The organism is Chryseobacterium ureilyticum (assembly GCF_900156735.1).
Lineage (GTDB): Bacteria > Bacteroidota > Bacteroidia > Flavobacteriales > Weeksellaceae > Chryseobacterium > Chryseobacterium ureilyticum.
The window spans coordinates 57,672-173,014 of the sequence record NZ_FTOL01000004.1; the positions used below are offsets into that span (position 1 = coordinate 57,672).

Here is a 115,343-nt window from a genome sequence, read left to right on the forward strand (position 1 = left end):
TTCCTGATGAGGATCATGTGGAATCTGAAGAGGCTCTGCTTAGCAAAAAAGCATTCCTACATGGCGAATAAAAAAATTCCGTCTCATCATCTGTGAGGCGGCTTTTTTTAACCAAAAATAAAATAAAAACCCAAAAATTTAGCTAAGGAATACAATTCCAACGCAACCAAAAAATAAAAATATGAACAAAAAGCACAACTTCAGCGCAGGACCATGTATCTTACCTCAAGAGGTATTCGAAAAATCAGCACAGGCGATTTTAGATTTTAATGGCATCGGATTATCTCTTCTTGAGATTTCTCACAGAAGCAAGGACTTTGTTGCAGTAATGGACGAAGCGCGTGCTATTGTAAAAAGATTGATGAATCTTGGAGACGATTATGAAGTTCTTTATTTAGGAAGCGGTGCAAGCATGCAGTTTGCCATGGTTCCTTACAATCTGATGAAAGTAGGTGGAAAAGCAGCTTACCTGGATACAGGAACATGGGCAGCAGGAGCTATTAAAGAAGCTAAAAAACTGGGAACAGTAGATGTGGTAGGATCTTCAAAAGACGAAAACTACTCTTTCATTCCTAAAAATTATACGGTAGGTTCGGAATATGATTATTTCCACTGTACTTCCAATAATACAATCTACGGAACTCAGATGAAATCATTCCCTGAAGTGGATACTTTAATGGTATGTGATATGAGTTCAGATATTTTCTCAAGACAACTTGATTTTTCCAAATTTGATTTAATCTATGCGGGAGCTCAGAAAAATATGGGACCGGCAGGAGTTACCTTAGTAGTCATCAAAAAAGAGATTCTTGGAAAAACAGGAAGAGAAAACATGCTGTCTATGCTTGATTATTCTCAACATATTTCTAAGGAATCTATGTACAATACTCCACCTGTATTCCCTATCTACGCTTCTCTATTGACTCTTCAATACCTTGAAAACAACGGTGGAATTGCAGCGGCAGAACAAAGAAATGAAGCAAAAGCAAAACTTTTATACGATGAAATCGACAGCAATCCGTTATTCGAAACGTTCTGCGTAAAAGAAGACCGCTCATTAATGAATGTTTCTTTCAAATTGACAGATGAAAGCAAAAAAGAAGAGTTTGACAATGCGTGGAAAGCAGCAGGTATCAGTGGATTAAACGGACACAGAAGCCTTGGCGGATATAGAGCCAGCTTATACAATGCCCTACCAATTGAAAGCGTACAGGTATTGGTAGATGTAATGAAATCTATCAAATAATTTAAGCATTAAAAAATTCAAAGATTGAAAGATTTAAAAGCAGTTAATTTAAATTTATTAATTTGCGCCCCAGTTTTAAAATTTTGAAATATTTAAACCTTTCAATCTTTAAATCCAATAACACATGAAAGTTTTAGCAAACGATGGAATCTCAAAAGCAGGAGAACAGGCACTAAAAGAAGCTGGAATTGAAATTCTGGACAATAGAGTTGCCCAAGATCACGTTATTAATTTTATAAACGATAATAATGTAGACGTTCTTCTTGTAAGAAGTGCAACAAAAGTAAGGCAGGAATTGATAGATGCATGCCCGGGACTTAAAATCATAGGTCGTGGTGGTATCGGGATGGACAATATTGATGTTGAATATGCAAAAAGCAAAGGAATAAAAGTAATCAATACCCCTACAGCATCTTCAAAATCTGTTGCAGAATTGGTTTTCGGACATTTCCTTTCATTAGCAAGATTCCTACACGAATCTAACAGACTGATGCCTTTGGAGGGAGAAACCCACTTCAATGCCATGAAAAAATCATTCAGCAATGCGTATGAACTTTCAGGAAAAACATTAGGGGTAATCGGATTTGGAAGCATTGGGCAGGAAGTCGTAAAAATAGGAATTGCTTTAGGAATGAAAATACAGGTTCTGACAAGAAGTCCAAAAACAGAAGTTCTTACGTTAAACTTCTTTGACGGACAGTCAGTCAACTTTGAAATCACGTCCACCAATGATATGGATGCATTCCTTAAAGAAGCTGACTTCATCAGTATCAATACTCCAAAAACGAATGAATATATTATAGATACTCCACAGTTTGAAAAAATGAAAGACGGTGTCTATATTGTAAATACTGCAAGAGGTGGTGTGATCAATGAAGTAACATTGATTGACTTCATCGATTCTGAGAAAGTGGCAGGAGCCGCATTAGACGTTTTTGAAAACGAACCTAGTCCGGAACTTCCATTACTCATGAATCCTGCATTATCGCTTTCTCCACATATAGGAGGAAATACGATAGATGCGCAAGAGAAAATCGGTATCGAACTTGCAGAACAAATTATTCAGCTACAAAAAGAAACTATAAGATAAACATGCCTATTTTTAAACCTTTCCGTGGAATAAGACCTCACAGAGATTTTGAGGATACTTTCCCTACCCATCCACTGGATAATTTTACCCAGGAAGAAATAGCAGAAAAAGCTCAAGTTGAAAACACTTACATCAATATGATAAAACCATATGTTGTAAGTAAATCCAAGGATGTAGACAGAAACCTGAGAAAGATCCGCGCAACATTTGAAGAACTTCTGGACGAGAAGAAATTGGTTCAGGATAACTCTGCATATTATCTTTACGAACAAATATACCCTAATAAACAAATATTCAGAGGACTTTTAGGGCTTGCAAGTATTGAAGATTTCTGGAGTGGAAAAATCAAAAGACACGAAAGTACTATTCCTCAGAAAAAAGAAAAACTGGCTCATTACCTTGAAAAAGTAAGCCTACAGGCAGAACCTGTATTACTTACCTACCCTGCCAACTCAAAAATTGAGTTGCTGATGAACCATGAGGAAAAAAATGTTCCTATCTTTAACCATGTAGATGACCTTGGAATCAGACATAAAATCTGGAGAATAGACAACCGTTTAAAACTACAGCAGTTTAAAGAAGTAATTGATCAGATTGATTCATTCTACATCGCTGACGGACACCATAGAATCGGTTCAACAGCATTAAATGCAAAAAAACTTAAGGAGAAAAATAAAAGACACAACGGTACAGAGCTTTATAACTTCGTATATAGCTTTATCGTTTCAAATCAATCTATTAAAATCCACGACTACAACAGAATCTTACACGATCTGAACGGTCTTTCCAGCGAACAATTCCTGAAGGAACTTGAACAGTATTTCCTGATCCACGAAAAAGGAGAAACACCTTACTTCCCTTCTCAGAAATTCCACATTTCAATGTATCTGGACGGTAAATTCTATTCACTACACGTAAAACACGACCTTCGTTCCAGAGAAATGTCTTTAGATAATCTGGATCACCATTTATTGGATAAATATATTTTTAAAGGTATTTTAAAAATTGAAGATCCGGATAGCTCTGATTTAATTTCTTACGTAAAAGGTACTTCCAACATCAACGGAATCAATATTATAAAAGAAAAAATTGACAGTGGAGAAGGAAAAGCAGGCTTTGGAATTTATCCAGTGAGTTTTAATGATATGATTAAAATTTCAGATTTAAAATTAAGCATGCCTCCAAAATGTACATTCATTGAGCCAAAATTGATTACAGCACTGTTAATGTACGACATGAAACCTTAATAAATTCCTAATTTTTCCCTACTTTTAACAACGGAAAAAGAAAGGTAAATAAAAAATGAAAAAAATATTCATTATACTTCCACTCTTTTTGAGTGGATTTTTATTTTCTCAAAAAAAAGTCCAGAAGAAACCTGCCGGCAGAACAGCAATTCCTGTAAAATTAAACTATCACGATGAATTCAAAAAGATCTCAGACGAGATCATGGCTAATGGCAGAGCTTATGATAATCTTGGAGAACTCACAAAGGGAATCGGACCGCGTTTCAGTGCAACACCTGGTTATGCAAGAGCAGTAGAATGGGCTGAAAAAAAGTTCAAAGAAATAGGCATTAATATGATCTGGAGACAAGAAGCCAAAGCTCCGGTCTGGATCAGAGGCAAAGAATCTTTACAGATAAAAGCAGAAAATGGAGACTGGAAAAACATAAGAATGCTTTCTTTCGGCAACTCTGAAGGAACAGGCGGAAAAGATCTGACAGGTGAAATTGTTTTAATCAACTCTACTTCAGAGCTTAATGCAATGTCAATAGGACAATTAAAAGACAAGATAGTTTTCGTGAATGTTCCTATGGATCCGAAAATCATTAATACAAGTGATTCCTATTTACAAACAGCAAAATCAAAATTAATTTCCGCTTCTGTTATCGCTAAAACTGGTGCAAAAGCCTTAATTATAAGATCACTTACAACAGCTAGTGATGATACCCCTCATGCTAAAATGATTTACTACGAACCAGATGATAAAGTCAAAATTCCGGCATTATCAATAGGCGTAAGATCAGCAGATGAGCTGGAAAAAACTTTAAAAAAACAAAAGGTAACTGCCAAAATCAACATGACCGCCGAATCAAAAGGCAGTACGACAAATCCTAACATCATCGCAGAAATTCAAGGTAAAAAAGACTCTAAGGTGATCGTTTTAGGTGCTCAGCTGGATTCCTGGGATGTTGGTGAAGGAGCAATTGATGACGGAACAGGCGTTGCCCAATGTATCGAAGTGTTGAGAACCTTGAAAGCACTTGGGTATGAAAACAACCACACTATCCGCGTAGTTTTGTATGCCAATAGCGAAAACGGTGGACAAGGTCGTGAAATGTATGCTGCTTATGTGAAAAAAAGAGAGGAAAAACACATCTTTGCTTTAGGAACAGATGCCGGAGGGTATTCTCCACGAGGTTTTTCTCTGGATATGTCACCGCAAAGAAGAAGATTAGTCTCTCCATGGAAAGAATATTTTCTTCCTTATGGTGTTTATGATTTTGATCAGACAGACGCAATTCAGGACATTTCGCCTTTGAAAAAGCTGGATATTCCTTTAGCAGAACTTGTGGTAGACACACAAAGATATTTTGACTATCATCATTCCGAACAGGATACTTTCGATAAAGTGAACAAAAGAGAACTTCTTCTCGGAGCTGTTGCAATAACGCAGATGATCTTTATGGTTGATAAAAACTGGTAATATGAAAAAGACAATCAGCTTATCATTATTAGCTTTAGGAACCACCTTTTTATTAGGACAGACTAAAGAAGACTCCATTCAGTTTAACAAAATCTCCACCGAAATTTTAAATAACGGAAAAGGATATGATTAACTGCGGGAACTTACTAAAAACATTGGCAATCGTTTAAGCGGTTCCGAAGCTTATGAGAAATCCGTACAATGGGCAGCTCAAAAACTTCGGGATGCCGGTGCTGATAAAGTATGGCTTCAGGAAGTGATGATTCCCGTCTGGGTAAGAGGAAAAGAATCCTTACACATCAAAACATCTGATGGAAACTGGAAAAACCTTAAGATGCTTTCCCTTGGAAATTCTGAAGGTACAGCCGGAAAAGATGTTTCAGGAGAAATCATTATGGTAAAATCCTTAGAAGAATATGACAAACTTCCTGCTGAAAAGGTAAAAGATAAAATTGTTTTCTTTAATTATCCTTTCAATCAGGGACATGTGCAGACTTTTATTTCCTATAGAGAAGCAGGTGCTTACCGACGAACTGCCGCTACATTAACGGCAAAAAAAGGTGGAAAATTTGCTATTATCCGATCTCTTTCTTCAGCATTCGATGATGTTCCTCATACCGGAAATATGCGATATGAAGAAAACACTGTCAAAGTACCCGCTGTAACCATAGGAAGTACTACAGCCGACGAACTGGAAACCCTATTGAAGAATAAAAAAGTCACAGCAAAACTTAATTCCAACTGCGGTATGAAAGGAGAAAAACTCTCCCACTCTGTCATTGGTGAGATCACAGGTAAAAAAGATCAAAGTGTAATCGTAGTTGGTGGACATCTAGATTCTTGGGACGTAGGTGAAGGTGCCCACGATGATGGTGCCGGAATTGTTCAAAGCATTGAAGTATTAAGGACCTTCAAAAAACTGGGAATACAAAATAATCATACCATCAGAGCAGTCTGTTTCGCGAACGAAGAAAATGGCACAAAAGGCGGGAAACAATACGGAAAAACAGTAAAAGACAATAATGAAAAACACCTTTTTGCCATAGAATCCGATGCAGGGGGCTTTTCTCCCAGAGGAATCTCATTGGAAATGGATGATACAAAAAGAAACCAGATCAAAAGCTGGGTAAATCTCTTTTTACCTTATGGGGTCTATAACTTTGAAGGAAAATATTCAGGTTCAGATATTGCTCCACTTCATGAAATGGGCGTCCCTACTGCGGAACTTGTTCCTGAGCCACAACGTTATTTTGATATTCATCATACATCAGAAGACACTTTTGAAAAAGTCAACCGCAGAGAATTACTTCTCGGATCAACGGTGATGACACAACTTATTTATATGATAGATAAAAATTGGTAAAACCATGAAAAAGATATTAGGAACTACATTACTACTTCTGGGAATGACTGTTTTCGGTCAGTCTAAAGAAGATTCTATACAGTTCAGTAAAATTTCCCTTGAAGTTTTAAACAACGGAAAAGGATACAATGAACTACGTGAACTCACAAAGAATATCGGTCATCGTTTAAGTGGCTCAGAAGCTTATGAAAAATCCGTAAAATGGGCAGAACAAAAACTTCGTGATGCCGGCGCTAATAAAGTATGGCTTCAGGAAGTAATGATTCCTGTTTGGGTAAGAGGAAAAGAATCCTTACACATCAAAACCTCAAACGGAAGCTGGAAAAGTTTAAAAATGTTATCCCTTGGTAATTCTGAAGGAACAAATGGCAAAGATGTTTCCGGCGAAATCATCATGGTAAAATCTATGGATGAATATAATAAGCTTACTGCTGAACAAGTAAAGGATAAAATTCTATTCTTTAATTATGCTTTTAAACAATCATTTATAGAAACATTTAAAGGATATGGTGATGCCGCAAAATACAGAACAACAGCCGCTTCTTTAACCGCTAAAAAAGGAGGGAAATTTGCCATTATCCGATCACTTTCATCTGCTTTTGACGATGTTCCACACACCGGAGCAATGCGTTATGAAGAAAACACATCCAAAATACCAGCTGTAGCTATCGGAAGCACTACTGCTGATGAACTGGAAGCTTTATTAAAGAATCAAAAAATCACGGCAAAACTTAATTCCAACTGTGGAATGAAAGGCGAGAAACTCTCCCACTCTGTCATTGGTGAAATTACAGGTAAAAAAGACCAAAGCGTAATCGTAGTTGGCGGACACCTTGATTCTTGGGATGTTGGCGAAGGAGCTCATGATGATGGCGCTGGAATCGTTCAGAGTATTGAAGTTTTAAGGACCTTCAAAAAATTGGGAATACAAAACAACCATACCATCAGAGTCGTTTGTTTTGCCAATGAAGAAAATGGAGTAAAAGGCGGAATCCAATATGGAAAGTTCGTTAAAGAAAATAATGAAAAACATCTTTTTGCCATAGAGTCAGATGCTGGAGGTTTTGCCCCAAGAGGAATCGCTTTAGATATGGACCAAACCAAAAGAAAGCAGATCCAAAGTTGGTCAAAATTATTCCTGCCTTACGGAGTTTATAACTTTGAAGAACAGTTTTCCGGAACAGACCTTTACCCACTTCACGATATGGGAATCCCTGCCGCTGAGCTGATGCCGGATTCTCAGCGTTATTTCGATATTCATCACACTGAAGAAGATACCTTTGAAAAAGTGAACCGCAGAGAGCTGCTACTGGGAGCAATTACAATGACACAGATTATTTATATGATTGATAAAAACTGGTAGTAAAATACTTTATACAATGAAAGAGTCCGTTGAAGCATTTATGGTTTTAACGGGCTTTTTTTAAACACAAATAGCACGAATGATTTCACAAATGACACAAAACGATGGCATAGAATAAATCTTACAAAATTATGTCATCAATTTCCCAGATAATTTTTTAAGAATATCAAATTAAGTATTTTTCAAGAATTATACATTTAATACAAAAGTATTTAATCTGTATTTAATTTGACCAAGAAAATAATTCCAAGAATGTATTATTCCATCTAATTCCCAATTTATGTCAAACTTACTACCTTTCAAAAAATAAGGAGGAAACGAAATTTTAGAATGAAACATTGGTGGATTATCTTTTACCATAACAAAATAATCAGGTTCAAAATTTGATTTCCTATAATATTGAATTTCAATTATAGTTTCTTTTTTATCTGCTTTGAAGATATATACTGTGATATCATAAAGATCATAATAATCCTTTACTAAAAGCTCAATTGCTGAATCTAATCCTAGTATAACTTTAGATTTATTTACTTTATTCCGGATCTTCCTTTGTTCTAAAAAATTTGATCTTTCAAACTCATTAAAGTCAGACACAATAAAAACAAAATTAGAAGATATCTTATTCCAACAGCTTATCATTGCTAATCGTTGAAGGTTAACAATACCACTCTCAATATTTATTTTTAAATTTTCTTTACTCACTTTTATAAAAATATGACTTTTTACAATAAAAATCTTATAATATCTACAGCTATTCAATATAGTCATTAAGATTCTTCCATAATGACCGTTTTTCATATCCCCGCATTCAAAAATTCAATAGAAATGGGTTTTAGCCCATTTATCTAAACAAAAAATCTATCTCATATAAAATAAAAAACACTCTGCTTTTCAGATTTTTCCGAATTTCACATCGAAAAAATATTTTTCTTTGTTTAAGGAAATAAACAATCAAAAACATTGTAATACAACAAATTAAATCAACTTAACTCAAATTGTTAATAGTAGAGTTATAACTTTGGCATGATATTCGCATGTTATTTCTCGAGAAAAAATTATAAAAAAGCACTAAGGATGAGAAAAAAGGTTTTCTGTGGATTTTCAGTTTTCCACTGATTCAAAGTTCATATTGATGTATATGAATCCTTTTTTTTCTACGATGCCGTAAAAGATACGGGTTCGTGATGAATTACCCTCGGTTAATTTTTCACAGCAGTTTTGCGCCCCGTATCTCACTGGTATCATTATAAATTTCCATGAATCTGCATTGATTCTAAACCACTATTATAATCCCGGACTTTATGCCCGGTATAACGATATAAATAAACGGCAAAGTTATCACGAACCTTAGCCCAGTAAAGAAATATGCCTTTCTTTTTACCGTGATAATGACGTTGCTTTATTTCTAATTAAATTAATTGTATAACCCTTAAAATGTTAGTAATGATGAGAGCCTTTTTTGAAATGATTTTTAAGAGAAATGAAGATGCTGCGAAAATGCATATCTGGAGCTTGCTTTTGGTATTGAGTTTTGCTGCCTTTTCTGTATTGGTATACAGCTTTAAACCAAGTTTAAATAGCTTAATAATATATCTGACAGCCTTTGCCGCTTATATCGGCTTTGGTCTTTTATTCATCGGTTCCCTTTCAGGAAATAGTATGAAGAAAAGAATCAGCAGAAACATATAACTTTTAATTCTTTATTTTACTGAAAAACCACCCTTTTTGAGGGTGGTTTTTTTATAATTGCTTTTTTACAATTTATTCTTTAAAAATATCTTTCATCATTTTTTCAAGGAATTTTGTAGTTTCTTCTTCAATCATTTTTTCAGATTTCGCCACTAATTCTGCATGAAAAGGCTGACAGCAAGCTTTTATTCCAAATCCTTCATCAGTTTTTACAAATTCCGGATGTACATTATGTTCTTTACAAACTTCAGCTTCTATTTCCTGTTTTATTAAGTCATAATTAAGATCAAACATATTTTCTAATTTTTATTTCATTGGTGAAGGCTAAAGATAGGAATAATTTTCATTTGCTTAAGTCGGGGTTTCTACGGTATTCATATAAAAATAAAAAGATACTTTTAATATTAGTTTACTAGAATTTATCCAAAATTCTTTGTGGTAAAATATTTATAAGTTCTGACTTATATTTTTTATCAAGAATTAAAAACTTCCATTCTTTCCCGTCATTAGAAATAGCACAGGTTTTCATATGAGCATTAATCATATAAGAATCATTATTATCAAAAGTTGCAACATTTTCTTTACCGTATTTAGAAATCATCGCGTCTTTCACTTTTTGTTTTATAGATTCTGCATTAGGAATCGAATTCAAGTCCACTTTAAATTTCATTTCAAAAGAATAAGTAGCTATTGAAAAATATTCATTATGTATTAGCTCTGGTTTATCAATATTATCTATTTTAAAATGTTGAATTTCAATTTTAAAAGCTGGATTATTATAAGAAAAATTTAAAATATTAATCATATGCTCTCGTGTAATCAAATCTAAATATTTAGGATAAATAAAGTCAACCGCATTTTCAATTTTTTTATCCTTTATATTATCAAAAAAAACCGTGAATTGTTTCTTTATTTCGGAGTCATAGTTAAATTCTTTTATCTGGCTAAAAGACAATATTGAAAAAAGGAAAACTACAAAAGTTATTAATTTTATTTTCATGGGTATTAATTAAACATTAAAATTATTTATAAAAAGTCTACATATGAAAAAACCGCCCTTTACAGAGCGGTTTCATATCTTAAAGATTCAATTATTTTACTTTTACAAGCTCAACATCGAAAATTAACCAAGAGTTTGGTGGAATAACCCCTCCTGCTCCTCTTTCTCCATAGCCCATTGCTGGCGGGATCAACAATGTAGCAGTTTCACCTTCTTTTAACAATAGGATACCTTCATCCCATCCTTTAATTACTCTTCCCATTCCGATTGGAATCTCGATAGGCTCATTTCTTTTGAATGAAGAATCGAATTCAGTTCCGTCTACTAGTTTACCAGCATAGTGTACAGAAACATTATCACCTGCTTTTGGAGCTTTACCTTCAGCAGTCTTAGTGATTTTGTAGTAAAGACCAGATTCAGTTTTTTGCATTCCTGCTTTTAAGCTTTCAACCAATTTTTCCTGATTTGCTTTGAATTCTTCTTCTCTTTTCTTCTTCTCAGCTTCTTCTTTAGCGATGAAAGCTTTATTGTTTTCTGCGATTTTAGCTTTTCCTTCGTTGAAAGTCTTAGCCGCATCGTAGTTTTTGTACTCGTCACCTTTACCGAAAATAGAAACTTTTTCTAAAACGATATCTGTTTTAGGCTTATCCTGAGCTCCTTTTTCAACATTAGCAATTGTATCAATAACGTCAATACCTTTTACTACTTTCCCGAAGATCGTGTGTCTTCCGTCTAACCAAGGAGTTGCTACTTCAGTGATGAAAAACTGAGAACCGTTTGTATTTGGTCCAGAGTTCGCCATAGAAAGAATACCTTTTCCTGTGTGTTTAAGGTCGTTTCTTTCATCTTCAAATTTATATCCAGGATCTCCCATTCCTGTTCCCTGAGGATCACCTCCCTGGATCATGAAATCCTTGATTACTCTGTGGAAAATAGTTCCGTCATAGTAAGGAACTCCTTTAGCCTTAGCTTTGTTGTCGATTTTCCCTTCAGCAAGACCGATAAAGTTGGCTACAGTTACTGGTGCTTTCTTGTCCTCAAACTTAACAATCATGTTACCTTTTGTGGTTTGAAGATTTGCATAAAGTCCGTCATTAAGACCTTCGTAAGTTTCTTTGTCTACGTTCATTTTTTTATAAATTGGGGTACAACTCATCAGCGAAATACTTGCCGCTGCCAGAATTATATTCTTGTTAAACAATTTCATGTATTATAAAGCTTTTAATTTTATGATTAATGGAATATCATTGTCTATTTTCTTTTCGTCTCCAAAAGTTCCGTAAGCCAAAGAAGACGGTACCAAAAGCGTAACTTCCTCTCCATCATGTATAAAACGCAAAGCATTCTCCACCGCTTTCAGTTCATCAAAATGCCCAAATTTGGCATCTCTTCTTTCAAAAGGCTGGTCATAGATCTTTGTCTGATCAAAGTCGTACAACTCATAAGAATAAGAAATCAGCGTATTATCTGCTCTCCTTTCTCTACGATCAAAACCATCCACTGTCACCCAGTAATTAAGCTGCGTAGGATAAAACTTTTCGTTTTGTCCATTGATCCAATCCTGAATCTGACCTCTCTCGATAGTGTTCAGGTTTTTCATTCTGTTTTTAGAAACGTCCAGATCTTTCTGGCTTAAAACACCGCCTACAGGAGGATGTGCCGTCTGTGCATTTCTATTGCAGCTCAACAGACTTATAGCTGATATGAAGAGTAATTTTTTCATAAACTTTTGCGAAAATACACATTTCGTGAATCAATTACAAAACTTGATACAGAAATATAGTAATGTATTAATGCAGCAATATAATAATAATACCTAAAATAACTTTTAAACCTTTAAAATGAATTTAAATTTTAAAGAAAATCAAGTATATATTTCAACTATATTCTATAAAACCTTTCTTATTTTTAAGTAAATTTTTAATGGATACTTTAAAACAAAAAAACCGGGAATATCCCGGCTTTATACTATATAGTCTATTGAAGTACTATTAAACTGTTTCAAGTGCATGATCTACAACCACTCTCCATCCGAATGGATCTTCGGAAAGGTTGTTTTGAAGATCTACTAAATCTTTCTTAAGGATCGCAGCAAAGCTTTCTTCGTCAGATAATCTTGGAAGTGATAATTTCTCACCTTCATATCCTAAAGCCTGGAACTGAGTGGTTACAACAGCTGTACCTACTCCCCATACTTCTTTAAGCTCTCCGTTTTTCAAAGCTTCAATAACTGTTTTTACAGCAATTGGTTCAACTTTTACTTCAATTCCTCTTTTCTTAGCTAACTGAAGGAAGCTGTCTCTTGTAACTCCATCAAGAATTTTTTCAGACGTTGGTGGTGTATAAATTGTATCGTTAATTCTTACAAATACGTTCATAGTACCACTCTCTTCGAAATACTCGTGAGTTGCATCATCAGTCCAGATAATTTGCTCGTATCCTTCTTCAATTGCCAATTGAGTTGGGTAGAAAGAAGCTGCATAGTTACCAGCTGCTTTAGCAGAACCTACTCCACCGTTTGCTGCTCTTGAATAGTGGTCTGAAATTTTTACAGATACAGGCTCTGAATAATAGCTCTTTGCTGGTGTTGCTACAATAGCAAACATATATTTTTCAGAAACTCTTGCTTTCAAAGCTTCCTCTGTTGCGAAAATCAATGGTCTGATATATAAAGACATACCTTCCCCCTGAGGGATCCAGTCTCTGTCGATATCTACTAATGCTTTTAATCCGTCTAAAAACATTTCCTCAGTCACCTCAGGCATTGCAAGACGCTTTGCTGACTTGTTGATACGTTCAAAATTCTTTTCTGGCCTGAAAAGGAAAACCTGCCCGTCTTTGTCTTTATAGGCTTTCATACCTTCAAAACAAGCTTGTCCGTAGTTTACTCCCATCATAGCAGGTGTAAATGGAATTGGACCGTAAGGAACTAATTTTACATCACCCCATTTTCCGTTTTCGTACTCACATATAATCATATGATCTATGAAAGTACCACCAAATGAAAAATTGTTAGGGTCAAATGTAGAAATTCTGGAGTTTTCAGTTTTTTGAATTATCATTTTTTAAAATTTTTACGATGTTCTACAAATTTAACATAATTTTCTAAATATAAAAATTTTAGAGTAAATTTGACAAAAAATTAGCTTGAAAAGAGAGATTAAGACCACAAACGACGGAAGTAAAACATTGTTTATCAATGATTTAAATGAAAACTACCATTCTCATCACGGAGCTCTTCAGGAAGCAGAACACGTGTTTATTAAAAATGGACTAAACTTAGTTAATGATTGCGAAATTAATATTTTAGAACTAGGTTTTGGAACAGGTTTGAATGTTTTAGTGACAATTAATGAATATTTAAAAACTGACAAAAATCATGTCATCAATTATTTTTCGCTCGAAAAATACCCCATAAATGAATCCGAAGTTAAGGATTTAGCTTACTTTGAACTTTTTGATAACCCAGAGTTTAAAAATATTTATCAGAAAATTCATCTAGCAGATTGGGAAAAGTCAGTTGAAATCATTAGTGGATTCAACTTAAAAAAGATAGAATGTGACTTTTTCGACCTAAAGAACATCGATCTACCGAAAATCAACCTTGTTTACTTTGACTGTTTCGGAGCAAGAGTACAGCCTGATCTTTGGGAAAAACCGTTATTCGAACTGGTTTCTGACAAAATGGCGCTTAACGGATTATTAACGACCTACTCTTCCAAAGGAAGTGTAAGAAGAATTCTTCAGGAATTAAATTTCCAGGTGGAAAAAAAACAAGGTCCTCCGGGAAAGAGAGAGATGATTAATGCCATTAAACTATAAATAGTAAAGCAGAATTTTTTAAAAAAGCAAAATCATTTCAGGGCTAATTTACAAATTCACTTTTTCACCATTTTAGCCTTATATGCCTCAGAAAAATTCATTACCTTTAACTATATAAAATATTATACATTATATATATGATAGATAAGATCAACATTAGAGTGTATGGCTGTGCAGTAAAAGATAAAAAAGTTCTTACCTTATTTGAGGAATATGCAGGTGAACCTTTAGTGAAATTTCCGGGTGGCGGATTGGAATATGGCGAGGGAACACTTGAGTGTTTACATCGTGAATTTGATGAAGAGTTGAATGTAAAAATAGACATTGTAGAACATTTCTATACTCAGGAAAACTTTCTGGTTTCCCGTTTCAGAGAAAATGAGCAACTTCTTACCATATATTATATAGTAAACATTGTAGATGAAAACGAATTTCTGATTCTTGATCCCTGCATAGAAAAAACAGAATGGATGGATATTGACAGACCAGACAATCCCTTCCCGCTTCCCATTGACAAAATTGTATTCGATAAATTAAAAGAAAAATTCCTGTAAGAAGTACTTACAGGAATTTTTTATCTTAACTATTATTTTTTCACTTTAAAATCGCTGGCTCCCGGATAAGGTTTTAAATATCCTGAATTCCAGTTAGACTGAAGTAATGATTCTACAAATTCATCAGTCCTGTTTTTGTGTGGATCATAACGATCTTTTAGATCAATATCAGCCATTTTTCCTTTTAAGTTCCACCAAAACGCGCTAAATCCACCTCTAAGTTCTTTAATGATTTCATATACATTTTTACCTGTAGCTCTATTCATTAGTTTGGCAAAAACCTGTCCTTCTGTTGTAGTAAGATCTCTCAGCTGTTTTTCATACTGATCCGCAAGCATATTCTGTCTTTCCCTTACAAACTTTCGTTTAGCTTTGCTATCCATATCATTCATGTCTACCTGAATGTCTCTGTATTGCTGTAAAGCAGTTACAAATAAAGGATATACTCTATAAAGCTTTTTGTTTAGGAAATAATAGTAATTTTTATCAAGTTGATTGTTAAATCTCGGTTTATTAACTAAAACCAATTCATCCAATACTACTACAGGCTCTCCGTTTACTTCATAAATTTTCACTTTCTGCTGCTCGTCGTAATAATATTTATTGCCAAATTCATCCACTTTGAGGGACTCAGGTGGGTATTGATTGAGAGGTTTTGCAACCACAGTATCCTTTTGACCAAAAACACTGACTCCAAAAAAGAAAACAAAAAGGCAAATAATCTTATTAAATTTCATTATTTTTACACTTATAAGAACAAAAATTAAACGCAAAAATCATTCCTTTTTATGAAATTTGAAAAGAAATCTTTGAAATTTTTAGAGAAATATTTAAACACTTCATCTCCAACAGGTTATGAACACGAGGGTCAAAAAGTATGGATGGATTACATCAAACCTTATGTTGACAAAATTGAAGTAGACCATTATGGTACGTGCTATGGTATCATTAATCCTGAAGCAGAGTTTAAAGTAGTGATTGAAGCGCATGCTGATGAAATTTCATGGTACGTAAATTATATTACTGATGACGGGCTCATTTATGTCATCAGAAACGGAGGTTCCGACCAGACCATTGCGCCTTCAAAAGTAGTACATATCCACGGAGAAAATGGTATTGTAAAAGGCGTATTCGGATGGCCTGCAATTCACACAAGAAGCAACCAAGACGAACCTACTCCAAAAATCGAAAACATTTTCATCGACTGTGGTGCAACCACTAAGGAAGAAGTTGAAAAAATGGGAATCTTTGTAGGCTGCATGATCACTTATCCTGATGAATTCTTTGAAATGAATGACAGATATTTTGTCTGCAGAGCTTTGGATAACAGAATTGGAGGATTTATGATTGCTGAAGTAGCAAGACTTTTAAAAGAGAATAAAAAATCTATTCCATTCGGGCTTTATATTACCAATTCTGTACAGGAAGAAGTTGGCTTGTATGGTGCAGATATGATTGCTGATACTATCAAGCCCAATATAGCGATTGTAACAGACGTTACTCATGATACAACCACACCAATGATCGAAAAGAAAAAAGAAGGTGATCAGAAATGTGGCGCAGGACCGGTTGTATTCTTTGCACCGAGCGTTCACCATACTATCAGAGAACTTATCATTGATACTGCAAAAACTAAGAAGATCCCTTATCAGAGAGCTGCCGCGAGCAGAGCTACAGGAACAGACACGGATGCTTTTGCTCATTCGAATGGCGGAGTACCAAGTGCATTAATTTCCTTACCTTTGCGCTACATGCATACAACAGTGGAAATGGTATCCAAAGAAGACGTAGCGAATGTTATTACACTGATCTACGAAACCGTTCTGAGAATCAAACCGGAAATGAAACTGAAGTATCATTAAGAGACATTAGACACCAGATATCAGACACTAGACTATAACACCAGCACTCAAGTCTGACATCTGGTGTCTAAGATCTAAAATCTAATATTAAGTAAAAAGTAAAAATGAAAACGAAGCTTATTGCTCCATCCCTTTTATCAGCAGACTTTGGGAATCTGCAAAGAGACATTGAAATGTTAAACAGATCTCAGGCAGACTGGTTCCACATCGACGTTATGGATGGGAGATTTGTACCTAATATTTCATTTGGTTTCCCTGTAATGAAAACCGTTCAGCAGCATGCTAAAAAATTCGTAGATGTTCACTTGATGATCGTTGAGCCGGAAAAATATGTTGATGAATTCATTAATCATGGAGCAGACCTTATTTCGGTGCATTATGAAGCATGTACACATCTTCACAGAACGATTCACCACATTCAGAGTAAAGGAGCAAAAGCTGGGGTTGTACTAAACCCTTCTACTCCTGTTTTAATGCTTGAGGATATTATTGCAGATGTAGATTTAGTATTATTAATGAGTGTAAACCCTGGATTTGGAGGTCAGAAGTTCATTGAGAACACCTATAAAAAGATTGCAGAAACTAAAGATTTAATCTTAAGTAATAATTCTACAGCGCTTATTCAGGTAGATGGAGGTGTAAATCTTGACAATGCATCCAAACTTTTCGAAGCAGGAGCAGATGTTTTAGTTGCTGGTAATGCTGTATTTTCGGCAGAAAGCCCTGAAAGAACAATCGAGCTTTTAAAAATTTAGAAAATATTTCTTTATATAACAAAAGGCAGCCCCTTGGGACTGCCTTTTCTCATTGGGATTTGAGTTGCCGTGGTTATTAATTTTTCTTACAAAATTCTTTAAATGTGTAAATCCTTCTTACTAACTACACAAATTTCTGAATAAAGTACCACAAAAACATCCGTAGAAATACGGAATTTATGATTAAGTATTTCTACCTACTACCCTTCCTTATTCCATATACAGGAGCAGACAACCAGCGTAATGCTGATTACTGAAAAAACAGTTCTGATATTATTTAAAAAATTCCATCTGTTCTCAAAGCTTTCACGCATCTTTTTAATAGCTTCCATTTTTGAATTAGAAATATCAAATTTATCAAGCGTATCATTCATTGGCACGTTTCCGACTATAGTAACTCCAAAAACGCCAATCAGATAGGCTAATGTTGCCAGTAAAAGAAAAATAAAAGCAGGCTGTTGACCTCTCATAAGAAATGTGGATACAGGAAGCAACACAGCCGTCCCCATAAAGCTCATGAAAAATACAGGATTAAGAATTTCTCTGTTAATATTCTGCATAGCTTTCAAATATTCTGAGTCATTCAACTTTCCTAAACCAAGAACGACAGAACATGAATAAGCATAAAAAAGCCCGGCAATAAGTGCCGTAAGCACCGCGGTAATAATGAGTACGACTGTTGTCATTTTCATATAATTTGATTTGTGGTGATAAAATTCTCGTTAATAAGGATTCCATTTCTTGAGAATGTTTTGAGCAGTCATTATCATTTCTTCGTTCCAGATTTTTGTATTAAAATATTGGAAATTTTCTTTTTTAATCAATGAAGGCTCAACATTATCAAAAAGAAGTTTTGTCAATCTGGTTTGCTCTTCGTACAAAACGATATCCTCAAGAGGCTTTTTTGAAATATTTACTTCTTTTTTACTCCAAAAACGATTCTCTCTTCCAGACCAATCCAAATCATTAATTATCGTCTGAGCTTTTATAAAGTCACTTAAAAAATTCTGCTTATCTCTTTCTGTTTTAATGCTATGTCCCAATCTTTCAATGATGACATACTGTACATTTTTACACTGTAATAAAACAGAAGGCAGTACTGCCCATATTTCATCAGGAATGTCATCATCATGAGTATCTCTTCTAATGGATTTCTTCCCGTAAATACTCTCCTGCCAACTTCCCCCAGAAAGATGAATTTCTTTCACTTTATCTAATGGATATGATTGAATAATTTCCTGCATATCCACCTCAAAATTGCAGGCTTGACAATAGATATTATGAAGATCCAGAATAAGGAATCCATCAATATCTTCAATCAATTGGTCAAGAAATAAGCCTTGCTCCTTTACATCATCCACAGAAAAAGAAAATGCCAGATTTTCAATTCCTACAGAGATATCCACAGCATCCTGCAGTCTGTGAAGTCTGTCTTTTCCAATTTGTAATGTTTGAGAATGTAAAGATACCGGCAATGGAACTCCCTGGTGAAAATTTTCAGTATTCATAAAACCAAAATGCTCCGTAAGATGATTGTATTGTCTTTTATGAACTTCCTTCTTTAATTTTTCAAGCCAAATTTTCTGCCTGTCATTCCATTTAGCGTCAAATAATGAATAATAAACGCCATGCCCTATCAAACGGCTGTTTTCGGAATAAAAATTCAGTAGATCACTCAGCCAAACAGGTTCTTTAGCATTATAAAAAGTATCGAATGACCACTCCAGTACTTCTATTGAACTACTTTGTAATAAAGGTAAAATAGCAGAAACAAATTCTGATTCTGCCATCATTGATATTCCTAAGAGTGGTTTTTTCATATTTTATCCTAATCCACAAGCCGGACAATAGCCAGGATCATGTTTAATTGTATCTTTTCTAATAGGTATTTTGGGAATCCTTGGTTTTTCCACAGTATCGGACTTAGCTATCTTTTTCACCTTCTTTACCGGCTTTTTGGTTTTCGTGACAGGTTTTGTTGTCTGTGCAGCAACGCCTACCGTCAATAAACTCGCCATTAATAATGCTGGAATTTTCATAATTGCTTTTTTAAATAATTTACAATAAGCGTTCCATTTACTTCCCTTCTAAAATACAACAATTTATGTTTGAATACTTTATATTTTAAAATCTATAGAGTAAACTTGTTTAATAAATAAAAACAGAGCCATTTTAATATCATACGACAGATGAAGATTTATCGATTCCAAAAAATACATATTCTTTATTTATATTTAACCTTAAAAATTAATAAATGAGAAATAAGCTATTCAAAGCTCTTTTCCTTGGAGTCATATTATCTGTATCCGGTAACTATACAAAAGCACAATCTGTTGATCATAAGAAAATGGAATGGTTCAAGAATGCCAAACTGGGTATTTTTATTCATTGGGGAATCTACTCTGTAAATGGAATATCGGAATCTTGGTCTTTTTTCAATAATTATGTCAATCATGAAAATTACATGAAGCAGCTTGACCATTTTTCAGCTTCAAACTACCAGCCGGAACAATGGGTAAATCTCATCAAAGAATCCGGTGCAAAATATGCCGTAATTACAACAAAACACCATGACGGAGTTTCACTTTGGAATTCACAATCTGAAAATGCTATTACAGTTCCGAAAAAAGCTTTAGCAAAAAAAGATGTTCTAACTCCTTTTCTATATCAACTGAAAAATTCAGGATTAAAAACAGGACTTTACTTTTCTCTTCCTGACTGGAGCCACACCTTTTATGATGTCAATACAAGAACTAAAAAGCGTTATGATATTAAAAAAGACCCCCAGCGCTGGCAAAGCTTTGTAAATTACTACCAATCACAGTTGAATGAACTTTCCATTCAATACAAACCTGATCTTTTATGGTTTGATGGTGACTGGGAACATACTTCGGAAGAATGGAAAGCTTCACAAACGTTAGACCTTTTAAAGAGTTACAATTCCAATATTATCATCAATTCAAGATTAAATAATCATGGGGATTACGATACTCCTGAACAAGGCATTCCTGTTATGGCACCACAAAGTCCATATTGGGAACTTTGTTACACGATGAATGATTCCTGGGGATATCAGCCATATGATGATAACTATAAAACATCTAACATGATTATTCGTACCCTTGCCGATGTAATCAGTATGGGAGGCAATTTATTATTGGATATCGGACCGAAATCAGACGGAACTATTCCGGAAAAGCAGGCACAAATATTAAAGGATCTTGGACAATGGACATCAAAGCACACCACTGCTATTTATGATACAAACCGAGGAATTCCTTTTGAAAACTACAAAGGAAAATCAGCTTTATCTACATCTGGAAAATCTTTATTTCTTTATTTGGAAGAGGCGAAAAGTTTTACTAAAATCTACGGATTGGCAACAAAACCTGTTTCTGCAAAAATTATCGGTGACTCCAAAGCTGCTATAAAAATGGATTATAGCCAAGAAAAGACGCTAACATTGAATTTTCAGAATATAAAATTTGATAAAGATGTAACTGTTGTTGAAATTAGTTTTGAAACCCCACCTCAGTTTTTGGCAGACTTTAAACAAGAAAAAATATCTCTACCTGATTTACTGAAGAATCAAAACACACAATCCGCAGTGTATGACATGACAAATGCGCTTCATAGTGGAAATAATGTCACAAATAATTCAGGGCTGACACATGACGGACTTGATATGTCATTAAAAAAGACATCGCAAACAAATCCTGAAACAATCAATTGGATGGGTAAACACGCTGAGGCACTTTTTGAAACGGAAAAAGGATTGCCTGACGGACATTACCCTGGGATGAGTGCACTTTCAAAGGATAAACAAACCTTATATCTTTTTGTTGAAGGAACTCCCACAGGTCCTATCGCCCTGAAAGGAATAAAAAATGCCATTGCCAGAATAAGAATTGTAGGTGATGGAACCTTGCTCTCCCATAAAATCTACAACAAACTTTACTGGAGTGACAGACCGGGAATCATTTATATTGACATTCCCAAGGAAAGGCTTGATAAAAACATGACGGTCATTGCGGTCTTACTTAATAAGCCTCTTGAACTTTACAGAGAAAAAGTAGGCGCAATTGAGAATAATCTTTAAGACTATTAATTATCATAAAAAACAAAATCCGGAGAATGTCTCCGGATTTTTATCTTGTAAGAAAATTTTCTTAGAAAATCTCTCTTCCTGAAAAATGGAATTGAGCTTCGATTAAAGCGTTCTCGTCAGAATCTGAACCGTGAACTGCATTTTCTCCGATGCTTCTAGCGAACATTTTTCTGATAGTACCTTCTGCTGCTTCTGCAGGGTTAGTAGCTCCAATTAATGTTCTGAAGTCTTCAACTGCGTTGTCTTTTTCTAAAACTGCAGCTACGATAGGACCAGAGCTCATGAATTCTACTAGCTCACCATAAAATGGTCTTTCAGCGTGTACTTCATAGAATTTTTTTGCGTCAGCAACTGTAAGCTGAGTTAATTTTAAAGCTTTGATTTTGAAACCTCCTTCAGCAATCTTACCTAATATAGCACCGATATGTCCGTCAGCAACAGCATCAGGCTTAATCATAGTGAATGTAATGTTAGACATAAATGTATATTTTTTTAATGGTGCAAAATTACAAAAAATATCTTTGATTTTTATTTTAATTTTTTTTTAACATAAAAATAACTTTTATTAAGAAATTATGAACCAAACTTTGGCACAGTAATTGTTTATTCTATTGCGATTCTCATGTTTAATTTGAGTTTTCATGGTTATTAGTTTTTACCCAGCTTCGGCTGGGTTTTTTATTTTCAAAAAATGAAGCTTTTTTTTAATAATTTGATAAAATTAAACCTCATATAAAAATATATCAATATGTTATTATTTACATTTCAATGGATAAAATAATGGCATATTTTTCAAAATATTTTTTCCTGGTAAATTCTAAATATGACAAAAGTGGAGTTATACGTCAAAAATTCTATGACAAAAAGTAGAATTATTAAAAAAACAGATTTTTTTTTAAGTCAAAAAATGAAAATTGAGACTTTTTAAATGCTAAAATTACTTTTCAAAAAGATTTCTTTCTATATAAAAAAACAAACCGATCAGTTTATACTGATCGGTTATTATATAAATACGGTATATTTTATTATTTTTGAGAAGCCTCTTCCGCCTCTTCCATCAATTTGATATAGGTAGCATAACGGGAGTGTTGAATTTCTTCGGTTTCCAGAGCATCAATAACAGCGCATTTTGGTTCATTGATGTGAAGACAATTGTGGAATTTACACTCTTCTCTCTTCTTAAAAATCTCAGGAAAATAGTGTTGTACTTCTTCTTTTTCAATGTCAATCATTGCAAATTCACGTACTCCCGGTGTATCGATTACGTTTCCTCCAAAGTCCCAGAAATGCATCTGTGCAAAGGTCGTTGTATGTTTTCCTTTTAAATGGGTATCTGAAATTTCAGAAGTTTTTAAATTAAGCCCTGGCTGTAAAGCATTCACTAAGGTTGATTTTCCGCAACCAGAATGTCCGAAAAATACAGATGTTCTATCTTTAAGTAATTCCTGAAGCTGATCAAGATTTAATCTGGAATAAGAAGAAATTTCCAACGTATCATATCCTATTTCCTGATAAAGAAACTCGACATCTTTTACAATCTCAATTTCTTCTTCATACAAAACATCAATCTTATTGAATAAAATTAATGGTTTAATATTATACGCTTCACAACAAGCAAGAAATCGATCCAGGAATCCCAATGAAGTTTCCGGATGTTTCAGCGTAAAAATAAAACATGCAAGGTCTATATTGGAAGCAATGATGTGTGCTTCTTTTGAAAGGTTTACCGATTTTCTGATCAGGTAATTGGTACGTGGTTCTATCTTGGTGATCCATGCAATATCATCCTGTTCGAGCTGAAATTCAACGAAATCTCCTACAGCAAGCGGATTGGTAAGTCGTGTTTTAATAAGCTTAAATTTTCCTCTGATTCTGGCTTCGAAAATTTTATTGGTTTCCAATTCCAAAACCTGATACCAACTGCCTGTAGATTTAATGATTTTTCCTTTCATAGATAATGTTAGTGCAAATATAAGGAATTAGGGCTTAGGATTTGGGAAATAGGTTTAAAAACAAATGTTTCAACTCTCCTAAGTCTCAAAATCTAAGCCCTAATTTTGATTGCATTCAGGTTTTAGCATTAGTATTTAGAAAATATTTTCCTCATTCTAAATTTTCCTCCTGATAATAGTTTGACAAATTAGTCTCTGTCAATCATAATATTGTTCTGTACTTCAATAGATTCTTCGTGAATTGCCTTGAATACTTTTTCAATAAACTCCTGAGACATTCCTGTTTCTTTAGCTTTTTGGTTTGCGTATTCTGTAATTACTTTCCAACGTTCCGGCTGGAAGATTGCAATATCATTCTCTTTTTTAAGTTTACCAATTTTCTCAGAAATCTTCATCCTTTGAGAAAGAAGTTCAATTAATTGGAAATCAAGATCAGAAATTAAAGTTCTGTGTCTTCCCATTTCCCCTTCAAAACCAGCTAAATTAGAGCTTCTTACCTTTAAGTTTCCGATTAAATCTGCCAATACTTCAGGAGTAATCTGTTGTGATGCATCACTCCAAGCTTCGTCAGGATTACAGTGAGATTCAATGATAGCACCTTGGTATCCAACGTTAAGAGCTTCCTGTGTAATATCTGCAAGACCTGTTCTGTTTCCACAAATGTGAGAAGGGTCAATCAGCATTGGAATATCTGGGAATTGGCTTTTGAAATCAAGAGCGATTTGCCAATTTGGATTGTTTCTGTATTTTGTTTTTTGGTATGTAGAGAATCCTCTGTGAATAACTCCTAAGTTTTTAATATCCTGTCCTAAAAGTCTCTCAAGAGCTCCGATCCATAATGCAAGATCCGGATTTACAGGGTTTTTAACGAATACAGGCTTATTAGTTCCTCTTAAAGCCATTGCAATTTCCTGTACTGTAAAAGGGTTTACTGTAGAACGTGCTCCAATCCAAAGAACATCTACATCAGCTTCCAAAGCAGCGAAAACGTGGTGTGCATTAGCAACTTCCGTAGCTGTTTTAAATCCGTACTCTTCTTTTACTTTTTTTAGCCAGTTCAAACCGATCACTCCTACTCCTTCGAAACCATTTGGTTTGGTACGAGGCTTCCATATTCCGGCACGGAAAACAGACACATTGGCGTTGGATTCTTTAATTCTTCTCGCAGTTTCAAGCATTTGAGCTTCACTTTCTGCGCTACATGGTCCTGCAATCATTAATGGCTGTGTAAGCTCATTGATCCACTCGTTTTTTAAATCTTTTAAATTCATTATTCTAAATTTTATTGTTTTATATTTTAAATTAGTTCACAGCAATAGCCCTTTGATTATAAAATTTAATTTATAATTCTTTTCAAAAAATGCCGTTCAAAATTGTTTAAAGGAATCAGGATAATAAAAGGGCTCTATTTCTCCTGTATTTTTTGGAAAGAAATTCAGTTAGCAATACCAATAAAATCGGTAATAGGTTCTGAAATTTCTAAAATAAGAAGCAGAAAAGCTAAAATAACCGCTAAAAAAGTAATTAGCGGGTGCAAAAAAAGACAGATATGTATTAGTTAGTTTTTCCATTTTTCTTCTGGAAATGTCTTTGTTTTAGCGTTTCTGGTTGCAATTTGTTTTTGTTGAAAACTTATTTTTCACAAAAATCTTTGACAAATATATAAAAATTATGTCAAATCAAACTTCATTAAATCATCTAAATCTTTCAAAAGTGGATTTTTCTCGATGAATTTTTCAAATATTTTTCTTTTGGTAACTACCTCAATCTTCAGATTTTCAACGTCTCTCACGTATTCTATCTCAATGTTATAGTTCTGAACTTTTCTTCTGAAATGATTAAAAAATTCTCCGCTTACTTTATCAAATTCTACCTTGGCAGAGTCAGATGGGAACAAAACTTTAATTTTATTCTCTTCTTTTTTCTCCAATTTAAATGTTTTTACAGCATTAAAGACGAAAGTATTTTTCATCTGTAGTTGCTTCAGCATGATTTTCCATTCCATCTGCAGATCTGTATCTGTAAAATGGTTTTGGGGAAGATTTTCAGTTTTTACAGCAGTACTTTCCGTTGTTTCTACTTTTTCTTCTTTATTCAAAAAAGAATTGATGCTGAACCCTGAAGAGATTCCTGTTGGTTTTGATAAAGGTTTGGTTGTTTTTTTTATTTCAGCTTCCGTAGTATTGATGGGTTGCACTGATGGCTGTTCCACCTTTGTTTCTTTTTTCTCAGGAGTTGGTTCAGGAATTTTCACATCCTGCTTCTCACTGAGAAACGGAGCCAGTATCAGGAATTTTTTTTTTTAGTTACGTCTGAATTAGCAGTCAGCGAAGCCAATTGCATTAAAGCAATTTCAACCGTAAGTCTAGGGTTTTTGGAGTTTTTATAATTAATATCCGCATGGTTACAGATTTCGATTCCGTCAATTAATTGTTGAGCGGTCCATTTCTGTCCCTGTTCTACAAATTTGGATTTGGTCTTCTCTCCTACTTCAATGAGGTCTATTGTTGAAGTGTTCTGTGCCATCATTAAATCTCTAAAATGATTTCCTAATCCGGCGACAAAAATATGTGGGTCAAAGCCTTTTTTAACAATATCATTAAATACAGTAAGAACTTCCGGGATTTTATTCTCCTTGGCAAGGTCTACAATTTTTAAGTATTGATCATAATCCAGAATGTTTAAAACTTCGGCAGCTTTTGCCAGCGTAATATTCTTTTGGGAAAATGTAGAAAGTCTGTCGAAGATAGAAAGTGCATCTCTTAACGCACCGTCTGCTTTTTGGGCAATCAGGTACAAGGCATCATCTTCATATTGGATATTTTCTTTTTGAGCAATGTTTCTTAAATGCCCCTGAATGTCTTCAATCGTAATTCTTTTGAAGTCATAGATCTGGCAACGGGATAAAATTGTAGGAATAATTTTATGTTTTTCCGTAGTTGCCAAGATAAATATGGCATGAGCCGGCGGCTCCTCCAAAGTTTTAAGGAATGCGTTGAAAGCGGCAGAAGACAGCATATGGACCTCATCAATGATATATACTTTGTATTTACCAACCTGAGGTGCAAAGCGTACCTGATCTATAAGTTCTCTGATATCATCTACAGAGTTATTGGATGCGGCATCCAATTCATAGATATTGTAAGCAAAGCCATCTTCTGAAACCGAGCCATCTTTCTCATTGATCTTTCTTGCTAAAATCCTTGCACAAGTAGTTTTACCCACACCACGAGGACCGCAAAAAAGTAATGCCTGAGCAAGTTGACTTTCTTCAATTGCATGTTCTAAAGTATCCGTAATATGGGATTGCCCTACAACTGTATCAAACTCTTGAGGACGATATTTTCTTGCAGATACTATAAAATTTTCCATTGGTCAAAAATAAGAAATATAGTTTTAATTTGAAAATTAAAAGTTTTCAAATTATCAACAAAAACTTATTTCTGCTCAAATTGGAAAACTTTTAATCATTATTTCTTTTTACTGTATGCAAAATCGATCAATTCAACAATAGCTTGTTCAATCTCTTTTCTTCCTTCTTCTGTTTTCAGGTCGATACCACAGAATACACTTGCATTGTATCCTGTATAAAGATTAAGGTAATAAGCTCCCGAAACAATAAGAGCCATAATTGCTCTGTGTCTCATTGCTACGCCTTCACCAAAATACGGATCTGAGATATTCCCGAATAAAACTTCTCCTACTTCTTCACGTTGTTCTACCAATTTTTTAAGGATAGGCTTATTTTCTGAAAGTTCCCAAAGAATGATCTTTTGAAGCTCTTTGTTTTTCTTCAGGTTTTCAAACTGGTTAAGTACTACCATTTTGGTAAGCTCATGTCCACCGTCCGAATAATCTACTTCTACATCTTTATTCACCTGACTCCAGTAATCCTGAGATTTGATATACTCATCAATCAGTTTATCTGTACTTCCAAAGTACTCATAGATCAATTTTTTATCAAACCCGGCTACTGCGGCAATTTTACTTACTTTTAAACCTGAGTATCCTTTTACTCTTAAAATTTTACCAACTGCAGCAAGCAGTTTCTGCTTTGTTTTTTCTTTATCCCTAATGGGACCCTGCACTACTTTTCTGGGCATAATTTATTATTTTTTCGCAATATGCAATTTTTTATTAATATCATCAAACGCGTTAAGTGTTTTATCAAGATGTTCTTTTTCATGTCTTGCTGTTACACTCATTCTGATACGCGCATCTTTTCTTGGTACCGCCGGATAGAGAATCGGGTTTGTGTAAATTCCTTTTTCTATTAATATCCTGCCTACATCTCCTGTCAGGTATGGGTCTCCAATTTTCACTGGAACAATAGCTGAGCATGTAATTCCTGTATCTAATCCCAAAGAATCCAGTCCGTTTTTGAAATAATTGATATTATCCCAAAGCTTTTGTCTCCAAATAGGTTCTTCGTCAATCAGGTCTATTGCTTTTACAATTCCTGCTGAAGATGGTGGAGCTGTTGCTGAGAAAATTTGTTGACGGGATTGAAATCTGACAAATGCGGCTATTTTTTTATCCGTTATAACATATCCCCCAAGGTTTCCGAATGTTTTACTGAAAGTACCTGTAATAATGTCTACTTTATCAAGCAGGTCTGCCTGTTCCAGAGTTCCTCTTCCTGTTTCACCAAGAATACCTACTCCGTGTACATCATCCACCATAAGAAAGGCGTTATATTTTTTCACCAGATTGTAGATCTCATTGATATGGGAAGTGTCTCCATCCTGAGAGTATACTCCATCTACAATAACAAGTTTTGTACGGTACAGATTCTCAGATGTCTTCAAAATGTGTTCCAAAGCATCCAAATTATTATGAGGAAATGTTTTTTTATTCGTAAAAGCACATCCTTCATATACACTGGCATGTACAGCCATATCTAAAATAGCAAGATCTTCCTTCTGCATTAAGCATTGTAAAGTAGCACTATTTGCCGTATAACCTGTGGTAAATACTACTGCTTCATCCTCTGTTCTGTGAAAGAAACTTGAGATTCTTTTTTCTAAAGCATTATGGTAATCAAAGTAACCTCCAATAAGCGGGGTTGCTCCTGTACCTGTTCCATATTTTTCAATTCCTTCAATAGCTGCTTGCTTTACTTTCGGGTGTTGTGTAAATCCCAGGTAATCGCTTGAAACAAAACTAACGAATTCTCTGTTTTCGTTTGCAATATTTACATTCAATATTGCGTTGGTTCCTGAAGTATTCTTCAGTCTGTAGTTCATATGTCCGTTAGACTCTACATAATCTAAATATTCATAAAATATTTCAGCTCTTTGAGCCATATTACACTCCGGGATATTCTCGAAATCTTTAATAGTAGCTGTTGTAAAATTGATGCTCATCCTTAAATTTGGTTTTGTGTGGTTTTAAAAACAAATATATAACTATTTAAAGGGGTTTCAGCGTATAAATAAAATTAAATATTATTAAAGACACAATAATTTTATCCTTACACTCTGAAAACCAAAAGTTTTTACATACCTGGACTTTTCACCCTACTTTTATTAAGTTAAATTAGTTTTTTGTAATGGAAAATTAATAAAAAAAGTGAACAATAAAGAAATATCAATGAAGAAATAATAAAAAAATGTTAATATTTTTCACAACCACCTCATTTATAAAAGATTATTTTTCAGTATTTTCTCGTGAACCTCCAATAAAAACGCACTAAAAGGTGAATTTATCACAAATTTAAATCCCATAAAAGAGAACAGGAAATTAATTAAACACGAATAATAAAGGGATCTGAAACTTTTTTACAACAACTATTTTCCCATTTTCCCTGAAATTCTAAATTCTCCCGGAGTGACACCAGTCATCTTTTTGAAAAATTTTGAAAAGTTAGAAGGGTCATATGTAAAAATGCGCGCTATTTCAGCTATAGACTTATTTGAAGTTTGAAGCATCTTTTGAGCTTGACAGATAATTTTTTCATCATAAAAATAGCATGGATGCTGTCCTGTTTCTTTTTTTATGGTATCAGTAAGATGTGTATGAGAAATAGCCAATTTTCCCGCAATTTCATTAACTTCCATAAACTCAGAAGTCTCTCCGGAAATCACAGCCTGAATATGTGTATCTAAAAAGTTAAAATACTGATCGGCAATCTCTTTACTTCTTTTCATCGTGTTTATTTTAAAGTCAAATCAAATGATAAAATTAAAATTAAGAATTAAAATCGATATGGTGAACTTTTCGGAAAGATCGTTAAATACTAAAAAGAAAAAGATCTCCATAAAAGAGACCTTTTTCTTTGTGTTTAAATCTTTTGTGTTTTCAGAATCTTTATTTTAATGATAAAGGCTTTCCTCGTTGTAATAATCGTTTGCAAAAGTATGGAAGCCATTTACAGCAATCAAAAAAAAAATGTAGAAATAACACAATGCTTTTGTAAAATTTTTACTACAAGACTTAAATTAGTTAAAAATATAAACACACCTTCATAAACCTTCATTTTACATGATAAAGTCGTTTACAGGATCCTGGAATAAGATCATGATTTTTATAAAAGTCAAATATGAGCGCATTAAATATCACACACTGTAGAAATAATTCTACAAAAAACACGACTAATATCTGCTTCATTATCAATAAACATGGACAAAACTCATATGAAAACAAATCAAAACATACTAGTTTATCTGTATAATTTCATTATTTTTACACCATCAAACAAAACTATTTAACGCATAAAACACAAAACGGCAAAAAGAATTAATGATAAAAATTTATTTTCAATCGTTCCTACCCTTTAAAAAAACTTCGACTTGTACAAAAACTATTATTAACCGTTTTTTGCATTAATGCGAAAAACATAGATCAGTTTTGCACATATGAGAATCTGGGCATTGTTTTTTGCTTGCTTATATTTCAACACGTACGGACAACGCTATACTTCTACATGGTATAATATTGACAATGGACTTCCGCAAAGCAGCGCGAAAGCTATTGTTAAGGATAAATATGGGTTTATCTGGATCTCTACTGAAAACGGGCTGGTACGGTATGACGGAAGTTCCTTTATTACCTTTAATAATTTCAAAGTAAATAACCTCCATTTTGGTGAGTTTATTGGTGATCCTGCTTTGGACAGTATTACTGTTCTTAATAATTTTCAGGAAAACAAAGTTATTATCAAGAACAGACTTCCTAAAGTAACGCAGCTTCACAGTACTGATAAAATAGCATTTACCAGAGGAAATGAGTTTGTACACAGAGTTGCCAATAATATTTTGGCTTGTAATTTTTATAATGACATTCATTATTTTATAAAGCTTAAAAATTCTACATACAGTTTTGGCAAAAAGAATCTTATCATTTACAAAGATGCAAAAGGATCTGAAACGAGAATAACAATTCCTTTTTCGTATAAGGATCTGAATACGGTCTTTGTTTTTAATGATGTGCTTTATATTAATGATTTAAAGAACAGAAAAACGTATTCTATTGATAGAGGAAAGGTTTCCGTGAATGCTAAGCCTAGTCTTTTCAATGATCCGAACACCAAGGTGTACTGGCAGCAGATCACCAATCAGACTTTTATTATCAATAACAGCAATATTTATCTTGTAGAGGGAAAAGGAAATGAGCTTATGTTGAAATTCCTTGTGAAATACGATGAAATTGGAAGTCACTCTTATTGCTCTATGTATTATGGTAAAGAATTTAACAGGCTTTATCTTGGAACTCTGAATAACGGGCTCAATGTACTGAGGTTGTCTGATTTTTATGTTGCCAAAAAGGAAGCTGATTTTTCAAACAATGTTTATTATGCTTCTCTCCCATTCAGTAAAAGTACGATTATAGCAGAAGACGGAACTGAGTTTGGGAAAAACGGTATTGTGAAAAGATTTCCGTTCGGGGATAATGATAATTATCTGATGATGTATGATAAGGAGGAAAATATTCTGATCCGAAAGAGAAACAGTGTGATCCGGTTTTATAAGAATTCAGGGTATAAAAAGAAAGATTCTACGTTTATAAGACAGGGATTTGAATCATTTTTAAAAAGTGGGAATCTTTTTGGAGCTTCTTTTTCGAATTTTTCGGAGAGTGAATTACATATTTACAGGAATACTATTTCTTCAAAGCCGGACTTTGTTTTTGATTTTAAAAGTTTTGTCAATACTTTTTTACAATACAACGAAAATGAAATTCTGGTCGGAAATAGCGATGGGCTGTATTCGGCTGTTCTGGGAAGTAATACAATCAAACCAATATTTAAAAACATTCATGTTAAAAGTATTATCAGAACGAAAGATAATCTGATCTGGATAATGACCAATAAAAGTGGGTTTTATCTCTTCAAAAACGGCAAGCTGATCAAAATGCCGAACGACAGGAATAATTATCTTCAATCTGCTCATTATATTCTTGAGGACAGAAAAGGTTTTTATTGGATCTCTTCTAATAACGGACTGTTTAAAGTTCCCAAAAAGCAGCTTTTGGATCATGCCGAAAACAAAAAAACACCGGTTTTTTACTATCGCTTTACTAAAAAAGATGGTTTTCTGACGAATGAATTTAATGGCAGCTCACAACCGAATGCTTATGCGCTGGAGAACGGGGATTTTGTTTTTCCGTCCATGGATGGTTTTGTATTTTTCAATCCGGATGAGGTAAAAACCTATTATCCTGATAAATGTAAAATCTATATTGAGAGAGTGAAGATTGGTAATGGTGAATTTCAATATTTCCATGATACTCTGGATTTACAAAATACATATAAAACGGCAGATATTTTCATTGATATTCCTTACTACTCCAACCTGGACAATCTTTATCTGGAAGCTAAAATATCAGGAAAAGAAAACTCCGGCTGGGAACCTGTCACAACAGGAAAGGAGCTTAAATATACGATCAACAATCTTGATCCGGGAGAATATACACTGAATGTAAGAATGGTAGTTTCGCCTGACGGGAAATATGAAGAAAAGTCTATAAAATTTACAATTGAGCCTTTCTTTTACCAGACAATTTTGTTCAGGGTAGCGGTTTCCGTCATTATTTTGATCATTATTATGGTAATTGTTCAGTTGACAACCAATTTTTTAAGAATAAGAAACAAAGCACTTAAGCAGATTGTGCATAATAAAAACTCTGAACTTAAAGAAACATCTCTAAATCTTGAGGTAGTAAAGAGCGACTTGCGAAAGGAAACGGAGTATCAGAAAAAATTGGTGGAAACGATAAGCCATGACATCACAACTCCTATCAGGTTTATTGCTATGCTTTCACAGAAACTTTATGAGTCTGATGATCTGGAGTTGCAGAAAAAGTATTTTGACAGTATTTACAAATCTTCTGAGCAGCTTTATCAGTTTACCCTGAACTTAAAAGAGTATACAGAGCTTTACAAAGCGGAAAATATTTTTGAAGAAGTGGAATATCCTGTGAACAGAATTCTGGAGATTAAGAAGAAATTGTTCTGTGAAATTGCCAAGGAAAGAGGTACAACAATCATCAACGCAAATGAAAAAAAGATTTATTCTTATGTGAATGAAAGTATTTTAACCGCAATTATTCACAACATCCTTGATAATGCTGTAAAAAATACCTTTGATGGAAATATAGTGCTTGATATTAAAGAAAATGAACGAAAATCTACAATTACAATAGCTGATACCGGAGCAGGAATATCTGCGGAACAAATTGCCATTTATATGAATTTATTTAAAAACCCTAAATTAGAGACTCCAAGCTTTAAAGGAAAAGGGTTAGGATTGCATATGGTGGTTCACTTGGTGAAAAAAATACATGCTGAAATCAGCTTTAGACAAAATGATCCTAAGGGAACTCTTGTAGAGATAACGCTCAACAAAAACTAATTTTATTATGAATGAAAGAATTTTAATCGCAGATGATCATTATGTAGTTCGGGCAGGAACTGCATTAGTTTTGGAAACTGCCTATCCAAATCTGAACATTGATTTTGCTGAAAACTACGAGCAAGTAAAAAAAACAGTTGCAAATCAACATTATACACTTCTTATTTTAGATATAGATATGCCTGGAACTCAATATAAAAAAATGATTCCTGAGCTAAAAGGCATACAAAATGATCTAAAAATTCTTGTTTTCTCAGGATATGATAAAGATGTGGCAATACAATACATCCGTGAAGGTGCCGAAGGCTACCTGAGCAAACAAAGCAGTGAAGAGGAAATCAAAAACGCAGTAAAAACAGTGATTGAAAAAGGATATTTTTATCCTTCGGAGCTTATTGGGCTAATTATCCAGAATAAAAGAAATAATCCTGCAGAAAAGCTTTCATCCCGTGAGTATGAAATTTTTAAATTGTTGGCTGATGGAAACGGAAATCTGGAAATTGCGAACAGACTCAATATCCAAATGTCAACCGTAAGTACATATAAGAAAAGAATTTTTCAGAAGCTTGATGTCAGTAATATTGCCGAGCTGATCAAAGTTTACGAGCTGATGCATTAATTTCTGATTTTTTAGGATTAATTCTAAAGACTCTCTCCTACTCAATCATTATCACCTATTATAATGATTGAGATAATAATTTTTAGAATTAAAAAATAATCAGGAAATTTACAGGACCTTATTTTCTGGGAAATCACTGCATATTAACTGCAATAAATCATGAATCCACTTGAAAAAGCAGACCGGGGAAGCCGACGTTTCCGATATATAAAACTTTGTATTTTCTTTTCGGGACTTTCCGTATTTGCACAGCTGTATCTTTTCCAGCCTATGCTTCCAATGGCTGCGGAACACTTCAATGTATCCGTAGGTGATACTTCCCTTTTGGTATCATCATCTACCATTGGTATGGCATTGGGTCTTTTATTTTTTGCATTTAAAGCAGACAGTTATTCCAGAAAAGGTTTGATGACTTTTTCCCTGATATCATCTGCTTTGCTCACAATTATTTCAACATGGGTACCCAGTCTCACGCTTCTGATTGCTATTGGAATTCTAAAGGGATTTGTGGTCTCGGGAGTTTCTGCTGTTGCTCTTGCCTACCTTACAGAAGAAGTAAATGCAGCGGTGATAGGAGCTGCAATCAGTATGTATTTAAGCGGAAATACAATTGGCGGAATGAGCGGAAGAATATTGGCAACGCTTTTGGCTGGAGAATTCGGATGGCGGAATGCTGTTCTGGTAATAGGAATAGAAAGTTTAGTCCTTGGAGTTATACTCTGGAAATTATTCCCGGATTCAAAGTTTTTCAATCCTCAGAAAACGGATTATCATCTTAAGGTAAAGCAGATGAAGTTTTTCCTGACGAATCCTTATATGCTTCGTTTATATATCATTGCTGCCTTGGTAATGGGTGCTTTTGTAAGTGTTTACAATTATCTGACGTTCAGACTGGAAGCAAAACCTTTTTCTTTGAGTCATCTGATCATTGCTTTTATATTTCTGATGTATATTTTTGGGGTATTTGGAACTATGATTGTAGGCAGACTTTCCAAAAGATTTCCTGCCAATAATATCTTAAAAGTGTCTATCCTTTCTATGCTGGCAGGAGCATTATTACTCTTATCAGAAAATCTTTACCTCCTTATTTTCGGGTTGGCGCTGTTTACTCTTTCTTTTTTTGCAGCCCATACGATGGCGAGCCAAATGACAGCTCTTTACGCTAAACGTGGGAAATCTTCCGCGACTTCGATCTATTGGTTATTTTATTATTTCGGTTCGAGTATTTTGGGAAGCGGAACGGGATATCTTCTTCACTCTTACTCATGGAATGTTTTTATTGCTTTCCTTACTGTTACAATAGTTATTGCCCTTCTTTTAGCGACAGCCAATGTATCTTCAAAAGAAAAGAAAATTCATTGATACCACACACATACCACATCACATAAACGGAGAAAACGCCTCCATCCTTCTATTTTAACACATTATTAATTATTTATACTGAAAGTTTAACCTAAACTTCATTAAAACACTGTACAACAATACAATGCAAGGCATAATATTTGATGGTTATATACTTCCATATCATCATTAAAAATCAAAATATTATGAACGTAGCAGATCTTAAAATCAAAAACTTAGTCGAGTACGAAAATCAGATTTATACGATCACTGAAATTTTTCACAGTATAGAGCAGGCATATTTTGTTCAAATTGAAAATGATATTCAAAGTATTTCAGTTCCGGCAGATTCTATAAAACCTATTAAAATAACGGAAGAATGGCTTGAAAAATTAGGGTTTTCTAAAACGTATACCTCCGATCAGAGAATACGATATGAAAGACCGGAAAACTTTATAAAGTATGATATTGATTTAAGCTCCCGAAAGATTCTGGAAGGACTTAAACTTTATGGTAATGCCATAAAATGTAAATATATCCATGAATTCCAGAACATTTTTTCATGTTTATTCGGCAAAGAACCTGTATTACATTATGGTTATCTTAAAACAGAATCGTAGTTAAATAGTTCTTAGTTGTAAAAAGCCACAGTTTATCATGTAAACTGTGGCTTTCTTTAAATTATTATTGTGTGGTATTCTTAACTTTTGAACACGATTTTATTTGCTAATTTTAGCACGTAGCTTTTCTTCACTTTTGTTAAAGTATATTGTCCTTTCTTATAAATAACAGCTTTTTTAGTAGCTTCTTTCTCCAATATAAGGCTTCCGTGAGCAGCTGGTAAAAACAATTCAGCCTGATTATCATCCTGACTAAAAATCACTACAGCATTTGACTTGTATGATTTTTTAGTATCTGTATCTTTTAACTGTACTTTTTCCTCAAACAATCTTACACAATCATTTTTTAGCACAGAGAAACTATATCCTGCAGAACCTTTACAACCGTGTTCGTCTTTATCAGAACCGGCACCTTTGGGAGTAAGCTGTGCAAAAGCACTAGTAGAAAACATTACGACAGTCATCGCTGTAAGGAGGAACTTTGCGTTTTTCATAGTATTTATTATTTAAAGTTGATCTTTAATATAAGAAGGATAAATAGTTGTGTTTTTTAAATTTCTGTACAATCCGATACCATTAACAACTAATAAATTTTTCTTCATTTTAGCAAAAGTAACATTTATATGTTAAAGTAAGCCAATAACTTGAATATTTATTCATAATATCGAGAAATATCTATAATGTTTTGTACATCGAAAAGCAATATAATTGTAAATTTCAGCTATTTGATTTATCAATGTTCCCAACCTATTTGCCATAATATTTGCGTAAATTTGATCTCTTTATGCCATCAATATACAATACAGGCAGTACTACAGCTTCATTATGGACACAGATATCATTATTTCACAACTGACAGAACATTTTCAGGAAATCGTTCCTTTAAAAGAAGAAGAAATTGCCCTTGTCATCCAAAAACTGGAATTTATTCAGCTTAAAAAGAAAGAATATCTGCTTTATGAAGGACAGATTTCAAGACATATGCGTTTCATTGCCAAAGGAAGTTTGTATGCTTATTATATTGATGAAAAAGGTAAAGAAAACATCACTCAGCTTGGTATTGAAAACTGGTGGGTAAATGATTTGTACAGCTATTTGAGTGAGCTGCCTTCAAGGATGTTCATTCAAGCCAATGAAAATACTGTTATCGTACAGATCAGTAAAACGAATCTTGAGCTTCTGTACAAAGAAGTTCCTGCCATTTCTGAATTCTGGCGCCTGAAAATGCAGTCGGCATACGTTACTTTACAGGAAAGAACATTTGAGCATTCAAGAGTAGATGCATATACAAAATACAGAAGTTTTGTAACTGCTTACCGTAATATCGAACAACGTTTTCCTCAATACATGATTGCTTCTTATCTGGGAATCACTGTAGAATACCTGAGTTATTTAAGAAAAAAACACCTGTCTGACGTTTCTTAAGATATCTTAAGTTTATTCCTTTCCAGCCTGAATAATTTTGCTCACACAATTTTAATGAGTGAAATATGAAGGCAAAAATCATCGCAATAACAGCTCTCGCATCGGCATCTCTAAGTCTGAATGCGCAGAAGCTTACCTATACTCCGGATCTTGTTTTAGGACACCGTTCCTATACCTATATGCATAATGTCAATTATTATTTCAATGATCGGATAAAACTCAACAACCTCACATTATTCGATACAGAATATACCAAAGATAAAGAAAACATATTCTTCATAAGAAATACCCTTGCTTACAATCTTACTAAAAAATTTAGTGTAAATGCTGCGTTTGGGATGAAAAATCCAGGAGCATTCTTCAGTGCTTATGTACAATACCGAATTGCAAAACCCACCTACTCTATTTCTTATTCTATCGGAACTACTTATCAGAAAGGATTTTCCCTTGAGCAGTCCGTCTCATTAGAATACATGCCTTATCTGAAAGAAGACTTACAAGGATATTTCAGTGTACTGGCTATAGGAAATATTGATAACAGCGGATATCCGAGAGGATTACAGTTTGCAAGATTAGGTGTAAAACAAGATAAAATGATGTACGGAATTGCTTCCAATTTTGATCAATTCAATAACGGAAAAAAGACCCTTGAAAATATCGGGGCATTTGTAAAATATAACTTTTAAATATTATAAGAAATGAAAAAGAACATTGATTTAGGAATGTTAATCAGCAGAATCGCCATTGGATTTCCAATGTCAGTTTATGGAGTAAACAAGTTGATCCACGGAATCGGATTTATTGAAGATATGATGACAATGCATGGGTTACCTTCATTCTTCGCGTATGGTGTATTTGCTGGTGAAATCATTGCACCCATTATGCTGATGACAGGTTTCAGGACACGTCTTGCAGGGTTGATTTTTGCAGCAAATTGTTTCACAGCAACTATTCTGGCTCAGACTTCCAATATTTTTAAGCTTAATGAATTTGGCGGCTGGGCGTTAGAATTACTTGTTATCTACATGTTAGTGGCGATCAGTTTTTTCTTTACCGGAGCTGGGAAATATGCAGTTTCTACTACCAATAAATGGGATTAAATCTTTGTATTTGAAAACGCAAAGACACTATTTTTTTCAACTGTTTTTAAGGTGTTAAGAGTTTTATCTGTGATAAAATTTGAATACCGTTATTTTTCTCTCGTAGGTCAAGGTTATGAAGATGCTTATGAATGAGTATCTGCGAGAGAATTATAATTGCTACAATTACTATGAAGAAATTTCATTTGAATGTTCAAGTTTCTTTCTGTAGTTTTTAGGCGTCTCCCCAGTTTTGGTTCTGAAAAGATAGGAAAAGTGAGAAAAGTTCTGAAATCCAAGCTCAAAAGCAATCTCTTTAATGGATTTATCCGAACTGTGAAGTAGATTTTTCGCTTCAAGAATGATTCTTTCTTTGATGAACTCCAATGGGGAAATTTTATATTGTTTTCTACAGATCACCCCCAGATAGTTTGGTGTAATGCATAATTCATTAGCATAAAAAGAAACATTTTTCTGATTCTTATAATTCTTATCTACAAGCATATGAAAACGGAAAGCTAGGTTATCCGGCGTACTCAGTGCTTTATCTCCGTAAGCATGCTCTACCCATAAATTGATGATCAGGGCAAGAAGACGCACCCTCGCATTAATCAGTTCCGGGAATACCACATCAGCAGCTATTTCCTTTCGAATAGCATTAAATTCAAGGCTGAATCTGTGATACGTTTCATCATCAGGCTGTATCATTTCATATTTGCTGTAAGAAGAAAAAGTAAACTTCAGCGTGGGTGAAAAAGTCTTTAAAATAGCATCATTGATAATAAGCCTTCTTCCGACTGTATTGGGTGCAAGGTCCCATTTATACTCTCTTTTGGGAAGATGGATGAATAATTGATGAGCTTTAAGATTATACTGATCAAGTCCGGTGATGCATTTTCCGCCATCACATTCGTCCAATAAAATAATGGTAAAACAGTTATCCGGGAAGAAATTTAATGATGCCGCGCTTACCTCATCCTGAAAAACGACATCTATTCCTCTGTTGAATACCTCTTCAACCGAGTTTTTATTAATCAATTCTTTATCTATAATCATACAAATCTTTTTTCAATACAAGTCTATACTAATTTATAAAAATACCTGAAGTATCAGGGCATTTTAAAAGCATGCAAAGATACGTTCTTCTTCCCCATTCGTAAATATCAAAAACCGTGACAGGAATATCATCTTTTCACTCAGTTCATCATAAAGAACACTATAAAAAAACTGCACAAAAAACCTTTCAACCCTCTTTATTACTGAATTTTAAGGCATATTATATGATTTTAAAAAGCTTGATTTTCATTATTGAGTTTTTTGGCATATCGGTAAAACAATAAGTATATTTGTGTAAGGATCTTTTTCCTTTTTGAAGCATGTTAACAGATAAATTCGGAAGACATATCAATTATTTAAGGCTTGCTGTTGTAGACCGATGCAACCTCCGATGTACCTATTGTATGCCGGAGAACGGACTTCCGTGGATTAAGCAGAATGATTTGATGACGGATGAAGAAATGCTGAAAATATGTTCCGTTTTTACAGATCTTGGAGTTGATAAGATCAGAATAACAGGCGGTGAACCTTTTGTAAGAAAAAACTGCATCAGCCTTATTGAAAATATATCAAAACTTAATGGGTTTACTGACCTCAGCTTAACCACAAATGGGCTTCTGACCGAGCAATACATCCCACAGCTCAAAGCATTCGGAGTAAAATCTGTAAACCTCAGCCTTGATACGTTGGATGAAGAACGTTTTTTCAAAATAACCCGCAGAAAAAGCTTTGATAAGGTAATGAAGACACTGGAAAGCTTATTGAAACATCAGATCAAAGTGAAGATTAACACAGTTGTCATGGAAGATCAGAATACAGAAGATATAATTCCTTTGGTTCAGCTTACCAAAGAACTTCCGGTAGATGTACGGTTTATTGAAGAAATGCCTTTCAATGGAAACAATAATGCTGAAATAGTTCCAAAATGGAATTTCCCACAGATTTATAATCATATCAAAGATCATTTCCCTGATATAGAGAAACTGAAAGATCCTAAGAGCTCCACATCATACAATTATAAAATACCAGGTTTTACCGGAAATATCGGAATCATTGCAGCTTATACCCGTTCATTCTGCGGGGATTGCAACAGAATACGAATTACTCCTTCAGGTATATTAAGAACCTGTCTGTATGAAGGTGGCGGCATTAATTTAAAAGAGAAAATCCGGTCTGGAGCAACAGACGAAGAACTTAAAAATATAATCATCAACAGTATACATCACAAACCCAAAGACGGATGGGAAGCTGAAAAACAAACTATGAACGCTTCAGAAATTCATCAGTCTATGGCAACAATTGGAGGATAATTATGGAAATGATCACGGTACAACAAGCAGAAGACATTATACTTTCCCAAACCCAAAATTTTGGAAAAGAAGAAATCTCATATAATCATGCATTAGGGCGAGTTCTGGCAGAGAATCTTAATGCAGACCGCGACCTTCCTCCTTTTGACCGACCTACAGTAGACGGAATAGCAATCCATTATGATACTTATGAAAAAGGAGTCCGTTCTTTTACAGTGAAAGCAATACAGTCTGCCGGAGAACCTTCTATCTCAATTGATTCTGAAGAAGAATGTATTGAAATCATGACCGGAGCAGCTTTAGATCATTCAGTAGATACTGTTATTCGTTATGAAGATATTTCAATAAACGAAGGTATTGCCACAATAAATATTGATATTAAAAAAGGACAGAATATTCATCTGAGAGGAAGGGATAAAAAAGAAGGTGAAGTTCTGGTAAATGCCAATCAAATCATTACTCCTGCTATTATTGGAATAGCTTCATCTATCGGAAAAACTTTAATTTTAGTAAACAAACTGCCTAAAATTGTAATTATTTCCACCGGAGACGAAATGGTAAGCCCTGAATCTGTTCCAAGTCCGTATCAGTTAAGGCGCTCCAACGGAATTACCATACAATCGGTTGTAAAGAAATATAATATCGAAGCCGATACTCTTCATCTTAATGATGATTATGAAGAGATAAAAAAAGAACTTTCCCGCTGTATCAATCAATATGATGTTCTACTTATGAGTGGCGGAGTGTCTATGGGAAAATTTGATTATCTGCCTAAAGTCTGTGAAGAACTCGGAATAGAAAAACTTTTTCATAAAATAAAACAAAGACCTGGAAAACCTTTCTGGTTTGGTAAAAATAAAGATCAGAAGCTTGTTTTTGCATTTCCAGGAAATCCTGTTTCTGTATTCATGTGCCTGCACAGATATTTTATTCCCTGGCTGGAAAAATCGTTGGAGATTTCCGGAGTTTCGCCTATGTTCGCTGTTTTACAGAATGATATTGATTTTCCTTTTGCTCTTCAGTATTTTGCACAAGTAAAACTTGGAGTCAATGAATTGGGGCAGATTACTGCAGAATCAGTGAATACAAATGGTTCAGGGGATTTTTCTCACCTTGCTGATACAAATGCTTTTATAGAGCTTCCTTTGGAACAGAATAGTTTTAAAAAAGGTGAGGTTTATAAAGTATGGAAATATAATGATTGAAGTAAATGCCACGAATGCACGAATTTATTTAAATACTTTTAATATTCTATGTTCCTATGTGGTAAAAAAAATTAAAACGCATAGAAACATAGGCTTTTCTGGCTCTAATTAAAAATATTCGTGCAGTCGTGGCAAAAACAAATCATATTTGTGTTTAAAAAAATAAAATATGTCAGAATTTACCCATCTAAATAAAAACGGTGAACCCGCCATTGTAGACGTTGGCGGGAAAAAAGTTGCTCACAGAAAAGCAGTTGCTCAAGCTGTCATTTCTCTACCTGAAACTGTATTGAAAGCATTACAACAAGATGATTTTAATACTAAAAAAGGTTCAGTATTTCAGATTGCCATCATTGCTGGAATTATGGGTGCCAAGAAAACAAGTGAATTGATTCCGCTTTGTCATCCTATAGGACTTGATAATTGTAATGTACAGATCAAATTGAATGACCATAACGACATTGTGATTGAATGCACGGCTAGCATTGAAGCCAAAACCGGAGTGGAAATGGAAGCCCTTACCGGAGCCTCAGTAGCCGCATTGACTATTTATGATATGTGTAAAGCTTTGAGCCATGATATTGTAATCAAAGAAATTAAATTAATAGAAAAATCAGGTGGAAAAAATGATTTCAGAAGAGCTTAATACAATTCCTGCGATCAACGGACTGGTACTGGCGGGCGGGAAAAGCGTAAGAATGGGACAGGCAAAAGATCTTCTTCACTGGCATGGTAAGGAGCAACGTTATTTTGCAGCTGATCTTCTCGCTCCTTTTTGTGATGAGGTTTTTATTTCATGCAGACAGGATCAGCTGGATAATTTTGACCCTAATTATAATGCACTTACCGATACATTCCTGAATATGGGACCTTTTGGAGGAATTCTTTCTGCTTTGCGTGCCCAAAGAGATAAAGCATGGCTGGTAGTAGCATGTGATCTGCCGCTTTTGGATCAGAAATCTCTGGAATTTTTATTGCAGTCACGAGATCCGGAAAGAGCAGCTACCACTTACGAAAGTCCTTTTGATGGCTTGCCTGAGCCTTTGATTACCATTTGGGAACCGAAAAGTTATCCTTTACTTCTGAATTTTTTAGGAAGCGGAAATACATGTCCGCGAAAAGTACTGATCAATAGTGATACCCTTATTTTAAAACCCGATAATCCGGAAGCTTTAATGAATGTGAATACTCCGGAGGAAGCGGAAAAAGCACAACAGATTCTGAAACGCTGATGCAAAGAACTACAAGAGTTTTATACTTAGTTGTTGGAAATCGTAAAGACTCATTTTTTTATCTTCTAAATGTTTTTTAATACAAAATATTTTATCTGCAATAAAATTATAATAGCCACGGATTTACGAATAATATAGTTGAAATATTTAAAAATAAGACCGCTTCAACTTGAGTAATCGGGTGAGAATCTTATCTATTAATAGAGAAAAATAAAAGAAACAGTTATGAATACATCATTTGAACGTTATCAGTGTCAGATTGCTTTACCTGGTTTTGGTATCTCTTCTCAGGAAATGCTTAAAAACGCTAAGGTTCTTATTGTAGGAATGGGAGGACTTGGCTGTCCTTCAGCACAATATCTGGCATCATCGGGTGTAGGAACCATTGGTCTTGTAGATGATGATATTGTTTCTTTAAGTAATCTTCACCGTCAGATTCTATACAATCCGGAAGATGTGGGAGCTTTTAAAGTAGAAGTTGCAGCCAAAAGATTACAGCAGCAGAATCCGTCTGTTTCTATTATTCCTTATCAGCAAAGGGTTTCTTCTTCCAATGTCATGGAATTGATCTCAGAATTTGATCTGATCATAGAAGGAACTGATAATTTTGAAACTAAATGTTTACTGAATGACGCTTGTGTCCTTGCAGGAAAACCTCTTGTTTATGGAGCTATTTATCAACATGAAGGGCAGGTAAGCATCTGGAATGCTTTACAAAAAGATGGTTCTTACGCTCCTCATTATCGTGACGTTTTTCCTAATGCAGAAGAGTCACAGGTTCCAAACTGCCGGGAAGGTGGTGTAATTCCTACTCTTGCAGGAATTGTAGGATGTATGCAGGCTAATGAAGCGATAAAATACCTGACCAGATCAGAAGAAACGTTAGCCGGAAAATTATGGATGATAAACGTAATGAATGGCAAAACCCAAATCATTAAACTCAGAAAAACAGCTGTAAAAATTACTTCACTACCGCAAACTGTACAGCTTATTACTTTTGAAGAACTTACAAAGGATCAAACACTGTTTGAAATCATCGATGTACGTACGGGAGAAGAACATAGAAATTTCAATATTGGTGGAAAAAATATTCCATTGGAGGAGTTACAGGATCATTTTTCTTCCATTTCGTTGGCGTCAAACCCTATTGTCATTTACTGTCAATCCGGAAAACGAAGCATGGAAGCTGTAAAAAAGATAAGAAGTATTTTTCCGGAAAAGGAAGTTTTTTCTTTGAAAAATGGTATTAACGGAATTAAATCATAAGAAGAAAGCTGCTATTGCTTTTATATCTTGGTGAGTGCTGATTCTTTATGGGCTGCGATATGATCAGATTTATCACTTTTAATTTCATACTGTGGGCTGTCTTCACTGGCATGATGAGTATATCCTTTATAATCAAAATCTTTTGTATGAATCTTGATGATTGTTCCTGAAACTCTGCCCGCTTCTGAATTCCAGCTTACTTTATCTCCTGTTTTAAATTTTGGTTTCATATTAGCTTTTCTATGATTTTGAATGTTTTTATTGGACCACAAAAGTTTTTCAATCAAATAAGCTTTCATCGGAATAAAAAACATGCCCATCTCTGATTCTTGCTGGTGAAGTGTATGGATGTTCTTCCACTTTTCTAATATTCATAATGTGTTCTACCTTCCAGCCTTTTGCTTTAAGATAATCTGAAATCATAGACCTGTGACAACGCCACCATACTGCTTCTGAACACATAAACGCTGTGGTTTTCTGTCTGGCAATCGTCTCAAGTTGCTCAACCGCTCTGGTAAATCCTGCTGTTTGCATATAATCGGCATATCCACGGAAAGATTCGTTTTTCCAACGACTGTTTACAGAATTTGGCTGAACTTTTCTCCTCCCACCCAATTCTTCCATATGAATATAATCAATGTGGTGTTCCGGCAATACTTTTTCCAGATTATCTTTACTAAACCACGGATATTTCTTTGAACCCGGAAATCTTCTGACATCTGCAAGCATTTTAATATCAAATGAATTCAGCATTTCAATAAATTCATCCAACGAGTGAACAGAATGTCCAATGGTATAAATAACCGGCTTTTCCATCACATTCCTAATCTATTATATTATGTGTTACTTTTTGAGAAACTTTGATCTTTTCTCCTGCCATCTCATGAATAGTTTCGTCAATCATCACACACATACTGTTCAACGCGAGATCATTGGCTTCTGTTCCAAAAGGTTCTTCAATTTCATCCGCAATCGCTTCAAATGCTACAAATGTATAGGCTACAAAGACTACAATAAGGGGGGTAAACCATCTCAATGAATCTACCAAACCAAAAGGCAGCAGAAAACAGTAAATATAAACGGTACGATGTAATAAAACCCTGTAGCTGTAAGGAATCGGGGTGGAAATAATTCTTTCGCAACCTCCTACAATATCAGAAAGCTTATCAAAATTTTCATCGAAACGAGCCTGTTGGATAGTGTCTATACTTCCTTCATCTTTTGCCTGTTGTACCCAGTCTGCCAATAGTTTCATAATGACAGCAGGTTTGTATTTTGATGCTGAAACAATTTTCAGTTGATTTTCATTAAGTCTTTCTTTTAAGTCATCATAAGCATCTGTTCCTCTCAACTGATGTTTTAAAGCAAAAATAAAAGCCGCCAGCAACTGGATAAATTCATGAACGGAGAGACTGCTGTTCTGTACATTTTTTAAGGTTAAAGCCTGACGGGTTAATGATCGTGCTGTATTCAGTAAAGCGCCCCATAATTTACGCCCTTCCCAAAATCTTTCATAGCTGGCATTATTCCTGAATCCTAAAAATAAAGCAAGAACAAACCCGAATAATGTTAATGGTGCCGGATTAAGTGGAACTTTAAAAGAAAAGATCATTCCCCGCAGGTACACGACCCCCAATGCTAAAATAAAAAGTAAAAAAAGGCGTGGCAACAGCCTCGGCAAAACTGAGCCGTGCCAGACAAAAAGCATTTTGAACCAATGTTCCTTCTTCCTTATAATCATAGTGTTTTTGTAAAGCTTTTACTGCAATTTATTTTTTAATCTGTCCTATTACTAAAGATTCCAGTTGATAAGAGCTGCGTGCCGGTTTTTTCTCGCCTTCTGCAATGATTCGGAGTGGTCCTTTTGATTCCGGCAATGGTTTTCCGTCAATAGTATCTGCCACAATTACATTTTTGTCAGCAATAGAAGCATCCAGCTCCGCCAATGAGAATAAAACCTGATATCCGTCTTTGCATTTTACCAACAGATATTTTGTCATATTTTCTCCATGAAGCTCTTTACCTGAAGGGGCTCCTGCTTTTGCGAGAATATCCTGAACTGAAACGCCTGTATAAACATGAATGCTTCCGTCCTTATCTTTTAATGATGCTTCTTTCCTTAGCATTTTTGATAGATCAGTCAAACTTAGTTCTAGTGGTTTTGGAACATCACCACTTACTTTAAGTTTAAAATCTGACTGGCAAAAAGCCCAGCCGGACACAAGCAATAGCGTTATAGGCAGTATTTTTTTCATATACAAAATTAAGAATAATTATGGTCTTTGAATAGCTCCCTGATAAAGCATTTCGTCTACTTTTTTATACACTTCAGGGTCATGCTTTTTGATTTTGATTTTAACATACTTGGAAGCAGGCATATTGCTTTCTTTTACTACATTATTTACAGATACCAAAACATTGGTTTCCGGGAAATAGGTAACTGTATTTTTTTCCGGGATCTGATAGGAAACAATGATAAATAACGGTGCTACTCTTTCGATTCCATCATCATAATTGTAAAGGTCTACTCTATCTCCTGCTTTAAATCCTGCTTTATCAATATCTATCTGGTTCATGAATATCACACGACGCTCATTTTTAATTCCACGATAACGATCATCCAACCCGTAAATAGTTGTATTAAACTGATCATGGGTACGTGTGGTTGCCATCATATATTCATCGGAAGCAAGGGTATTATCAGGTATTTCTGTTAATGTAAATGGTGCACGTCCGCCTAATTCTTTGGAAAAGCTTTGTTCGTCTCTCGCTGGGTTGGGAAGATAGAATCCTCCTTTTTGTCTGACGCGAACATTATAATCTGTGAATCCTGGAATACACTGCTCGATGTCATCTCTTACGGCATCATAACTATCGTGATAACGTTGCCAATTTATAACAGAACGTTCTCCCAGCGTTGCCATAGCCATACGACAAACAATTTGAGTCTCATTGATCAGATTATCCGATACAGCATCCAGCATTCCTTTTGAACTCTGAACAACTCCCATTGAATTTTCAGTGGTGACGATCTGTATTTCTCCGTTTACAATATCTTTATCACTTCTGCCATACGTTGGAAGAATTAATGCTTCTTTACCATGTACAAGGTGTCCCCTGTTTAACTTTGTGGAAACGCATACCAAAAGTTTGAGCTTTCTGAGTGCATTTGCTGTATAGGTAGTGTCCGGTGTTGCAGAAAGGAAATTTCCTCCCATGCAGAACATCATTTTTATTTTTTCTTCATGAATAGCTTTTATAGCACGTACTACATCATATCCATGTTTGCGGGGTACTTTGAAACCATAGAAATTTTCAAGACGGTTAAGTTGTTCATCTGTAGGTTTTTCGTCAATCAGCATTGTTCTGTTTCCCTGCACGTTACTGTGACCACGTACAGGGCAGACTCCAGCTCCTGGTTTTCCGATACTTCCTTTCAATAAAAGAATATTAAGGATTTCACGAATCATATCTACTCCGTTCGGTTGTTGGGTAAGCCCCATTCCCCAACTGACGATAATACGTTTTTTAAAGGCAATCATTTCCACTGCTTGTTGCAATGCTTCTTTAGAAACTCCTGAAAGTTCAGCCAGTTCCTCCAGTTTGTAGTCATCAAACTGCTTCATGAAGTCTTCGTATCCTACTGTTTTGTTTTGAATAAATTCTTCATCAAAAACTTTACCCGGATTTTTCTTTTCAAATTCAATCAACAGAAGTTCCAAAGCTTTAAGTAAAGCCATATCTCCATTGATTTTTACAGGTAAATAAAGGTCTGCCAATTGTACACCGCCTGTAATGACTTCTCTTACACTCTGAGGATTAATAAAGCCCATCAATCCTGCTTCAGGCAAGGGATTAATGGCAATAATTTTAGCCCCGTTCTTCTTTCCTTTTGCCAAAGCGCTCATCATTCTTGGGGCATTGGTTCCAGGGTTTTGTCCGATAATTATAATCACTTCAGCGTCATAAAAATCTTCCAACGTTACTGTTCCTTTACCAATTCCAATGGTTGGGCGTAAGGCAGATCCTGAGGTTTCATGACACATATTGGAACAGTCAGGCATATTATTGGTTCCAAATTCTTTAGCAAATAATTGATACACAAAGGATGCTTCATTACTTGTTCGTCCCGAAGTATAAAAAGCTGCCTCATCAGGAGATTCTAAAGCATTGAAATGTTCGGCTATTTTTTTGAAAACATTATCCCAGCTAATTGGTTCATAGTGGGTAGCACCGGGAGCCAGGTACATGGGATCTGTAAGTCTTCCCATTTTCCCGATCTGATAATCATCTAACTTAGCAAGATCGTATACCGAATTCTGTTTGAAAAATTCAGGGGTTACACGTTTTGTTGTTGCTTCTTCGGCTAGCGCTTTTGCTCCGTTTTCACAATATTCTCCAAGAACAGAACGCTCGTCATCAGGATCAGGCCAGGCACAACTCGGACAGTCGAAGCCTCCCATCTGGTTCATTTTGAACAGGGCTCTCATACCTCTGATAGGCGCTTTTTCTTCAAATAAATCACTAAAAGCAGCCATTACAGCAGGAACTCCCGCAGCAGCTTTTTCAACATGTGTCAGCTTAAGATCAAGTAACGTAAAAGGATTTTCCGCATTAGGTTCTTTGTGGATTTTTTCTTCTACTCTCTTTTTGTTATTTTCTTCCATAGCCTTTGATTTTGTAAAGTGATCAACATTTAAGATTGGGATTCGGATAGTTATCGCTTTGGTCTTCCATTGTATTGTCTATACATACAAAGTCTTTTTCTACCAAAAGCTTTACAAGCCCAGCCTGCCCGTCAAATCCGACAATATCTGTAGATACAAGCTCCTCAACCATTGCAGCGGGCATTTTCATTACAATTTTATTTTCAATAAAAGCAGCCGATAATGCACGATCATCTGTTTTTTCTATAGCATAGATGAATGGTCTGTCTACAAATTCTGTGAAACTGGAAACAATTCCATTTTCACCCAATTCTGAAACTTCTGATTGAGTTAACCGAAACCTTATTGAGTTATCTTTTATTCTAATTTTCATATCCTTATTTCTGTTTGCACCACAGATATACTTTTTTATTAGTGTATCCGTAGCTATTATATTTTGATTACTAATATTTTACTTTTTGCCACGAATTCACGAATGATTATGCAGCGGTGATTATTTCTATTTATATATCCGCTTATATTCCTACTTAATGGATATAATTTATAGTATCAAATTATTTTTATTAGTGCATTTGTGGCGATAACTTTTTATTTTGCCACGAATTCACGAATGATTTTGCAGCGGTGATTATTTCTATTTATATATCCGCTTATATTCCTACTTAATGGATATAATTTATAGTATCAAATTATTTTTATTTATGCATTCGTGGCAATAACTTTTTATTTTGCCACGAATTCACGAATGATTATGCAGCGGTGATTATTTCTATTTATATATCCGCTTGTATTCCTACTTAATGGATATAATTTATAGTATCATATTATTTTTATTTATGCATTCGTGGCAATAACTTTTTATTTTGCCACGAATGCACGAATATTTTTTGTTTCGTGGTTATAAAACTATTCGTTTATAATTCAATTTCGTTTCCCCGAAATTTGCAATCAAAGCCAGTTTATTTTCAGATACTTTTAAATAATTAATAGACTGTGCAATATGTTCATCAGCAATATCTGCGGTTCCTTTTACTTCTAATATTATTTTGTCAAATACGACAAAATCTGCATAAAATTTATGTGGAAGCAAAGTCCCTTTATAATGTATAGCATATTCTTTTTCTCTTTCATATAAGATACCAGCCTGATTCATTTCGTACTCCAAGGCATCTTTATAAACGATTTCTGAAAATCCAGATCCTAAATTATTATGTACTTCCATGCAAATTCCAATTATTGCATAGGACTCCTGTTTGTAAACTAAATCTTTCATTCATTATGTGTTTTTTATTTCCACGGACCCATATTTTTATTTATGTATCCATGGTTGTTATTATTTTTTTGCCACGAATGCACGAATCATTTTCGTCCTGCGTGATTATTTCAACTTATATATCCACTTACATTCCTACTTAAAGGATATAATTTATACTATTCTATTCTTCTTATTCGTGTATCCGTGGCTATCATATTTTGATTACTAATCTTTTATTTTTTGCCACAGATGCACGAATCATTTTCGTCCTGCGTGATTATTTTAATTTACATATCCACTTACGTTCCTGCTTAATCTATGCTATTATATTATCTTTATTCGTGCATTCGTGGCGATAACTTTTTATTTTGCCACAGATGCACAAATGATTTTTGTGGCGTGGTGGTTATTTTTCGATTATTTTGTGGAAGCTGCTTTGATTATAAATATTAAACCTATTATCTCTGAGAAACCCCAGCAAAGTCATATTAAACTCTTTAGCGAGATCAACTGCCAGACTGGACGGTGCTCCTATTGCCGCAACAATAGAAATTCCTGCCATAGCTGCTTTCTGAATCAGTTCAAAGCTGGCTCTTCCACTGAGTACCAAAATATGATCTTTCAATGGAAGTTGTCCGGTAAACAAAGCATGTCCTATCAGTTTATCCAATGCATTATGCCTTCCGACATCTTCTCGTAAAGCAAGTAGGTTCCCATTAAAATCAAAAATACCAGATGCATGAATACCGCCTGTTGCACTGAAATTATTCTGGAAAGACTGTAAGTCTTCGGATAACTGATATATCGTTTGTAATGTTATAGCCTGTTGTTCCCGTTCAATATTCTGGAAAGTACTTACTGTTTTTATGGATTCGATAGAGCCTTTTCCGCAGACTCCACAACTGGATGTGGTATAAAAATTCCTATCTGCATTTTTAAGCTGAGGAACAAAATCATCTGCCAGCTCTACTTCAATGATGTTTTCTCTATTTCTGGAACATTCGGCAGTGGGATGATCTATATTTCTGATCTGGTGATATTCTGAAATAATTCCTTCTGTGAACAGAAAACCGGCAGCAAGTTCGGTATCATTACCGGGAGTCCGCATGGTGACGGATATATTTTTAGTTTCCCTTTGATCTTTTCCATAAGAAATACGGATTTCCAAGGGTTCTTCTACAGAAATATCATCTGTATAAGGAAAACTGTTGTCTTCTTTTACTTTGACAATATCGATCTGCCGTACAGATTTATTTTCTAATATATTGGTTTTCATATCTTAATAATCTGGTATAGTAAATATACGAAATTTCGTCCTTCAAACTATGGATGTGCAGAAACCCATTCTTCACCATCTTCAAAAATTTCTTTTTTCCATATAGGAACGGTTTGCTTTATGGTATCAATTACATAACGACAAGCTTCAAAAACCGCATCTCGATGTCCGTCACTTACCACAATTATTACCGCAGCATCACCAGGAAACAAAATTCCGGTACGATGATGTACAACGATATTACGCACAGAAAAACGGGATGTAGCTTGGTCCACAATCTTTCTGATTTCTTTTACAGCCATAGCCTGATAGCATTCATATTCCAGCCGAACTACCGCTTTATTTTTTGTAATGTTACGAACTGTTCCTATAAATGTTGCAATGCCACCACTACTCAGATCTTCAGCCAAGGTGAGACATTCGGTTATGCTTAAAATATTATCTGTGATTTTGATATCGACCATTTATTTCTTTTTTATGCCTTTGATTCTACATCGGAATTTATTGTTTGCTAATGACGGTAAATCGCCACGAATGCACAAATTTTTGGTTCAAATGCTTATAAATCATCCTCCGCTTACAGGTGGGATAAGAGCAACTTCATCTGTGTATACAATGATTTGATCATCTTCTGCATATTCTTCATTTACAGCAATGAAATAGGATTTCAGTTTTACTAACGGAGGGAAGTTTTCTTCCAGTATTCTTTTTAGCTGACCAACCTTCAGATCATCCTGTGTTTCCAATTCTTTTTCTGCAGCTCCCAAAATATCTTTCGTTATTCCAAAAGCTAGTATTTTAAGTTTCATTATATTCTTTAAAATAAATTTTACAAATATTTTATCAAAACATTTATACCTGCAACCAATACAAGTATAGCCGTCATTCTTTTTATAATCAAAGGGTTCCATTTCAGAGACATTCTGGAACCGATCTGTCCGCCAACTAAAACAGCCAGAGATAAGCTCAGAATCCTGAAATAATCCATATCTACTGATAATTTTGACAACTGTCCTACAATTCCAGACAAAGAATTAGCCAGTATAAAAACACTGGAAGTAGCTGCAATTTTTCTCGGAGTATCCCATTTCATGAGATTAAGCAATGGAGAAAGGAAAATTCCGCCTCCAATACCAACTAAACCGGACAAAAAGCCAATTCCGCCTCCTAGAAAACTGTTTCCCAATAAGGATGTTCTGGAATCCTGCAGGGTCTCTTCATTTACTTTAGCATCTGTTTTTACCCATAATAAGATTGCCGCAATGATGAGCGTAATCCCCAGAATCAGGAAGAATGTTTCCTGACTGATTTTCAGAATAGCTCCCAGATAAGCCATGGGAACACTGACGAGTGTAATGGGGAGTACTTTTTTCCAATCTACCTGTTTATTTTTAATATAAATATATACACCTCCTACTACTACAATGACATTACATATCAATGCTGTTAACCTTATTTCCTGGTAAGGAAGGGCATACATCGCCAAAACAGCAAGGTAGCTGGAACCACCTCCAAATCCTACCGATGAATACACAAAGGCTATTATCAAAAATAACAGAAAAATCTCCCAATGTCCCATACTATTTTATTGAAGATTAATTTTATTACAATAATACTCATTTTAAGCCTTGTTTTATGAGAGAAAATATAAAAGTCTCTGCTGTAATTTGTGAAAAAAATGTCATAAATTGTGTATCTAAGGAATACTGTAATGTAATCTCTTTATCATTTATTAAATTTGATTGATCAGAAATAATTTAAAATGTCAATAAACGAAACACCAAACAAGATGAATTCTCAAAACGTTACCGATTATCCTAACAACAATACCTATTTTCTGGTTTGGAACTTTAAACAGGATGTCGATTCTTCCAAAATTAAAGCTGTATTTCAGAGAATGTGCGCTTTGATTATCAACCTTAATAATTCTGCTCTCGACCGTTTCCCGGATTCAAAGGCAAGCGTTGTGATGGGTATTGGATATGAAGCATGGCTGCAACTGGAACTTCCTACTCCGCTTCCTAAAGAGTTTAAAAAATTTGAGGAAATAAAAGGTAGCAAACACACTGCTGTAAGTACGAGAGGTGATCTTCATTTTCATATTCGTGCAGACGAGAAAAGCTTTGCCTATGATATGGCTTCTACGATCTCAGATTTTATGAAAGACATTGCAGATTGTGTGGTAGAAGTTCAGGGATTCCGCTATTGGGATAGCAGATCAATCTTAGGTTTTGTGGATGGTACAGAGAATCCGCATGGTAAAGACCGTGATTATTTTGCCGTTATCGGAGAAGCAGATCCTGGGTATCAAGGAGGAAGCTACCTTTTCACACAAAAATACATCCATAATATGAATGCATGGAAGTCTCTTTCTGTGGAAGATCAGGAAAAAGTAATCGGAAGATCAAAGGAACAAGATATTGAGATGGATAATGAGGTAAAGCCTAAAAACTCTCATATCGCATTAGCAAATGTTGGTGATGATTTTAAAGTGGTAAGAGATAATATGCCTTTCGGAAATGTTTCCACGAATGAAATGGGGACTTATTTTATATGTTATGCCAGTACTTTCAGCACGGTAGAAAAAATGCTGACCAATATGTTTATTGGTGATCCCCCAGGAAATTATGACCGTATTCTGGATTTCAGTACAGCTCAGACGGGAACTTTATTTTTTGTCCCATCAGCTGATATGCTGGATGATTTTTCCTCTTAAATTTCTTAAAGATTTACCATATAAGATAAATGGACCGCTTCTTCTGAAACGGTCCATTTTTTATTTTGAGATTATTAATTCCGGATGTATGTTTTCGATTTGTAAGACGAATTTTAATTTTTCTTTTGTCACCTGAATAATATCTCCGTTTTTTATTTTATGTTTCTTTTGTAATGGTTTTCCATGAACAAAGATGCCCTTCATATCCATTAATTGCTTCAGTTTGCCTGATGAAAGGTGTAAACATGTTCTGACAACTGTTGATATCCGGGGGTTAAAATCAAAAGGGTTATGAATTTTAAAGATGAATATCTCATCTTCTGAACTTTCCATTTGCTCTTCTAAAATTTCTTCATACAGAATCTCATATTCTACACTTTCAAGATCAGCTTCAACATTATTTTTTCGTCTTATCTCCTGTGAAAATGCATATTCCCAAGCCAAATCGGTATCATTTTCTGAAAATCTATTAAAGATATCTTTACTGATAGATTCTGTTCTGATTCTCGAGAATATAGTCATATTGTAGCGGTTATTACATTTTACACATCTGTAAATTAACCATATATCAATGTTTTTTTTCTGGGCATTTAATCTGAATTTATCACTGCAATGAAATCTGTCGCTGTCACAATGATTGCATTTCTTTTTTAAGGTAGGAGTATTTTTCGCGTTGATCTCCCATATATACTGTATACTCATTATTATCGTGCTTAATATTCTTTGTAAGATTTTTACATATTATTCACGCATTACCAATCGTAAGCATCTGGTACAGTAGAAAAATAAATGCACAAAAGCTTAGCATCTATTCTCTATTCAAATTTGATCAGTATAAATATCAAAAAGGAATACAAAATACAGCTGCTCTATCAGCAATACGATAAATAATATGATACATAAGAACCTGTTCGGGTAGATTTGCCCAAACGAAAGAATCATTAGCCTGTGGTTTTGAAGGCTAATAGTAAGCGATAATAGGTTTACGAGCTGTTCTCAAAACGAATTGTTTACTTGGTTGATATAAAAGTAGTAATTTTTTTATTGGAAAGTGCAAAGACGCAAATTATTTATCTTAGTTATGCTTTAAGGCGCGAGGATTTTTTCTTCGATAAAATTGAATCTGGCTAAACTTGCTTTTTAATTGCCACTAATGCACAAATTATTTTATTGACCCATAAGTCTATGCCCTATGCATTTAAAAAAATATATACACCTCTTTAATTCATTATCGAAAAATCTGTACGATCTGCAAGAAAAGTTTAATCGCCACGAATACCTTTAGATTTGCAAAAGGATTTAGTTATAAATTAGATAATAATTTAATTCTGAAGAACCAGAGAAAATAAAGTGAACTAAACGGATGCATAGAAACGAACTACTTCGTGTATAGTTGTTTTGAAGAGTAAAAATAAATGCGGAATATTTCTATTCCGCATTGTACCTTCATCATTACGTGCTCTTGTTTGTTTGTGTTTTTTGGGCTTTAATAAACTCATATCAAATTCCAAAACAAATATCGGACAATCCTCAGCTAAGCTCATAATTATTTCAATAACAACTCCTATACATATAAAGTTTATGCTTGTTACAATATATGTACAAAAAAAGCAACAATATAAAAATCAACAACTTAAAAAAACGCCTCAACACAGAACGTTCTGCTCCGGAAAAACGTAGTTATTCTATAGGAATAGTGATGAATATAGGAGCAACGAGCATTTTTACATTGATCTTGTTTTCGGAAGAGTTTTACAGCTTTTAAAATCAGGAACAGATAAGACCTTGTATTTCATCATGATATCTTTTGTTTTTCTTCTTTATTTTTAAAGTAATATAAAGCAAGGTAATAATTATCACTAGTCCAACCGCCACTACAACTCCAATAAGAATATTATAATTATATGCAATTTCCTTCGTTTTTTTACGCATTTCTTTATTATGGACATCAATAGCATGATTGATAGAACTTAATTCATTCTGCTCTCTCTTAAAACTTACTTCAAAAAATTTCCCGTTGTAAACCTGGTAAAGATGCTGATTTCCCATGGCAAGATAATTCTCCGCCATTTCTCTATAGATTCCTTCATTCAGAGTAAGGTCACCAATTTTTTGGGAAAGTTCCTGCGCTTTGACCAATAGATCAACTGCAGTCTGGTTTTCCTTTTTATTCTTATACACTTCCGAAAGTCCCTTCAAGGCAAATGCTTCTAAACTATTTGCATTGATAAAACGGGCAAATTCCAAAGATTTCACGAAGGCTCCTTCGGCTTTATTCAATTGATTCAAAAGCAGATAGCAATATCCAATATTGTAATACACAATACTTTGGTTAAAATGAGTTTCCTTTTCTTTTACTTTTTCAAAATTCCGGGCTGCAATGAGGAATTCCTGGAGCGCAATTTCCGGATTAAACTGGCTTTTATGAATCATCCCCCGCAAAGCATAGCTTCTTGCTGTTTCAAAATATTTGTAAGGATCGTTGTCCGGAAGCTGTATAAGATACTCTTCTGCTTCATCTAATGTTTCAAGACTTTTGCTGTAAAAATCCATCTGCTGATACTGCATGGCAATGGAAGTCAATACACTGGTTTTTATATTCAGGCTATTGGTTTTCTGGACAAGTTCTCTTGCTACAAGAAGGTTTTTCAGGGATTCATCAAAGTCTCTTTTGGCAATATTTGCTATGGAAAGGACTAAATAAATCTTAACCAATTTGTTAACATCTTTCTCTTTCTGAAGCAATTTTTTAGCTATTTTTACAGCATTGTCAGGATTGTTGTATATTTCTTGGTTTGCCTTTTTAATGAGGGAATCATTAGAAATATTTTGCCCAAAAAACCCGGTCTGATAACCTAAAAGTACAATAAAGAGAATCTTGATAAACAGTTTCATGATTTTTTATTCTTTATAATTTCCTGAATATAATGATTGGGAGACATTCCTGTAATGGATTTAAAAACATTGGTAAATGCGCCATGTGAAGAGAATCCTGTATATTCCGCAAGATAGCTTACTTTATAATTGAGATAGGCAGGATCTGTTCTCAGAAGGGAAGCAATATGATTGATTCTTAATTCATTGATATATCCGTTAAAGTTTTTTCCTTTATTGTTATTAATTACTTCTGATAAATATTTCGTATTGATTCCCGTTTCAGCAGAAAGAATAGAAATCGACATGTTTTTGTTTAAATAATTATCGGTAAGTTCCCATTCTTTAAGTTTCTCAAGAATTTCAGTTTCTTTTTCCTTCGATACCTTTGCCTGGTCTTTTTCTGATGTTTTATTTACTTTTATCAATGGTTCTTCATGAGCAATTGAAATCGATGCAGAGATTTCTCTTTTTCTTTGTCCTTCAAAAAAAACTAACTGTTTTCTCAGATCTTTTCCTCTTCTCTGTTCGTAATAAAAGCCGACTATAGTTCCTAAAATAAGGAATAAGGTAATGCTGATAATAATCTTTACCTGAATTGATTTGTTTTGTTTCTGGTATTCGATATTCTTTTTATGATAGATTTCCAGTAGCTTAACGATATATTGTATTCCTTCTTTCCTGTTGGAATCCAGTTTGTTCTTTAAATCAGAATACAGGTTATTGTAATACGAATATTTTTCACCGTTATTCAGGGCAAGATAGTTTTCGGTAAATAATTCGTAAAATATAAGCTTTAAATCGTTGTAAGGTAGATCTTCAATTCTGGAAAATCCTTTTTCTAAATAATGTATTGCAGTATGATAGTCTTCTTTTGAAAAGTAATATTGTGACAATGCTTCGTAAGCAAATGCAGCAAGAAAAGCATAGTCTCCCTGATTTTCAATCTCATGAATCACCTCATCAAGCAGTTTTTTAGATTCTTCTCGCCTATTGGCTCTCATCAGATACAATGCCCGAAAAATAGTATTTTCCTGTCTTGTAATCTTATTTTCCTCATTATCGTAGTCCAAATACTGATCACTAATATCGAAATTTTTCAGCGCTTCACCATACTTTTTGGAAACACCGTCATTGATTGCCTGAAGCTGATACAGCTTTGACAAGGTCATTCTTTCCTTTAAATTTTTACTGGTCAGAAGATCCTGATCTGCCAAAATTCCGGCAATAATATTTCTCGACTGTTCATATAATCCTAAATTCTGGTATTGGTCTGCAAGATTAAAGTTACCAAATACTCTTACAAAACGGGACTGTTTTACTTCCTGACTGTCGTCTTCTTTTTGATTTGAAGTATTGACTGCCTGTACATAATTTCCCTGCATTGCATATGCCCAGGAGATGGTTTTTCGCAGAATGGTTTTATGTTCAATATTTTTTTCACTAATTAACAGGCTTTGAGAATATCTTATGCAGTCTTCCGGATTCTGATATAATTTCTGAAAAGCCCTATCCGTTAAAATGTTAAAATCAGGACCAGATTGCCCCCTTATAATGGCAGGACACAATACTATTAAAAATAACACCATCGTATTATTTTTCCCTATTATTTTCCAAAAAGATCCTATTTTTCTTCTACTTTCCCCCAATATCTTACCTATCATCACTACTGTAAACAAAAATTCACAAGCAGTTAATTTTCAAATAATTACATTTTTAATTCTTGTAAATTCAATGAAATATGCAAGCGTATTTCTTTACAAAGCGCAAATATAATGTTAATATTGTCCCAAGCATCAAATAGATTAAAAATATTAGACTTATTTACAATTTTCTTAAAAAGAATCATACAAATAATAGACTATAATTAAATAATCACGAATCTGGTTTTTACATTTTAACCTGTACACAGATATTCAGATTTCACTTATTCATCTTCTGGCAGATCATAAAATATCCTTAGGATTTTCACTGAAAAATAAATATTGACAATGATAAATTCTTTTAACATATAAATAATAAAAATGAGAAAGCAATACCTATTATGGATGGCGTTACTTATTCCATCCTGGCAATTGAGTGCCCAGACCTATTGTACTCCTACAGCCGGAGCTTCAAGCCAGAATAATTATCTGAAGAATGCTATTTTTTTTGATCAGGGGGCTATATATTATGATGCGACATCTTATCAGGCTTATGTAGATAATTCTAGCCAGATGGTAACATCTTATCCGGGGAGTACTGTAAGTGTGCATCTGGAACACAGCTCCGGAGGCAGTAAATCTTATGTTTGGGTAGACTGGAATGCAGATGGAGATTTTGATGATTTCTATGAAGACCCAATAGGACCTTCTCCTTTTAATACGGTTGATGATCAATTCTTTATTCCTCCCAGTCAAGAACCGGGCATTTATAGAATAAGAGTACAGTCAGCAAGTACATTTTCCAATCCTGTAAACCCATGTGGTCCCAATAACTATGGTGGATTTGTGGATTTCAGCCTGAAAATTGATTCTGCACCGACCTGCTTTGCTCCTTCAACTCTTACGGCATCCAATATCACCAATTCAACTGCTACAATATCATGGGAAGCACCCACGACTATCCCTGGAAGCGGATATGAATATTATTATACAAGCTCAACGACTCCACCAACAGCAACTACTTCTCCTTCAGGGACAAGTAGTGTAACATCTGCAAGCATCAGCGGACTATCATCCTTTACCACATATTATGTGTATGCGAGATCTGTTTGCAGCGCTTCGGATAAAAGCGTATGGTCTTTAAGAGGAACATTCACTACAAAATGCGATCCTATGACCTCTATGTTTGAAAACTTTGAAGCAGTTACCGGAGCTACTGCGAACTGTTGGGATAAACTGGGACCAGGTTATATGTCAATAAGCAGTAGCTCAGGGGTAAATAATTCAAAGGGTGTGACACAAAGTTCATTAAGTGCGGCTAATTTTTCAATAGCTGTTCTTCCAATGTTTAGTAATGTAAATGCAGGAACTCACTGGCTGAGATTTAAAGCTAGAGTAAACAGTGATCCTGGTGTATTGGATATCGGATATGTTACCAACGATTCGGATGCTTCAACATTTACTACTATTCAGTCTGTGAATATCAAGAATAAAAACTATGATGGATATGAATATAATGTTATTATCCCTAATACGGTACCTTCTACAGCAAGACTTGCTATCAGACACAGCGGCATACCTGCAGTGAATATATATTGGGATGAAGTATATTGGGAACCTAAGCCAAGCTGCCTTCCTATAAGTACTATTACAACGTCTAATATTACCAGTACTTCTGTGGACCTAGAATGGGCAGCATCTGCTTCTTCTCCTTCAGGATATGATATTTATTATAGTCTGAATAATACACTTCCAACGGCATCTACTCCACCGAGTGTAAGTAATGTTCAGGGCACTACGTATACAATTTCTAATCTTAATATTGCCAAAACCTATCATATTTGGGTAAGACCAAGATGCAGCAACACGGATCAGGGAGTATGGAATAATATTACTTCCATTCTTACAGCATGTGCTCCGGTTTCAAGTTTATCTGAAAACTTTGATTCTTATAATGTGGGACTTGTTACCAATGCACCTTGTTGGGGAAAAATAACCGTTGGAGTCATTGCTTCTTGTACTATTAACGGCAGTACACCAGCTGCTTCAGGGACCAAGCATATCAATTTAAGATCTGTTTCCAGTGGTGATATTGCTATTGCTGTTTTACCGGAATTCAGTAATGTCAATGCAGGAACTCATCAGTTAAAATTCAAGGCATACAGTAGCGTAAACACAGGAAAACTAAAAGTAGGCTATGTAACAGATCCAACCAATGCAGAATCTTTTGTTTTGATCAAACAATTAGATATAACAAATACATCATATAACGCCAATTATTATACCGTAAACGTACCTGCTACAGTACCAGCGAACGCTAGGCTTGCCATCCGCAGTGATCATGCAACCAGTACAAACGTATCATACTACATTGATGATGTCAATTGGGAAAACGGATCTCTGGGTACAAGCGAAGTGTTGACAAAACCTGAGCTGACAGTATACCCTAACCCATTCACAGATATGATCAATATATCTTCTGAACAAAAGGTATCTTCAATGGCTGTTTATGATTTCTCCGGAAAGATTGTAAAGGAAATTATCAATCCTTCAGCATCAGTTTCATTAAAGGAGTTGCCAGCAGGTGCTTATTTGATCAAAGTAATCCTTAAGAACGGAACAGCTAAAACAATAAAGGCTGTAAAAAAATAATATGTTGTCACTGTCATATGAAAGCGGCAGGTGTACCGTCTGCTGCTTTTGTGACAGTTTTCATTCATTTTCTTTCATTAATATCCATTAAATTTCTTTTGAATGAAAAACTTCTATTCATTATTGGTATGAACATCACGAAACATAAAATATTGTTCTTCCACTCATCTATCACTTGTTTGAATGCTTCATCATTCACTTTTTCATTGAATCCGAAAAAATGACAAAAACAGCTATGCTGTGCTATTAAAATATAAACCACCCAATGACTATCAACAACATTCACGATCAGGAAAAACATGGGTCTGCAGTATTAAAGAGACTTTTGTTTGGTTTTATACTTATTATTCTCATGAGCAGCACCCTTTCTGCACAAAGAGATACGGAACATTGGTTTGCTCCTATGATGTCCAGACTTAATGATTCCAACAAACAGGCTTTATTTTTATCTACAGATTCTACAATACCGTTTGCCGTAAGCATTTACAATAATAATGTGCTGATAGGGACGATAACCATCAGCAAGGGAAATCCTCAGTCTTTTGATATTCCTACGGATCAGATGATTACCGGATCTCAGGCTGAGCTTTTCAGGGCAACGGGACGAGGGCTTTATATAAAAGGAGAAAAACCATTTTTCTGTACTTTCAGATTTTCTACCAAAAATCATGGAGAAATTCTGACTTCTAAGGGCAAAGCGGGAATCGGTAACAAGTTCTATGTGTCGTATGCACCGTTGGCTACTTTAGCCGCTAATAATAATTTCACATGTGGTATTTTGGCTACGGAAGATAATACTACGGTAAAGATTTCTAATTATAATACTTCCGTAAAGTTCTCCAATGGTACAACCGGAGCTACAAATCCTACCATGACTTTCACCTTGAACAAAGGACAGTCTTATATTGTAGAAGGTAAAGGGAATGAAGCATCTAACCAAACTGGTTTTATGGGGGCTAAAATTGAATCTGATAAGCCCGTTTCTGTTACCAATGGAAGTTTTAACGGACAAATTATTAATTCCAATAATGGTGCAGATATTCTTATGGACCAGTCAATCCCTGTGGAACGTCTGGGAGAGGAGTTTGTACTGGTAAAAGGTATGGCTCCTATTGCAAGCAATGTGGAAGGTGCTTTAGTGACTGCAACAGAGAATAATACTCAGGTTTATGTAAATGATCAAACAACACCTATTGCCACATTAAATGAGGGACAGTTTTATCACATTCGGTCTGATTCTTATGTGAATCAAAACAGTACAGGGCATTATAATATGCGTATCCGTACTACTAAAAAAGCTTATGTATATCAACTGATGGCAGGAACATCAACTTCTTTTGTTGAAATTACAATTGGAGCCAATTATATTCCTCCTCTCAGCTGCTTTCTTCCGAAAAAAATTGATGAAATCGGGAAAATTGATGTCTTGCCTTATTATACCGCTATCACCCCTATTGTCAAATTGAATATTATAACTGAAGCTGGAGCAACAGTATTTGTTAATAGCAATCCTCTGTTACCTTCTCAAGGACCTTTTCCCGTATCCGGAAATACAAACTGGGTTTCCTATTCTGTTCCGAATGTGACGGGGAATATTACTGTGGAATCTACCAAAGCTGTCACAGCCGGAATTGCTGCTGGTGAAGGGAATGTAGGCTATGGAGGTTACTTTGCCGGGTTTTCTTCGGTTCCGGTGATTGCTAAAAAAAGCGGCTCATGTATTCCTGATATGGTATTGGAAGTGGATGACAGCTATGTTTCTTATCAATGGAATTTTAATGGAAATCCTATTTCCGGGGCAACAAGCAATACTTACACTCCAACGCAATCCGGAAATTATACCGTAACTGTTTCTGTGGGCGGAACATGTCCACCTGCAACAACACCGATTTATAAGGTGTTCAGCTGTACAGCACATACTACGAAAGCTTTGACGGTGTGCTCTGCCAACACACCTGTTACTATTACACCAACATTTACAAGTTCTACCCAAATTCCTTTGCCAGGCAGTGTACAAATTATCACTCCGCCTACCAACGGAACATTGACAATCAATCCGGCAACAGGTATTTTAACGTACACAGCCAATGCAGGAGCAACTACAGATACTTTTACCTATAAATTCTGCGGCAACATCCCGGAATTCTCTGATTGTGAAGAGGTAAAAACAAATGTGACAATACAGTCTGTTACAGCAAATAATGCAACCATTCAGGCATGTAATAATAATGGCACAGGGCTTTTTGATCTTACTTCTGCCAATGTAGGAGGACCCGCGGGAAGCATTAAGAAATATTATCCTACTCAGGCAGATCTTCTTGCCGGAACAAACGAAATAATACCTTCCAATGCTTATAGCTCTCCGGCTCCAAAAGATGTATATGTAAAAGTAGCTACTGCTGAAGGGTGTTTTGCACAGGCAAAAATCAGTTTAACATATACACCGGCACCTGTCATACAGAACGCATCTCTTAGCTCATGCCCTATTGATACGGAACCCAATAAAGGTAGCTTTGATCTTACCAAAGCAGCAGTTACTGATGAAGGAGGAATCACCAAAGAATATTACAAAACCATGCAGGACGCAATTTCAGGAATCAATACTATTGTCAATCCGGCAACATATATTTCTTCTAATGCCACCGTATATATAAAAGTGATCAATGCTTCGGGATGCTCATCCATAGCCGCAGTTACTCTTATTGTAACGCCATCACGCCCGTCTTCTTTGCTTAAAAATCAGTTTATCTGTATTGATGCAACTACAGTTCTTGATGCAGGTCCTGGTTACCAGTCTTACCAATGGAGTACGGGAGCAACTACACCCTCTATCACAGTAAAACCAGGAATTTATTCCGTGATTCTGGAACATGATAATTGCTTTACCAAGCAGGACGTAGCTGTAAATGTAGCTCCAAATCCAGTAATTACGAACATTGATATTGATAACAATAAGGCTACTCTTACGGTAATCGGTGGTAATCCTCCTTATTTATATTCTATTGATAATGTGCACTGGCAGGCTTCAAATACATTCACAGGGCTACCTAACGGGCAGAATATATTCTATGTAAAAGACAGTTACAATTGTGATCCTGTAAAAGTAGAATTAACGGTTATTAATATCATCAATGCAATTACTCCAAATGGAGATAACATCAATGATACAGTGTCCTACATAGACCTTGCTTATAAAAAAGATCTTTCCTTCACAGTATATGACAGATACGGAAACAATGTTTTCACGGGAAGTCGCTTTAATAACTATACCTGGGACGGAAAATCCGGTAATAAGAGTGTATTTACAGGAACGTATTGGTATGTCATCACCTGGAAAGAACCAAAATTACAAGATGCCATTATCAAATATACCGGCTGGATTCTATTAAAAAATTAAAAATCTTCTGAACTCTACAACTCAATATTATCATCCGCAAGGGCATGAAACTCTTGCGGAGATAAGTTTAACTCATTTTTTCCATACTTTATGAAAAAGATCATACTCATTTTACTGTTGTCTCTTTTTTCCTCCAAAATTCTGGCACAAAGGGATACAGATCACTGGTTTGCCCCGATGATTGCAAGTTCCAGCAATGGATCTCAGAAACAGGCTTTGTATTTGTCTACAGACAGCATGGTTCCTTTTTCTGTTTCCATTTATAATAATAATGCCGTCATAGGAACGGTTACAATCAGTAAAGGGAATCCTCAGACTTTTGATGTCCCCTTTAGTCTGATGGTGGGACAAGGTACTACCGATGCTATGAGCGTAAAAACCCGTGGACTTTATCTTCATGGAAATCTTCCTTTCTTTGCTACCTATAGATTTTCAGAAGTTAATCATGGTGAAATATTGACGTCTAAAGGAAAGGCAGGACTTGGAAAACTTTTCTACGCCGTTTATGCCCCATTAATGAACAACCAAAACACCCAGAACTTCTCTTGTTCCATTCTTGCCACAGAAGACAATACCCAGATAAAAGTTTCAGGGTATGCTATGACAACGTGGTTTTACAATAACTTTAATGGTCTTACTCATCCTTCTATTACAATTAATCTTAATAAAGGGCAATCCTACACTTTTGCAGGTTTTGCGAATAGACCAGGAAATAAAGACGGATTTATAGGGGCTAAAATTGAAGCTACCAAACCGGTATCTGTTACCAATGGAAATTATCACGGGCAATTCGGGATGTCACCTCCTTATAACGGGGAAGATATTATTATGGATCAGTCTGTACCTGTTGAACGTCTTGGAAATGAATTCGTTCTGATCAAAGGAAAAGGTAATCTTATCCCTGAAATTGAAGGTGCTATCATCGTCGCTACTGAAGATAACACAGAGATAAGACTCAACAACAACCCTACTCCTGTTGCTACCATTAATGCGGGTAAATATTATCGTGTCAGTGCAATGAATTATATACTCAATGGTCCTGCACATCATAATATGTACATTAAAGCTTCAAAAAATGTCTATGTTTATCAGCTTTTATCAGGGATTGAAGATAATGATGCAACGGAAGGCTTTAATTATATTCCTCCTCTTAACTGCTTCCTTCCCAATGTTATCGATGAGATCGGGAAAATAGGCGAATTACCTTATTATACGACTTTTAATCCTCCATTGTTTGTGAAACTTAATATCCTTACACAAACAGGAGCCACCGTTATGGTCAACGGAACACCTACAAATGCAACCGAAGGTCCATTTCCTGTAACAGGAACCCCGGATTGGGTATCTTATTCTATTCCGAATATTACCGGAAATGTCACCGTGACTTCTACCAAAGCCGTCACAGCAGGAATTGCAGGAGGAAGCGGAAACCTGGGATATGGTGGTTATTTTGCAGGATTTAATTCTATTCCTGTGATCAGTAAATCTGTCGGAGAATGTGTTCCCGGAATTATCTTAGAAGTGGAAGCCGGTTTTGATCATTATCAATGGAACCTGAATGGCAATCCTATTCCGGGTGCCAACTCAAACACCTACACTCCTACAGGATCAGGAAATTACACAGTTTCCATCACCAAAGGCACCTGCGTACCTCTTACAACCTATCCGTACAAAGTACAAAACTGCCTCGTGAATACTGTAAAACCAATGAATATCTGTAGTACAAGAACGCCTACAGCCATTACACCTGCTTTTACCAATTCTACGCAGACTCCGGTTCCGGGAACAGTACAGATTGTTACTCCGCCTGCCAACGGTACTTTAACTTTAGACCCAACAACAGGTATTCTGACCTATACTGCGAATGTAGGAACAACCGTGGACACCTTTACGTATAAATTCTGTGGAAATGATCCTGAATTTACAGATTGTGAGCAGGTAAAAGTGAATATAACCGTACAACCTTTGGTATTGACAAATGCTACTGTAAAAGCCTGTGAGATCAATGGTTCAGGTATTTTTGATTTAACAGCAGCGAATGTTGGAGGTCCGGCTACTGCCGTAAAAAGATATTATAGAACCTTAGCGGATCTTAGTGCAGGCATCAATGAAATTATTCCTGCGAATGCTTTTCAATCCGTTGCTCCGGCTGAAGTTTATGTAAAAGCAACAACCATAGAAGGCTGTACTGCCAATGCAAAGATCAGTCTTGAGTTTCATCCAAAGCCCGTGATCATGGACGCTGATCTTAGCGGATGCTTTGTTCAGAATAATACAAGCACCGGAACTTTCGATCTGACGACAGCTCTTGTGACAACTACAAATCCGGTAACGAAAAGATATTACCCAACTCTGACTGATGCCGTAAACGGAACTAATGAAATTACAACTCCCACAAACTTTGTCTCTCCCAATACAACGGTATATGTAAAAGTAATCACCGCAAACGGATGTTTTGACTTCGCTAAAATAACATTGAAAGTAACACCTCCTAAGCCCTCTCCTCTTTTGGTAGATCAATACATCTGCCCGGACGCGAGAACCACATTGGATGCAGGTCCCGGCTATACATCATACCAATGGAGCACGGGAGCCAACACACAGTCTATCATAGCTTCTGTAGGAACTTATTGGGTAATATTAACATCCAATGGCTGCCAGACCAAGCAAACTGTAAATGTAATGCCTGTTCCAAGCCCTAAAATTAAAAAAGTAGACGTGAACAATAATACGGTAACCCTTACTGTAGAAGGCGGAACACCTCCTTATCAATATTCAAAAGACGAAATGATATGGCAGGATTCCAACGTATTTACAAATCTTGTGCGTGGAAAAAATATATTCTATGTAAAAGATTCTTACAACTGTAAACCGGTTCAGGTGGAAGTATTGGTTCCCAATCTTGTTAACGCCATTACCCCTAACAGTGATGGGATCAATGATACATTAGATTATTCTGAGCTATCTTATTTAAAGGATTTAAAGTTTTCAATATTCAACAGATATGGGCAGCTTATGTATTCTTCGGATAAAAATAACAGCTACAAATGGGACGGAACCATTAGCGGAATGCCTGTAAGCAGCGGAACCTACTGGTATGAAATAAGCTGGACAGAACCAGCCTCTACCAAGCTCACTTCTTATACCGGATGGATCATGGTAAAAAATAGAAATTAAAGATTGGTACCCATCTGCTTATATACTTTTTGTTTAAAGAGACTGCCTCAATATTTTTTGAGGCAGTTTTATTTTACAAGCTATTTACTTCAGGTTTCTGGATTCCAGCTCTCTGTTTATTGACTGATCGTTTTTCTTCCATTGAGTGGTTAAAATCAGTACAAATATTAAAGGAAATATCGTAAAAAATCCAATACCGTGTTTCACAGAACTGTATACTGCAATCCCAATTAAAAACCCAATCAGCACAGCATTGATGATTTTACCTGATTTTAATTTTTGTTTTTTATCCAGTAATTCCTGATCCGTCAATTCGCTTAGGTCTTTTTCTTTCATCCGTTTAATTTTTATGGTTATTATAGTTTGTTTTTAGTTAGCCGCCGGATCAATCAACTCTTTTGTGATTCCTACAGATTTAAGGAGATTTTTACTATCAAATAATAAGGTAGCATAATGTTTCCCTTTTTTGAATATTAATTTTGAACCTCCTTCAAACTCACTGTCCATACCAAGTTTTTGATCTTTTGCTCCATACTTTGCAAATTTGGTTTTACTTTCCTGTAGTGTCGTTTTATTCAAAGTAAGCCCATAAGGCAATCCAGCCACTACCACAGGTTTATCATCCGGAATATCAAAGAAGATTTCATCCACAGAATCGTTTTTCCCCAAAGCAGTATAAAGTTCCAATCCTGATTTGGTAAGCCATCTCGCATATCTTTCTCCATTGGCATTTTCATAATAAGAAGCATCTGTATTCAGTATTGTTGTAATTTTTTCAACTGTTTGAGGTAAAACAAACTCAGATTCTTTGTTCACTAAGGTCTTCAGCTCTACCCTCTTCTGCGAAAATGCGGTTACACTTATCAATTGAAAAACAACGACTAATATTAATGTTAATGGTTTTATCTGCATGAGATTATTGAATTTAATGATTTGATGGTTAAAGATATTAAAATTTAACAAAGCAAATAAAAGGAGAATGTAAAATACCTCATCTCGATAGAAAACAATGAAAATCATTCAAAAACAATTGATCAAGACCGATCAATGCAAATCAAGAAAGTTTAAAGATCACTGACACCCATTTTTGAAAGATGCTTATGGACTGTCGAAAGGCTAAGATTTCTTTTCTCAGCAATATCAAAAGCTGTATTTCCCTCTTCAAATAATTGAAATGTGATAAGATGTGTAGGCTTTTTGCTCACCTTTACCGAAGTATCAAGCTCATTTTCCTTATTAAATAAAGCAATATCCAATAAAGTACAATCTTTTAGCTTTTCAAGATACTCGTGAAGGTCAGAAAGCAGGTTTTTTGTTTCTTCATTATACTCTTTTAAACCTTTGATCCCAATAGTTTCAGCATAGAAATCCTTTAGCGGCAGTAAAATCTGTTCTGCTATGTTTTTATAGAAAAAATTCACGGCTCCTTTACATTTATCTTCAATTTCGGTCCATGACAGATTTTCTTCTATAAAATGCTTAATACTTTGCTGGCTTATTCTTTTAAACTTTTCAGAGATTTTAAAAAGCCTCTCACTTTCTTTTTCAATAGAATGAGACAATCGTGCTGCTTTTTCCAGGCTGGATAATTCTGTGGTAAATAATGTTGTCATCCATAGTTTCACAGCTTCCTTTAACCAAGTTGAATCTACTGTCATTTGAACTTTATGAAGAGCATAATCATATTTTTCCTGCACCAATATCTCTTCCAAGCGGTCATCTACATTGGTAATACGTTGAAAATTTTCAATTCTGTCATCTTTAAATATTGCACTTTCCGGAATTCTGGATTTCAAAACAATTCCTTCCAACGTCCGGCAACGGCTCAATGCAACATATACCTGTCCACTGGCAAAAGATCTGCCCGCATCTACAATCACCCGGTCAAATGTTAACCCCTGACTTTTATGAATGGTAACTGCCCATGCAAGACGGATAGGATATTGTTCAAAACTTCCCAATACTTCTGTCGCAATATTTTTTTCAGCATCAAGAAAGTACCTTTTATTTTCCCAGACTTCTTTTGTCAGCGTAATCTCTCTTCCACTTGAATCCAGAATAGCTTTCACCGTGTTGTCATCCAGATAAGAAACCTCTGCAAGCTTGCCGTTATAAAACTTTTTCTCCGGTGAAGAATCATTTCTTATAAACATAATTCTGGTTCCTAATTTCAGTTCCATTACTTCATCAACCGGATATTGAGTCTCGTAAAACTGTCCTATGACCGAAGCTTGATAAAATCTTGAATCTTCTTCAATTTCAGACAATTTCTTCTGATTGATATGATCTGCGATACGATTGTGAGAACAGAGATGAATATAATGTTCATTGTCGGGTTCAAAATCCGGGTCATAACGGGAATTCAGAGCATCAAAATCCAATTCGGAAAGATCAGCATGTCTCACTGAGTTCAGGATTTCCAGAAATTTTTCATCCTGCTGCCTATAGACCTTCATCAGTTCTACAGTAATCAAAGAAGTATTCTGTAAAGCCTTTGCCGAAAAGAAAAAAGGTGTTTCGTAAAATTTTGACAATATCTTCTCTGAATCTTCTCTCACTACGGGCGGTAACTGATACAAATCTCCTATCAAGAGCAATTGCGCTCCGCCAAAAGGGAGTTGATTTCTTCTTACTCTCCTCAATGAATGATCCATCATATCCAACAGATCTGATCTCAGCATCGAAACTTCATCAATAATGATTAGTTCTATTTCCCGGAAAAGGTTTAATTTATCTTTCCGGTACTTAAAATGCGGAAACAGCTCATTGATATTCATCGCAAGATTAGGATCTACATATTCTGTAGTGGGAACAAACGTTCTTGAAGGAATTGAAAACAGAGAATGAATCGTTACGCCACCGGCATTCATTGCGGCAATTCCTGTGGGTGCTACAATAATATGTTTTTTACGGGTATTTTTTACAAATTCATTGAGAAAAGTAGTCTTTCCAGTTCCTGCTTTCCCGGTTAAAAATACATTTCTGTTGGTAAATTCTATTAGCTCTGTCAGTGATTCCAATCTTTCGATAAGCGATTTAATTATTGTCCATTCAAATCTACGGTTTTATCAATATAAATAACTCCGTTGAATGAAGAAGTATAATCCATTTTTGCTTCAAAACCCAGATCAAAGAGCCTTGAAGAAAACCAAGGATAACCGCTCGGCTTGCCTTGTGCATTCGGTAAAGGAATAAATAAAAGGTCTGTTTTCTTGGTTTTCAGATACCATTCCAAAGAACCTTCTTTTGATTCAGGAACCTTGGCTTTTTTGGTAAAATCAGCATGAAAAAAATCTTTTCCAAAGAAAGCCGGTGAAAAATTCCCGCTTCCCGAAGTAATCGCCAATGAATACACCTGATCTTTAAACGCTCTGTAAATTTCAGTTCCAAAATAAGTAAATCCTTTATAAGTATTGGTTTCGTACCATTGTTTGGCAAATTCAGGGTTGAAAGACATATAGGTATTAACATCCAATACATTGTGATTATTATGCGACCAAACCATAATTTTTTTCCCTGGGAAAATATATTTTGAAAGGAAAATAAAGTTCTCCGCCATCATAATATCACGACTTTTTTCCTGAATGACCAAATCAAACAGGTTTCTGATATTATTGACTTCAATCAGCCATAAGTTTCTCTGTCTGGGATCTACTGAACTGAATTTTACAGCTTCTTCAATCTTATTGATCTCAGTATTAAAATTATCATTATCTACAACATTCTTTTTGGAAGAAAATTCGTTTTGTAATATATATTCAAGGTCTTTCACAAACTTCCTGTACGCTTCTGAATCAACATTATACTGAGATGATTTCGCTATATCAGTAAGGTTTCCGATCAGTTTTGTTTTTGAAAAATTCCCTGCATGACGAGAATCTATCCCACCCAAAAGAATTGGATTGTTTCCTTTCAATTCATTTTTATAATAAGTCCATAAATCCTGACTTACATTACTTTCAGTCCAGCATGTATAAATATTTTCTTTAGCCGAAACATCTATCGTATTTAAATCTTTAATATCAGAAATTCCAAACATAATGGCGTAGAGATCCGCTTCAAACATCAGAACATCAAAACCTTTTTTCTCATGCAGATATTTTACTAATCTTGTCTTCATCTGAATGGCGCCACCATCTCCATGACTTGGCTCTCCCAGCAACACAAACTTTGCTTCACCAATGGATTTTCCTATGGCTTCAAGGTCATTAAAATTTGTATCATTCGGGGAAAGAGATCGTATTTTGCTGCCGCTTTTGTAAAGCTCGTCAATATATTGTTTTGAAAAGTCTGTTTTTGACTGTGCATTTGAAAAATGACCTGCCGACAGCAAAAGAGCCATCACCATAAGCTTTCTCATAAATAATTCCTGGTATTTAATTTTTTGCAAAATACACCAAAGATCCATAAAAGACAAACGAAATATATTGAAAAAAAGTAACTTTAGTAATATGAAAATAGAGAATTGAAGCCTGAGTTCTAACGATTAAAAGAGATCTTATTTTAGGAAATAATATCCCGGATTATGATTGATAGCAACAGATTTTATTTCTTACGGATCACTATATCTCCTTCTGCAAGCCTGATTTTTTCTTCATTAATGCTTACTTCCAACCAGTGATCAGGATCGTCGGATTCACAGTCGTTAATGATTCTGTAATCAGAATATCCGGTGTTTGAAGATGGTAATTCAATAATGGTATCAATCGTTTTTTTATTGATCTGATATTCGTCAAAGATGTTTATAAGATAAAGGGTTTCTGAAAGTTCTTTTTTAAGGTTAAGATTGGATTCTTTATCGATATTCTTGCTTATCAGATCGTTTAATTTATTGATTTCACTGGCAATAAAATCTCTCGCTGTCATAATCATTTACTTTAAGAATCTGAATTTAAAATTATTTTATGGGGTTTCAATATTTTAAGGCTCCCAATTCTATTGAACATTGAATCTTTGGGTTTGAAAATTCTCGGTGGAAATTCCATGCTTTTCAAAATCGGCTGTAATGATCTCTTTCAGTTTTTCAAATCGCTCTACAGATATTCCATCCAGATCTTTGGCTGCCAAATAAAAAAATGTTTCTTTATAAAGAGAGAGAATAGAACGGATTGATGCGTAGTCCATATTTTTCAGGACATCCTGCGTCAAATTCCCTTTAAGTGGTAATTCTATAGATGTACTTACATGAATAGGTCTGAATACGGTATCTTTCACTGCACGAAATTTAGATACAGGAAGCGATTCGTTCGGATTGTACACCGTTAAATAAACAGGAATATAATCACTATCATCTGATGTAAAAATACTTTTACTCATTACTGAAAAGAAATCAATGGATGAATTCACTACAGTCATATGATAAGCTACATGATCAGGGTTATTTATATATTTTTCCAGATTTTTATTGTCTTCTTCTCTTCTTAATCCAAAAATATTGATTTTCGGAGTGTAAGGGTCGCTTTCTATTTCAGGTATAAATTCTATTTTAGCTTTGGGATCATTGGTAAAAAGAGAAACGGGTCCAAATTTTCTGGAATAGTCTGTGGCAATTTTTTGTGCCTTTGCTCTGTTGCTTTCATAATCAATTTCCATCTTAAGTGCCATATTGGTAAGTTCCTTAGCCTCTCTTTTTCGTTTATTCTGAATAAAATCTTCTCCGCAGGTACGGGCAATCATAAGCAAAGCAACAGCTACTGATAATGAAAGTGTAATATATTTATAATTCTGTTTTTTTGAACTTTTCAATTGTTGAACAAGTCTGGCAAATAGGTTTTCAGTTTGCTTTTCTTCATTTTTTGAATATTGTTCAGCCTTGTCTTCCAAATTTCTAAGCAGCTCATTTCTGAAAGCAATAAATGTTTCTATGTCACTTTTTGATTTTTGATTTTGAGGATTGAAATTCCAGACTATCTTTTTTCCGTTCTTAAGCTTTATTTTTGTTGAAGGAAAAGGTTGCCCCAGCCCTCCATAAGACGGTATACTTTCAATATCATCATATTGAACCCGACCATAGTTTTTAGAACTAAAACCTTCACTATCTATCGTAATGGTATCTATATCTTTTGATATCTTGATATATCTGAACATACAATACACAATGGCTCCTACTCCTAAAGGAATAAACACCCAAAGTGCCCACGAACTGTATTCTACCAGCGCAAAACTTCCCAGAATAACCACAAGCGGAATAATAAAGAATGACGACAGCACATATAATGCTCCTTTATTATTATGATATTTAAAAGTAAATTGTTTCATGGTTGTTTTTATCTCACAGTGTCCTGTCCTATCAGTTCTTGATCAGCTTATAATTGCCTGTTACATCGTCTTTCCCGACTGTATAACCGTCCGTAAGCTCAAGAATCCAGCCTTCACCGGAAATCTTCTTACCTTCTGTTTTTACAGGATTTGAAATCGAAATTTTGTCCCAATTAGGGCTCATCAGCGCTGCTCCTTTATCTACAGTTAAAATTCCCCAGCGATCTGTCACTCTTATGTTGGGATATACAGTTCCTTTATCTTCTACGGGAACAATATTTCTCGGATCAAAAGAGATATTCATTTTTTCAAACTTGATTTCAAAGTGAGGTTGGGTAATTAATTTCAGCTTATATTCTGCAATCAGTTTTTTAGTTCTTTCTTCTCTTTCGGCTTCCTCTTTCTGTATTTTTTTTCCATTATAAACAGCAGAAACAACCTGAACTGCTTTTTTTAAATCCCTGGGAATGCTAATGTTGAAAGCTTTGATGAAGTAATCCGTCAAATCAGTACTTACTGAGATCGCTTTATTCCAGTTTTTGTCTTTATCATATAGTAAATATCCGTAAACAGGAATAGTATAATAGGCAAATGACCGTACAAACGTAGGGTTTTTAAAAAACTCATTTATTTCATTCTGAAAGAACGCTGAAACTTCTGCCTTATTTCTGTTGCTGATAATCACTCCTGTAAATTCTGCCAATCCTTCATTTAATTCCAGTTGATTTTCAGAGCTATCAGAATTTTCATACAACTGATGTCTGTACTTTCTGAAGGTAAGTGCGTTCGTAAGATGTTCATGTTTTTCCTTTTCTGAACGTGACTGAATTGCTTTCTTTAGAGCTTCCAGTTCCAAACGCAGATATATTCTTCCCTCCTTCTGATCAAGGTGATTATTGTCTGAATTCTTAGATGTAAATCCTAACGATGGCTGAATTCTGTGAAATGATTCGTGAGCCAATAAATTGATCCTGTTGTGTTTATTCTGAGAAAGCGGAAGCATGATCATTGCCCATTTTTTTCCATTCCAGTCTATTGCCGTGTTTGCAATATTAATCTTGCCCGGTAAAACACCTGAATAAATATTCCCATTAGGTTGTAAAGAACCTACATCATCTTGCTCATTGGCAAAAAACGTTCTGCTTTCCGGGTTGATTAAAATGGTTGGTCCATATAAATCTTTACTCCAAAGTTCCGTATTGGCATGTGCAGCTGTTTTAAGCTCATCAAAAAAAACGGAAATACTGTCTTGAGAAACAGATTGCTGCCCTTTTATACTTTGATTTAATACGAAAACGGCTGTTATTAAAATGGTAAATCTCATTACATTCAGGGTTCATCTAATAGGTTGGAAATGGCTTTTGTGATTAAAATTACATGAAAACACTCATTTTAAACACATTTATACTGCTAATATAACAAATTACACAATAAACAACTGATTTATAATAGGTAAGCAAGGACAACGTTTAAGTTTTGGAAAGAAACCATTAGACAGTTTTATCTTTGTTTTAAACAAAAAAGCCCCAACTTATTAAAAGTCAGAGCCATATACTTGAAAATATTTATATTACAAACTGATATTGTCTAAAAAGTCTTTTAAATCTGTAATCGAGATCATATTACCAGATGCAATAACAGAAAATCTGTTTCCTTCCAGATAATGAATGCTTGTCATATCGTCGCTTTCGTACATACTTGAATCAAAGAAAACCTGCCAGCCTTTATAAGGTTTGATATTCGTTTTATCTCCAGGCTCTTCTGTCGTTTTTATGTCCAGATAACTAAGCAAGTTTGTTTTCACTGTCTCAGCTCCTGCACCAGCCCCATCTGTTACCATCAGATAAACATTCTTATCTCCTTTTTTATAATTTGCTGTAGCATAAGAACCAGAACCAGTCTCTTTATCTTCAAAGGCAGTCACTTCCGTTAATGTAAAACCAGCCACTTCCTTTTTAAATTTAGCTTTAAAATCAGCCTTAGCAATAGGTTTCATTTTTTTTAATTCCTTTGCCAGATTTTCGATCTTTAATGAATCTGAATCATTTTGTGTGTTCTCGATCAAAACAGTGGGACGTTCATTTGCAAAAACTGAATTTGTACTCACTGCCAATACCATTGCACCAGCTAAAAGTCCTTTTCCCCAATACGTAAATTTCATAATTTCTAATAATAGTTTTTTACTACAACAGTCTTTACAAAAAATAAACCAAGACTTCTTTCATCATGCCCTTTTGGAAGAAAATCCCTGATTTCAGCTAGTGATTTTTTATAATTCCAATCATCATCTGCAATATTGTCTATGATTCTATTCACATCAATATCCCTTTCTTTTATTTCAAATCACGATTTTCTTATGGGTTTGTCTGTACATTAAATACTGTTCCCGCTGGATCTGTGATCCAATGCATACCTTCCGGAAGCTCTTCAATTTCGTCACAGGTTTCTACCCCATTTGATCGTAAATATTGTGTTGCTTCATCTACATTAGGAACTGTCAACTGAAGCCATGTTTCAGAATGAGTATAATTGTCTACACAATCAAGCCAGATTATATTATTTCCGAATTTCACTTCATGTGTTCTGGAAACGGTGGGATGATCAATAGGTTTTTCTTCAACTTCCAATTTTAGAATATCTCTGTAAAAGGAAACTGTTTTTTCATATTTATTTTTAGGAATTTTGATTGCGATATTAATTCCTGCTTCAAATTTTGGAGTCATAGTTTTATGATTTTGTTGGTAGTACAAAGTAATTGAATTGAAGAGGTATAAGACTTATCTTATGACAAGAATATTAAATTTTCAGTATCAAAACTTAATAATTCTTACCAATTCACAACAAAAGTTAAATATACAATCATATTAAAATATTTTTAATGCAATTTCACTTTTGTTTGAAAAATTTAATTAATTTCGAATTCACTAAATCTAAACGTTATGAAAAATTTAAAGAAAATCGAAAGACAAGAAATGAAAACAATTAACGGTGGTATTAATTGCCCTGGTGGGCAAATATGCTTAATCGGGGGCAAATGGCAATGTATGCCTTTTGACGGATGTGGCGGTGGAAATCAGCCTTAAATTATAAGTTTAATTTAATATTTCGATTATGAAAAATTCTAAGAAAATTTCAAGAGATCAATTGAAAAGTATTAACGGAGGAGCTCTAACTTGCTCTGAGGCATGCTGTCCACCTCCGGGAATAAAAAGATGCCCTTGGGTGATTTGTGTAGCACCTTGTGATATATTAAGTTAAATATCACTCATCTGAACAATAACAAAAGCCTTGGAATTCCTGATTCTGAGGCTTTTATTTGACAACTATTCTCATTTGCATACCTTTTAACTATTTTATTATTAAAAAAATTTCACGGAATTATATTTTTTTTTCTGGAGTTTCATGAAAATATGTATATTTGCCGTGCAAAAAATAAGAAATGATTTTATCTAACTTAAAAAAGGGAAAGAAACAGTACTTACGTCGAACGTCGTGAGTCATTTTCCTTTGGTTAGAAACCAGATACATCAGGAGCTTGTCATCACGACAAGCTCTTTTTTTTTGCTTAAAGTTTTTTTAATAATTTAATATTATATATTCATGAAAGTATTGAAATTTGGAGGGACTTCAGTGGGAAGCCCGGAAAGGATTGAACATTTATTGCCTATTATCCAATCTCAGGCAGCTAATCAGCATCTGGTAGTATTATCGGCGGTTTCAGGAACTACAAATGATCTGGTTACATTATCAGAGCTGTATGCAGGAAAGGAATTGGAAAATGCAAAAAAACATCTTGATTCGCTTTATGAGAAGTATAAAAAATTTGTAGCAGAATTATTCAAAACTGAACAGGGAGCTGCTGAAGCTTTGACATTTATCAATACTATATTCGAGCTTCTTTACAGCTTTGAAAACTCTAATTTCACTTCTACTGAAGAGCGTATTATATTGGCTCAGGGAGAAATTATTTCTACCACTTTGTTCCATTTACATTTAAAGGAAACAGGGGTTCCTTCCGTATTGTTATCAGCCCTTGATTTCATGCTTATTGATGAAGAAAACGAACCGGATATTGAGTACATCAGAGAAAAAGCAGGTATAGAAATTGCAAAATATCCTGCTGAAAGCTTATTCATTACACAAGGTTATATCTGCCGAAATGCTCAGGGTGAAATAGATAATCTGCGAAGAGGAGGTTCAGATTATACGGCTTCTTTGCTTGGAGCAGCTTTAGGTGTCGAAGAAGTTCAGATCTGGACGGATATTGATGGTTTTCACAATAATGACCCAAGATTTGTTCAGAATACAAGACCTATCGCTAAACTTAGCTTTGATGAAGCGGCAGAGCTTTCTTATTTTGGGGCTAAAATCCTTCACCCTCAAAGTGTTTTCCCTGCAAGAAAATATAATGTTCCTGTAAGATTACTGGACACAATGAATCCTCATAAACCAGGGACTTTGATTTCAGGAGAAAGCATCAATCAGAATCAAATTGTGGCTATTGCAGCAAAGGACGGTATTACGGCAATCCGTATTCAGTCTTCCCGTATGCTGATGGCGTATGGTTTCCTGAGAAAGGTTTTTGAAGTTTTTGAGCGTTTCAAAACTCCTATTGACATGATTACCACCTCGGAAGTTGCTGTTTCACTGACGATTGACCAGACGGAATACCTACCTGAAATTCTAAAAGAACTTGAAGTTTTCTCAGCCGTAGATATTGATCATGAGCAGACTATCATTTGTATCGTTGGTGATTTCAGAAAGAATAATCACGGACATGCTACAATTGTTTCGGAAGCGGTAAAACATATTCCGATCAGAATGATTTCCTATGGCGGTAGTGAGAATAATATTTCATTATTGGTTCCGTCTACCTATAAAATTGAAGCTTTACGATCGTTGCACAACAGATTGTTTTAAGATATCATTTCAAAAGAGATTATTCCTTGTGAATAGTCTCTTTTTTAATCAGCCATCATATTCTGTTTAGATAAAGGGCAATCTATTTTCGATCGCAAACTCCTCAAATTCAGCATTAAGATGGGCTTTTTCAAATACAAGATATACCTGCTTTAGCTTCTTCAATTGTTTTAATATTAAAAAACTTTCTATATTCATATTTCTGATATGAGTAATCTCCAGAACTTCTAAGTTTTCCATTTCCTGAATATGATCGATAGACTTCAGGTTTTTTAATCCTAAAAGTGATAGTTTTTTGATCTTTTCCGGATTCTTAAACTTTGGGATCTCATTAATCCCATTCATATATCTTAAAGAAACATTGACCAGATTAGGCTGAACTGCTATATTTTTTTGAAAATCCAATCCGTTACACTTTTCTAAAGTCAGATTCTCAAGATTGGGAAACTTTTCTAAGAATAGTTCCGGATCAATTAATTTTCGATGTACTCTCAGTTCACGTATCAATTGATAATTATTTATCAATTTTAAATTCAAATCATAGACAGCCAGGCATTCCATTTGTGAAAAGGATTTAATAGTAGAATATTGTTCTTTACTCAACCCTTCACACAGGTAGCTGAAATATTTTAGTTCAGAAAATCTCTTCAATTCATCAAGTTGGAGGTTCTTTTTGGCATGGGTTGAAATATCCAGATAACTTAAATAATGAATACTCTTTAAAAAATTTAAGGTTTCTAATGGCTCATCATAATCACTTACATATATTTTCAACTTAGAAACGTTCGACAAATATTGAAAAACATGGATTCCTGAAACAACATGATCTGAATGAAAACTCTCCGACTCTATAATAACAGAGATCAAAAGTTTTTTTTCAAGCAGTATTTTATTTAAAGTAATTAATTTTTCAATTTCGACCTTTTCCTCAATTCTAACAGTAAGTATTTTGTTTTTTTCATCCGATATATTTTCAATATCACTGAAAGTCATTGTATGCAGATCAACCAGCATTATTCAAGTTTTTAAATGTTTTTATAAAGATAGGAAATGTGATAAATATAAGCTACCAGAAAGGAAAAAACACTATTTAACAATTAATAAAATGTTCATAATCTATTCACGCCACTGCAATTTTTATGTTCTAGTTTTGACATCGAAAAGCAAACGTAACGATTGATGAGAGCGAAGAAATGTATAATAATTTTAAAAGCTGGTGAAGTAAGCAGAACGGAAATAAAAAAAGCGAGGTATCTTTTCCTTAATCATCTCTATGAGCAGCTCCCGCTTTCCTATTTACAAATCTATCTTAGATCATTGAGAATAATAGCCCGAAGTAATTTTATTTATTTCTCAGTAAAAATACAGTTGACCACAGCACCAATAACAACCACCTTCTTTAAATTCACAACAATCTTACGTTATACGATTCTTTCTATTCAAAATTCACATCAGGAAAACCTGCAAAACAGGATAGTCCACAAAAAACTAATATCAATTTTTTAAATTTTAAATACATGAGAAACTCGAAAGTAGTTGAACTCAACAGTACATTAGAGCTGTTGAATGAAAATGAATTATACTCCTTCAAAGGAGGACTTGCCGGAGGACAGAGCGAAACGGAAATCCCTGAAATAATTATTCCTGCTCCGGACAGAGATGATGATGGCGGAACTAATCCTCCTGACACGGATCTACCTACCTGGGATGACGATGATCTGCCTATCTGGGGTGATGATGGTCCACCTGATGGAGGTACAGGCGCCGGAAATGGAAGTAATGATGTTCCGGCTGATGCTTTTGGAGGTATATTTTCATTAACGCTTGCGGAAAGATCGTTTCTAGCACATCACGTTCCTGCTTTAGGGGTTTTAAAAATGATTGGCAATTACAACCTTGCTGTGGAAAAAGGCAATGGTATTAATAATGAAGCAGATGCTTTAAGACACGCTCTGTGGTCTGCGTTAGATGCTGCAGATATTGGTGTTAATTTAGCAAGACAGTTTCATACATTACATGAAACAGAACATCCGGGAACTCCTGCTGAAAATGCCATGGATTTGTATAATAACGAATGGGGATATAATTGGTTCTTACAAAATGGCAACCCAGAAGATAATATGCCTAAATTCGAGCTTGATTTTAATACCGCAGTTATTAACGGTTCGATAAAAACCAAACCATAGAAATGCAAAAGTTAATCAAGTATATCCTGTTACTGCCTTTTTTCATTATTTTTTCCTGTCAAGGACAAACAAACCCTGACTGTTTGATACAATTGGAAGAAAAGTTATCTCCAAAAGTAAATGAGGAAAATAAAATAGGAGAAATTATCAATATAAAGGATGATGTCAATTGTTTTGAATGGGACACTTTAATTGTTCAATCAGCAATAAACAGTAAAAAAAGCATGGAAAAGGATTTAGGGATAACCATCCCGTTCGAGTATAACTTTAGCATGGGTGATGAAAATACAGCAATACTACTTTTTGTGAAAAATAATAATGTAGTACACTATATCTCACAAAGGCGAACAGTAGATCGAAAAACGCTTGACCAGGCTAAATCTGTTAAAGCATCCAGCTTCATCTATTTATTAAATAATTACGGCAATAATGTCTATGCTAAAATACCTAAAGAAAAAGCTATTTTCGAGACTTATCCAGTGATCTATCACGACAAAAGTAAAGAAACGGAATGGGCTTTAAAATATGGCATGGGCGTAAAAGTTAAAGAATAGAATAAACTAAAAAATTAACAAAAATCCTCCAATTCTCTAGAATTGGAGGATTTTGAACTTTTGTCAAATCATAGTAGTTATACAACCTTTAGCACAATCTTCAAATGGATACCAGTATTTCTATTTGAAGGCATGCCAATTCATTAAGTGATTGATATCTAAAGGTGAATTAAATACTGGAAGAGAAAAGTGAGTCGAGTTATAAAGAACAGCTCTTTCAATTTTAAATGAACTTTTTACACAACAAAAAGTAGTTTTCTACCTCTTTCTTCCAGCTTACAAACCTTTAATTAATTCTGATAAATCTCTCCTTCATAAGAAGCATTGTATAGGTCTTTCAGTTCCTGAAGGCTTGGCTTACGCGGATTAAAACCTGTACATGGATCTTCCAAAGCATTTTTAGTGATATAGTCAAGATTTTTTTCCCAGTCTTCACGAGAAATACCAAATGCTTTCAATGAACCGATATTATTCACAGAATTTCTCAATTTCTCAATTTCCTGTGCCAGTTCTTCTGCTGATTCTTTTCCAACTAGCTTAGCCAGATCCGGATATCTTGTTGTAGCTGTCTGATTATAACGGATTACATTCGGAAGGAAAATCGCATTAGCAGCACCGTGAGGAATACCATATAAAGCTCCTACCTGATGTGATAGTGAATGTACAATTCCCAGCCATGCGTTATTGAATGCCAAACCTCCCATAAATGAAGCATCATGCATATTCTGACGTGCCTTGATATTAGTCGGATTATTTACCGCTTCTTCCAGATTTTGGAAAACGATCTCTAAACCTCCTTTTGCCAATACATCTGCATAATTATCTTCAATATTTGATACATAGGCTTCAACGCAGTGGGTCAGTGCATCCAAACCGGTATTTGATGTGATATGCGCTGGCATTGTAGCACAGATTTCTCCATCTACAATGGCAATATCCGGAGTCAATTCATAAGAAACAATCGGATATTTTATTCCTTTTTCTCTATCAGTAATAACAGCTAATCCTGTAGTTTCTGTTCCTGTACCGCTGGTAGAAGGAATGGCTACAAATTTTGCCTTCTGGCGTAATACCGGTACACTGAAAGGTTTCGTCATTGCTTCAAAATCAGCATTCGGATATTCGTAAAACACCCACATCATTTTAGCAGCATCAATAGCAGAACAACCTCCAAGACCTACGATCCAATCCGGTTGAAAATCACGCATTACAGCAGCTCCCTGAAGACTTGTAGCAGAAGACGGATCTTCTTCAACACCATCAAAAACAATAGTTTCCAATCCAGCTTCTGTCAGATAACCTATTGCACGGTCTAATGTACCGCTTCTTTTCATTGATTGTCCACCAGTTACAATAACTACTTTTTTTCCAGACAGTTTTTTTAATTCTGATAAACTTCCAGGACCATGAAATACTTCGCCGGCAACAAATAACTTGCTCATAATTTTTATTTAAAATTTCTGATACAAAGGTACTCTGCCCTACACCGCTGATGTTATACATTAAGTACTATATGATATACATTTGATCCACTCAAAATGAATACCCGTAATATATATTTAAATTTAAAATATCATAGAAGCATATGTTATAATTATAAAAAATTCGTGCATTTGTGGCAGATTTTATTAAGTTTGCCATAAATGCACGAATACAATTGTCAATATTTTTATCAAGCTTACGTCTTATACATTTGCGCAAGTTGCTGTTGCAGATTGGTAGGAGTATCATCAAGTTTTGCCTTTACAAACTTATTCAATGCTGCAGGTGAATTAAATCCCAGTTCAAAAGCAATTTCCTTATGGGAATAATTAGATAATAAAAGCAATTGTTTGATCTCGTTCATAATTCTTGCATGGATGGTTTCTATGGAAGTTAAGCCAGCTGTTTTTTTGGTAATTTCATTCAGTTTTTTAGGTGTGATGAATAATTTTTCAGCATACCAGCTTACAGTTCTTTCCGTTTTATAGTATTTTTCCAACAGCTCCAGAAATTTACCATAAATTCTGGTATTTTCATTGGTCAGCTTATCTTTGTCCCATCTTGTATGTACAAATTCCACCAGCTTCAGCAAGGTTATCTTGATATAAAATCGTGCCTGTTCTTTTTTGACAGAGGTGAGGTCATTGTATAGTTTTTCGATTTGTTCTAATAATAATTCCACTTCATCTGTCTCTTCTACAGGCAATTCGATATGATTGAGTTTTACTGAGATATTATGATTGTAAATGCTTAATTCATTTTTAAGAATATCCGAGCAAAACAAAACCTCATCAAACAAAATCATTTTTCCTTCAAAGTTATCACTGATCTGTTCTTTTGACGATAGCTGTCCGGGAAATATAACACATATATTATTTTCTGTAACATCATACTGACGGTCTTCCACCTGCATATCCATCTTCCCTTTTTTGACAAATAAAAGACAAAAATGATCTTTTGTATGAGGTTCTCTATATTGTTCCAGTGCATGTCGGTCCAAATCAAAAATATGAAAGGGCGTGATTGCCCTTTCAGAATTGTGTTGTATATCCTTTAAATGATGTGTTACCATAGTTTCAACTGCTTATAAAACTAATTATTACTGTTTAAAAGTTTTGCAGCTTTTTCATCAACTAAAAATAATAATTCGCCATCGGAAGGCTTCAATAATTGCGAAGGATACAGTGAAGGATTATACTCACCTTCCAGTACTTCTTTCAAAGCATCTGCCTTGGCTTCACCAAAAGTTATCACGACTGTTTTTCTGGCTTTATTTAAAAAAGGAGCTGTAAGGGTAATCCTGTACATTTGCTGTGCATCAAGATAGTAAGCAGAAACCCACTTCTCCTGTTCTTTCAACACTTCGGTTCCCGGGAACAGAGAAGCGGTATGTCCATCCCCTCCCATTCCAAGAAGAATAAGATCCATCACCCCATCATTCCCTAATTTCTCTTTCAAAAGTGCATTGTACTCTGAAGCGAAATCCTCTGGCTTTATGCCATCTTTATACATTGGAAAAATATTGTCGGACAGAACGGGTACATTGTTCAAAAGAGTATCATATGACATTTTAGCGTTACTCAATTCATTATCCAAGGGCACCCATCTTTCATCACCCCAAAAAACCAGAACTTTACTCCAGTCAATTTGCTTTTTATATTGATCTTCTGACAGCAACCTGTACAATCCTTCCGGTGAAGAACCTCCCGTTAATGCAACGGTAAAATTCCCTTTCTTATTTATTGCTTCATTAGCTACGTTAACAAATAGTTCTGCAGCTTTTTTTATAATTTCTTCTTTTGTTGGTAATATATTAAGCATTTATTTCAGTTTTCAAAGTTATAGGAGAATTAGAAAGCCAATGATGTCCCTGTCTTTTCAGTAATTCATCTGCTTCTTCCGGTCCTGAACTTCCGGCTGGATACGTATACATTTTAGAAACGTTTCCTTTTTCCCAAGCAGTCTGAATATTAGTGATCACATCCCAAGCCTCTTCTACCTGATCTGAACGCATAAACAGAGTGGAATCTCCATCAAGAGCATCCAATAATAAGGTCTCGTAGGCTTCCGGTGTATCTGGTGAACATTCAAAATAATCGAATACCATTTCCGCCGGTTTTAATTTCATATCAAGTCCTGGTTTTTTGGTCATAAATGATAATTTGATGTCCATTTCAGGCTGAATATCAATCGTTAACTTATTAGGTTGCAACTGATTTATTCCATTATTAAAAATAGTGCTTGGAACTTCTTTAAAGCTAATGACTACAGAAGATGTCTTTTCTGACATACGTTTACCGGTTCGCATATAAAACGGCACCCCCTTCCATCGTTCGTTATCGACATAAAATTTCATTGCCACATAAGTTTCCGTATTTGAATGTGGGTTTACTCCAGGTTCCTGCAAATATCCCTGTTTTGGCTGCCCATCAATCTCACCAGCCATATATTGTGCTCTTACCGTATAATGATTAATATCTTTCGGATCAATTCTTCTGACACTTTTTAACACATCTACTTTCCTGTTTCTGATCTCTGTAGATTCAAAAATCATAGGAGCTTCCATAGCAACCATACAAAGAATCTGCATTAAGTGGTTCTGAATCATATCACGAAGTGCTCCTGAATTATCATAGTATCCGCCACGATCTTCAACCCCTACTGTTTCTGCTACGGTAATCTGCACAGAATCAATGTATTTATTATTCCACAAAGGTTCAAAAATAGTGTTCCCAAAACGGAAAGCAAGGATATTCTGTACATTTTCCTTTCCTAAATAATGGTCAATACGGTAAATCTGTTCTTCCTGAAAGTTTTGCGCCAGAAGTTTATTCAAAGCTAAAGCGGATTCTTTATCATACCCAAAAGGTTTTTCAATAATCATGCGGTCTTTATCTACATTTTCAGCTACCCCGATTTTTTTGAGATTATTTGATACCTTTTCAATAAAACTAGGTGCTACAGAAAGATAAAAAAGACGATTTGCTCTTGTTCCTATATTAACATCAATAGCATCAAGCTGATTTTTCAGTTGAATAAAAGATTCTTCCTGTGTAATATCAAACCTTACAAATCTAATTTTCTGACTGAAAGTATTCCATTTCTCTTCAGAAAAATTTTTGATCCTTGAGAAATTTTTGATATTTTCTAAGATATAAGTTCTGAATTCTTCTTGTGTATGTTCGGTTCTTCCCAGTGAAAGAAGCTCAAATTCATCAGGCATCCACCCTTCCAGAAACAGATTAAAAAATGCAGGAAATAATTTTCTTTTTGCCAAATCCCCCGTTGCCCCAAAGACCACGATAGAGGTTGGCTTTTTATCATTATTTTTCATTCGATTTATTTTTTATGATTCCCAACGGGTGTGAAAAATTCCTTCTTTATCGATTCTTTCGTAGGTGTGAGCACCAAAGAAATCTCGTTGAGCCTGAATAAGATTGGTTGGTAAATTTTCTGTACGGTAAGCATCAAAATAAGACAATGCATTCATCCAGGCGGAAACAGGTGTTCCATTTTGAATTGCTTCTTTCAGAACTGAACGAATACTGCTTTGTGCTGACATTAGCTTTTCAGCAATATGTTTATCAAGTAATATATTTGGTAAATCTGGTTGTAAGGCAAATGCTTTTCTAAAGTCTTCCAGTAAAGTTGCCCGGATAATACAGCCACCTCTCCAGATTTTGCATACTGTTTCCAAATGCAGTTCATAGCCATAAGTTTCTGAAGCTACTTTAAGCTGAGCAAGCCCTTGAGCATATGTTGTTATAATAGCAAAGTAAAGACCTTGTTTCAGTTCCTCCAGATTGACATTATTGATATTTTGATCATTATTCCAAGTCAATAATTTTGAAGCCTGAATTCTTTCCGGTTTGTATTTGGACATGTCTCTCATATTTACCGCAGCATCAATAACTGGCACAGGAACCTGTAGGTCCATTGCATTTTGTGAGGTCCACTTTCCTGTTCCTTTGGACTTTGCCCAATCTGAAATCAGATCTACCAAATATTTATCACCTTCTTTTTGTTTCAGAATATTGGCTGTAATTTCAATAAGGAAAGAGTTTAATTCTTCTTTATTCCACTGCTCAAAGGATTGTTGTATGGTTTCATGATCCAAATGATAAACATTCTTCATGATGTCATACGTTTCTGCGATAAGCTGCATAATTCCATATTCTATACCATTATGCACCATTTTCACATAATTTCCCGCAGATCCGTTGCCTAAAAATTCTACGCAAGGTTCTCCATCTACTTTAGCTGCAATGGCTTCGAAGATCGGGCGCAAACGTTCATACGCTACTTTATCACCTCCGGGCATCATGCTAGGTCCTCTTCTCGCACCACTTTCTCCTCCTGATATTCCCATCCCAAAAAAATGAATCCCTTTAGAAGAAAGTTCTTTATACCTTCTGTCTGTATCTGTAAAATAGGTATTTCCGCCATCAATGATAATATCTCCCTCATCCAGAAAAGGAAGTAAGGTTTGTATTGCTCCGTCAACAGGAGCTCCTGCAGGAACTAAAAGCATAATGGCTCTCGGCTGTTCGAGGGATTTTACAAATGCTTCCGGCTGAACAGTAGCAAAGATCTGATGATCATTTTGCGCTTCTGCCTGTAATGAATCTGCCTTTTCCTGATCCAGGTCTAATCCTGCAACAGCATATCCGTTATCAGCCATATTAAGCAATAAGTTCCGTCCCATAACGCCTAAACCCACTATACCAAAGTTGTATGTAATCATTTTCAAAATATTTTTATGAATGTCAATTTATATCATGTGTGCTGGTCAATTCGTTTCAACAAACAGCATCCAGCAATCCTGTATTTAAAATACTTTATTAAAATTAACTCTTATTTTCGAAATGTTTGAAATAAAAAAAGAGATATTTATATAATCAATAGAAGGGTTCTTTCTGGAAGAAGGAAGTTGGAAGCTGGAAGTTCTTTTTAGTCAGACAATTAACAACAATGTACTATAGGCATATTTTAAAATTTAACAAAAAGAAGTGCAAATGCTTATGCTGTGTCTACTAAAATCAAGAATAATAAAAAGCAAAGTGTCATGCAAAACATTTTTTTGTATAATCTCAAGTTTTGCGCTTTATTCCATTCATTTAAATGTAAGAAAATACAGGCAAAAAAATTCAAATAAAAAAGCCTTAGAATAAAAATTCTAAGGCTTTTTATGCGGAGAGTGAGGTTCTAATACGATGACTTTTATAAGTTAGTTATTATCTTTTATGCCCTGTTAATCACTGTTATGATAGATTTCATTAGATTATGAGTAGTCATATATATGTATATCTAATCATAAATGTGGGGAAACGGTGGGTAAAAGCATCTTTTCTTTCCAACATAAAAGTAAGTATTAAATATTTGATTTTTTATTAGATTATCTAATTTGACTATAATATAATAGATTAATTAATCTGACAAAATATTTTAAGTTAAAGTTTGTTAAAAATTTGCATAATTCAATAGTTTTTCATATATTTGCATCCGTATTTAAGATACAGAATATGTTCTTTCATTGAATCTATAGAGTTAACATAAGTAATCATTTATGTTATGCCAACCTACCAGACCTTACTGGCAAGGTGGAACAACGATTCGGCTAACAAGCAAGGTTCTAACGAATCATCAAAGGTGTAGATTTTTACTCTATAAACTTTCATATAGAAGTTTAAAGAATTCCCCACCTCTATGTTATAAGAATATACAGGTAAACAATTTTTTAAATTATAGTTATATGTTAAAAGTAAAATTTTTAGTTAAAAACCCTAAAGAAGGGTTAAACACAATCTACGTTCGTGTAAGAGCTGGGAGAAAGCTTGATTTAATCTCAACTACTAAAGAAGTAACAAATCTTTCGGATTGGAATTCGGAAGACGGCTTCCTATTAGAGAGCTTTAAAGAGCTTAGAAATGGTAAAATGGTTGATAGAAGGGGTGCTGAGGTCAAAAACAGGATTCTAGAGAACACAAAAGTCAATTACAGGTTAGCAGAGCTAAAGAAAGAAATTGAGGACACTTACAAAGCCTCAGGGCAATTTGATACCCCAACTTTGAAAGGGTTGATATTTCCAGTTGTTATAGAAACAGAAGATTTAAGCAAACAGGGCTTTGTAGACTACTGTGATATTTTTGTTAAATCGAAAGGTTCCAGTATAAGTGAGGACTACGTGACTAAAGTAGAAAGCATTAAGGATATAGTAAAACACTATGTTAAAGGTAAAAAACTGAAAAGCTTATCATTACTTGACATAAATGTTGACTTCAAAAATGACTTTGAAAAGCATTGTTCAAGTGAGGTATATGGGGTGAACTACTTTGAAAGAAATTTCAAGTTCATGAAAACAATTCTTTATCATGCCCAATCAAACGGTTATCCTATTTATCACGGTCTAAGCAAAATCAAATGCCTGACTGAAAAGACAATGTTTGTCATACTAACTCCACAAGAGCTTGAACTCATTGAGGAAAGAGAATTTTCGGATGAACATCTGGAAACAGCAAAGGACTGGCTTTTAATTTCCTGCTATTCAGGGCAACGAATTTCTGATTTTATGAGATTCAACACCAATATGATTACCAAAAAGCCAACCAAAGAAGGAGAAAGGTATTTCATAGAGTTTATACAAGAGAAGACTAAAAAACAGATTCTACTTCCCTTGCATAAGAAGATTATTAAAATCTTAAAGAAAAGGGATTGGAGTTTTCCAAGAAAGATGTCTGAACCAAGATACAACGAGCACATTAAAAGAGTTTGTGAGTTTGTAGGCATTGATGAAGAGGTTGAAGGTACTTTGTCTATTGATTTATCAAAAGAGGGTAAAACTTCTATCTCTACAAAAAACAAAAGAAGAAAAGTAAAAGGGATGTATCCAAAGTACAAGCTAATTAGTAGCCACACAGGAAGGAGAAGCTTTGCTTCCAACAACTTTGGAACAATCCCCACTCCTTTGCTTATGAGAGCTACAGGGCATTCATCGGAAGCTATGCTATTAAAGTATATCGGGAAAATTGAGGAGCAACAATCATTAGCACTAGCAGAATATTTATAAACATTAAAAACACAAAATTTACTATTATGAATGACATTATCGTAACGAACAAAAACAGTATTCAAGAAATCATTAGAGAAGAGGTGAAAAAAGCACTTATTGAGTGGGCACAATGGTTTGAAGCCAGAATAATTAATGAAGATAAGATTTATACAAGAGAGGAAGCAATTCAGTTTCTAACGATTAGCCCCAGTACATTAACCCGATGGACAAAAGAAGGAAAAATTAAAGCCTTTGGTATAGGGGACAGGGTGTATTATAAACACATTGATATTCTAGGAGCTTTGGTTGCTATCAATTAGAAAACTGCTTAATCCCACTTCATTGTCTGTGGGATTCCCTTTTTTTGTTTCCAGTATGAGAAAACCCATTTTTAATGATGATTCTCACTTAATCCCTAACCTTGGAAACAGCACTTTAACTCAAATTTAAACCAACAAAAAGACATAGTAAAGTACTTTGTACAGCCAATGCTATGTCTTTTTTCTCTTAAAATTTTCTTAAACAATTATAAAAAAGAGTCAAAAACCTTGAATTTCATTCAAGGAGGTTAGGCTTTTGTTTTAAACAAAGAAGTCAAAATGAACAAGATAAAAACAAAACGAGGGTTTGAGAAAAGACCTGCCAGAATTACAAAATTTATTTCTCTACCAAAATTCATTGTCAGTAAATTGGAGAACTCAATTCTGAATAACCCACCAACATTCAATTTTAACAATTCTTTAGCATTCTATTTCCTGAATCTTATTGCTACCAGAAGGTTTATAGACCCAAATTTTGATGAGTGTTTCGAGGGATTCGTTTCTCTGGATTCCAAATTGCTGGAACACTATTCCTACAATTACAAAAAGTACTTTATATATTTCACTGATAATGGAATACTAGAAAAAAGAATATACTCCAAAGATAAGAACAGAGCCAACTCCTTTAGATTCATCTACAATTCAGAAATTGATTGCAAGGAGTTTGTAAAAGTGGATATAAGCAACCTGCAAAAGTTAAAAAACTTTGAACTCATTGAGAAGTACACTGGCAAAGATGAAAAGTGTTCACATCTTGTTAAATGGTTTTATGAAGGTCTGGAAATTGATTCCCAACAAGCCATTTTGGAAGCCCAAAAAGAGCCTAACTTTCTAAAAAGACAATCTTATCTATTGGGGATAGAAAAGCTGAAAAACAAGGAATATTGGTTCACCAGAAACAGCCACACAGACAACAGATTGCATACCCCTTTGACAAATTTGTCAAAAAAATTGAGACCATTCCTCAGTTTTAAGGGAGAAAAACTAGTTAATCTGGATATAAGGAGTAGTCAACCTTACTTTCGGGTAGTATTGATAGAGAGGATATATTCTAGAATAGCTACCCTAATGTTCGAGAATGTTAAAAATCATCTCTATTCATCAGGGTTTCGGAAGGAGTATAGTAAGATTAAAAACTGGATTCTGAACGAGGACTTTTACACTGAAATATCGAAAGTCTTATTTGAAGGCAGGAAAATATCTTTAACACGGACTGAGTGGGCTGGAAGAGGTAAAAACAAGGAAAAGAAAACAGTTACTTATGAAAACGAAAGGGAGCTAACAAAGAAACTCATCCTAAGATTATTCTATATTGATACCAACAGTTACCTGTACAGGCATGATTCAGACCTTAAAATATTTGATGAAAAATTTCCTTATTTCTCAGCCTTCCTGAAAGAGTTGAAAAAGAGTAACTACAAATATCTAAGCAAGTTAATGCAGAATGAGGAAGCTCATTGTATTTTAGATGAAGTAACCAAAAGACTGAACCAGTTATACCCTAAAATGCCTTTATTTACAATACATGACAGCATTATGACAACTGAATATTGGGCTGAAAGAACCAATTTGAAGAAACTGATTCAATCTATGATGCTTGAAGTAAACAGAGTTAAACCTCAAATTAACAATTAGGACATGAGTTATGAGGGTTTCTGTTGCTGGCTTCCAGTATTAAGGAACTCCCATGAAAAGAGTTTTATCATTCTGAAACAACACAAAAGCTATTTTACAAGAAATAGATTTTAAACATTCAGTTTGATTTAATACCTTTGCAATTCAAATTTTATCGAAAAAAGAAAAGCATTAGCTATTATTCTGTTGACTGGAATCTGGTAAATTCAATTAAAACACGGAATAAGTAAGTTGATTGCTCATGCTCTATATGGGCATGGGTATCTGCTTATTTGTGTTTTAGGCTTACCAGAGCCCCAGTCATCAAATAAGAACTACAGACCCATGCCTTTCTTATTTAAAGACTAAACAACACTACTTTGGGTTTGGGTGGATTAATAAAATTCATCTTATGAAAAAGACTTTATTACTGCCACTTTTGGCTATGTCATTGTTAACTTTAAATTGTTCTGGAAACGATGATGATTCAGCACCACAGCAAAACAATCCTGTAACAACTCAATATTTTCACCCTCCTGCATGGATTCAAGGAAGCTGGAAAATTTCTAATACATCAACAAGTTATTTCAAATTCACCCACGAAGATTTTATACTTGTAACACCTTACACGAGTTACAAGGCAGTTTTAACACAGACAGCAGCTACGGGGCAACCTGCTAAAGTAGTAGAACAGACCTCAGACTATTACTATGAGTTTACAATAACAGCAGGAGCTTCCTCAGGGCAATATAAGTTTAAGAAAATCAGTGATACAAAGATTCAATGGGTTGGTAGTACTCCTTTCTTTTTAGATAAAGAATAACCTTTAAACAAAACGAACATGAAACGAAAAATTTTATTTATAGCTTGCTTATTGGGTGCTCTCTATACTGGAAATGCCCAAAGTAACACCAGTCAAAACGGAGAAGTTGACCCTTTTGCTTCCTATGAAGACAAAAGTCCCTCATGGAAAGGAGAAAAAGTTGATGTAGACAAATATTATAACATTCAGCCTGATGGGTCTTATATCATGAAAGATATCAACCAAAAGAAATTGAAGACAAATACTGATAATACAATGGTACTTATTGTTGTTATTCTATTCGTTGGTATAGGAATAATTGGAGCAATTGTAACTAATAACCAGAAAAACACAAATAACAGCCATGACAGGGAATAGATTTTATGACAAAATCCATAACTGGCTACTTCCAGTGCCAGAACAGCAGTGTGATGTTTTTCCTCCTTTACATCATTATCAGACACCATTTCAAAAACTCATACTAGATTATTTGGCTTGGAATGGGATTAATAAAAAAGGAAATGTAACCAGTAATAAGGTTTATCCAACTCGTATGGAAATTCTGGAAGCTAAGAGCACATTAAGAAAATGTGGTTTTTCAACTGGTGTATATCTTGAGAAACTTGTAGTTTCAGAGTTTCTGGAAATGAAAAGAAATATCCCTGATTTAGATTCAGAAACATTCATCCCTGTTTTTGAAGATAGCTTCCATAATCTAAAACTCACCCAATTTGCCACTTTAGAGGCTCAAAAATCGAATAAAATCCTAAAAGAATACTACGACACCATAAAGATGTTTTTAATCGAAATACAAGCTTGTTTAAAGATTAAGTATTTAAGAACTAGAATTGAGTGTAATTTTTCTGAAATTGGAAGCTGGAATAATCCTACTAGAGTAGAGGAATTTGTAACTCCTTTTGCAAAGGTAGGTTTAAATTGTCATAAATCAGCCAAATTCAGTATTAATTATTTTATAAATCCTCACCTTAAAGAACTAATAGGGGAATCTCTGGGTGATACTCTGGAAAAACAATTCAATGAGTTTATCACTGGTGAAATGAAAGACCTTATAAAGTTGATTCCATTAAACAGGAGATATGACAGGTATTTTGAGGAGTTATTGAGATTTTCCAGAACACACCCAAACTATAAAGCTTTTATTACAGATAAAAATTCTTTATAAATTGAAAGACAAGCATAGACCTTTTATGAGGTTTTAGAAAAGAGAAATTCCCTCTAATTTCAGGGGGAATTTTCATTTCTCTATATAAGTAACAACATAAGTGCTCTATTTCACATGCTTAAACATTGATTTACAAGCGCTTATCAAAAACAAAAGGCAGATTGAGAAAAATGGGTTTATTTTATACTTTCTAACTCTGAAAATTTTATGTCATCTCTTATCTTCTAAATAGAATCCATTATTTTCTAATAGGATTACAGTCTTCAATAATACTAGGCAACTTCAACATACTTTTTGTCTCTTGTAACTCTTCTAGTATTGAATTGCAAAAAAACACAATTTTCAAATCTTTGTTATATTCAAAACTCCAATGTCTTGAGTAATGATACATTGCATTTTCTTGATAAGGTTGTACTGGAAACTTTGTTGATGTAGAAGCACTTTTAAAGTTCTTTAATAGAAGTTCTTTATTTTCTTTTGTATCAGTTCTTATAACTATTTTATATTTCTTATATAAAACTACTGTATCCGTAGGCTCCATAATACCAGGACAAGTATAACAATTATCTAAAACATCAATACTTTTTAGAGTTTCGTCTTTATTACTCAAGCCTAATAACAAGTACTTTTCTTCCGAATTAAACTTAGTATTTTTTGCTTCATAGTATGAAATGTAATTATCTACTATCCAATTCACATCTATTGCATGTGCTTGCTTTTTTTGGGAATAACATTTATAACATAGCAATGTTATAAACATTAAGGTAAGGAACTTAGTTACAGTTTGCACTTTTGTTACTATTTAATTTTGTAAATCAGCTGATACTTTATGTGCACAATATTAATTTTTTCTTCTGGTTATCAACTAAAGTATTAAGGCTTAATATTACAGTCATATGGATAGCATTTTTCTAATTTGCCATTTGAGTCAAAATTCAATATCCATGTTTTAGGGTCATAATAGTTATTAGAATCAGTAGAGTGTGATTCTGAAACCTTATTTATTTTTATGGATTTTAAGAAATCAGATTTACTATCCTTGTTAAATATACAGAATATGTTACTTCTTGTCTTGTAAACATTGAAGTTTTTTACAAATTCATTTATTTGATATTCATTCTGAAATTTATAAATAGTTACTGTAAAACCTTCATATTTGTTTTGATTAGAAGTGTTATTTTTAACTTCTGTTACTAGAGGCATTTCTTGGAAATATATTGCAAAAGTAGATTTATAGGAATCTGTATTTATATGTTTAGAAAATTGATTTGTTAGATTTTGAATTAAATTTTTATCATAGATTGTATTAATCTTTTTTTGAGCTTTACATGAATTCAATAAAGTAAAGCATATAAGTAATATTAGGTTTTTCATCTATTTAATTTTCCTTCATTAGTTATTGAAATAATTTTTTCACTGTCAAAACGTATTCTAAGTGCCCCATCTTTATAATATGGTGAATAGAGGATAAATTTGGTTGCAGGATTGTTACCAGCAGCTTTAATATCACCTGTAGGTAATCCCTTACTGTAAGTGAAATTTCCTGTATCCTTAAAATAGTTAACATTAAAACCACTTGGCCAAAAGGTAAAAGGGTCGGGATGACTATGTTCACTTTCAACTAAGTTGGCTCCTAATTTTACAAGAGGAACCATATCCTCAAGATGTGCTGTTCCTACAAAACTAAAATTATCATTTTTAGAATTGGTAAATAAATTTCTATTAAATTCAACATTTGAATTAGAAGATAAATAATCAAAAACATTTTGAGCCTTTTCAGTATTACCTCCAAATTTAATATAATCATAAGTAACAGTTTTAAGGCTTCCAAAGATTTCTGCTGTTACTTGCTCTGAAACAGAGTTTTTAGCTATGTAGCCTTTCTCACCAACTTCAACACCTCCATCGTTATTAGCATTCAGATTTCCATTCTTATCAAAATTTTTCTCAGCATAAATAACATCAGTTTTAGACTCTGCCATCCAGGTTAGATTACCAGATTTATCTAATTTATAAATATCCGTTGCCTGCCTTCCATCAGGGTCAATAAACCTTAAAGGATTATTCATAGCATAATTATAAGGAGACCATCTTCTAAACTCTTCACTTAAAGGGTCTGGTGAAAACCATCTCCCTGCTGTATCCAAATATGGTTGTGCATCTGGGTCACTCAAATCTATTTCCCTGAACTCTGTTATCTCTTTGGTTTTTCTATTGTACTTTACAGAACCAATATTAACAACAGCATCCATATCATGGAATTCTAAGTACTTTCCTTTGCTCAGTGTGGCAATTTTAGGATAATAGCCACGGTCTTTAAAAGGATTTCCAATAGCAATATTTTTCCTTCTTCTTTCAGCTTCTTCAGGAGTAATGGAATCTCTGGTTTTCAAAACCTCATCCATATAAGGTCTGTTTCTCTCTTCTTTAGTTAGTTTAACAGGGTTCACCCATTTCTTTTCAGCTTTTGTCTTAACTTGGGGTTTCTTGACCTGAGCCTGTGTTATTCCAGTGAGAAGAACAAAACCAGTAAGTACAATTCTTTTCATAGTCATTTGTTATTTTGTAAAGTTATTTAATAATTTTTTATTCTCGTATTTTTCTCTTTCTGTTTTTAGTGATACCAACCAGTCTAAATACATTTCCTCTGGCATCTGCCTGTAACCAATCTCATAAATGTGCCCATATTCCTGTGTCATAAGCTCCATGAGTTCTTTGGCTTTTGGGTCTTGTTGAGCCTTTTTTATGTTTTCAGGATTAGTAGAACTTAAATTCTGTTTATCCATCAGCTTTTCAAACTGTGCTTTGTGTGTTTCGGCTTTCAGAATTAAGGCTTTGGCAAAGTTTGGATAAATCTCTATTGCTCTGTTTATCGTTTTTAATACAAATTCTCCATCATTATCAGGGAAATTTCTATTATATGCCTGTGCTAAATCAAATAGACATAGAGCAAGGCTTTCTTTGTTGTTCAAGGCTTTCATAAACACTCCATTTTTAATGGCATCCAAATGGATATAACCTGATGCCATCAACCACGAATCCTGAGGAAATATGCCACTTGTAAGCTCTGTATTATACCAACCATCCGATTTAATTTGATGTTTGATATAAACGTGGTTTGGTGCTAATGCCAGATTAGCCTCAACACCCAATTCCTCTGCCAGTATCTTATATAGGTATGGCATAGAATTACAGTTTCCTTTTTTAGTAGCCAGAAGTTTAGATACAAATAAGTTAGTAATATCTTTATGACCAAATACATCCTCAAAATCATAATTGAAAGGTTTGTACTGGATTACGGTATCTTTAATAGCAATTGGCAAAGTCTGACACATAATAGAATAGACTGCTGCATATTTACTTACTTTATCCTTATCTGACTGTTTATAGGTCAAATCTCTGCTCTGAACAATATTATTTGCAAAACTCTTTAGAAAGGCTATTTCTCGATTTAATTTGTCTGTATCTAACTTACCTTGATAGTAAGCATTTTCTACACTAAAAACAGCCTCTTTGAAACTGTATTGCTGTTTGTCATTAAGCATATTATCAATAGTTTGATAAGCATCATTATAAAATTGGTTGCTTTGTGCCTTAACCATTCCTGTACCAATCCATAGAAGCAACACAGATAAAAGGTATATAGTTTTATGAGAGAAATATTTTTTCATTACTGTTATAAATGTTTTGGGTCAATTGGGAAATACTGGGCTTTCTCGTTAGACTGCTGAGATTCTTTTTTCTTTTGTTCCTGAGCTTTTCTTAAAGATTCCTGTTGTTTCTGTTTTTGCTTTTCAGCATTAATCTGTTTCATTCTTTCAGCAAGAGCTTCACTTTTTTGTCTGTTGGCTTCACCTTTCATATTCCCCAACCACTCTTCATAAGCCCCATCAGGCATTGGAACAAAACCTAAATTGTCAATATTATTAAACTGGGCTTTAGTTTCCTGTAATAGGGCTAATGCTCTTGGATAAAACCTAATGTTTTGCAGTTCCTCAGGATTTTCAAGATTCTTAATTCCTAATTGCCTTGCTACAAATTCCAGTTTAGCCTGTTGAAAAGTTGATTTTAGCAGGTTAGCATAAATATTTTTTGGTGAGTATTCCAATGCCTTGTCTAAAATCTTGCCTACAAACTCATCCATTCCGTACTTATGGGCATAGCCATTGGCTAAATCTGCATAGAACTGGGCTAATAGCTTTTTTTTGTTTTGCTCCTTCATATAAATATCATTCTGCAAAGCTTCTGATTTTATATACCCTGATTCCAATATAATAGAGCTTGTGGTAAATATTCCATTAGTAAGCTCTGCATTTTGCCATTCCTCCTCTTCATCTTTAAACTTGACATAAGTATGGTTGGGAGCAAAGGCTAAATGAGCTTCTGTATTCATTTCTTCTGCCAGCATCAAATAATACAAAGGCATGGAGTGGCATTGTCCAGAGCCAGTTTTAAGAAGTTTGGAAACAAACATCTTGCTCCAATCCTTTGCACCCATGTAATCCTCAAAATCATACTTGATAGCTTTGTGCTGGACTCCTCCCAGCTTCATTCCTTTAGATAAGTACTCAAAAATCATCAGGTTTTTATCTGTATTGCTTTCTGTATCCTGCTTTCTCTCTTTCATTTTCTGTAAGAGCTGTTTTGCTGTTTTCTGAATTCCAGATTTAAACTGATTGTAATTTTGTTTATTTCCATAAAAAGCATTCTCCACAATGAAATTGGCTTCACTTATAGAGTAATTGTCAGTATTGAGTGAGGCTAATTGATTGTAAGCATCATAATAAGATTGTGTTCCTGCTTTTCCTGAAAATGAAGGCAGGTTATAATAAGAATCTTCTAAAGCTCGTTGTCTGTAATAGTTCTCTTGTTTATTTCTGAGTTCCTCTTCCTGAGCCACCTTTCTAAAGTCTTCTTCCATCATTTTTGCATTCTGTTGCTGAACCTGTGAGCTTCTAGAATTATATAAACCATCGTGAGGAACAGAGGGAGCAACAGACTTTGCTGTACTTCCGTAATTTGGATTTGAAAAGTTACCCAGATTGCTTGGTGTAGGAGCTTGGGAAGTAGGAAAATTTGGAATCTGTCCCAATCCATAAATACTTATACACAGCAAGGGCAAAAACTGTAATTTTTTCATCATAAATACTCTTGTATTGTGTTTGTTAGAGGTTCGTAAATCTACAAAAATTCAATGAATTGTGAAAATTACAACCAGTCCTAAACTTATATTTAGACAAAGGTATATGGGGGTAACGACAAAACGTGTCACATTATAAATAATTTGATTTAAAGTTATTATGAAAATTATATGTTGAGAGCTTTTTTTTATCCAGAATGTGAAACCTCATTTTAACAGTATCAATCAAAAAAACCTCATTATATCACCAAATGGTAGAGTAATTAAAACAAGAGACATTGTCAGTCATAAGTAAAACAAAAAGACATTATGTCACACTGACAAGAAAAATAACTCAACCATTGAGCCAAAATTGTAAATGGTATTACTATTGACAGAGCAAGAATGGTTGAGTTGCAGACAACCTTGAAGGTATCTTTAATTAGCAAAGCAAATATACAACTTCTAAAGGTTCTAGCAAACGGGATTTCAATCTCACCCGTTTTGTTGAGAGGTACAAAAATGAATGTATATGAGTTGTTATATTATTAACTACGATTTGAATAACTCTAAAGATTATGATAGTGTATTTAAAGCTATAAAATCTTATGACAAATGGGCAAAGGTTTTAAAATCTTGCTGGGCAGTCGTAACAACAAAAACTGCTGTTGAAGTAAGAGACCACTTAGCTTCGGTAATGGATAATGATGATGGGCTTTTCGTTGTTAAATCTTCTGGAATTGGAGCTTGGCAACATGTAGAGTGTTCAAACCAATGGTTGAAAGACAATCTGTAAAATTAGAGCCACGTTAATTGTGGCTCTTTTTATTGCCCTATAAATATGTTAAACATAGGAGTATATAGATAACATACCCCTCCCTTTGTTCTAGTTTTGGTAGTGCCCCCTCTTTTTGAAATCGGGCTTATCTCTATTTATCTGGAAAAAGATAAAATATTTTTAGTTTGGAGATTTTTCGAGAGGTACAACAGTCTGTTTTGCTCCTGAAAATTCACTAAATGAGGTACTAAGATAAGAAATCACTATCTTCGTTATATAAGAAATGTAGGGAAAATGTGGGGAAGAAAACTTTAATAAAAAACAAAACCCACTGATTATCAGTAGGTTTATATTTAATGCTTGCGGAGAGTGAGGGATTCGAACCCCCGGACCTGTTACAGTCAACAGTTTTCAAGACTGCCGCAATCGACCACTCTGCCAACTCTCCATCAACTCCGATTGTATCGTCGTTTTCAGTGGTGCAAATATATAAACTTTTTTAACACCAACAAAATATTTTTTCAAAAAACTTAATATTCTCAGTATATCACGGGAATTTCAGATGTAATACAGTAGTTTTATAAAATCTTCAGCCCCCACAAATCAATTGATAGTCACCATTTTTATTGCTTCTAAAGAAGAATTATTCATTATTATAAAATTTTAAGGTCTTTCGATAGCACATGTATGCTATGCATAATTATTAATTATAATAATACGTTGTGGTAACATCACCGCTAAAATTCGGTCTGGTTTCCTCTTTATGTGTATGAAGCTCAAACACACGCTCCCCGTTTTTAATACCCGCCAGAATTTTTAATGAAGACCATCCGTTTTCTAATGTAAGTTTAACACTGTTTTCATCAGTAATGGTAGAGATATCTTTTAAGTAACCAATCCCAACAATTTTTAATTCGTTGTTGGTTGTCTGATAAATCCATCCCTCCGACTGAACAGCTACTTCCCCATTTCCTAAAACATGATCTCCATTTGTAGAGATACAGAAAGAATAATAATCTTCCTCTACTCCAATAAGCGGAATAGCAATTCCAGATTTTGTTATCTCATCACCATGTTCGTTTTCAACAAAGTATTTCAAAATATTATTGCCGGGTAAGTTATGCTCCTGAAGGTATTTTGCGAGAAGCTCAGGGCTATATATTACAAAGCCTTTAAGCTCAGAAAATATTTTTTTCATAGTAATTTGATAAGTTGGGTTAAAATTTTAAATGTTCTGAAAACCTTTAGTATGATATTGTATTTTACGATCAATCAAGTTCCGCTCTTGAAAACAGATCATTAATTAATACTTCATCTTCACATGCTTTTTTAAAATCCAAAATAAAGTCTTTCAGCTGCTCTCCATCAGAAGAATAAGCACAAAACATACTTCCTTCCGGGTCAAAACGAATACTATTATTTAAATCTGTTCTTTTTTCTTCCAGAAAAACATGAGCAAGAGAAACCCAATCATAGCCATTTCCCTCAAAACCTTCATCTGCTCTGGCTTCAAAGATTTCCTGCTTGTAACTTCCCACATTTAAACATACTGAAAAGCTATTATTGTGTTCTACCCAGAAAAAAGGGTTTATTGTTTCTTTTAATTGATTAGTATCCATTTTGTTCAAGTCTTTTAAAGTGCATTTCCGTTGTATCTGATCTCTTGATGACAATACATAAGGTATACTCCCGAAGTAAAAACTTCAGAAATCAGATGAAAAAATAATAGTTAAGTTTTTAAAAGTGCAATTCTCCTGTTAAATGATTGCAGATACTAGTTTGCTGCGTTTGGCCACAATCCATAATAACCTGAGTTTCCGTAATCTATTCTTTCGGCACTGATGATAAAGCTGATCAACATACTGTTGCTGTCTATGGCATCAAATTCAACTTCATGTTGAATCACATAGCCATTTTCCCAGTTCAGTGTGATCAAAGTTCCTTCTTCGTGAGATTTGTTGAAGGTAACTTCTCCTTTTGTAGGTTTGTACTTTCCGTTCAGCAAGCTTTCAAGAATGTCAGATTTTTCAGTAGCTTCTACTGTAATTTTGATTAATGCATTGGAAGGATCTGATGCTACACGTCCGGAAACGTCTGTAGATCTTGCAACACTGTAGTTAAGCTTTAATAATTTTTGTCCTTCTCCTCCGTTGAATTTTAAGATTCCTCTTGAGTTTCTTTCTGCCATGACCGTAAATTTTAATCGTTAATAATAATTGTAATTGTGTGATTGTATAACAAATATAAAACGGTTATTTATATTCAAAAAATTTTTAACCCTCAATCTGAAAATTTGTAGTAATTCTACGACTTTTTAAAAATAATTCAACTCTATCAAATCTTTAAAATCAAATAATAACAAGCTGTAAAACAGTAAAATAACATCAAAATAAACCAACAATAAAAAGAAATACTTTTTGCACCAACAAGAGAAATATTAAACAAATGGAGTCAAAAAAAGCCACAAATGATTAATTTATGGCTTCTATATTTTACTATTGTTGTATTTTGTTATATTGTTTCTGTATTTCAAAGACTTTTTTCAGATAAACATCTGTTCCGTCTAAGAATTCCTGATCCGTTTGCTGGATCTTAATATGAGGCATAATCCCCTGCCCTCTTTTCTGATCCGGAAGGTTTTGTGCATCCTGAATGACATGAACAATGGAAAACCCTGTCTGAATCCCTGTATTGGGAAGTTCATATACTAAAGGTAAATGTCCGTTATGTTCATAGTATCCTCCTACGGTTTCTTTCCCAATGACAATAGCGTTAGTATAGGATTTAATTAATGATGCCAAATGAGAAGCAGCAGATGCAACACGTTGATCAACGAGTAAATAAAGCTGTCCTTTAAATGTTCTTTCGTTAGGCAAAATTGAGGGATTTTTATCGTCACCCCAATAATATTTCCCTTGAACCTGTTTTGGATATAATTGTTTGAGGTAAGCATTTAATCCTATTTTATCAGTCACTCCGTTGGAAAGGAAGAGATTGGTAATAATCAGTTTGTCATCCATAGGAACCTCATTAAATTTAGTGTAGGCATAATGGCTGTCACGGAAAGGTCTTTGGGTAAGATAAGAGAAAACTTTTTCATAAAGAGCTCCAGTTCCTCCTGTATTTCCTCTAAGATCAATAATCAGATTATCAATCTTCTCTTTTTCAAGAGTATCCATCATCTGATCAAGAAAAACACTGAACTTATTATAGGCAGGATCTTCTTTACCTGTGGCAAAATCAAAGCCTCTCACGGATAAGCGGTAAAGATTTTCACCTTCTTTAGTGAAGCTGTATTTTTCTGCCAGAAGTTTTTTATCTGCCACAAGAGAATGTCGGGAATCCTGAAGTTTTTTAAAACCCTCCAGTTGTATTCCCGGTAAAGTTACCTGATGAACCTGATTATTCCATTTATAACTGATCTCATAGTTTTTATGCGTCCCGAATTCTATATAAAATTTGTCTAGCATTCCTCTTTCAAAACCAGTCGTCTCTTTATAGGGCATGGAATAGCCATCCGAGAAATAATATTTTGCAAAACGTTCGATCATTTCTTTTGCAGGAATTCCATTAATAGACAGAATTTCTGCTGCAAGCGGGATCTTAACATCTTTTGAATCCTGCAATAAACGTCCATCGATATTTTTTAAAGTGATAGGCAGATATTCAGGTTTCTGGGTTAAATAATAGGATGCATGATTGGGGAAATCTGTATAATTGTGACAACTTCCCTCAAATCCTGTAACCTTAGCAATCACTTTATAAAAATCAAAAAGGTTTTTACTGCTTTTCACTTCTTCTTCGGCTTTGTGATAAATACTGTCTATCTGCTTCTTACTTCTGTAAACATACAATCCTGAATTCGCAGCTTCTCTGATAGAGCGGAAAGTACGCAGGTCTTCTACAAATTTTTCTGGAGTGAGGTGACCATCCAAAATTGGAATATCTTTCGTTTCTGTAATTGAAACGCCCGCAGTTTTACTGTTCTGAAGATAGGATTTTGCCCAGATTCTGAATTCATATTTTTTCCCTTTTTCCGGAGCATAATAAATACGTTCAACACTATTAATCCCCCTTGAATCATCCTGTTCTTTTATTTTTTTCCCATCCTGAAATATAGATACTGCAAGATTGGCATTTCTTGACTGTACGGAAATCCATGTAGGTTTTTTAGATTGGGGTGAATATTTAAGAGTATCTCTGGGTTTTAATTCCAGATTCGACTGAGCATATACAGTGTTTATCAGCAATAATAAAGGGATGATAAAGGGTTTGGTCATTGTTATTTTTTTGAAAGGCTAAATATACAAATTAACCGTATTTAATTTATTCTAAGAAACCCATTATACAATTGAAAAATTTACAATTTAATACTCAAATTCTGTACTTCTTCTGCTGAAAACCCGAAAATTTGTGGTGTTTTTATATCAAGAAGATTGAGGTAAATATATATTTCCGCTCTGTGATGGATTTCGTGTTCAACCATTGCTCTAAGCCATTTCCATATTGAAATTTCATTATTTGCGGGTGTCAGGCATTTACGGGTAAGATCTTCATCGGATAAATTACGGATTATATCTATCGATTGTCTGTGCATTTCATTGAAAAAGGATACCGTATTTTCATAGCCGTCTGCCAGTTCTTTTCCACATCCCGGATAGGCACTTGGTCTTCCTGAAATGGTTTCTCCATACATATAGCGTTCAATAGTTGCAATATGCCGGATCTGATCCCCTATTGTAAATTTTCCGGATTTATAGGTAAAGTCAATATGCTCCGGCGGTACAATTGCAATAAGCCGATTGGTTCTTGCCCGGATTTTTTCATAATAATCAATGAATGATTCTACAGAGGTGATTTCCATATGATCTGCTTTTAATCTAATAAATATATAAAATTTCCATAGTTTGAATATAGAAAACAAGAAACAGAAAAATTTGTTTACAACAACTGACGGAAAAACTGTTAAAATTCCCAATAAGTAACGGGAAAATTTGCAGGCTAATCAAATATCCGATATTTTAGTTAAAAAAAACAATAACGATGAAAAAATGGCTTTCCATACTATTTATTGGATTAAATTTGATATGTCTGAATGCTCAAACCACTAAAATTGATACTGAAAAACTTTTAGGTTATTATGAAACTCAGCGTTATTCAGATGCTGCAAAATATCTACAAAGCGTTTATCCAGAAGACACACAGGACATAAAAGCTCTTATGCAGATTGCTTATTGTAATATGATGGCAGGAAAGCTTCCGGAAGCTGAAAAAAGTTATCTGAAAGCCAATACCGTTCAGCCCAATAATCTTCCCACTTTATTCAGCCTTGCAAGTATTAATTCCAGACGGGGAAATGTAGCGAATACCAAGTCTTATTTACAACAGATCATTCAACTGGATAGTGTGAATTTCAGTGCTTATAAGCAACTGGCTACTTATGCTGAAACTCCTGAAACCAAATTAAATTACCTTAAAAAAGCCAATACCCTAAATTCAACCGATCCTGATGTCGCCTATGATTTATCAATGGTTTACAATGGTCTTAAACAATATCAGCCGGCATATGACGTATTGAAAACAGCTATTGCTGCCGATACTGAGAATTTCACTTTGCAACAGGCTCAGTTACCTATTGCAAATCTTTTGGGTAAATATGTGGAAGTTGTAGAAACCGGGGAAAAGCTCCTAAAAATTAATGCTGATGCCAATGTTATAAATGATCTGGGACAAGCCTATTTTTATCTTAAAGATTATAAAAGATGTATTGATCTTTATAAAATGCTTGAGGAATTAGGGATAGAAAATGAGGGTATTCTCTATTACATGACCCTAAGCTATACGGAACTGAAAGACTATAATAACGCGGAAATCTACGCTCAAAAAACAATCGATCACGCAATTTCTAAGCACACAACGCTTTATTACGCTGCATTAGCGGGTGTTTATGAGGCAAAAAATCAATACAACGATGCGATGACAGCTTATAAGAAAGGGTTAACCTTTGGGAACAGCAATATTATTTATTATCGTTTAGGACTTCTTTATGACCTGAATCTGAAACAGCCTAAAAATGCGGTGACCTATTATCAATTATACCTGAAAAACAGCCCGAATCAGGAAAAGGAAAAGACACAGATTACATATGCTAAAGATAGAATTGCAGTTTTGGGAAAATAAATTATTTGATAAAAAAACATTTACTTCTGTTTTGTGACTATAATCACAAATAAAATATTTAATGATCCCTTAATTTTGCTTTTATAAAACAAGATTATGAGCAATACAAATCCAACCATCGCGGAACAGTTTATCCATTACTTAAATGAGGAAGATTTTGATAAGGCGGAAAGCTGCCTTGATCCTGATTTCAAATTTGTAGGAGTAATGGGAACCAGAGAAGGTGCTTCAGTGTACATAAAAGACATGAAGCAGATGAAATTTAAATATCAGATCATTAAAACCTTTACTTCTGGTGATGATATATGTTTCTGGTATAATATTGACATGGGAAAGAAAACCATTTTATCATCTGGATGGTATCATATTATGGATGGGAAAATACATTCCCTGAAGGTGCTATTTGATCCGAGACCTTTACTGAATGATCAGTAAAAATTATTTCTAACGAATTTTAAAGTATATGCAACGGGCTTTGTCCCGTTTTTTTGTTTCATATTATAAGCTTTAAAGCCAGCCTACTTTCTTTCTCCAAATCAGATATTCTTTATCTTTTCCGTCTATCATTGGAATTTCTTCTATTTCCGGAATTTTATTAATATCGGTTGTTGATAATTTGGGAAGTCCTACTTTTTCCCGGTCGTTATTTAAATGCTTTTTATTTTCTACAGGATAAGGAATTCCTTCTGCAATAAGCTGTGTTCCATATTTTTGAGGCTTTCCTTGAAACACTTGTATACGGTCATATAAATAGGCTTTATTGATCAGATTAATATCATGACTATTTTCTTCCATCATTTGATAACAGTCTTTTATAAATTCTGGCTCTCCAATGGAGTGTTGAATAATAAGCCACGCTGCATCACTAGCTTTTTCACCTACCTTTGAGATGGTAGGAAATCCTATTTCTCTGATAATTTCCCGAAGCCGCTTTGCATTGGCTTTATGTACACTTTCCATTTCAGGATGATAACCTTCTGACAGTTTCCCTTCGGATGCCAGCTTTTTTCTTATTTGTAAGTCGTGATTGGCAAGCCGGATCAATTCTTGTTCAAATTCATTATTCATAATTTTAATTCGTTTTCAATAATATCAAGGATAAATTCTACTCTTTGTTCTATGGTCAGTTTTGGAACTTCAATAAGATTATAGCCATATTCCAGATAGGTTTCCTTCATACAGTCAAAGGTAGCTTTGGCTACTTCAAGTGTTTGTTTTCTTTCTGGGTCATTTTCATAGATTTCTTTCCAGGGTGGAAGGATAAAAACATTGTTGTGGTATTTCATTTCATGGGCTTTTAGACTCATTTCTTCAGGCACAGGAATTTTTTCCAGTTTAAGATAGCCAATGGTGTCCAATATTCCCCGATCAAAGAAAACAGCCTGAGATGCAAGTTTACTCATTTTTTGAAAAGTATCCACAGACGCTCCAAACATAAGATCTGCAAATCTTTTTTTATCCTTCCAAGGCAAAGCCGTACCATTACTACTGATTTGTTCTTTGATAATTCTTCTGCCTTCTTCGGGAACTGTGATAAATCCGTTCCTATTCAATTCATTCAGTACGGACGTTTTCCCTGCCCCAGGTCCTCCTGTAAGGATATACAATTTTGAACTTGTCTGTTTCATTGGAATTCAATCATTTTAAGTCTGTTTAATTCCACATGAAAAAGTTATTTCTTAAGTTTTCAGGTGAAATTATTTATTATTTTCGATGATATTTTTGTAGGTATTCATTCGGTCTTCTTCTCTGTACATATTGCACAACAAAAGGATGTCATCCGTTTGATATTTTTCAGAAGTCATTTGTAGTTTCTCATAAACCGATTGGGAAGTTCCGGTAATAATTCTGTCTAAAATAGTAAAGAATTCTTCCTCATCTTCGGTTCCCAATATTCTCTGTTCAATCATTTCAGTGGGTAAAACAGGTTCCGGGCTTACCAATTGTCGTGACTGTAAAAACTGATAAGCCATCCCATACGCATTTCTTTTCGCCTGTTCTGAGTTTTCAGCAACAGATACGGCAACAGCAACCTGTAAAGAAGGTTTTGAAGCATATTGAGTTTCATCAAATTCTTTGAGGTAGGTTTCTGTAACACTCTTCCCATTCTCACTATTCATGAAAGCAGCAAAAGAGTATCCTATACCATGATGAGCAGCTTCGTTGGCAGAGGTCATCCCAGAGCCCAGCCAAAGAATTTCTGGTAAATCTTTTAGGTCAACCGGCTGTGCAATAAGTCCGTTGTATATTCCTTTCTCTTCTCTGATGTATTGAATGATTTCCTCAAGTTTTGTTTCCAGATTAGACAGAATAACGGGTTTATGATTATTCAACGCCATTACAGCGTCTTTCAACCCTCCGGGAGCTTTTCCCAATCCCAGAATAAAACGTGTGGGGTATAATGTTCCCAGTAACTTTGTCCACTCAGCTATTTTATAAGCGGAATAATTCCTCATCATAATTCCGGCTGTTCCTACTTTTATTCTTTTTGTTTTGCTTAAAACAATGGTAGCCAAAAGTTCCGGACTAGAGCTTCCATATGCCATTACTCCATGATGTTCAGAATACATGAGGCTGTGAAAACCTGTTTCTTCTGCAAATAAAGCGAGATTGACACTATTTATTAATGCTGATGCTGCGGAAGAATCACTATGGCTAACCGGAGATTGGTCTAATATTCCTAATTTCAGTTTCATATTGTTGAAATAAAATGGGATCAACTTATTGTGAAGGTATAAAAAAGCTTTTAGATAACATGATATTATTCTCTAGGTGGAAAAACGATTCCTTCTTCTTTCATCAAATCGTAGCCGAAACTCATAATCGTTTCTATCACAGGAATGCATTTCTTTCCTTTTTCAGTGAGACTGTATTCTACTTTCGGTGGAACTACAGGAAATACTTCACGATGGATCATTTCTTTGCTTTCGAGTTCTCTAAGCTGGCTGGTCAGCATTTTATCCGTGATATGAGGAATATCCTTTTTCAATTCGCTGAAACGAAGCGGCTTTTCCTGTAACCTCCACAGGATTGGCATTTTCCAGGTTCCTCCAATATGGCTTAAGGCGAACTCAATAGGTGTATAATACAATCTTTTATCTTGAAAAAATTGGGGCATAATAAACGTTTTCCGGGTTATACTTTCAAAAAGACAGATATAGAACTAAAGGTAAGTATATAGCTTTTTGAAAGCTTATTTTACAAATTTGCACAAAAAAACAACGAGATTGAAAAGAAAACATTAAATACTTTTTATTTAAAACTTGAGTGTATTCAACTGGCTAAAATCTTCTTTATTATAAACCTTTTCGATCTTTCCATTTTGCAGCACAGCAATTTTATCACAGGTATGAAAAAGGGTTTCAATGATATGAGAACTTATGATCACTACTTTATTTTCAGATTTCAGCTGTCTGATGATATCATAAAGAATATGAACTCCTTCAAAGTCTACTCCATTGAATGGCTCATCCAAAATATTGATTGGTTTATCCAACATCAACATTCCAATAAGAGCAAGTTTCTTCTTCATTCCGCTGGAGTAATATTGTACATATTTTTTCAGTGGTAGATTGAATTTTTTAACAATATCCGTGATTTCACTTTCTTTTTTGGATAAAAAATAAGCCAGATATTCTTCTCCGGTGATATAGGGATAAAAGTAATTTTCTGTTTCCAGATAAGAGATCTGCTTTCGTTGTAGTCGCTCATCCTTCCAGTTAATATTCCCGGAAAATTTTATGCTTTGATACACAGATTCAAATAAAGTCGTTTTTCCGGCTCCGTTTTTCCCAAGGACTCCTAAGATGCATCCTTCTTCTATAGACAGGTTCAGATCGTTTAATACTTTTTGATTTTTAAACTCAACGTTTACATTTTTAATCTCCAACATAGGTTCTGATATTATGATCGGCTGCTTTTATACTTGATTTCAATATTAAAACAGCAGGAATAATGGTCATACAACACACAAAGTACTCCAGATATACTCCGATACCGTAATTGCCATTCTTATTTTTATGGTTATAATTTTTATATTTTCTGGTAAGGATCAACAGGAAATAAAGGTTCATAAAAGCGAAATAATACAATATATAAAAGCTTTCATAAGGATTTAAAATCAAAAAAGAGCAATAAGCCGGCAAAAGCAGGATATTGAAAAACAGTGAATTTTTTCTTATTTTTTCCTTTAAAGTATATTTTTTGAAATACATTTCCAGCATTTCTTTATTCTCATGAGGTTCATAGATATGTGAAATATAATCCAGAACAAAAACACCTGCCAGAATCAATGTTGCCGGATGATAAGAGGAAAGCAATACAATGATAAACCCAAGTATAGCCATCCAGCTGTTTTTCCGCAGAAAGCCTTTCCATTCAAATAAATCATTAGGAATAAAGTTCCATTGTAAAGTTGCTTTCGGTTGTGTTCTTGGAGAAATAAAAGCAAATAAAACCATCAAAGCATAGAGTCCCAACCCTATTTTTTCGATTTTATAATTGATATTTCCCAGCAGTAAAACGCTGTATATAATTGTTGTTTCCAATACAACAACCCATCTCCAGCTTTGTACAAAAACTTTCTTTAGAAAAGGGATGTCTTTTCTTTCGTAATGAAATAAAATGATGAGTCCAAAAAATAGCGCGGGATAGTAATAGTTTTCAGGTAATTTAACCGCAATTAAAGCTACAAGAACTATTAAAACAGGAACACTGCGCCTAGGATTCAGGTTCAATAGTCTAAAACTCTGCCTGAATCTGAATTGAAAGTGATTAATTAGTTTTTTCAAAAGTTACTGATTCTCTTTTATTTAATCGGTTTTATAATATACAACTTGTTCTGTCGCGTTGTAAAGAGTTGAAAGTTAAGATTTTTATCTTCAAAATAAAAATAAGGTGAATATTGTTTTTCAATCTCTGCCTTGAGTTTACTGATATTCTCGCCTTTAGTATTATAAAATTTTTCGGTAGGAAAATCTTCATCAAATGACATTTCTTTTTTAAATTTTAAGGTATCCCCTTTGATCATAAGTTGGAAATATAAATCTCCTTTCCAGCTTTTTGATGTCGATGATATGGCTCCTCCTGATGCACTGGAGGTAAATTTATCCAATTCTTTTCTCTGGAAATACACCGGCATGATGTTCGGATAGCGATTGGGTTGCAGCTCTCTTTCGTTAAAAGATTGTTCTCCGAAAAGACTGTTGTTATATCCTGGATTTCTATCTGAGAAATATCCGTTTTTCAAAGCTTTAGTATTGGTGAAAAACTGATACCATTTTCCGTTCATATAATAGGTAATAATTCCTTCCGAACCGCTTTTACTATCTCTTAAATACTCATCGGCTTCTTCAATAATTTTATGATACAGGTTGACTTGCTCATCTTCTTCCCATTTCAGATCTTCATTCTGAATAATCATAGGTTTGTGTAATGTATCACCGTCTTTTATCCAGGTTTTATAGTATTTCTTTTCATAATTCACGATAAAATCACCAAACAGCAATTCTTTCCAGTTCTCACGGGTAGCTTTATAAGTATATTGGTCTATGACATTTCCATCTTTATCCAGCTTATAAAAATGATAATCTATATAAAAACGGGTACTTCCCATTTCCCCATCCGTCTCTATTTCCTTCTGATTTCTGTCTTTGGGAATCTCGCTGGTTATTATAACTACATTACCATCAGAACTTATGAAATGTTGTATTGTTTCATAACTATTCCACATCAGTTTTATCTCATGATGCCCAAAGGTAATGCGATCAGTAGTATCAATATCTTTATAGCTTTTGTATTTCTCAGGTAACTTGGAAGTGTTTATTTTATTAAGCAAATAAACATCTAACCCTCCAAAATTGTAAAGAAAAACAACAGCCAACATGAGAACAGCTCCGATGATAAGCGATATTTTTTTCATTAGATGTTTCTGATTATTTAAAGATAATTAAAATTTATTCAAAACCATGAAACCGTTCTTTATGATACATTGAATACAGTCAGAAAAATAATGGTAAAAAATTGAAGATAGAGATCCTTGGTTATCATGGTCGTGGAGAGTTTTGAAAATATACTAAAAGTGAACTTATGTAGCTCTTTATAATACAAAACCCTCGCACTAGCAAGGGTTTGTTTTTTATGTTGATCAGATTAAAATTTATGCATTATTCCTGCATGATTTTCTTCACTTCATCAAATTCACTTTCAATCACAGCATCCGGTTTATAAGTAAGTGATGAAACGATTATATTAGTCAATAAAGAAAACGTAAACCCTGGAATAATCTCATACCAATGTTTTAATGGATGATCAAGATATACCCAAGCCAATACAGTAACTCCACCTACCAGCATTCCTGCAAAACCTCCCTGCCACGTTGTTTTTTTCCATAAAAGAGATAAAAGAATCAACGGTCCGAATGCTGAACCGAAACCAGCCCATGCATTTCCAACCAGATTAAGAATACTGTCTTTTGGATCTAATGATAAAAGAACGGCAATCACTGCTACCAATAAAACAGAAACTCTGCTGGCAGTCAATAATTGTTTTGAGGTTGCTTTTTTATTCAGAAAAGCTTTATAAATATCTTCTGTTAAAGAACTTGAAGTCACCAATAACTGTGAAGAAATAGTGCTCATTACAGCTGCAAGAATAGCGGTAAGCAAGAATCCTGCGATAAACGGATGAAATAATATACGCGAGAAATAAATGAAAATAGTTTCTGCCTCTGTCTTTGATCCGTCAAATTTCATCATGGTTTCCACATCAAATTTTTGCAGATAAGCAATTCCCACCAAACCAATAGCCAAGGCGCCGGCAACAGTAAAAATCATCCATGTTATCCCAATTCTCCTTGCTTTTACAAGATCTTTCGGTTTATCAATAGCCATGAATCGCACCAAAATATGTGGTTGCCCACAATATCCCAACCCCCAGGCAAGCAGAGATACAATACTTACAGTAGTGGTTCCTCTGAACAGATCAAGGTATTTAGGATCTTTCGCTTCAATCAATGAAATAGTTTCTCCCACTCCTCCAATCTGGGTAATTGCCACAATAGGAACAATCACCAATGCCAATACCATAATGGTTCCCTGTACAAAATCGGTAAGACTCACAGCAAGAAATCCTCCCAAAAAGGTGTACAACACGACCACAAGACTTGTCAGTAATAATCCTACAGTGTAATCCATTCCAAAAGCAGATTCAAACAGTTTCCCGCCGGATACCATCCCCGCTGAAGTGTAAAGTGTAAAAAATACCAGAATAAAAATGGAAGAGGTAATCTTCAGAATATGGTTTTTGTTCTTAAACCTATTCTCAAAAAATACAGGTAAAGTAATTGCGTTTTGAGCTACTTCGGTGTAAATCCTGAGCCTTGGTGCCACAATGATATAATTGAGAAATGCCCCGATCGTTAACCCTATCGCGATCCATGAACTGGAAATCCCGGACAGATACATTGCCCCCGGAACACCCATCAATAACCAGCCACTCATATCCGCAGCTCCTGCAGAAAGGGCGGTAACCGCAGCTCCCATCTTCCTTCCTCCAATTAAAAATTCTTCTGAATTGCTTGTTGATTTTCTATAAGAATATACGCCTATACCTATCATTAACAACAGATACAACCCCACAGAAATCCCTTCGTATACTTGCATATAATTTTTTTATGAAGCCCGAATATAGCTATTTTTTGAAAAATGGACTGGATATTAATTTGCAATAATTTTATCTTAAAATCGAAAAACAAAGGCAATTTTAAATTAAAAAAGTATTTATAATTAAATTAACACTATCCCGATACCAATACTACGCCCTCTATTATCGTTTCTTTTGTATTACAATCCAAAACTATTACAAGATGCCTATGATTAATACAGTATCAAAATATTATTTTTCACATTCAATTACACCTATTTTTTGAATAGAAAATAGAATTAACTTATTTATTATTACTTTATTAAAAAATATTGATAGAATATTTTTGAAAAACTATTTATAACAGTTCCAAATAAACGCCACTTTTTTCATTTATTGTCATAAATATTTAATATTTTAGCCTAATAATTGAAGCAAATGGGAATACTCCTTAAACCTATTGATATTGTAGATGATATTTCACAAGAAGAATTCCGTGAAAAATATCTAAAGCCATGTAAGCCAGTGGTAATCAAAAATATGGCAAGAAATTGGCCTGCCTATCAAAAATGGACAATGGAGTACATGAAAGAGGTTGTGGGCGATGTGGAAGTACCTTTATATGACAGCTCCAAAGCTGATCCAGCCGCACCGATCAACACTCCGACTACCAAAATGCCCTTCAAAGATTATGTAGACCTTATTCAACGTGAGCCTACTGATCTTAGAATATTTTTCTTTGATCCCATCAAATTTGCACCAAAACTTTTAGATGATTATATACCACCTAAAAACCTTATGGGTGGATTCCTTGATAAATACCCAAGTATGTTCTTTGGAGGCAAAGGTTCTGTGACCTTCCTTCATTATGATATTGACATGCCTCATATTTTCCATACCCATTTCAATGGAAGAAAGCATGTTCTTCTTTTTGAATATAAATGGAAAACACGTCTGTATAAGCTACCTTACGCTACTTATGCGCTGGAAGACTATGATATTTCCAATCCTGACTTTCAAAAATTCCCGGCATTGGATGGCATTGAAGGTATTGAATGCTTCCTGGAACACGGAGACACCTTAT

General features: G+C 34.5%; 113 protein-coding genes and 1 tRNA gene (2 of these 114 cut by a window edge). 45 read left to right on the plus strand and 69 right to left on the minus strand.

From position 1 onward, the window contains the following. The 8 genes from BW983_RS12840 to BW983_RS12870 form a co-directional block, all read left to right on the plus strand. Positions 1–71, plus strand: partial view of a 4Fe-4S binding protein gene (locus BW983_RS12840; RefSeq protein ID WP_065394703.1) — the end only. The gene continues 280 nt to the left of window position 1, outside the view; the window shows 71 of its 351 coding nt (coding positions 281–351); its start codon lies off the left edge, out of view; the stop codon is at positions 69–71. Positions 72–181: 110 nt separating this feature from the next. Next, a complete protein-coding gene (gene serC / locus BW983_RS12845) occupies positions 182–1,246 on the plus strand; it encodes a 3-phosphoserine/phosphohydroxythreonine transaminase (protein WP_076552328.1) in 1,065 nt (354 codons plus the stop codon). A gap of 124 nt (positions 1,247–1,370) precedes the next feature. Next, positions 1,371–2,336, plus strand: a complete 966-nt coding sequence (locus tag BW983_RS12850) for a D-2-hydroxyacid dehydrogenase (RefSeq protein WP_076552329.1) — start codon at positions 1,371–1,373, stop codon at positions 2,334–2,336. Positions 2,337–2,338: 2 nt separating this feature from the next. Next, a complete protein-coding gene (locus tag BW983_RS12855) occupies positions 2,339–3,583 on the plus strand; it encodes a DUF1015 domain-containing protein (RefSeq protein ID WP_076552330.1) in 1,245 nt (414 codons plus the stop codon). Positions 3,584–3,638: 55 nt separating this feature from the next. Then, on the plus strand, positions 3,639–5,045 hold the full coding sequence (locus BW983_RS12860; protein WP_084184474.1) for a M28 family peptidase: 1,407 nt from the start codon (positions 3,639–3,641) through the stop codon (positions 5,043–5,045). Between the two features lies 1 nt (position 5,046). Then, positions 5,047–5,178, plus strand: a complete 132-nt coding sequence (locus BW983_RS24510) for a hypothetical protein (RefSeq protein ID WP_262484593.1) — start codon at positions 5,047–5,049, stop codon at positions 5,176–5,178. Positions 5,179–5,304: 126 nt separating this feature from the next. Further along, positions 5,305–6,408, plus strand: coding sequence for a M20/M25/M40 family metallo-hydrolase (locus BW983_RS12865; protein ID WP_228409003.1), 1,104 nt, complete (start codon positions 5,305–5,307; stop codon positions 6,406–6,408). Between the two features lie 4 nt (positions 6,409–6,412). Then, positions 6,413–7,771: a M20/M25/M40 family metallo-hydrolase gene (locus BW983_RS12870; protein WP_076552331.1), complete on the plus strand. Its 1,359-nt coding sequence runs from the start codon at positions 6,413–6,415 to the stop codon at positions 7,769–7,771. A 189-nt stretch (positions 7,772–7,960) separates the two neighbouring features. Here BW983_RS12870 and BW983_RS12875 read toward each other — a convergent pair whose 3' ends face one another. Then, on the minus strand, positions 7,961–8,569 hold the full coding sequence (locus tag BW983_RS12875; protein WP_076552332.1) for a hypothetical protein: 609 nt from the start codon (positions 8,567–8,569) through the stop codon (positions 7,961–7,963). Between the two features lie 645 nt (positions 8,570–9,214). Between BW983_RS12875 and BW983_RS12880 the strand changes: the two genes are divergently transcribed. Continuing rightward, positions 9,215–9,460: a hypothetical protein gene (locus BW983_RS12880; protein ID WP_139329270.1), complete on the plus strand. Its 246-nt coding sequence runs from the start codon at positions 9,215–9,217 to the stop codon at positions 9,458–9,460. A 72-nt stretch (positions 9,461–9,532) separates the two neighbouring features. On the opposite strand, the gene BW983_RS12885 is transcribed toward BW983_RS12880, so the two are convergent. The 5 genes from BW983_RS12885 to BW983_RS12905 form a co-directional block, all read right to left on the minus strand. Then, positions 9,533–9,754, minus strand: a complete 222-nt coding sequence (locus BW983_RS12885) for a hypothetical protein (RefSeq protein ID WP_076552334.1) — start codon at positions 9,752–9,754, stop codon at positions 9,533–9,535. Between the two features lie 118 nt (positions 9,755–9,872). Further along, the gene (locus BW983_RS12890; protein ID WP_076552335.1) at positions 9,873–10,460 is read right to left on the minus strand and encodes a hypothetical protein; all 588 of its coding nucleotides are present in this window, start codon (positions 10,458–10,460) and stop codon (positions 9,873–9,875) included. Positions 10,461–10,551: 91 nt separating this feature from the next. Next, positions 10,552–11,589 (minus strand): peptidylprolyl isomerase, encoded by a 1,038-nt coding sequence (locus tag BW983_RS12895; protein WP_228409013.1) that lies wholly within the window; start codon positions 11,587–11,589, stop codon positions 10,552–10,554. An 81-nt stretch (positions 11,590–11,670) separates the two neighbouring features. Further along, complete coding sequence (locus tag BW983_RS12900) at positions 11,671–12,183, minus strand: FKBP-type peptidyl-prolyl cis-trans isomerase (RefSeq protein ID WP_076552337.1); 513 nt, start codon at positions 12,181–12,183, stop codon at positions 11,671–11,673. A 268-nt stretch (positions 12,184–12,451) separates the two neighbouring features. After that, the gene (locus tag BW983_RS12905; RefSeq protein ID WP_076552338.1) at positions 12,452–13,522 is read right to left on the minus strand and encodes a branched-chain amino acid aminotransferase; all 1,071 of its coding nucleotides are present in this window, start codon (positions 13,520–13,522) and stop codon (positions 12,452–12,454) included. 85 nt (positions 13,523–13,607) lie between these two features. Between BW983_RS12905 and mnmD the strand changes: the two genes are divergently transcribed. Beyond that, on the plus strand, positions 13,608–14,282 hold the full coding sequence (mnmD, locus tag BW983_RS12910) for a tRNA (5-methylaminomethyl-2-thiouridine)(34)-methyltransferase MnmC2 (RefSeq protein ID WP_076552339.1): 675 nt from the start codon (positions 13,608–13,610) through the stop codon (positions 14,280–14,282). A 137-nt stretch (positions 14,283–14,419) separates the two neighbouring features. Beyond that, on the plus strand, positions 14,420–14,836 hold the full coding sequence (locus tag BW983_RS12915) for an NUDIX domain-containing protein (RefSeq protein WP_076552340.1): 417 nt from the start codon (positions 14,420–14,422) through the stop codon (positions 14,834–14,836). Positions 14,837–14,868: 32 nt separating this feature from the next. On the opposite strand, the gene BW983_RS12920 is transcribed toward BW983_RS12915, so the two are convergent. Beyond that, positions 14,869–15,573, minus strand: a complete 705-nt coding sequence (locus BW983_RS12920) for a DUF4294 domain-containing protein (RefSeq protein WP_065394717.1) — start codon at positions 15,571–15,573, stop codon at positions 14,869–14,871. Positions 15,574–15,624: 51 nt separating this feature from the next. Here BW983_RS12920 and chrP point away from each other — a divergent pair, with 51 nt between their 5' ends. Continuing rightward, the gene (gene chrP / locus BW983_RS12925; RefSeq protein ID WP_076552341.1) at positions 15,625–16,698 is read left to right on the plus strand and encodes a chryseobasin maturation metalloprotease ChrP; all 1,074 of its coding nucleotides are present in this window, start codon (positions 15,625–15,627) and stop codon (positions 16,696–16,698) included. Between the two features lie 104 nt (positions 16,699–16,802). After that, complete coding sequence (gene rpe, locus BW983_RS12930) at positions 16,803–17,453, plus strand: ribulose-phosphate 3-epimerase (protein WP_065394719.1); 651 nt, start codon at positions 16,803–16,805, stop codon at positions 17,451–17,453. Positions 17,454–17,653: 200 nt separating this feature from the next. Here rpe and chrI read toward each other — a convergent pair whose 3' ends face one another. From chrI to chrA, 3 genes are read right to left on the minus strand one after another with little or no spacing between them, the layout of a single operon-like run. After that, entirely contained in the window at positions 17,654–18,145 is a 492-nt protein-coding gene (chrI, locus tag BW983_RS12935) for a chryseobasin maturation helper ChrI (protein ID WP_076552342.1), read from the minus strand. A gap of 30 nt (positions 18,146–18,175) precedes the next feature. After that, positions 18,176–19,273 (minus strand): MNIO family chryseobactin maturase, encoded by a 1,098-nt coding sequence (chrH, locus tag BW983_RS12940; protein ID WP_076552343.1) that lies wholly within the window; start codon positions 19,271–19,273, stop codon positions 18,176–18,178. A 3-nt stretch (positions 19,274–19,276) separates the two neighbouring features. Beyond that, a complete protein-coding gene (gene chrA / locus BW983_RS12945; RefSeq protein WP_076552344.1) occupies positions 19,277–19,492 on the minus strand; it encodes an MNIO class RiPP chryseobasin precursor ChrA in 216 nt (71 codons plus the stop codon). Positions 19,493–19,707: 215 nt separating this feature from the next. On the opposite strand from chrA, the gene BW983_RS12950 reads away from it, so the two are divergent. Further along, complete coding sequence (locus tag BW983_RS12950; RefSeq protein WP_076552345.1) at positions 19,708–21,552, plus strand: alpha-L-fucosidase; 1,845 nt, start codon at positions 19,708–19,710, stop codon at positions 21,550–21,552. Between the two features lie 70 nt (positions 21,553–21,622). Here the strand turns inward: BW983_RS12950 and BW983_RS12955 are convergent, their stop codons facing one another. The 8 genes from BW983_RS12955 to BW983_RS12990 form a co-directional block, all read right to left on the minus strand. Continuing rightward, positions 21,623–22,039 (minus strand): nucleoside-diphosphate kinase, encoded by a 417-nt coding sequence (locus tag BW983_RS12955; protein ID WP_034687444.1) that lies wholly within the window; start codon positions 22,037–22,039, stop codon positions 21,623–21,625. 547 nt (positions 22,040–22,586) lie between these two features. Beyond that, entirely contained in the window at positions 22,587–23,513 is a 927-nt protein-coding gene (rsgA, locus tag BW983_RS12960; protein ID WP_076552346.1) for a ribosome small subunit-dependent GTPase A, read from the minus strand. Positions 23,514–23,701: 188 nt separating this feature from the next. After that, positions 23,702–24,784, minus strand: a complete 1,083-nt coding sequence (locus tag BW983_RS12965) for a chorismate mutase (protein WP_065394725.1) — start codon at positions 24,782–24,784, stop codon at positions 23,702–23,704. A gap of 398 nt (positions 24,785–25,182) precedes the next feature. Further along, positions 25,183–25,767, minus strand: coding sequence for a hypothetical protein (locus BW983_RS24355; RefSeq protein WP_228409004.1), 585 nt, complete (start codon positions 25,765–25,767; stop codon positions 25,183–25,185). Positions 25,768–25,799: 32 nt separating this feature from the next. Next, complete coding sequence (dnaX, locus tag BW983_RS12975; protein ID WP_076552347.1) at positions 25,800–26,885, minus strand: DNA polymerase III subunit gamma/tau; 1,086 nt, start codon at positions 26,883–26,885, stop codon at positions 25,800–25,802. A 98-nt stretch (positions 26,886–26,983) separates the two neighbouring features. Continuing rightward, positions 26,984–27,616: a TetR/AcrR family transcriptional regulator gene (locus BW983_RS12980; protein ID WP_076552348.1), complete on the minus strand. Its 633-nt coding sequence runs from the start codon at positions 27,614–27,616 to the stop codon at positions 26,984–26,986. 6 nt (positions 27,617–27,622) lie between these two features. Then, a complete protein-coding gene (locus tag BW983_RS12985) occupies positions 27,623–28,879 on the minus strand; it encodes an aminotransferase class I/II-fold pyridoxal phosphate-dependent enzyme (protein WP_076552349.1) in 1,257 nt (418 codons plus the stop codon). Positions 28,880–29,302: 423 nt separating this feature from the next. Beyond that, complete coding sequence (locus BW983_RS12990) at positions 29,303–29,662, minus strand: helix-turn-helix domain-containing protein (protein WP_076552350.1); 360 nt, start codon at positions 29,660–29,662, stop codon at positions 29,303–29,305. Positions 29,663–30,370: 708 nt separating this feature from the next. Between BW983_RS12990 and BW983_RS12995 the strand changes: the two genes are divergently transcribed. The 4 genes from BW983_RS12995 (at position 30,371) to BW983_RS13010 (ending at position 35,944) form a co-directional block, all read left to right on the plus strand. Then, positions 30,371–33,364, plus strand: coding sequence for a sensor histidine kinase (locus BW983_RS12995; protein WP_076552351.1), 2,994 nt, complete (start codon positions 30,371–30,373; stop codon positions 33,362–33,364). Positions 33,365–33,371: 7 nt separating this feature from the next. Beyond that, positions 33,372–33,983, plus strand: coding sequence for a response regulator (locus BW983_RS13000; RefSeq protein WP_076552352.1), 612 nt, complete (start codon positions 33,372–33,374; stop codon positions 33,981–33,983). Positions 33,984–34,142: 159 nt separating this feature from the next. Continuing rightward, positions 34,143–35,345: an MFS transporter gene (locus tag BW983_RS13005; protein ID WP_076552353.1), complete on the plus strand. Its 1,203-nt coding sequence runs from the start codon at positions 34,143–34,145 to the stop codon at positions 35,343–35,345. Between the two features lie 185 nt (positions 35,346–35,530). Beyond that, a complete protein-coding gene (locus BW983_RS13010) occupies positions 35,531–35,944 on the plus strand; it encodes a hypothetical protein (RefSeq protein WP_076552645.1) in 414 nt (137 codons plus the stop codon). An 80-nt stretch (positions 35,945–36,024) separates the two neighbouring features. Here BW983_RS13010 and BW983_RS13015 read toward each other — a convergent pair whose 3' ends face one another. Then, the gene (locus BW983_RS13015) at positions 36,025–36,438 is read right to left on the minus strand and encodes a hypothetical protein (protein WP_076552354.1); all 414 of its coding nucleotides are present in this window, start codon (positions 36,436–36,438) and stop codon (positions 36,025–36,027) included. A gap of 331 nt (positions 36,439–36,769) precedes the next feature. On the opposite strand from BW983_RS13015, the gene BW983_RS13020 reads away from it, so the two are divergent. The 3 genes from BW983_RS13020 to BW983_RS13030 all read left to right on the plus strand — a co-directional run bounded on the left by BW983_RS13020 (position 36,770) and on the right by BW983_RS13030 (position 38,469). After that, positions 36,770–37,369, plus strand: coding sequence for a Crp/Fnr family transcriptional regulator (locus BW983_RS13020; protein WP_076552355.1), 600 nt, complete (start codon positions 36,770–36,772; stop codon positions 37,367–37,369). Positions 37,370–37,434: 65 nt separating this feature from the next. Beyond that, a complete protein-coding gene (locus BW983_RS13025; RefSeq protein ID WP_076552356.1) occupies positions 37,435–38,055 on the plus strand; it encodes a hypothetical protein in 621 nt (206 codons plus the stop codon). 12 nt (positions 38,056–38,067) lie between these two features. Next, on the plus strand, positions 38,068–38,469 hold the full coding sequence (locus BW983_RS13030; RefSeq protein WP_076552357.1) for a DoxX family protein: 402 nt from the start codon (positions 38,068–38,070) through the stop codon (positions 38,467–38,469). 168 nt (positions 38,470–38,637) lie between these two features. On the opposite strand, the gene BW983_RS13035 is transcribed toward BW983_RS13030, so the two are convergent. After that, positions 38,638–39,504 carry a helix-turn-helix domain-containing protein gene (locus BW983_RS13035; RefSeq protein WP_076552358.1) on the minus strand — a complete coding sequence of 289 codons (867 nt, stop codon included), beginning with the start codon at positions 39,502–39,504 and terminating at the stop codon, positions 38,638–38,640. Positions 39,505–39,824: 320 nt separating this feature from the next. On the opposite strand from BW983_RS13035, the gene moaA reads away from it, so the two are divergent. The 5 genes from moaA to BW983_RS13060 all read left to right on the plus strand — a co-directional run bounded on the left by moaA (position 39,825) and on the right by BW983_RS13060 (position 44,517). Then, positions 39,825–40,814, plus strand: coding sequence for a GTP 3',8-cyclase MoaA (gene moaA, locus BW983_RS13040; protein ID WP_076552359.1), 990 nt, complete (start codon positions 39,825–39,827; stop codon positions 40,812–40,814). A 2-nt stretch (positions 40,815–40,816) separates the two neighbouring features. Next, entirely contained in the window at positions 40,817–42,019 is a 1,203-nt protein-coding gene (locus BW983_RS13045) for a molybdopterin molybdotransferase MoeA (RefSeq protein WP_084184476.1), read from the plus strand. A 169-nt stretch (positions 42,020–42,188) separates the two neighbouring features. Further along, positions 42,189–42,665: a cyclic pyranopterin monophosphate synthase MoaC gene (moaC, locus tag BW983_RS13050; protein WP_076552360.1), complete on the plus strand. Its 477-nt coding sequence runs from the start codon at positions 42,189–42,191 to the stop codon at positions 42,663–42,665. Further along, complete coding sequence (locus tag BW983_RS13055; RefSeq protein WP_076552647.1) at positions 42,646–43,251, plus strand: NTP transferase domain-containing protein; 606 nt, start codon at positions 42,646–42,648, stop codon at positions 43,249–43,251. The genes moaC and BW983_RS13055 overlap by 20 nt, the downstream gene beginning before the upstream one ends. Positions 43,252–43,476: 225 nt before the next feature. Beyond that, positions 43,477–44,517 (plus strand): HesA/MoeB/ThiF family protein, encoded by a 1,041-nt coding sequence (locus BW983_RS13060; protein WP_076552361.1) that lies wholly within the window; start codon positions 43,477–43,479, stop codon positions 44,515–44,517. A 20-nt stretch (positions 44,518–44,537) separates the two neighbouring features. Here BW983_RS13060 and BW983_RS13065 read toward each other — a convergent pair whose 3' ends face one another. From BW983_RS13065 to BW983_RS13115, 11 genes are all read right to left on the minus strand, one after another. Then, positions 44,538–44,747, minus strand: coding sequence for a hypervirulence associated TUDOR domain-containing protein (locus BW983_RS13065; RefSeq protein WP_076552648.1), 210 nt, complete (start codon positions 44,745–44,747; stop codon positions 44,538–44,540). Positions 44,748–44,796: 49 nt separating this feature from the next. Then, a complete protein-coding gene (locus BW983_RS13070) occupies positions 44,797–45,333 on the minus strand; it encodes a DUF488 domain-containing protein (protein ID WP_076552362.1) in 537 nt (178 codons plus the stop codon). 7 nt (positions 45,334–45,340) lie between these two features. Then, positions 45,341–46,258 carry a bestrophin family protein gene (locus BW983_RS13075; RefSeq protein ID WP_076552363.1) on the minus strand — a complete coding sequence of 306 codons (918 nt, stop codon included), beginning with the start codon at positions 46,256–46,258 and terminating at the stop codon, positions 45,341–45,343. A gap of 28 nt (positions 46,259–46,286) precedes the next feature. Beyond that, positions 46,287–46,772 carry a molybdopterin-dependent oxidoreductase gene (locus BW983_RS13080; RefSeq protein WP_076552364.1) on the minus strand — a complete coding sequence of 162 codons (486 nt, stop codon included), beginning with the start codon at positions 46,770–46,772 and terminating at the stop codon, positions 46,287–46,289. 18 nt (positions 46,773–46,790) lie between these two features. After that, complete coding sequence (locus BW983_RS13085) at positions 46,791–49,184, minus strand: FdhF/YdeP family oxidoreductase (RefSeq protein WP_076552365.1); 2,394 nt, start codon at positions 49,182–49,184, stop codon at positions 46,791–46,793. Positions 49,185–49,206: 22 nt separating this feature from the next. Then, positions 49,207–49,557: a DUF7009 family protein gene (locus BW983_RS13090; protein ID WP_076552366.1), complete on the minus strand. Its 351-nt coding sequence runs from the start codon at positions 49,555–49,557 to the stop codon at positions 49,207–49,209. Positions 49,558–50,082: 525 nt separating this feature from the next. Further along, positions 50,083–50,457: a GxxExxY protein gene (locus BW983_RS13095; RefSeq protein ID WP_076552367.1), complete on the minus strand. Its 375-nt coding sequence runs from the start codon at positions 50,455–50,457 to the stop codon at positions 50,083–50,085. 388 nt (positions 50,458–50,845) lie between these two features. After that, positions 50,846–51,715 carry a formate dehydrogenase accessory sulfurtransferase FdhD gene (gene fdhD, locus BW983_RS13100; protein WP_076552368.1) on the minus strand — a complete coding sequence of 290 codons (870 nt, stop codon included), beginning with the start codon at positions 51,713–51,715 and terminating at the stop codon, positions 50,846–50,848. Positions 51,716–51,762: 47 nt separating this feature from the next. Next, entirely contained in the window at positions 51,763–52,179 is a 417-nt protein-coding gene (locus BW983_RS13105; RefSeq protein WP_076552369.1) for a molybdenum cofactor biosynthesis protein MoaE, read from the minus strand. Between the two features lie 102 nt (positions 52,180–52,281). Then, entirely contained in the window at positions 52,282–52,524 is a 243-nt protein-coding gene (locus BW983_RS13110; protein WP_076552370.1) for a MoaD/ThiS family protein, read from the minus strand. Positions 52,525–52,544: 20 nt separating this feature from the next. After that, positions 52,545–53,294: a sulfite exporter TauE/SafE family protein gene (locus tag BW983_RS13115; RefSeq protein WP_076552371.1), complete on the minus strand. Its 750-nt coding sequence runs from the start codon at positions 53,292–53,294 to the stop codon at positions 52,545–52,547. 210 nt (positions 53,295–53,504) lie between these two features. Here BW983_RS13115 and BW983_RS13120 point away from each other — a divergent pair, with 210 nt between their 5' ends. Next, positions 53,505–54,431, plus strand: a complete 927-nt coding sequence (locus tag BW983_RS13120) for a Dyp-type peroxidase (protein ID WP_076552649.1) — start codon at positions 53,505–53,507, stop codon at positions 54,429–54,431. Positions 54,432–54,491: 60 nt separating this feature from the next. Here the strand turns inward: BW983_RS13120 and BW983_RS13125 are convergent, their stop codons facing one another. From BW983_RS13125 to BW983_RS13140, 3 genes are all read right to left on the minus strand, one after another. After that, positions 54,492–55,133, minus strand: a complete 642-nt coding sequence (locus tag BW983_RS13125; RefSeq protein ID WP_076552372.1) for a DUF1062 domain-containing protein — start codon at positions 55,131–55,133, stop codon at positions 54,492–54,494. A 1,065-nt stretch (positions 55,134–56,198) separates the two neighbouring features. Next, positions 56,199–57,326, minus strand: a complete 1,128-nt coding sequence (locus BW983_RS13135; protein ID WP_076552374.1) for a tetratricopeptide repeat protein — start codon at positions 57,324–57,326, stop codon at positions 56,199–56,201. Then, on the minus strand, positions 57,323–58,894 hold the full coding sequence (locus BW983_RS13140; RefSeq protein WP_167369984.1) for a helix-turn-helix domain-containing protein: 1,572 nt from the start codon (positions 58,892–58,894) through the stop codon (positions 57,323–57,325). The genes BW983_RS13135 and BW983_RS13140 overlap by 4 nt, the downstream gene beginning before the upstream one ends. Before the next feature lie 435 nt (positions 58,895–59,329). Here BW983_RS13140 and BW983_RS13145 point away from each other — a divergent pair, with 435 nt between their 5' ends. The 3 genes from BW983_RS13145 (at position 59,330) to BW983_RS13155 (ending at position 68,174) form a co-directional block, all read left to right on the plus strand. Then, positions 59,330–61,600 carry a fibronectin type III domain-containing protein gene (locus BW983_RS13145; RefSeq protein ID WP_076552376.1) on the plus strand — a complete coding sequence of 757 codons (2,271 nt, stop codon included), beginning with the start codon at positions 59,330–59,332 and terminating at the stop codon, positions 61,598–61,600. Positions 61,601–61,865: 265 nt separating this feature from the next. Beyond that, positions 61,866–64,997: a T9SS type B sorting domain-containing protein gene (locus BW983_RS13150; protein WP_076552377.1), complete on the plus strand. Its 3,132-nt coding sequence runs from the start codon at positions 61,866–61,868 to the stop codon at positions 64,995–64,997. A gap of 90 nt (positions 64,998–65,087) precedes the next feature. Then, positions 65,088–68,174, plus strand: coding sequence for a T9SS type B sorting domain-containing protein (locus BW983_RS13155; RefSeq protein WP_076552378.1), 3,087 nt, complete (start codon positions 65,088–65,090; stop codon positions 68,172–68,174). Between the two features lie 84 nt (positions 68,175–68,258). Here BW983_RS13155 and BW983_RS13160 read toward each other — a convergent pair whose 3' ends face one another. The 10 genes from BW983_RS13160 to BW983_RS13200 form a co-directional block, all read right to left on the minus strand. Continuing rightward, on the minus strand, positions 68,259–68,510 hold the full coding sequence (locus BW983_RS13160) for a hypothetical protein (protein WP_065394766.1): 252 nt from the start codon (positions 68,508–68,510) through the stop codon (positions 68,259–68,261). 33 nt (positions 68,511–68,543) lie between these two features. Continuing rightward, complete coding sequence (locus BW983_RS13165; RefSeq protein ID WP_139329271.1) at positions 68,544–69,086, minus strand: hypothetical protein; 543 nt, start codon at positions 69,084–69,086, stop codon at positions 68,544–68,546. A 152-nt stretch (positions 69,087–69,238) separates the two neighbouring features. Then, positions 69,239–71,194, minus strand: a complete 1,956-nt coding sequence (locus BW983_RS13170; RefSeq protein ID WP_228409005.1) for an AAA family ATPase — start codon at positions 71,192–71,194, stop codon at positions 69,239–69,241. Between the two features lie 20 nt (positions 71,195–71,214). Then, the gene (locus BW983_RS13175) at positions 71,215–72,534 is read right to left on the minus strand and encodes an erythromycin esterase family protein (RefSeq protein WP_167369985.1); all 1,320 of its coding nucleotides are present in this window, start codon (positions 72,532–72,534) and stop codon (positions 71,215–71,217) included. Positions 72,535–72,719: 185 nt separating this feature from the next. Beyond that, the gene (locus BW983_RS23710) at positions 72,720–73,040 is read right to left on the minus strand and encodes a hypothetical protein (protein WP_139329273.1); all 321 of its coding nucleotides are present in this window, start codon (positions 73,038–73,040) and stop codon (positions 72,720–72,722) included. Between the two features lie 69 nt (positions 73,041–73,109). Beyond that, positions 73,110–74,432, minus strand: a complete 1,323-nt coding sequence (locus tag BW983_RS13185) for a hypothetical protein (protein WP_076552381.1) — start codon at positions 74,430–74,432, stop codon at positions 73,110–73,112. A gap of 31 nt (positions 74,433–74,463) precedes the next feature. Then, entirely contained in the window at positions 74,464–75,756 is a 1,293-nt protein-coding gene (locus BW983_RS13190; RefSeq protein ID WP_076552382.1) for a hypothetical protein, read from the minus strand. Between the two features lie 246 nt (positions 75,757–76,002). Continuing rightward, on the minus strand, positions 76,003–76,593 hold the full coding sequence (locus tag BW983_RS13195; RefSeq protein WP_076552383.1) for a hypothetical protein: 591 nt from the start codon (positions 76,591–76,593) through the stop codon (positions 76,003–76,005). Positions 76,594–76,598: 5 nt separating this feature from the next. Beyond that, positions 76,599–76,748 (minus strand): hypothetical protein, encoded by a 150-nt coding sequence (locus tag BW983_RS24045; RefSeq protein ID WP_167369986.1) that lies wholly within the window; start codon positions 76,746–76,748, stop codon positions 76,599–76,601. A 38-nt stretch (positions 76,749–76,786) separates the two neighbouring features. After that, a complete protein-coding gene (locus tag BW983_RS13200) occupies positions 76,787–77,155 on the minus strand; it encodes a VOC family protein (protein ID WP_076552384.1) in 369 nt (122 codons plus the stop codon). Positions 77,156–77,371: 216 nt separating this feature from the next. Between BW983_RS13200 and BW983_RS24605 the strand changes: the two genes are divergently transcribed. From BW983_RS24605 to BW983_RS13205, 3 genes are all read left to right on the plus strand, one after another. Next, positions 77,372–77,515: a bacteriocin-like protein gene (locus BW983_RS24605; RefSeq protein WP_449391506.1), complete on the plus strand. Its 144-nt coding sequence runs from the start codon at positions 77,372–77,374 to the stop codon at positions 77,513–77,515. A gap of 28 nt (positions 77,516–77,543) precedes the next feature. Continuing rightward, positions 77,544–77,690: a bacteriocin-like protein gene (locus tag BW983_RS24610; RefSeq protein ID WP_165602241.1), complete on the plus strand. Its 147-nt coding sequence runs from the start codon at positions 77,544–77,546 to the stop codon at positions 77,688–77,690. A 342-nt stretch (positions 77,691–78,032) separates the two neighbouring features. Then, entirely contained in the window at positions 78,033–79,352 is a 1,320-nt protein-coding gene (locus BW983_RS13205) for an aspartate kinase (RefSeq protein ID WP_076552385.1), read from the plus strand. Between the two features lie 66 nt (positions 79,353–79,418). On the opposite strand, the gene BW983_RS13210 is transcribed toward BW983_RS13205, so the two are convergent. After that, positions 79,419–80,366: a hypothetical protein gene (locus BW983_RS13210; RefSeq protein WP_076552386.1), complete on the minus strand. Its 948-nt coding sequence runs from the start codon at positions 80,364–80,366 to the stop codon at positions 79,419–79,421. Positions 80,367–80,869: 503 nt separating this feature from the next. Here BW983_RS13210 and BW983_RS13215 point away from each other — a divergent pair. Further along, entirely contained in the window at positions 80,870–81,538 is a 669-nt protein-coding gene (locus BW983_RS13215) for a DUF6973 domain-containing protein (protein ID WP_076552387.1), read from the plus strand. Positions 81,539–81,540: 2 nt separating this feature from the next. Next, the gene (locus BW983_RS13220; RefSeq protein ID WP_076552388.1) at positions 81,541–82,092 is read left to right on the plus strand and encodes a hypothetical protein; all 552 of its coding nucleotides are present in this window, start codon (positions 81,541–81,543) and stop codon (positions 82,090–82,092) included. A 290-nt stretch (positions 82,093–82,382) separates the two neighbouring features. Here the strand turns inward: BW983_RS13220 and BW983_RS13225 are convergent, their stop codons facing one another. The 5 genes from BW983_RS13225 to gndA form a co-directional block, all read right to left on the minus strand. Beyond that, positions 82,383–83,534 carry an iron-containing alcohol dehydrogenase gene (locus BW983_RS13225; protein ID WP_076552389.1) on the minus strand — a complete coding sequence of 384 codons (1,152 nt, stop codon included), beginning with the start codon at positions 83,532–83,534 and terminating at the stop codon, positions 82,383–82,385. A gap of 236 nt (positions 83,535–83,770) precedes the next feature. Beyond that, complete coding sequence (locus tag BW983_RS13230; RefSeq protein WP_076552390.1) at positions 83,771–84,646, minus strand: AraC family transcriptional regulator; 876 nt, start codon at positions 84,644–84,646, stop codon at positions 83,771–83,773. Positions 84,647–84,666: 20 nt separating this feature from the next. Beyond that, entirely contained in the window at positions 84,667–85,395 is a 729-nt protein-coding gene (gene pgl / locus BW983_RS13235; RefSeq protein WP_076552391.1) for a 6-phosphogluconolactonase, read from the minus strand. Then, positions 85,388–86,908: a glucose-6-phosphate dehydrogenase gene (gene zwf / locus BW983_RS13240; RefSeq protein WP_076552392.1), complete on the minus strand. Its 1,521-nt coding sequence runs from the start codon at positions 86,906–86,908 to the stop codon at positions 85,388–85,390. The genes pgl and zwf overlap by 8 nt, the downstream gene beginning before the upstream one ends. Positions 86,909–86,920: 12 nt before the next feature. Next, entirely contained in the window at positions 86,921–88,318 is a 1,398-nt protein-coding gene (gene gndA / locus BW983_RS13245; RefSeq protein WP_076552393.1) for an NADP-dependent phosphogluconate dehydrogenase, read from the minus strand. A 1,008-nt stretch (positions 88,319–89,326) separates the two neighbouring features. Here gndA and BW983_RS13250 point away from each other — a divergent pair. From BW983_RS13250 to BW983_RS13275, 6 genes are all read left to right on the plus strand, one after another. Beyond that, positions 89,327–90,640, plus strand: coding sequence for a phage integrase SAM-like domain-containing protein (locus BW983_RS13250; protein ID WP_076552394.1), 1,314 nt, complete (start codon positions 89,327–89,329; stop codon positions 90,638–90,640). A 26-nt stretch (positions 90,641–90,666) separates the two neighbouring features. Then, entirely contained in the window at positions 90,667–90,942 is a 276-nt protein-coding gene (locus tag BW983_RS13255) for a helix-turn-helix domain-containing protein (protein ID WP_076552395.1), read from the plus strand. 279 nt (positions 90,943–91,221) lie between these two features. After that, positions 91,222–92,577, plus strand: a complete 1,356-nt coding sequence (locus BW983_RS13260; RefSeq protein WP_076552396.1) for a hypothetical protein — start codon at positions 91,222–91,224, stop codon at positions 92,575–92,577. 391 nt (positions 92,578–92,968) lie between these two features. Further along, entirely contained in the window at positions 92,969–93,379 is a 411-nt protein-coding gene (locus tag BW983_RS13265; protein ID WP_076552397.1) for a hypothetical protein, read from the plus strand. An 18-nt stretch (positions 93,380–93,397) separates the two neighbouring features. Continuing rightward, on the plus strand, positions 93,398–93,736 hold the full coding sequence (locus tag BW983_RS13270; RefSeq protein WP_076552398.1) for a hypothetical protein: 339 nt from the start codon (positions 93,398–93,400) through the stop codon (positions 93,734–93,736). Continuing rightward, positions 93,723–94,541 carry a hypothetical protein gene (locus BW983_RS13275; RefSeq protein ID WP_076552399.1) on the plus strand — a complete coding sequence of 273 codons (819 nt, stop codon included), beginning with the start codon at positions 93,723–93,725 and terminating at the stop codon, positions 94,539–94,541. Before BW983_RS13270 ends, BW983_RS13275 begins: the two co-directional genes overlap by 14 nt. A gap of 238 nt (positions 94,542–94,779) precedes the next feature. Here BW983_RS13275 and BW983_RS13280 read toward each other — a convergent pair whose 3' ends face one another. The 5 genes from BW983_RS13280 to BW983_RS13300 all read right to left on the minus strand — a co-directional run bounded on the left by BW983_RS13280 (position 94,780) and on the right by BW983_RS13300 (position 99,684). After that, the gene (locus tag BW983_RS13280) at positions 94,780–95,331 is read right to left on the minus strand and encodes a hypothetical protein (RefSeq protein WP_167369987.1); all 552 of its coding nucleotides are present in this window, start codon (positions 95,329–95,331) and stop codon (positions 94,780–94,782) included. An 83-nt stretch (positions 95,332–95,414) separates the two neighbouring features. Next, positions 95,415–95,915: a hypothetical protein gene (locus tag BW983_RS13285; RefSeq protein ID WP_076552401.1), complete on the minus strand. Its 501-nt coding sequence runs from the start codon at positions 95,913–95,915 to the stop codon at positions 95,415–95,417. Further along, complete coding sequence (locus BW983_RS13290) at positions 95,912–97,090, minus strand: RHS repeat-associated core domain-containing protein (RefSeq protein WP_076552402.1); 1,179 nt, start codon at positions 97,088–97,090, stop codon at positions 95,912–95,914. Before BW983_RS13290 ends, BW983_RS13285 begins: the two co-directional genes overlap by 4 nt. A gap of 9 nt (positions 97,091–97,099) precedes the next feature. Then, positions 97,100–98,212, minus strand: a complete 1,113-nt coding sequence (locus tag BW983_RS13295) for a hypothetical protein (RefSeq protein ID WP_084184484.1) — start codon at positions 98,210–98,212, stop codon at positions 97,100–97,102. A gap of 5 nt (positions 98,213–98,217) precedes the next feature. Beyond that, a complete protein-coding gene (locus BW983_RS13300) occupies positions 98,218–99,684 on the minus strand; it encodes a hypothetical protein (RefSeq protein ID WP_076552403.1) in 1,467 nt (488 codons plus the stop codon). Between the two features lie 508 nt (positions 99,685–100,192). Between BW983_RS13300 and BW983_RS13305 the strand changes: the two genes are divergently transcribed. Then, a complete protein-coding gene (locus tag BW983_RS13305; protein WP_076552652.1) occupies positions 100,193–100,456 on the plus strand; it encodes a hypothetical protein in 264 nt (87 codons plus the stop codon). 345 nt (positions 100,457–100,801) lie between these two features. Here BW983_RS13305 and BW983_RS13310 read toward each other — a convergent pair. The 6 genes from BW983_RS13310 to BW983_RS13335 form a co-directional block, all read right to left on the minus strand. Then, positions 100,802–100,886, minus strand: a tRNA-Ser gene (locus BW983_RS13310). 255 nt (positions 100,887–101,141) lie between these two features. Further along, the gene (locus BW983_RS13315; protein ID WP_076552404.1) at positions 101,142–101,636 is read right to left on the minus strand and encodes a hypothetical protein; all 495 of its coding nucleotides are present in this window, start codon (positions 101,634–101,636) and stop codon (positions 101,142–101,144) included. Positions 101,637–101,706: 70 nt separating this feature from the next. Then, a complete protein-coding gene (locus BW983_RS13320) occupies positions 101,707–102,057 on the minus strand; it encodes an immunity 51 family protein (RefSeq protein ID WP_076552405.1) in 351 nt (116 codons plus the stop codon). A 155-nt stretch (positions 102,058–102,212) separates the two neighbouring features. Continuing rightward, positions 102,213–102,626: a type VI secretion system tube protein TssD gene (gene tssD, locus BW983_RS13325; protein ID WP_076552406.1), complete on the minus strand. Its 414-nt coding sequence runs from the start codon at positions 102,624–102,626 to the stop codon at positions 102,213–102,215. A 307-nt stretch (positions 102,627–102,933) separates the two neighbouring features. Further along, positions 102,934–104,718, minus strand: coding sequence for a S41 family peptidase (locus BW983_RS13330; protein WP_076552407.1), 1,785 nt, complete (start codon positions 104,716–104,718; stop codon positions 102,934–102,936). An 80-nt stretch (positions 104,719–104,798) separates the two neighbouring features. Beyond that, positions 104,799–105,302 carry a DinB family protein gene (locus BW983_RS13335; protein WP_076552653.1) on the minus strand — a complete coding sequence of 168 codons (504 nt, stop codon included), beginning with the start codon at positions 105,300–105,302 and terminating at the stop codon, positions 104,799–104,801. A 179-nt stretch (positions 105,303–105,481) separates the two neighbouring features. Between BW983_RS13335 and BW983_RS13340 the strand changes: the two genes are divergently transcribed. Continuing rightward, the gene (locus BW983_RS13340; protein ID WP_076552408.1) at positions 105,482–106,618 is read left to right on the plus strand and encodes a tetratricopeptide repeat protein; all 1,137 of its coding nucleotides are present in this window, start codon (positions 105,482–105,484) and stop codon (positions 106,616–106,618) included. A gap of 96 nt (positions 106,619–106,714) precedes the next feature. Beyond that, positions 106,715–107,053: a nuclear transport factor 2 family protein gene (locus BW983_RS13345; RefSeq protein WP_076552409.1), complete on the plus strand. Its 339-nt coding sequence runs from the start codon at positions 106,715–106,717 to the stop codon at positions 107,051–107,053. Positions 107,054–107,125: 72 nt separating this feature from the next. Here the strand turns inward: BW983_RS13345 and BW983_RS13350 are convergent, their stop codons facing one another. The 8 genes from BW983_RS13350 to putP all read right to left on the minus strand — a co-directional run bounded on the left by BW983_RS13350 (position 107,126) and on the right by putP (position 114,279). Next, complete coding sequence (locus BW983_RS13350; RefSeq protein ID WP_076552410.1) at positions 107,126–107,686, minus strand: DUF6624 domain-containing protein; 561 nt, start codon at positions 107,684–107,686, stop codon at positions 107,126–107,128. Then, complete coding sequence (locus tag BW983_RS13355) at positions 107,683–108,246, minus strand: AAA family ATPase (RefSeq protein WP_076552411.1); 564 nt, start codon at positions 108,244–108,246, stop codon at positions 107,683–107,685. Before BW983_RS13355 ends, BW983_RS13350 begins: the two co-directional genes overlap by 4 nt. Positions 108,247–108,315: 69 nt before the next feature. Further along, positions 108,316–109,314 (minus strand): MsnO8 family LLM class oxidoreductase, encoded by a 999-nt coding sequence (locus BW983_RS13360; RefSeq protein WP_076552412.1) that lies wholly within the window; start codon positions 109,312–109,314, stop codon positions 108,316–108,318. 65 nt (positions 109,315–109,379) lie between these two features. After that, on the minus strand, positions 109,380–109,736 hold the full coding sequence (locus tag BW983_RS13365) for a winged helix-turn-helix transcriptional regulator (protein WP_076552413.1): 357 nt from the start codon (positions 109,734–109,736) through the stop codon (positions 109,380–109,382). A 138-nt stretch (positions 109,737–109,874) separates the two neighbouring features. Continuing rightward, on the minus strand, positions 109,875–110,510 hold the full coding sequence (locus tag BW983_RS13370; protein WP_076552414.1) for an ABC transporter ATP-binding protein: 636 nt from the start codon (positions 110,508–110,510) through the stop codon (positions 109,875–109,877). After that, positions 110,497–111,408: a hypothetical protein gene (locus BW983_RS13375; protein ID WP_076552415.1), complete on the minus strand. Its 912-nt coding sequence runs from the start codon at positions 111,406–111,408 to the stop codon at positions 110,497–110,499. Before BW983_RS13375 ends, BW983_RS13370 begins: the two co-directional genes overlap by 14 nt. A 17-nt stretch (positions 111,409–111,425) precedes the next feature. After that, positions 111,426–112,538 (minus strand): hypothetical protein, encoded by a 1,113-nt coding sequence (locus BW983_RS13380; RefSeq protein ID WP_076552416.1) that lies wholly within the window; start codon positions 112,536–112,538, stop codon positions 111,426–111,428. Positions 112,539–112,782: 244 nt separating this feature from the next. Beyond that, a complete protein-coding gene (putP, locus tag BW983_RS13385; protein ID WP_076552417.1) occupies positions 112,783–114,279 on the minus strand; it encodes a sodium/proline symporter PutP in 1,497 nt (498 codons plus the stop codon). Positions 114,280–114,697: 418 nt separating this feature from the next. On the opposite strand from putP, the gene BW983_RS13390 reads away from it, so the two are divergent. Continuing rightward, positions 114,698–115,343, plus strand: partial view of a cupin-like domain-containing protein gene (locus BW983_RS13390; protein WP_076552418.1) — the 5' portion only. The gene runs 236 nt beyond the window's last position; only the first 646 of its 882 coding nucleotides appear in the window; the start codon lies at positions 114,698–114,700; its stop codon lies off the right edge, out of view.

Coding starts and splice junctions, on each gene's coding strand:
- chrA (WP_076552344.1), bottom strand. CDS start 19,492: ATGAAAATTCCAGCATTATTAATGGCGAGTTTATTGACGGTAGGCGTT.
- chrH (WP_076552343.1), bottom strand. CDS start 19,273: ATGAAAAAACCACTCTTAGGAATATCAATGATGGCAGAATCAGAATTT.
- BW983_RS13275 (WP_076552399.1), top strand. CDS start 93,723: ATGACAGGGAATAGATTTTATGACAAAATCCATAACTGGCTACTTCCA.
- BW983_RS13060 (WP_076552361.1), top strand. CDS start 43,477: ATGAATACATCATTTGAACGTTATCAGTGTCAGATTGCTTTACCTGGT.
- BW983_RS13290 (WP_076552402.1), bottom strand. CDS start 97,090: ATGAAAAGAATTGTACTTACTGGTTTTGTTCTTCTCACTGGAATAACA.
- pgl (WP_076552391.1), bottom strand. CDS start 85,395: ATGCTTAATATATTACCAACAAAAGAAGAAATTATAAAAAAAGCTGCA.
- BW983_RS12995 (WP_076552351.1), top strand. CDS start 30,371: ATGAGAATCTGGGCATTGTTTTTTGCTTGCTTATATTTCAACACGTAC.
- chrI (WP_076552342.1), bottom strand. CDS start 18,145: ATGAAAATGACAACAGTCGTACTCATTATTACCGCGGTGCTTACGGCA.
- moaC (WP_076552360.1), top strand. CDS start 42,189: ATGTCAGAATTTACCCATCTAAATAAAAACGGTGAACCCGCCATTGTA.
- BW983_RS12890 (WP_076552335.1), bottom strand. CDS start 10,460: ATGAAAATAAAATTAATAACTTTTGTAGTTTTCCTTTTTTCAATATTG.
- BW983_RS13295 (WP_084184484.1), bottom strand. CDS start 98,212: ATGAAAAAATATTTCTCTCATAAAACTATATACCTTTTATCTGTGTTG.
- BW983_RS13055 (WP_076552647.1), top strand. CDS start 42,646: ATGATTTCAGAAGAGCTTAATACAATTCCTGCGATCAACGGACTGGTA.
- BW983_RS13150 (WP_076552377.1), top strand. CDS start 61,866: ATGACTATCAACAACATTCACGATCAGGAAAAACATGGGTCTGCAGTA.
- tssD (WP_076552406.1), bottom strand. CDS start 102,626: ATGGCAGAAAGAAACTCAAGAGGAATCTTAAAATTCAACGGAGGAGAA.
- BW983_RS12900 (WP_076552337.1), bottom strand. CDS start 12,183: ATGAAAAAATTACTCTTCATATCAGCTATAAGTCTGTTGAGCTGCAAT.
- BW983_RS13020 (WP_076552355.1), top strand. CDS start 36,770: ATGGACACAGATATCATTATTTCACAACTGACAGAACATTTTCAGGAA.
- BW983_RS23710 (WP_139329273.1), bottom strand. CDS start 73,040: ATGACAGCGAGAGATTTTATTGCCAGTGAAATCAATAAATTAAACGAT.
- BW983_RS12880 (WP_139329270.1), top strand. CDS start 9,215: ATGATGAGAGCCTTTTTTGAAATGATTTTTAAGAGAAATGAAGATGCT.
- BW983_RS12865 (WP_228409003.1), top strand. CDS start 5,305: ATGATTCCCGTCTGGGTAAGAGGAAAAGAATCCTTACACATCAAAACA.
- BW983_RS13300 (WP_076552403.1), bottom strand. CDS start 99,684: ATGATGAAAAAATTACAGTTTTTGCCCTTGCTGTGTATAAGTATTTAT.
- serC (WP_076552328.1), top strand. CDS start 182: ATGAACAAAAAGCACAACTTCAGCGCAGGACCATGTATCTTACCTCAA.
- BW983_RS13185 (WP_076552381.1), bottom strand. CDS start 74,432: ATGAAACAATTTACTTTTAAATATCATAATAATAAAGGAGCATTATAT.
- BW983_RS13105 (WP_076552369.1), bottom strand. CDS start 52,179: ATGGTCGATATCAAAATCACAGATAATATTTTAAGCATAACCGAATGT.
- BW983_RS12885 (WP_076552334.1), bottom strand. CDS start 9,754: ATGTTTGATCTTAATTATGACTTAATAAAACAGGAAATAGAAGCTGAA.
- BW983_RS13190 (WP_076552382.1), bottom strand. CDS start 75,756: ATGAGATTTACCATTTTAATAACAGCCGTTTTCGTATTAAATCAAAGT.
- BW983_RS12875 (WP_076552332.1), bottom strand. CDS start 8,569: ATGAAAAACGGTCATTATGGAAGAATCTTAATGACTATATTGAATAGC.
- BW983_RS12860 (WP_084184474.1), top strand. CDS start 3,639: ATGAAAAAAATATTCATTATACTTCCACTCTTTTTGAGTGGATTTTTA.
- BW983_RS13335 (WP_076552653.1), bottom strand. CDS start 105,302: ATGGAAATCACCTCTGTAGAATCATTCATTGATTATTATGAAAAAATC.
- BW983_RS13360 (WP_076552412.1), bottom strand. CDS start 109,314: ATGAAACTGAAATTAGGAATATTAGACCAATCTCCGGTTAGCCATAGT.
- BW983_RS13120 (WP_076552649.1), top strand. CDS start 53,505: ATGAATTCTCAAAACGTTACCGATTATCCTAACAACAATACCTATTTT.
- BW983_RS13125 (WP_076552372.1), bottom strand. CDS start 55,133: ATGAGTATACAGTATATATGGGAGATCAACGCGAAAAATACTCCTACC.
- BW983_RS13365 (WP_076552413.1), bottom strand. CDS start 109,736: ATGCCCCAATTTTTTCAAGATAAAAGATTGTATTATACACCTATTGAG.
- BW983_RS13285 (WP_076552401.1), bottom strand. CDS start 95,915: ATGAAAAACCTAATATTACTTATATGCTTTACTTTATTGAATTCATGT.
- BW983_RS12915 (WP_076552340.1), top strand. CDS start 14,420: ATGATAGATAAGATCAACATTAGAGTGTATGGCTGTGCAGTAAAAGAT.
- BW983_RS13000 (WP_076552352.1), top strand. CDS start 33,372: ATGAATGAAAGAATTTTAATCGCAGATGATCATTATGTAGTTCGGGCA.
- BW983_RS13155 (WP_076552378.1), top strand. CDS start 65,088: ATGAAAAAGATCATACTCATTTTACTGTTGTCTCTTTTTTCCTCCAAA.
- BW983_RS12920 (WP_065394717.1), bottom strand. CDS start 15,573: ATGAAATTTAATAAGATTATTTGCCTTTTTGTTTTCTTTTTTGGAGTC.
- BW983_RS13045 (WP_084184476.1), top strand. CDS start 40,817: ATGGAAATGATCACGGTACAACAAGCAGAAGACATTATACTTTCCCAA.
- BW983_RS13110 (WP_076552370.1), bottom strand. CDS start 52,524: ATGAAACTTAAAATACTAGCTTTTGGAATAACGAAAGATATTTTGGGA.
- zwf (WP_076552392.1), bottom strand. CDS start 86,908: ATGAAAAATAATGATAAAAAGCCAACCTCTATCGTGGTCTTTGGGGCA.
- BW983_RS13025 (WP_076552356.1), top strand. CDS start 37,435: ATGAAGGCAAAAATCATCGCAATAACAGCTCTCGCATCGGCATCTCTA.
- BW983_RS13330 (WP_076552407.1), bottom strand. CDS start 104,718: ATGACCAAACCCTTTATCATCCCTTTATTATTGCTGATAAACACTGTA.
- BW983_RS24610 (WP_165602241.1), top strand. CDS start 77,544: ATGAAAAATTCTAAGAAAATTTCAAGAGATCAATTGAAAAGTATTAAC.
- BW983_RS13075 (WP_076552363.1), bottom strand. CDS start 46,258: ATGATTATAAGGAAGAAGGAACATTGGTTCAAAATGCTTTTTGTCTGG.
- BW983_RS13205 (WP_076552385.1), top strand. CDS start 78,033: ATGAAAGTATTGAAATTTGGAGGGACTTCAGTGGGAAGCCCGGAAAGG.
- BW983_RS12990 (WP_076552350.1), bottom strand. CDS start 29,662: ATGAAAAGAAGTAAAGAGATTGCCGATCAGTATTTTAACTTTTTAGAT.
- BW983_RS12955 (WP_034687444.1), bottom strand. CDS start 22,039: ATGTCTAACATTACATTCACTATGATTAAGCCTGATGCTGTTGCTGAC.
- BW983_RS13070 (WP_076552362.1), bottom strand. CDS start 45,333: ATGGAAAAGCCGGTTATTTATACCATTGGACATTCTGTTCACTCGTTG.
- dnaX (WP_076552347.1), bottom strand. CDS start 26,885: ATGGAAAATTTTATAGTATCTGCAAGAAAATATCGTCCTCAAGAGTTT.
- BW983_RS13355 (WP_076552411.1), bottom strand. CDS start 108,246: ATGAAACAGACAAGTTCAAAATTGTATATCCTTACAGGAGGACCTGGG.
- BW983_RS24510 (WP_262484593.1), top strand. CDS start 5,047: ATGAAAAAGACAATCAGCTTATCATTATTAGCTTTAGGAACCACCTTT.
- BW983_RS13005 (WP_076552353.1), top strand. CDS start 34,143: ATGAATCCACTTGAAAAAGCAGACCGGGGAAGCCGACGTTTCCGATAT.
- BW983_RS12855 (WP_076552330.1), top strand. CDS start 2,339: ATGCCTATTTTTAAACCTTTCCGTGGAATAAGACCTCACAGAGATTTT.
- BW983_RS13065 (WP_076552648.1), bottom strand. CDS start 44,747: ATGAAACCAAAATTTAAAACAGGAGATAAAGTAAGCTGGAATTCAGAA.
- BW983_RS13095 (WP_076552367.1), bottom strand. CDS start 50,457: ATGAAAGATTTAGTTTACAAACAGGAGTCCTATGCAATAATTGGAATT.
- BW983_RS13135 (WP_076552374.1), bottom strand. CDS start 57,326: ATGAAACTGTTTATCAAGATTCTCTTTATTGTACTTTTAGGTTATCAG.
- BW983_RS13265 (WP_076552397.1), top strand. CDS start 92,969: ATGAAAAAGACTTTATTACTGCCACTTTTGGCTATGTCATTGTTAACT.
- BW983_RS13230 (WP_076552390.1), bottom strand. CDS start 84,646: ATGGTAACACATCATTTAAAGGATATACAACACAATTCTGAAAGGGCA.
- BW983_RS13090 (WP_076552366.1), bottom strand. CDS start 49,557: ATGAAAATTAGAATAAAAGATAACTCAATAAGGTTTCGGTTAACTCAA.
- BW983_RS13015 (WP_076552354.1), bottom strand. CDS start 36,438: ATGAAAAACGCAAAGTTCCTCCTTACAGCGATGACTGTCGTAATGTTT.
- BW983_RS12985 (WP_076552349.1), bottom strand. CDS start 28,879: ATGAGCATCAATTTTACAACAGCTACTATTAAAGATTTCGAGAATATC.
- BW983_RS13115 (WP_076552371.1), bottom strand. CDS start 53,294: ATGGGACATTGGGAGATTTTTCTGTTATTTTTGATAATAGCCTTTGTG.
- BW983_RS13200 (WP_076552384.1), bottom strand. CDS start 77,155: ATGACTCCAAAATTTGAAGCAGGAATTAATATCGCAATCAAAATTCCT.
- BW983_RS13145 (WP_076552376.1), top strand. CDS start 59,330: ATGAGAAAGCAATACCTATTATGGATGGCGTTACTTATTCCATCCTGG.
- BW983_RS13160 (WP_065394766.1), bottom strand. CDS start 68,510: ATGAAAGAAAAAGACCTAAGCGAATTGACGGATCAGGAATTACTGGAT.
- BW983_RS13315 (WP_076552404.1), bottom strand. CDS start 101,636: ATGAAAAAAATATTTTCTGAGCTTAAAGGCTTTGTAATATATAGCCCT.
- BW983_RS13380 (WP_076552416.1), bottom strand. CDS start 112,538: ATGAAAAAAATATCGCTTATCATCGGAGCTGTTCTCATGTTGGCTGTT.
- BW983_RS13195 (WP_076552383.1), bottom strand. CDS start 76,593: ATGAAATTTACGTATTGGGGAAAAGGACTTTTAGCTGGTGCAATGGTA.
- BW983_RS13255 (WP_076552395.1), top strand. CDS start 90,667: ATGAATGACATTATCGTAACGAACAAAAACAGTATTCAAGAAATCATT.
- BW983_RS13340 (WP_076552408.1), top strand. CDS start 105,482: ATGAAAAAATGGCTTTCCATACTATTTATTGGATTAAATTTGATATGT.
- BW983_RS12950 (WP_076552345.1), top strand. CDS start 19,708: ATGAGAAATAAGCTATTCAAAGCTCTTTTCCTTGGAGTCATATTATCT.
- BW983_RS13035 (WP_076552358.1), bottom strand. CDS start 39,504: ATGATTATAGATAAAGAATTGATTAATAAAAACTCGGTTGAAGAGGTA.
- BW983_RS13345 (WP_076552409.1), top strand. CDS start 106,715: ATGAGCAATACAAATCCAACCATCGCGGAACAGTTTATCCATTACTTA.
- BW983_RS13370 (WP_076552414.1), bottom strand. CDS start 110,510: ATGTTGGAGATTAAAAATGTAAACGTTGAGTTTAAAAATCAAAAAGTA.
- putP (WP_076552417.1), bottom strand. CDS start 114,279: ATGCAAGTATACGAAGGGATTTCTGTGGGGTTGTATCTGTTGTTAATG.
- BW983_RS13220 (WP_076552388.1), top strand. CDS start 81,541: ATGCAAAAGTTAATCAAGTATATCCTGTTACTGCCTTTTTTCATTATT.
- BW983_RS13215 (WP_076552387.1), top strand. CDS start 80,870: ATGAGAAACTCGAAAGTAGTTGAACTCAACAGTACATTAGAGCTGTTG.
- BW983_RS13320 (WP_076552405.1), bottom strand. CDS start 102,057: ATGGATACTAATCAATTAAAAGAAACAATAAACCCTTTTTTCTGGGTA.
- BW983_RS13140 (WP_167369984.1), bottom strand. CDS start 58,894: ATGGTGTTATTTTTAATAGTATTGTGTCCTGCCATTATAAGGGGGCAA.
- BW983_RS12965 (WP_065394725.1), bottom strand. CDS start 24,784: ATGAATTTAAAAGATTTAAAAAACGAGTGGATCAATGAGCTTACACAG.
- BW983_RS13175 (WP_167369985.1), bottom strand. CDS start 72,534: ATGAGAAAGCTTATGGTGATGGCTCTTTTGCTGTCGGCAGGTCATTTT.
- BW983_RS13260 (WP_076552396.1), top strand. CDS start 91,222: ATGAACAAGATAAAAACAAAACGAGGGTTTGAGAAAAGACCTGCCAGA.
- chrP (WP_076552341.1), top strand. CDS start 15,625: ATGAAATTTGAAAAGAAATCTTTGAAATTTTTAGAGAAATATTTAAAC.
- BW983_RS13305 (WP_076552652.1), top strand. CDS start 100,193: ATGAGTTGTTATATTATTAACTACGATTTGAATAACTCTAAAGATTAT.
- BW983_RS13210 (WP_076552386.1), bottom strand. CDS start 80,366: ATGCTGGTTGATCTGCATACAATGACTTTCAGTGATATTGAAAATATA.
- BW983_RS12905 (WP_076552338.1), bottom strand. CDS start 13,522: ATGATAATTCAAAAAACTGAAAACTCCAGAATTTCTACATTTGACCCT.
- BW983_RS12980 (WP_076552348.1), bottom strand. CDS start 27,616: ATGCCCAGAAAAGTAGTGCAGGGTCCCATTAGGGATAAAGAAAAAACA.
- BW983_RS24605 (WP_449391506.1), top strand. CDS start 77,372: ATGAAAAATTTAAAGAAAATCGAAAGACAAGAAATGAAAACAATTAAC.
- BW983_RS13010 (WP_076552645.1), top strand. CDS start 35,531: ATGAACGTAGCAGATCTTAAAATCAAAAACTTAGTCGAGTACGAAAAT.
- BW983_RS13350 (WP_076552410.1), bottom strand. CDS start 107,686: ATGAATAATGAATTTGAACAAGAATTGATCCGGCTTGCCAATCACGAC.
- BW983_RS13165 (WP_139329271.1), bottom strand. CDS start 69,086: ATGCAGATAAAACCATTAACATTAATATTAGTCGTTGTTTTTCAATTG.
- fdhD (WP_076552368.1), bottom strand. CDS start 51,715: ATGAAAACCAATATATTAGAAAATAAATCTGTACGGCAGATCGATATT.
- BW983_RS12870 (WP_076552331.1), top strand. CDS start 6,413: ATGAAAAAGATATTAGGAACTACATTACTACTTCTGGGAATGACTGTT.
- BW983_RS13080 (WP_076552364.1), bottom strand. CDS start 46,772: ATGAAAAAAATACTGCCTATAACGCTATTGCTTGTGTCCGGCTGGGCT.
- BW983_RS13270 (WP_076552398.1), top strand. CDS start 93,398: ATGAAACGAAAAATTTTATTTATAGCTTGCTTATTGGGTGCTCTCTAT.
- BW983_RS13250 (WP_076552394.1), top strand. CDS start 89,327: ATGTTAAAAGTAAAATTTTTAGTTAAAAACCCTAAAGAAGGGTTAAAC.
- moaA (WP_076552359.1), top strand. CDS start 39,825: ATGTTAACAGATAAATTCGGAAGACATATCAATTATTTAAGGCTTGCT.
- gndA (WP_076552393.1), bottom strand. CDS start 88,318: ATGATTACATACAACTTTGGTATAGTGGGTTTAGGCGTTATGGGACGG.
- BW983_RS12850 (WP_076552329.1), top strand. CDS start 1,371: ATGAAAGTTTTAGCAAACGATGGAATCTCAAAAGCAGGAGAACAGGCA.
- BW983_RS13085 (WP_076552365.1), bottom strand. CDS start 49,184: ATGGAAGAAAATAACAAAAAGAGAGTAGAAGAAAAAATCCACAAAGAA.
- BW983_RS13030 (WP_076552357.1), top strand. CDS start 38,068: ATGAAAAAGAACATTGATTTAGGAATGTTAATCAGCAGAATCGCCATT.
- rpe (WP_065394719.1), top strand. CDS start 16,803: ATGAAAACGAAGCTTATTGCTCCATCCCTTTTATCAGCAGACTTTGGG.
- BW983_RS12895 (WP_228409013.1), bottom strand. CDS start 11,589: ATGAACGTAGACAAAGAAACTTACGAAGGTCTTAATGACGGACTTTAT.
- BW983_RS13225 (WP_076552389.1), bottom strand. CDS start 83,534: ATGAGCAAGTTATTTGTTGCCGGCGAAGTATTTCATGGTCCTGGAAGT.
- rsgA (WP_076552346.1), bottom strand. CDS start 23,513: ATGAAAGGAAAAATCATTAAATCTACAGGCAGTTGGTATCAGGTTTTG.